This window comes from Pantoea sp. QMID4, assembly GCF_030270445.1.
GTDB lineage: Bacteria > Pseudomonadota > Gammaproteobacteria > Enterobacterales > Enterobacteriaceae > Pantoea > Pantoea vagans.
This window is the reverse complement of record NZ_BSXL01000005.1, coordinates 173,015-286,195: the sequence shown is the minus strand read 5'-3', so window position 1 is coordinate 286,195 and position 113,181 is coordinate 173,015. Positions and strand designations below refer to the sequence as shown.

Below are 113,181 nucleotides of genomic sequence, written 5' to 3'. Positions count from 1 at the left end.
GATGCACAAGCCAATTACCGAAGAGAGCGCCAGGCCAGTCAGCAGACGGGTTAAGCTAATCCACGTATCCGCCCACAGCAGATACTCCCCACTGCGCTTGTCCGGCGTGAATGCCATCCGGTCGATGGCCGCGATCATCTGTGACAGGCCGGGCAGCAGTTTGTCGTGCGGATTAGCCTCCAGACGCACTGCCGAACTGATAAACCACGCGGCGATCAGCAACACAAACGGTAACAGCATCAGCGTCAGGCGCATTCCCTGCCGGGGATAGCGGTTGATGTGGCGCATGGCAAAAACTCCTGAGTCAGGTGATTACAGCTTGCCCGCAGCGGCCAGCTTCAGATAGCTGTCGTCAAAGCGCAGTTTGATGTTTGCGGTGTCGCCGACGGTGACGTTGCCCGGGAAGCGCATGCCGATGAAGTCAGCGCTTTGCGCACCCTCGCCCAGCAATCCTTTATCAAAGGAGAACGCAGCGACGCGCTGCATGGTTTTCGCCAAATCGGGGGAAGAGACAAAGGTCTGGGTTTCGGCAGGGGTCCGGAACAGATGGGTCGTTTTCAGCTGTGCTTTGTAACCGGCGAGGTCCGTACCGGAATCGGCCGCCATGGCACTCAGTGCCAGGGTGTCTCCGGCCTGCATCTTCGCCATCATCTCAAACCAGGCACCGGTCAGCGCCTTGCCAAGTGCGGGGTTATCTTTCAGGGTGTCGGTATTGACCACCATCATGTCAATCAACTCACCCGGCACGGCCGATGAGCTGAACACTTCTGACGTATGCGGCGTTTTTTTGATGACCGAAAGCTGCGGATTCCAGGCCACAGCCGCTTTTACGTTGCTGGTGCCGAACGCTGAGACGATATCGGCATCGGAGGTGTTCACGACTTTAACGTCTTTTTCCTGCAGTCCGGCCTTTTCCAGCCCGCGTACCAGCAGATAATGTGATACCGACAGCGCAGGCAGATAGACCGACATCCCTTTTAGATCGCTGAGCTTTTTATTTTCGCCTTTCAGCACCACGCCGTCGTTGCCATCGGAATAACTGCCGGTGATCAACGCCGTGCTATCAATGCCGCCGGCTGCAGGAATGGTCAGGGCATCCATGTTGGTCATGGTGCAGCCGTCAAACTGGCCGGCGGTGTACTGGTTGATCGATTCGATGTAGTCATTGAGCTGAGTGATATGAATTTTGATGCCATATTTGCTGGCCCATTTATCAATAATCTTCTCATTGCTGATGGTGCCCCAGGGCATCCAGCCCGCGTAAATGGTCCAGCAGATGTTGAACTCTTTTTTGACGGCGGCGATAGACGGCGCGCTGACCAGCAGCGTCAGCGAGAGAATCAGCGTCAGGAGGGGGGATTTCTTCATGGTTGACCTCTGGTTGGCACAAAAAAACGGGAGCAGCGCAGGACACCAGATGGTGCCGCTGTCTCCCGGGCTTTTGTCCCGCCGTGTAACCTCGCAGAGGTCGCCAGCTCTCGGACCAGACATTCACCTGCGTGAACCGGAACCCTAGCCAGCTATTTGCTATCAATGTGTCATACGCTGCTTACCGCTAAGACTTCAGCAAATGGCGTGCCAGGAATTAAAGCTTGAAATATCAGCAAAGTAGACGAGTTCCGGCACAGAAGGCACCGGGATGGTGAACCAGTGACGGGCATTGCACATAATCAGTGCTGTGTGAGGGATAAGGGCGATATGCGAAGTCAGTTTCTTTTTCTGCCTGCTGCTTTCCCAAAATAATGCCCCAGCCGTGACGCGCATCAGTCATCGCTATATAATACAATGCATAACGATTTTCGAGGAAAGTTAATGAAGCGCTTCTGGCAGATATGCACATTCGGTTTACTGATACTCCTTCCGCTCTCTTCCCAGGCATCGCGCCAGATCACCGACCAGATTGGCCGTCAGGTTACGATTCCTGACCACGTTGAACGCGTTGTTGTGCTCCAGCACCAGACGCTGAACCTGCTGGTGCAGATGAACGCCACCGATAAAATCGTCGGGGTGATGGCGAACTGGAAGCAGCAATTGGGCGACGGCTATGCCCGACTGGCACCTGAGCTGAACCATATGGCTATGCTTGGGGATCTGACGCATGTTGATCCGGAGAAACTGGTGGCGCTGCATCCGCAGGTGGTGTTTGTCACCAACTATGCGCCGCACGAGATGATCGACAGCATTACCGCGCTGGGAATCCCTGTCGTGGCTATCTCGCTGCGTCATGACCTGCCGGGTGAACAGGACAAAATGAACCCGACTCTCAGTGATGAGGAAATGGCCTATGACACAGGTCTGCGAGAAGGCATTACGCTGATTGGCGAGATCGTCAATAAACCCGCCGAAGCGAAAGCGCTGATTGACGCCACCGATCAGGGTCGCAAAATCGTCAGCGACCGCCTGAAAGATATACCGGCGGAGAAACGTATTCGCGCCTATATGGCAAATCCGCAACTGGCTACTTATGGTTCCGGGAAATATACCGGTCTGATGATGCAGCATGCGGGTGCGGTTAACGTCGCCGCGGCGACCGTGAAAGGATTTAAAACCGTGTCGATGGAGCAGGTGATCGCCTGGGATCCGCAGGTGATTTTTGTTCAGGACCGTTACCCCTCAGTCGTGAATGAAATCAACAGCTCTCCGCAATGGCAGGCGATTGATGCGGTCAAAAACCATCGCGTTTATCTGATGCCGGATTACGCCAAAGCCTGGGGCTATCCGATGCCGGAAGCGATGGGGATTGGCGAGCTGTGGATGGCAAAAAAACTCTATCCGCAGACGTTTCAGGATGTCGACATGAACAAACTGGCTAACCGCTGGTATCAACGTTTTTATCGCACTACTTATCAGGGGCCAGAGTGATGCAGGTACTGGCGGCGGGCAGCCTGAAAGGCGTCTGGCCGACACTCATGGCGTTCTTTCCGGAGCCGGTTGAAACCCGTTTTGGTCCGGCCGGCCTGCTCCGCGAACGCATTGAGGCCGGTGAGCGGTGCGACCTTTTTGCTTCAGCAAGTGATGATCATCCGCGCGCACTTCTGGCTGCCGGACGCGCGCTGGCCGTCATGCCGTTTGCCACCAATCGGCTCTGCATTACGGTGCGCAGCGATTGTCTTCAGACGGGAGATGACTGGTATACGTTGCTCACCCGTGACTCGCTGCGAGTCGCCACATCCACATCGGGTGCCGACCCGTCGGGTGACTATGCGCAGATTCTTTTCTCCCGGATGGGTAATGCCGGTGAAACGGTGCGTCAGCGCGCCCTCCCGCTGGTTGGCGGACGTGACTCAGCAGCGATTCCCACAGGCAGGCTGGCAGCGGAGTGGATTATTCAGGCGGATATGGCAGATCTGTTTATCGGCTATGCCAGCTATCGGACAGCCCTGTGCCGGATTGCCGGGCTGACGGTTGTGGATATTCCGGCGGCTGTTAATCCTGTTGCGCGCTATGCCTGTGCGGTCATCATGCCAGAGGCGCAAAGGCTGGCGATGTTCTTAGGTTCAGAGCAGGCAAAAGCGATATTGCGCGATGCGGGATTTGGCGGTGAATAAAAAGCGCTTTTTCTGTTACTCAGCGCCCCGTCAGCCTGCCGCTTAGCAGATTGCCATCTTTCACAACCGATGCATTTACGTAAACGCCATCGGTCACCCCCTCTGAAGAGGTGCCGGAACTGACACAACGCCGTCCCTTTAAAAGTGAGTGAGGTTCCAGTGCTCTGGCTGCTGCGGAACAGATTGAGCAGACAAGACAACCCGCATCATTATGTCGGCGAATAAAATCAATCACCGCAGCATTCGCTGACAGATTTTTACTGCCTTCCGGGCCGCCTGGCACAATCACCGCATCAAACAGCGGCTCGCGATTCTCCTCCAGCAGCTCATCAGCCATGACCTTGACCTGATGGTAGCGGGTCACTTCCCTGTAGAGCTGACAGGCCACAGTGGTCACGCGAACGCCCAGACGTTAAAGAATATCGAGCGTGATAATGGCTTCAGCTTCTTCAAAACCGGACGCGAGCAGCAGGGCAACATTCTTATCCATAAAAAATTCTTTTACATTGTGGGTGTGTATGGAGCAAAGAACGTTAATCCTGGTCTGTGCAGGCATACCGTTTACTGATCCGACTCAAATCCGGATAAGGTTTAATTCTGAGGTTAGCAGCGGCAGCGAAAACACTGCCGTCATGAGTCATGACAAAAGCAGCCACTTAAAACTCTTCGGGTTCTCCCGGCAGCGGCTCGGTTAATTCCTGCCCTTTTACACCGGCATACGTGATCACCAGTTCAGCGGCTTCATCCAGAGTGTAACCACGATGCGCGCTGTTAACCGTTTCATTCAGAGCTTCACCTGCTGTGAACGTACGCTGTTCGCCACTCTCTTTATCCTCAACAATCAGGGTGCCGGAAAGAATAAACGCCGCATTCGGCATTGGGTGGGTGTGCCAGGGCAATGCCGTATGGGCAGGCAGTGACAGTCGCATCACTGTCAGTTCGGGTTCGCCAGTGGGATAAGCATGAATCACCTCACCGTTCCAGGCCTGGCTGCTGCGCATTACTTCGACCGCGTTAATCTCTTTATCCTGCTTTGACATGGTTAATTCCTGTTGTTACTCAATAGAATGCCAGTAGTGACGGAGCAGTAAGCGTAGAAGAAAATGGCGCTGAGGGTTTCCTGCGTGATGAATCCATAAATGATCTCTCAGCCAGTGCAGAAAAAATAGCGGGAATGATCGGGCCAGCAGAGTGGATGGCTAATTAATGTTCGAAATGTGCTTTGCGGTTATAAGATATATTCCACCGTCAGTACGCAACCTGTGCATTCTGTATTATCTTTGAAGCCATCTACTATCTGAGGGATTTCTGATAATGAAAGGTTTGTTTACAGCATTACTCGCCAGTTCTGTTTTATTATTATCCGCCTGTTCTAAAGACGACGATAATAAAGTTAAAGTCGCGATTAATACCGGGCCGGATGAAGCAATCTGGCAGGTGGTACAGCAGGTTGCCAAAGATAAATACAAGCTCGATGTTGAAGTTCTTAACTTCAATGATTATGTGCTGCCAAACGAAGCACTGAATAACAAAGAGGTTGATGCCAACGCCTTCCAGAGCCTGCCTTATCTTGAAGATCAGTCGAAAGAGCGCGGCTATAAATTTGCAGTGGTGGGCAAAACTTTCGTGTTCCCGATTGCAGCCTATTCGCACAAAATCAAAAACATCAGTGAACTGCAGAATGGTGCCACTGTTACTCTCTCTAATGAGGCGACCACGCTGGGACGCAGCCTGCTGTTACTTCAGGCACAGGGTCTGATTAAACTGAAAGACGGTGTGGGTTATTTACCGACCTCGCTTGATATCATCGAAAATCCAAAAAATCTGAAGCTGGTTGAAGTGGATACGCCACAGCTGACCCGCACCCTGGACGATCCGAACGTTGCTTTATCCATCATCAATACTAACTTCTCGGCTCAGGCTGGATTATCAGCACATCGCGATGGTTTATTTATGGAAAGTGCCTCGTCGCCTTACGTCAATGCACTGGTATCACGTGAAGATAATAAAGACAGCGACAAAATTCAGAAGCTGAAGTCTGCGCTGCAGTCACCGGAAGTTGCGGCCAAAGCCGAAGAAGTCTACAAAGGTGATGCCATTAAAGGCTGGTAAACCGCCCAGTAATCGATCCTGAACGTTCAAAATAGGCCGCACTCTGATGCGGCCTTTTTTATATCCGTATTTTTCATTTGCATGTCCGTCGGCACGGGTTGCGTGCAGGCGACCGTCAGGAAAGCCAGAGGCGAAGTTACGCGGCTGCACCTTTAGGCTGAGCAGAGAGATGCCCCGCCCACAGACTCGCTACCCATTTCACCCCTTTCGAGGTGAAGCGCGCCTGAGAAAAAGCGTGCTGGTTTTCACCGGTGCCGGTATGCAGCGTAAAGTAGCCCGCCTGCAGATGATAGTGTTGCGGCGTCAGCGTTCCTTTGGCGCGATACATGATGTTGCGATCCAGCAGGAACTGGCGGAACTCCGGCTCTTTCACTTTCAGCATCTTGCAGAGCTGACGAAAACCCAGCGAGTCTTCAACTTCTGTGAAGCTATCAAAGAACGCCGCCTTTGGAGCCGAGAGGGCCAGCTGCTGCTCTGCCGCCTGACGCTGTTCAAACTGCTCAGCCCATGCGCGAGCCGCTTCAGCCGGGTTGGTGAAGTCAGGCAGATGCGTGGTCTTTTCACGATCCTGCCAGCGGTCCAGCACTTCAGCCGTGAAGCCCGGAGAAAGACGCGCCACAGCCAGCAGAGAGTCACGCTTGCTGAGACGATACTCCTGTCGCACTTCTCCATCCCGCTCATAGTCATTTACTTTGAGTGGCTGAGAAAGACGCTGAGCCGTTTCCAGACTTTTGATTAACCGCTTCACTTCTCCGTGTGTAATGCCGGTCATCTGAGCCAATTCACGGCTGCTCATTGTGACCGATTGTTCCAGAGATTTGAGGCTTTCAGTCGAAATCATCATGGGTTCACCCCTCGCTAACGCTACCAATACCCGGCGGGCAGTCCATTTATTATACAAATAACTGTTCATATATCCAGTATTTTATTTAAGCAATAACGTAAATGGAACCGGTTACGCAAACAAGGGAGCAGAAGGCATTTTCCGGTCTGGAAGGTGTGTTCAGGGCGAGTTAATCAATGTTAGTAGCACATTTCCTGCAGCCAGTAAGGCTAATGACGCTATCTGTTATTTACATATAATCACAATGATGGACAAAGATTCTTTACATTGCAGTATAGTGATGGCTCTCAGCAGGTTACTGACCTGCGATGCTCACTATTTTGATTCGGTGTGCTGAGGCTCGATCTGGCCCGTTACCACTGAATGTTATCTATTACTGGAGTAAGTCATGCAGCCGTTGAAAGTCGCCTTTATCAAAGCTAACTGGCACAGCGAAATCGTTTCTCAGGTTCTGACCGGGTTTGAACAGGAACTGGAAAGTCGCGGTGCCTTATACGAGATCAAAACATGGGATGTTCCTGGCGCTTTTGAAATGCCGCTGCTGGCGCAACGTCTGGCACAGACCGGCAATTACGATGCGATTGTCTGTGCAGCACTGGTGGTGGATGGCGGCATCTATCGCCATGATTTCGTCGCTCAGGCGGTCGTGAGTGGTCTGATGCAGGCGCAGCTGACGACTAACGTGCCCGTCTTCTCCGTGTCACTGACGCCACACAATTTCCAGCCATCGGCAGAGTTCATCGACTTCTATACTCAGCACTTTATTAAAAAGGGTCAGGAAGCGGCACGCGCTGTCTGTCAGATCCACGCGCTCGACCTCTGATTAACCTGTCATAGATGCGGATAACGCATCTGCCCCCGCTGTTGAGGAGAGAAAGTTGGAAAATTTACGCCCGCCCTTACCGCCATTTACACGGCCTGAACAGGCAGTAGAAAAAGTACGGCTCGCTGAAGATGGCTGGAACAGTCGGGATGCTGAACGTGTGGCGCTGGCCTATTCGGCAGATAGCCGGTGGCGTAATCGCGATACCTTTCTGACCGGCCGGGCGGATATTGTCGCGTTCCTGCAGCAAAAATGGCAGCGGGAGCAGCAGTATCGGCTGATTAAAGAGCTATGGAGTTTTGACCAGAACCGGATTGCGGTGCGGTTTGCCTATGAATGGCACGACGAGCAGCTACAGTGGTATCGCTCTTATGGTAACGAGAACTGGGCGTTTGATGAGCAGGGTTTGATGACGCAGCGTTTTGCCAGCATCAACGACCTGAAAATCGGCGAAGAACAGCGGCTGTTTCACTGGCCACAGGGGCGTCGCCCGGATGACCATCCTTCCCTGAGCGAGCTCGGTTTATAACAGGTGTTTCCAGCGGAGAGCGCTGCTCTCCGCCGTTATCAACTCAGCCCTGCTCGCCCTTGTTCTCGACAAAGGTCGCTTTGTTGCGGGTGATCGTATAGGCCACTTTTTTGACATCTTCAGGTGACGTGGTCACTTCAACTGGCGCAATGGTGACACGGCCCATGCCAAACAGCGTCGGCACATATCCCCCCACCTGATGCTTACCCGCCGGCACATGCAGCAGTTTGCTTTCACCATTCGGCAATCTGCCAGCGTCTTTACCATCAACTGTCAGGAATACACTGGAGCCATCATCCGCGCGGGTCTTGATATGTGAGACATCGATCTGTGTCGGACCAGCAGCAAAATCATCTGGTGCATCGTTGGCGGCATGTTTCGCACAGCCAGTCAGTACAGTAGCAACCGTCATAACGGCGAGAGTAAAACGATAACGCATTGGACACTCTTTCTCCTGATCATCAGAACCGACTATTTTAGCGGTTTGCAGGCCGGATGTAAGGGGGTGGGAAGTCAGCATGCTCTTAAAATGGACAAAACAGCGCTGCTTTTACGGACGCATTGCGTAAAGAATCTTTACTGAATAAATACACAGTCTTTTTATGATGAGTAATAGCGCATTTAACCTGCTGATCGCGCTGAATATAACCTGTTCAGCAAACCGAATAAGCGCAGCCTGACGCGTGCTTTTCTACGCTCTTAACGGGCGTTAACACTGTTAATTAACGATTATAAGGTTCATAGTGGTTGTTCATCCTCGGTTAATTCCGGCGGCCTTTTCCTCAGCAGAGGGCACGATATGCAATTTCATACTACCGATACTGTTTGTGCGATAACCGGCACGCATCCCGCGAATCTGAAGCGCTGGATGAAGCAGGGATTACTGACATCACAGCAGAATGCAGACGAGTGGAGCAATACTCATCTTAGCGAAATCCATACTCTGGTTGGTTTAACGTCAACCGGCGCAACACTTAATGAGATCAGGCAGGGCCAGCAGGACGCATCGGCAGTCAAGACCTACGGCTGGGCGGCGCGTAAGGGCGACATGCTCTGGCAGCTTGAATTTGGCACACCGCTGTCGCTTTCACGTCAGATGCACAACATGTCCAGTAATTACAGCGGTGAGGATTTCATCATTAATTTGCTGCGGCCGCTGAGCGTCTGGCTCTATGCCGACCACCGTCAGGGCGCGTCACGACGTCTCGACCGTTTTGAGCAAGCCGTTAAGCAGCAGGCGGACAAAGTGATGCGCGTCTCATCGCGTAATAAATCGTCCGTTTCTCTGTTTCTGGAAGCGGTGAGCGTACTCGATAAAACGGAAATCTGGCTTGAGGCGATTCGTCTGACGGCTATGGGCTTTAATGTCGCGGTTGACTCACGTGCCACCGGACAGCCTGCTATTAAAACTGCCATCCATCAACATCATGTGATGTGGTGTGGCGCGGGGATCAGTCAGGTGATGCAGGACTATTTTGAGCAGCAGAGTGAAGATGGTTTTCCGGTTATGCTCAGTGGACCTGATCGTAATCTGCATTTTTCACAAACTTCCTCTTCCAGCGCTGCCTGACAGCAGGCAGCTTTTCCATTCCCCGCTTTACCGCGCCAGTAAATAATTTTTTTCGTTAAGAATATCTTAAGGTGGCTACGTATACTTGTCCTTCGACCTGACTCATTGACGAGACAACGATGAAAAAGACTTTACTGACCCTTTGCCTGTTGCCACTGACTTTCACCGCTGCGCATGCGGCATCCAATCTGACCGGTTGTGCCGCCAAAAAGCATCAGATTGAGACCCAGATTTCCTTCGCCCGCCAGCACAATAATACCCATCAGGTTGCCGGCCTTGAAAAAGCGCTGCGCGAAGTGGATCAGAACTGCACTGAAGGAAGCCTGTTAAAACAGCGCCAGGAAAAAGTGGCAGAGAAAAAGCTTAAGGTGCGGGAGCGTGAACAGGAGCTGGCAAAAGCGAAAGCGGAAAGACGCAGTGCCAGCAAGATTCAGAAGCGCGAAGATAAGCTGGAAGAAGCGCATGAAGAGCTGAATGAAGCCGAACAGGCTATGCGGCAGTAAATCGTCCGGGCCAGCCTTTCAGCGCAGGCCCGTTATCTCTCTTTCCCACCCTTAGCAATCTTATTTATCCTAACCAGATGATTAGACTGCTTATTCCCTGCTCAATCCATTACTTCAGGTAATCCTTTGATTACTTATTCTCATGCACTTAATTGGTGCACCAAAGTCAATGAAGCTAAGATCAATTATTTAACTTTTTGAACACCTTCAAAGAATTGAAAGATAGCGAGAACACCCTTCATATGCAGTCCGTACGCACCTGAATCGCATTATTATTCGTCTTTAATGGGCATCTCTCAAAATCTATTCACTGAAAACGCCCCGAAATGGGGCGCGGCCGCACTTTTACAGCGTAGCCCTCCCATCTTATTTGTTTCAGAAGTGTTAGATTATGTCCGCGCCATACAATGCGCTCACCATCCACGGCTCCACACAATAAATAACTTAATTAAGAAAGGTTTTTTATGGATAAGTTATCTTATGCGTCTGAAAGCAGCACATCTGCCTGGTCCACCTACTTACAGCAAATCGACCGGGTTTCGCCCTATCTGGGCGACCTTTCACGTTGGATAGATACTTTGCGGCATCCAAAACGTGCGCTGATTGTCGACATTCCTCTCCAGATGGATGATGGCTCGATTCGCCATTTCGAGGGCTATCGCGTTCAGCACAACCTTTCACGCGGCCCGGGTAAAGGTGGCATTCGCTATCATCCGGATGTCGATCTTAATGAAGTCATGGCGCTCTCTGCGTGGATGACCATTAAATGTGCTGCAGTTAACCTGCCTTACGGTGGGGCTAAGGGCGGCATCCGGGTCGATCCCTTCAAACTTTCCGATGGTGAACTTGAGAGGCTAACCCGTCGTTATACCAGCGAGATCGGCATCATCATTGGACCGCAAAAAGATATTCCGGCACCGGACGTGGGCACTAACAGCAAAGTGATGGCGTGGATGATGGATACCTACTCCATGAACCACGGCACCACGATTACCGGCGTGGTGACCGGCAAACCGATTCATCTGGGCGGTTCACTGGGCCGCGAAAAAGCGACCGGCCGTGGGGTGTTTATCACTGGCCGTGAAGTGGCCCGTCGTTCAGGTATTGAAATTGAAGGCGCCCGTGTGGCGGTTCAGGGCTTCGGTAACGTCGGCAGCGAAGCGGCACGTCTGTTTGATGAGGCGGGCGGGCGCGTGGTGGTGATTCAGGATCATACTGCAACGATTTATAATTCCAATGGCATTGATATGGCCGCGCTGAGCGAATGGCAGACCGCCCATAAGCAGATTGCTGGTTTCCCTGGTGCGCAGAGCATTGATAAAGAGGCGTTCTGGACCACTGAGATGGATATCCTGATCCCGGCCGCGCTGGAAGGCCAGATTACCCGCGAGCGCGCAGAGATGCTGAGCTGCAAAATCGTTCTGGAAGGCGCAAACGGTCCGACTTATCCGGATGCCGATGATATGCTGGCAACACGCGGCATTATCGTTGTGCCGGATGTGGTCTGTAATGCCGGCGGTGTGACCGTCAGCTACTTCGAATGGGTTCAGGACATGGCCAGCTTCTTCTGGAGTGAAGATGAGATCAATCGTCGTTCCGATAAGATTATGACCGAAGCGATGGTTCATATCTGGGAAAAGTCGAAGGAGAAGGATTGCTCGCTGCGCACTGCGGCGTATATCGTGGCGTGTGAACGGATCCTGATGGCGCGTAAAGATCGCGGTATCTACCCGGGTTAATGCTTATGGCGCTGTTGTCTGCAACAGCGCCATTTTTCTACTTCATCAGCACCTGAAACTGCGGATTAAATTCATCAAAGATCGGTAACGCAGCGGCCCCCAGCGCAGCGGTATCGCTGCCGGTCATGCCCGTTTTCAGTCGCATGTTTAACAGGTAACGTCCACGCACCGACTGATAAAGCGGCGGCAGGCGCGCGACCATCTGCTCCAGCAACGGCGCAGGCATCATCCCGCCAATAATTACCGCCTCTGCATCAAATACAGACTCCAGAATATTGATTGCCTGGCGCAACGGCGTTGTCACGCTCTCAATCCAGGCGGTGAAACGCGCAGGTTCAATCTGCAGCAGATCTTCAGGCAGCGCCCGCATCGGATCAAGCCCGCAGAATTCATAGGCGGCCTGTAATGAGACATAACGTTCCAGACAGCCCTGATTACCGCAATAGCAGTCACGTCCGCCCGGCTCCACTACAATGTGGCCAATCTCTCCGGCATTATGAGCATGACCGGTATAGATGTGGCCATCGGTGAAAATGCCGGCACCCAGACCGGTGCCGATGTAGAGATAGATGAAGGAGTTGAGATGGCGCGCCGTACCGTGAAAGCGTTCGCCGATGGCGGCGACCGTGGCGTCATTTTCCAGCGTTACCGGCAGCCCGCTGATAGCGGCGAGCTCAGCTTCAATATCCACCTGCTCCCAGCCGTTCAGCGTGGTCGGCCCGACGGATGAAATGCCTTCCACGCCAAAAGGTCCCGGCATCACCACGCCGATCCCCAGTACCTTCTTCCACTGCGTGCCCAGAAAAGCGCGCATCTCCTCCAGTATTCCAGCAATGCACGCCAGGGTAGCAGCAGGCTGAGGCTTTTGCACCAGCACGAGGCGGCGGAAATGCACTTCACCGCTTAGATCGACCAGCACCAGCAAGAGCGTCTGGTGATCAAGATGAATGCCAATCGACCAGGCGCTGGTGGGATTAAGCGTGACCGGAATCGAAGGCTGACCGCGCCCGCTGCGGCGCGGCTGACGGCTGGTCAGCAATCCGGCCAGCTCCAGTTCAGCCACGATATTGGACACGGTCTGCGGCGTCAGTGCCGTCATACGCGCCAGTTCGGCACGGGTCAGCTCACCGTGCAGGCGGATGGCTTCAATTACAACACGCCGGTTATGCGCCCGCGCATGTTCAAGGTTTGTACCCGAGGTTTTCATGTTGTTTTCCATTACAGCGGGACCCGACAGTATTGGTCTCTGAAAGCATTCGGGCAAACAATATCTTTGATCCTGCACGCAAATTCCGCGTATCAGATTAGGCAATTTTGCCATAAAAGCGCAGTCTGAGTTTCAGCGTTGTTACGGCACTGTTGCGTAGTTTTTAATCTTGTGGCACGCCGTTTGCTTGATACTGCCAGGTCAGTTCTCCCACTGACCAGAATTATGCCCCCGATTAAATCAATCAAATTGATTTAATTAACCGACAGCCTGTTGCTACCCTGTTTCTACCTGGTGGAGAAGACCATGTCACAGCGTTATACCTCTAAACTGAAAGCCGGTTTTGCCGCCTTATTGATGCTAAGCGCAGGCAGCGCGGCGGCCAGCCAGATCAATGCTCTGTTTATGACCCAGGCGGCCTATAGCGAGAATGACATTCGCGCGATGACGCAGAATTTTCAGAAGCAGCATCCGGATGTCACCGTCAATCTGGAGTTTGTTCCCTATGAAGCGCTGCACGACAAAATCGTGGCGGCGCGTGGCGCAGGCGGCAATGGCTATGATGTGGTGCTGTTCGACGCCATCTGGCCAGCGGAGTTTATCCGCTTTGATCTGCTGCAGGATGTCAGCGCGCGTATCACGCCAGATGAGAAAGAGAAGGTATTCCCGGGCGCGATGAACACGGTAATTTATAAGGGTAAAACGCTGGGGATGCCGTGGATCCTCGATACCAAATACCTTTACTACAACAAAGCGATGCTGGCAAAAGCGGGCATCACCACCCCGCCGCAGACCTGGCAGCAGGTGCTGGATGACGCGAAAATCATCAAAGAGAAAAAGATTGTGACTTACCCGCTTGTCTGGAGCTGGTCCCAGGCGGAAGCGCTGGTGTGTGACTACACCACGCTGGTCTCAGGCTTGGGTGGACAGTTCTATCAGAATGGCAAGCTCGACTTCTCCAGCCCGGCTTCACTTAAAGCGCTGAACCTGATGAAAAGCTCGCTCGACGAAGGCCTGAGTAACCCGGCTTCCCGTGAATATCTGGAAGAGGATGTACGCAAATCGTTTTCGAATGGCGATGCGGCATTCGCGCTGAACTGGACCTACATGTACAACATGGCAAACGATCCCAAGCAGAGCAAAGTATCAGGCGATGTTGGCATCATGCCTGCGCCAGGCGATGCGCCAGGAAAAGTGGGTGCAGTGAATGGCTCAATGGGTCTGGGGATCACCAAAAGCAGCACCCATGCTAACGAGGCGTGGCAATACATTCAGTACATGACTTCACAGCCGGTGCAAAACCAGTATGTAAAGCTCAGCCTGCCGATCTGGAAATCCTCTTATCAGGACGAAGCGGTGAAAAAGGATCAGGAGAGCCTGATTACCGCAGCGGATAAATCGCTGAACGTGATGCTGTCACGTCCTGAAACCGCCGACTATTCACGCCTGTCGAACCAGCTGCAGCAGCAGTTACAGCAGGTGTTGCTGGGTAAAATCCCGGCGCAGGATGCGATGGCGACGGTGGATAAAAGCGCCGCCCGGCTGCGTTAAGGAGTCATGATGTTGAGTCTGCGTCAACGTGAACAGCGTCAGGCATGGGTGCTTCTGGCACCCATGCTGCTGGTGATGCTGCTGTTAACCGCCTGGCCCCTCCTGCGCACCATCTGGCTCAGTTTTACCGATGCTGCGCTGATTGGCAGCAGTGAAACGCCTGCCTGGATTGGGCTGGAAAACTACCTCTATGCGCTGAGCGATCCCGATTTTCGGGCTTCTGTCTGGCGCACACTCTACTTCACGCTGGTGTCTGTCACTTTCGAAGGCATCATTGGCGTGCTGGTGGCGCTGCTGCTGAATCAGAAATTCGTCGGACGCAACGTGCTGCGGGTGCTGGTGATTCTGCCGTGGGCGCTGCCGACCATCGTCAACGCCATGATGTGGCGGCTTAACTTTAATCCCGATTACGGCAGCATCAACGCCCTGCTCAGCCAGCTCGGCATTATTGATGGCTATCGCAGCTGGCTGGGTTCGCCGGACGCGGCGCTCAATGCGGTGATGTTTGCAGATATCTGGAAAAACTATCCGCTGGTCACGCTGTTGGTGCTGGCAGCGCTGCAGTCGATCCCTGAAGATCTGTTTGAAGCGGCACGGCTGGATGGTGCGTCTGCCTGGCGGCGTTTCCGTGCGATTACCTTTCCGGCGATTGTCGCGCCGCTGGGCGTCGCGCTGGTGTTACGTACCATCGATGCCTTTAAGATCTTTGACATTATCTACGTGATGACGCGCGGCGGACCGGTGGACAGTACCAAAACCCTGAGCTTTTTTGTCTATCAGGAGTCGTTCAGCTACCTGCGTGCCGGCAGCGGTGCCGCTTACGCGATCCTGATGACCCTGATGTGCGCTCTGCTAATCACACTTTACCTGCTGATGTTATGGCACCAGCGCCGCCGGAGTTCCGCTTATGAAAACTAAACTGCGCCGGGTGCTGCGTTACGGCGCGGCGCTGCTGGTCGCCATCAGCATTCTGGCCCCGATGGGCTGGCTTTTTCTGATGAGCGTCAGCTCCGCCAGCGATCTATCCCGCGTGCCACTGGAATGGTTGCCACGTCAGTGGGATTTCAGTCGCTATCAGGGGCTGGTTTCGCTGGCACCGAACCAGCCGGGCAACATTTTCCTGCATGCGCTAGGCAACAGTCTGCTGGTGGCCACGGTGGCGACGGCAATCTCGCTGCTGCTGGCAATACCTGCCGCCTTCAGCTTCTCGCGCTACAGCGGACGCGATACCTGGCTTTCTGGCGCACTGGCTATCTATATGGTGCCGCCAGTGGCGTTTGTGCTGCCGCTCTACTTTCTGCTGCAACAGCTGGGGCTGCTCAACACCCGTCCCGGTCTGGTGATGGTCTATTGCTCGCTGATCCTGCCGTTCCTGACCTGGATGCTGAAGAATCAGTTTGACTCGCTGCCGCGCGATATCGAACAGGCGGCACGACTGGATGGCCTGCGCTTCTGGCAGGTCATGCTGCGCATCACGCTGCCGCTGGCGAAGCCGGTACTGGGGGCAGCTGCCCTGTTTGGCTGGCTGCTCGCCTGGGATGAGTTTTTCTATGCGTTGCTGTTCACCAGCAATATCTCGGCACAGACCCTGCCGGTCGCGATTGCCGGCTTCACCGCCGGACGCGCCACCGATGACGGGCTGATCGCAGCGATTGGCATTCTGGCGTCAGTGCCGCCTCTGTTAATTGCCATCTGGTTGCAGAAGACGCTGGTCAGCGGTCTTACCAGCGGAGGGAGTAAGGGATGATAACGATAGATAACAGCACTGCGTCCACGCTGTATGTGGTGGGCAATATCAATGTCGATTTAATCATGAGTACGCTTAGCGAGTGGCCGAAACGCGGTACGGAAGTGATGCTGCAGCACAGCGAGTTACGTCCCGGCGGGTCTGCGGGTAACTGCGCGCTGGCGCTGGAGGCGATGCAGGTGCCGCATCGCGCCATCGCTAATCAGGGCGATGATGGCTTCAGCCACTGGCTCGCCAGTCATTTTCCCCACAGCGCCGCACACTGGCCGCGCTACGCCTGTGAGACCTCGCTGACGGTGGGCGTAACCCATCCCGATAATGAACGATCGTTTCTGAGCAATCATGGCCATATTACCGTGCTGACCGCGGATGACGTGCTGGATCAGCTGCCGCTGGAGGCGACGCCAGGCGACATCGTGCTGCTGTGCGGCACCTTTCTCTGTCTTGAACTCTATGAACACTATCCGGCGCTACTGGCCAAGCTACAAAAGCGTGGCTTCAGTGTGGCCGTGGACACTGGCTGGCCGCCTGCGGGCTGGAGCGATGAGCTTCGCCGTGAGATGGGCAGCTGGCTGGCGGACTGCGACTGGCTGCTGCTGAATGAGGCAGAAGCGTTGGGTCTGGCGGGCGCGGATCTGCTGGAACAGAGTGGTAAACGGCTGGCCGCCCGTCTCAGTGGTCGCGGCGGCTGCGTGTTTAAGTGTGGCGCAGAGGGCGCACGTCTCTGGTCCGCCGCCTCGGTACAGTTTGCTGCCGCCCAGCCAGTAACAGTAGTGGATACCATTGGTGCCGGAGACAGTTTTAATGCCGGTTTTCTCACTGCACTTCTCTATGGACAGTCATCACATACCGCACTGCGCTGGGGCATTGAAGTGGCCTCACAGGCGATAAGCAGTTCTCCGCGTCGCTATCCCAGCTGGCAACAACTCCAATTAACCAATGAGGTGCGCTGACCATGGCCCGTGTTGAACTTATACAGGTGGCGAAGCGCTACGGAAAACACAGCGTGCTGCATCCGCTCGATTTAACCATTCCCGATGGCAGTTTTACCGTGCTGGTCGGTCCCTCCGGCTGCGGCAAGTCTACCCTGCTGCGGCTGCTCGCCGGTCTGGATAGCGTCTCTGACGGGGCGATTAAGCTGGATAATAAACAGATCAACGACCTCGATCCCGCCGACCGGGATATTGCTATGGTTTTTCAGAGCTATGCGCTTTATCCGCATCTGACCGTCGCCGAAAATCTGGCATTTCACATGCAGGTGAAAAAGGTGAAGCGCGAGGAGCAGAAAAGCAAAATTGCCCGTATCGCAGCTATTCTGGGTATCGATCAGCTATTACAGCGTTATCCACGCGCATTGTCTGGCGGACAGCGGCAGCGTGTGGCGATGGGCCGGGCAATGGTGCGCAATCCGCAGGTATTTCTGTTCGATGAGCCGCTCTCTAACCTGGATGCGCAGTTACGCATGGAGCTGCGTGCCGAGATTAAGTCCCTTCATCAGCGTTTCAAAACCACGATGGTTTATGTGACGCACGATCAGGTCGAGGCAATGACGCTGGCGGATCAGATCGTCGTGATGAAAGATGGGGTGATTGTGCAACAGGGTGCGCCGCTGGCGATTTACGACCGCCCGGTTAACACCTTTGTGGCGCGGTTTATCGGTTCACCGCCGATGAATCTGCTGGATGCGCGTTTCCAGACTCGCGATGGTCTGCCCGGCGTCTGCTGTGGCGAGCAGTGGCTGCCGTTGCCCGGTCGCTGGCACCACGCCGCGCTGCAGCAGGCCGATCAGCCGGTGACGCTGGGTGTACGACCCCACGATCTGCTTTTTGATGCCAGCGGGCAACCGGCGACGGTGAATATTGTGGAGATTACCGGCGAGTCGACACTATTACATCTGAACTGGCAGGCTTTCCCGCTGCATATGCAACTGACTGGTCGGAGCGATGCCGTGCCGGGCGGTACGCTGCCGGTGACCGTGAATCCGGATAAGATGCACCTGTTCGATGCCAGCAGCGGTGTGCGGCTGACGGAACAATGATAAAAAAACCCGCCGCTGGCGGGTTTTTTAGTCTGTGAATCAGATAGTGGACCAGGGAACATACGCCGCTTTATGCCAGATGAAACTGCTCTACCGTCTGTGATAGCTGCTGGGCCTGGTCTTCAAGCGAACTGGCGGCCGCCGACATCTGCTGCACCAGCGCGGCGTTCTGCTGGGTGACGCCATCCATTTCATTGACCGCTATCGTTACCTGGCTGATGCCACGCGCCTGTTCGCTTGACGCTGTAACGATCTCACCGATAATCCCCTGCACCGAATTCACCGCCTGCATCATCTCCTGCATGGTTTTACCGGCATCGTTTACCAGCCGGACGCCGCTCTCCACCCGTACGCTCGACTCTTCAATCAGTGCGCCAATCTCTTTGACCGCATTAGCACTGCGCTGGGCCAGATTTCGCACTTCTGAGGCGACCACTGCAAAACCGCGCCCCTGCTCACCGGCACGAGCTGCTTCTACTGCCGCGTTGAGCGCCAGAATATTAGTCTGGAAGGCAATGCTATTGATCATCGTGGTAATGTCGCCAATCTTTTTCGAGCTATCATCGATCTGCGCCATGGTCTGCACTACCTCGCCCACCAGCGAGGCACCGCGACTGGCAATATGCGTCGCGTTTTCAGTCAGGCTGGTCGCCTGCTGCGCATTGTCGGCATTCAGGCGGATTGTGGCGCTGATCTGCTCCATGCTGGCTGCGGTCTGCTCCAGCGCGGCGGCCTGTTCTTCAGTGCGTGACGCCAGATTGAGGTTGCCACTGGCAATTTCGCCCGCGCCCTGTCGTACTGATTCACTGGAATCTTTAATCTGCCCGACAATCTGCCGGAGCTGGCTTTGCATAGTATGAAGCGCAAAGAAGAGACTGCTGCGATCGCCGTTTTTCACAGCAATCGCGTTATCCAGCTTGCCATCCGCGACGGCAAGCGCAATATTTGCCGCTTCAATCGGCTCGCCGCCAATCGGACGCAGCACCTTGCGGCTGAATAGCATGCCGAGTACAGTGCCGACCAGCAGAATACTGACTACCATCAGCAATAGCGCCCACATCAGTTGCCGGTTAGCAGCAGCCATCACCTGACTGACCGGTGCGACGACGCCGAGATACCAGGGTTTATCGCTGTTACCAATTAACACCGGCTGCCAGGTGACTAAGGCATTTTCACCAAGCACGGCATCAAAATGCTGTACGACTTTCGTCGTAAAGCCATCTTTTTCGCCTTTCCAGGGTTTACCGGCTTCCTCTTTCACGGGCGAGGAAACCACGTTTCCGCCATTCGAGAGCAACAGCGCATAGCCGCTTCCCTGCCAGGGTTTGATCTGGTTCACCTTCTGTTGCAGTGACGCCAGTGAAATGTCAGAGGTGACAATTGCTTTCAATGTTCCCTGATCGATAATCGCGGCAGCCACAGAGGTGAGCAATGTCGGCACCCCGTTATAGGCATAGCTATAGGGTTCGATAAGGGTATCTTTTTTTGATTTTTGCGGGATCAGATAATAATCGCCCTGACCTGGCGTCAGATAGGAGAGCAGCGGATGCATCGCGTATTTACCTGACACGTCCCGATCCACAAAAAACGCATAGCGGCCCTGCGGTGCCTGACCCGGCTGTGTAGCGAACTCTGCATCGCGACCATCAAACGCATTCTGTTCAAATGTCACCGACATCGACAGATAATCAGGGTTAGCGCGCAGCGCATACTCCATGACTTTATCGGCGACGTTGCGATCGGTGATACCCGCCTGCGGCAGCGCAATGAGACTTTGGCCAAGATGACTGGCCACATCACGGGCGTGCCCCAGCTCCTGTTGCACCTGAAGCGCATGGCTCTGTGCTATCTGCTGCAGATAGTTTTCTGCGAGTACCTTCTGTTCTTTACCCGATTGCCAGCTGAGGACGCCGATAGTCACGGTAAATCCCAGCATTATTGTTAAGCCCCCCATGATCAGCATCTGCGCACGGGTACTCATTCTTTTCTTATGTGTTAACTGACTGGCCATAGCGATTCCCCTGGAATTTACCTGTTTCTTTCCCTCCTTGTGATTACGTTGCTCCTGAAATCGTCTATCGGCGGCGTTTTTTTGAACTTTAGTCACTGTAATTCTGGCGGGCTGCCTGTCTGGCTGTAAGTCATTCAGGGAAATTGATCGCAAAGAGGATATGGCGCTGCGTATGAACGGGCTTTTTTTGATCTGCAACAATACTGCTGCCCGCCTTTACTGTCAGTTTATGTCAACAGTTGCTGTCGCCCCTTATCACTGTGGAGAGAGATCAATGATCGGTAAATCAGGATTAGCCATTGGGATGGTTGTCTGGCTGGCGTATGTTGCCTGGATCGTTCACTACTATTCAGACACCTTTATGCAGTTTTCCCGTTAAGCAAACAGGACCTTCGGGTCCTTTTTTGTCCTTGATTCCTTTCGGTTGGCCTGTGAGCCGGATATCCGCTATTATCGACTCATTCTGTGAGCCGAATAGCAAGTCCTGTTCGGCTCATCCCTTCTTATTGTGAGCCAACTATGAGCGTTAACTGGATCTGGCAGCAGCCGGACTGGCCCGATTTTCAATGGCAGGATGCCGTACTGCTACCACGCCTGCGCCATTTGCAGCAGCAGCGCGGTTTGCTGCTGGGACGCGCCAGTCTGCAGTCAGACAGTGATTCGCAGACGCTGGATACCCTGCTGAGTAATATCCTTTCTTCATCCGCGATTGAAGAGGAGCGGGTAAACGTGCAGTCAGTACGCTCATCGCTGGCGCGCCGGTTAGGCGTCACAGAAGAACAGCCTTATCCGGTCTCCGATCGCTCAGAAGGGCTGGCCGCCATGATGCTGGATGCCATCAACAATCGCAGTCAGCCACTGACGCCTGACCGATTATTTCAGTGGCATCACTGGCTCTTTCCGGCAGATGAATGGACGGTGCAGCGTCTGAGCGTCGGCACGCTGCGTGGCAGTGAGCCCATGCAGGTGATCTCGGGTCGTATCGATCGCCCCACAGTGCATTTTGAAGCGCCACCGCGACAGGGGCTGGAGCCGCAGCTGGCACAGTTTATTGAGTGGTTTAACCACAGTCAGCAGGATGTCATGCTGGACCCGCTGCTGCGCGCTGCCATCTGTCATCTCTGGTTTGTTACGCTGCATCCGTTTGATGACGGTAATGGGCGTATTACCCGTGCCCTGACCGATCTGGCACTGGCGCAGGCTGACAGCCAGAGCATCCGTCTTTATGCCATGTCACCCGCTATCCTCGCGCAGCGTGCCGGTTATTACCGCATCCTTGAGCAGACGCAGAAAGGCGACCTTGATATTACAGACTGGCTGGTGTGGTTTCTTGATATCCTGGATGAGAGCCTGAAGCAGGCGATGGACGTCATCGATCGCACCCAGATGAAAGCGCGTTTCTGGCTGAGTCATCAAGGGATGGGATTAAGCGCGGAACAGGTAAAAGTGCTGAACCGGCTGCTTGACGGCGGTGAGCAGGGTTTTGAACGGGGGATCAGCGCCAGCCAGTATCAGAAGGTGGCAAAAGTGAGTAAAGCAACCGCGACCCGTCATCTGGCGGATCTGGTAGATAAAGGCTGTCTCTACCGGCTAGAGGGTGGCGGACGAAGCACGCGCTATCAGGTTGATACCCGCGAGAATCATTAAGTCCAGACAGGATGTGAGCGCAGATACGCCGCCGCTAAAAACAGCAACGCCGGAAGGTGCGCTTCCGGCGTTATGGCAATCAGGCAGCTTTAACGGCGCGAACTTTCTTCACCGCTGGCTCTTCCGCCTTATCATCCGCACCCTCTTCTGCCACGGCTTCAGGCTTCGTCGCGCCTGCGGCCATGTCCGGCAGTTTGCTGGTGCGCAGAATATGCTGCACCGCATCTTTCTGCTCGGCAATCAGCAGGCCCAGCGTTTCTGCCTGAGATTCGTCCAGTGCAGGTTGATGCTGTAACAGCCAGTCAGTGAAGGCTTCGGCCATATCGAGCATTTTGTCGTAGGCATCGGCCTCTTTCTTATTGGCAAACGTCATCTTCTCTTCACCCTTTCTGACTACAACAAATTTTGTTTCAACAGCCATCTTTTCGTCCTCGGGTACTGTGTATATATACAGTGTATCATGCCGGTTATGCTTTGCCAGCAGAGAATAGAGTTTATCGGTTATGCACGCGCTAACCTTAAACGGACGCAGGTTTTTTTCTTTTTCCTCTGCTTCTGTGCCGGAAGCCAGGCTGACTACACCAGCAGCTCTTCAAGGAACATCGCCAGCGCTTTACGCGGATCATCCTCTTCGGAAACGATCACCTCGATCCCCCACTGCCCCAGCACCTCTTTAGCTACCGGATTATTACGGTTAGTGAACAGATACGATTTTGGCCGGGCCGTCGCCAGCCCGGTGCGGCCCCACATCTTGGTCAGACGGTAAAACAGCAGGCGTATGTTGAAATCACTGATGCTGTAGCCGACAAACAGCACAGAGTTGCCCATAACGTCATGGGTCAGTTTGATGTCGAGCGGTGAGTCAAAATAGAGACGTTCAAAATAGCTGCTCTCATCAAGCACGATAGAGGTGTCGTCATCGAAGTCACCGTGCAGCTTGATGATATGACGTTTATCTTCGGTCAGCGAGACCAGGTCAGCGGCATTCGCCACTTTGTAATAGGGAACGCCGTGCGCCTCGTGCGCCGCTTCCAGCCAGCGATCGTAATTGGTGGTGTAGATGCGCGAGAAGTTACCCTGGGTAATCATGGTATGAATTTCAGAAGACCGGACATCGATATCCGGCCGGTGCCACTCGCGATCCATCCAGCTGCGCAGCGGGCCTAGCGAGCCTTTCTTTTGCTTGTAATACTCCGCCAGCGACAGGTGCGTACCGTAGGTATTGAAGATTTTGGGATCGTAACCCAGCTCGTTAGCAAGGTGAGCAATCAGTTCATGCCACTCGGGGAGGCCAAAATTACGCGAAATACCGGCACCGGCAAACAGAATCAGTTTGCCGGAATCATAGGCGCGTTTGAGTTCAGGTTTCATGCCACTCCCCGCGAGGTTTTTAAAAAGGTGGCAAAGCGATCCAGCGCGATGCGCCGCATCGAGATCTCATTCTTGAGTTCGCCCATTTCTGCAAAGGTCTGCTCATACCCTTCGGGGATAAACACGCAATCCCACTGGAAGCCGCGCGTCCCGCCGGGTTTCGCGGCGATGGTACCGCGCAGTTCGCCCGAGAACTGATACATTTTGCGGCCGTCACAGTAGCCGAGTACTGTTTTAGCCGTCACGGCCTGGCTGTCCAGTCCCTGAACCAGCGCGGTAAAGCGATCAGCGTCCAGGCGGTTCCAGAAGATGCGGGTCAGACCGGCGGGCAGACCATTGAGGCCATCCAGATAAAGGCCGGTATGCTCAACAAACAACGGCCGCCCAATCAGCGAAAAGGCTTTGGTGAGTTTATCGCGCACCAGGTCCAGCTCGTTTTCAGTCTGAATTTCTTCAATGCGACGGGCGATGGGCAATACTTCGACCCCGACAGGCTCAAGTATCTTACGCACCTCCGCCAGCTTTTGCTCATTGGCAGAAAGGAATCTGATTTTCATGGGGCTTCCAGGTCAATTACTCCGCCACGCAGTGAGGATTTTTTACGAAAACAGGCGGGCAGGATAAATCACTCACGCTGGAGAGTGTAGTTCAATTCTGTGGTCATCAGATTGCAGAACCAGCTTCAGCAGGAGAGCCGGTTCTGCAGCCTCAGTAAACAATGCCTGGCGGATTCACTGTGGAGTGCGTCACAGCTTCATCCTGTTCACCCCAGCGGGCCAGCACCTGCTGATACTGCCCACCCGTGATGGTGCCATCCAGCGCAGCCTGCAGTGCGGGTGCCAGACCATTCCCCTTTTTAGTGGTCACGGCAACCCAGGCGCGAAACGGTCCGCTGCCAACCAGCTTTGTCTGGCCGCGTGACGCCACTTTCCAGGCGGCCATCGAGTGCGGGCCAAAGATCGCATCGGCCCGCCCCGACAGTAGTGTCAGCGTCGCTGAGGCATCATCGGTAAGATAGACTGGCGTGACCGCAGGCAGACCTTTGGCCCGGTTCTGCCGATCCCAGCTCAGTAATATGCGCTCCTGATTCGTGCCCGATGAGACGATAATCCGTTTACCGGCAATATCAGGCGGACTGCTGATCTGGCTGATTTTACTGTCGCTCTTTACCGCAAAGGCGTGGTTATCAGCGCGATAGGTCGCAAAATCGAACTTCTTCTTGCGCTCTTCAGTAACGGCAATGTTAAACATGGCGACATCATAGCGTCCGGCGCTGATGCCCAGCGGCCAGTCCTCCCACGAGGCCGGAACCAGCTTCAGCTTTAACCCCAGACTGTCAGCCAGCAGTCTGGCGATGTCCGGATCGCTGCCGATCCGCGTGACGTTGTCAGACGCCAGCAGCGACAGCGGCGGTGAGTTAGTCGTGGCGGTCGCAACCGTCAGCGTGGCGGGCTCGATAAAGTGAAAGTCAGCCGGAATTTTCGCGATAGCCTGCGGATTCGCCGGGGCATGGATTGGCGTCTCATTTTTCAGCACATCAAGCTTCTCCGCCGCCGGACAGCTCAGCACCGGGAGCAGCGTCAGCGCTGTTAACGTCAGCGCCCTCATAACACGCGCGCCAGGAAACGGCGGGTGCGTTCATGGCGCGGATTGTTCAGGACCTGCGTGGTGCTGCCCTGCTCAACAATCCGGCCATCTACCATAAAGACCACGTTGTCAGCCACTTCACGGGCAAAGCCGATCTCATGGGTCACAATCACCAGCGTGGTGCCGGAGCACGCCAGCTTTTTGATGACGTCGAGCACTTCACCGACCAGCTCCGGGTCCAGCGCCGAGGTCGGTTCATCGAACAGCATCACGCGGGGATTGAGCATCAGGGCGCGCGCAATAGCGATGCGCTGCTGCTGCCCGCCCGACAGATGACGCGGCCAGGCATCGGCTTTATGGCGCAGGCCGACGATATCCAGCAGTTCGCCCGCCCGTGTTATCGCTTCAGATTTCGTGAGCTGACGATGGGCAACCGGCGCTTCAATCAGGTTATCCAGCACGCTGAGGTGCGGAAATAGATTGAAGTTCTGGAACACGTAGCCGACGTTGATACGCTGCAGCAGAATGGCCTTCTCTTTAAGTTCATATAACTTGTCGCCGCGCTGCTGATAGCCGATGAAGTCGCCATCAATCTGAATGAATCCCTCATCGACCCGCTCCAGATGATTGATGGTGCGCAGCAGCGTGGATTTACCGGAGCCGGATGGCCCCAGAATCACCGTGACCGATCCAGGCTCCAGCGACAGCGAAACATCATCCAGCGCTATGTGTTTACCAAAACGCTTGGTCACGCCGGTAATACTGATGGCACCTGTTGTGTGTGATGTGCGGTAATCAATGGCTTCGGACATGGCTGATCTCCTCGGTCGAATGAAGTGGCGTGACGCGGTTGCGCCATCGTTGCCAGCGCGAAGGCTGCGGCTCACGGTTCACGCTGCGGGCCAGCCAGCGCTCAACGTAATACTGAATCACGGACAGGACGGTAGTGATAATCAGATACCAGGCGGCACCGACCATCAGCAGCGGGATCACTTCCTGGTTACGGTTGTAAATCATCTGGATGGTGTAAAACAGCTCCGGCATCGCCAGCACGTAAACCATTGAGGTGCCTTTCGCCAGGCTGATGATCTCGTTGAATGCAGTCGGAATAATGGCGCGCAGCGCCTGCGGCAGAATGATGCGGAAGGTCCGGCGTGAGGCGGAAAGCCCCAGTGCAGAGGCCGCTTCCACCTGACCGTGATCGACACCGAGGATCCCGCCACGGATAATCTCCGCACTGTAAGCGGCCTGTACCAGCGTCAGACCAATGACCGCCGCAGGAAACTGGCCCAGCACGTTAATCGTCTGAAACGCGCCCCACGACAGGCCGGTAAACGGAATGCCAATCGACAGCGTGTCGTAAAGGTAGGAGAAGTTATAGAGAATGATCAGCACCACGATCAGCGGCAGCGAACGGAACAGCCAGATGTATCCCCACGCCAGGGTGCTCAACAGCCACGACGAGGAGAGACGTGCCAGCGCCAGCAGACCACCAAAGAAGAGGCTGAAGAGAGTGCCCAGCAGGGTCAGGAGCAGCGTCTGACCCAGGCCGTGCAGGATCACCGGATCAAAAAACCAGCGGGCAAACACGCCCCACTCCCAGCGCGGGTTAAAGGCCACTGACTGCACCACGCCCGCCAGTATAAACAGCGCCAGGATAGCGCCTGCGGTGCGCGCCGGATAACGTGCCGGGACCACCTGCAGATGTTGATGTTTACTCATCATTACTCCTTAACTCGCCTCAGCGACGTTATACACGCCGATCACTTTAATAAAGCGCAGTCGCCCGTCATGTGGCGGCTGGCCGTAACGCTCCAGATCGCCGCTCAGATCGAACTGTGGCTGATAGCCGTGACCGGTATATAGCCGCACCGCTTCCGGCTGGCGAAAGCCGGTAGTAAGAAACAGCCGCTGATAGCCCGCCTGCAGGGCGCGCCGTTCCAGCTCCTGCAACACCACCAGCGCCAGCCCCTGACGGCGCAGATCGCTGCGGGTCCAGATGCGTTTCAGCTCAGCGGTCTGCGGGTCATAAGGTTTATAAGCGCCCATCGCGATGATTTCGCCGTCGCGCTCCAGCACAATAAACAGTCCCTGCGGCGGCAGATACCATTCGGTCAGCTCCTGTTCCTGCTCGTTACGGCGGGAGAAAAAGTCGCCATAACGTGCTGAATATTCACCAAACAGACCACCCAGAATCGGTTGCAGCTCAGGGGCCTCCGGCGAAACTTCGCGAAAAGTCGATTCACTCATGGTCAGCTCCTTAGTCGCCCAGCCCGGCAGGGTTGATTTCAGAACGATCGATATGCTCTACGCCTTCACCCCAGCGGTTCAGCACCTTCTGATAATCGCCATTGGTGATGACGCCATTCAGCGCAGTGCTGATCGGTTCCGCGAGGCCGCTGCCTTTCTTCACCGTAACGGCAATGTGCGCCGCTTTTGGCCAGCCGCCGTCCACGCTGCCGACCAGCCGCGTTTTACCGGTCAGCGCCGCTTTCCAGGCACCAATCACGTTCGGACCGAAGTAGGCATCGGCTCGCCCCGCCTGCAGTGCCAGTGTCTGGGCGGCGTCATCTTTGGCGTAGACCGGCGTAAAGGCTTTCAGGCCCTTAGCCTGATTCTCTTTATCCCACGCCAGCAGAATCGCCTCCTGATTGGTGCCGGATCCCACGATGATCCGCAGTCCGGCAATGTCTTCCGCTTTGGTCAGTGACTTAATCGGGCTGCTGGTCTTGACATAAAAGCCGAGTGAGTCTTTGCGATAGGTGGCGAAGTCGAACTTCTCTTTGCGCTCTTTAGTGACGGTAATGTTGGAGATCGCCGCATCATACTTGCCTGAGGCCACACCCAGCGGCCAGCCTTCCCATGACGTGGGAACGACATTGAGTTTTAATCCCAGGCTATCAGCAACCAGTCGGGCAATATCCACCTCACTGCCGAGCAGGGTTTTGTTGTCATCCGAAAACACCGTCAGCGGTGGAGAGTTCAGCGCCGCCACGGCCACGGTAAAGGAGCCCGGCACCACAAAGTGATGCCCCGCGGGCAGTTGCGCGATGGCGGCAGGATTTTTCACCGTATTAATCGGCGCTTTATTGGCTTGCAGGCTGACGCGCTGTCCGTTATAGGAAACGCTGGTGCCTTCAGCCAGCGCATGGCTGCCGGCTGTAAGAATAAGCAGGGCAAGAAGACGCGATGTTTTTTTCATGACGTAGGCTCTTATTGTGAGGTGAACTGATTAACGGGTTGTTTCAGGGCGAAGCTGTCACGCAGGGTGCTGCCAGGGTAGTCGCGGCGCGTCAGGCCGCGAGCCTGCAGAATCGGCACCACGCGGTCGACAAAACGCTCAAAGGTATCGGGTGTGCCGCCGTTAATGATGAATCCGTCTGTGGCGTGGGTCTCAAACCAGAGCTGCAGGCCATCCGCGACCTCTTCCGGCGTGCCGTGAAACAGTGGACGCGGCGTTGCGGCTTCCAGTGCCGCCTGGCGCAGCGTATGGCCATGCTGCTGTGCTTTGCGTTTGATCTCGTCGGTGGTGCTGCGGAAGCTGTTCTGCCCGATGTCGCCAATGTCCGGGAACGGCTCATCCAGCGGATATTGTGAAAAGTCATGGTGGTCGAAGAAACGACCGAGGTAGTTAAGTGCATCGGTAATCGACACGAGCGCCGCCGTGGTCTGATACTGGCGCTCTACGTCTTCCTCATCATCACCCACGATCACACTGACACCCTGAAAGATGTGCAGATCCTCTGGCTGTCGACCGTTCGCTACCAGCTGCTGTTTCACATCCTGATAAAATGCCTGGGCTTCTTCACGGGTTGGCTGATGGGTAAAAATGGCGTCTGCATGGCGCGCCGCCAGCTTTTTACCGTCATCGGACGCACCCGCCTGGAAGATAATCGGCCGGCCCTGCGGCGTGCGGGCGATGTTGAGCGGTCCCTGCACCTGGAAGAAATCGCCATGATGATCGAGCGTGTGCAGCTTCGCCGGGTCGAAGAACTGGCCGCTCTCCTTGTCCCGTACAAAGGCATCCTGCTCCCACGAATCCCATAAGCCTTTCACTACCTGCAGATACTCGTCGGCAATGCGATAACGTAACGCGTGTTCCGGGTGTTTCTCGCGGGAGAAGTTTCTGGCGGAACCCTCCAGCGGCGAGGTAACAACGTTCCAGCCCGCACGCCCGCCGCTGAGGTGATCGAGGCTGGCAAACTGACGTGCCACGGTGAACGGCTCGCTGTAAGAAGTGGAAACTGTGCCGACCAGCCCCAGATGTTCCGTGACGCCCGCCAGTGCTGAGAGCAGCGTCAGCGGTTCAAAACGATTCAGAAAGTGCGGAATCGATTTCTCATTAATAAACAACCCGTCGGCGACAAACAGAAAATCGAGCTTGCCCTGCTCCGCCTTGCGGGCGATTTTTTTGGCGTACTCCAGATTAATACTGGCATCGGCCTGCGCCGCCGGATGGCGCCAGGCAGACATGTTTCCCGATGCGCCATGCAGAATAGTGCCAAGCCGAAGTTGTCTTGTGGTCATGATGCTCTCTCTTTTTTAGTCGTAGCGATGCCCAACGAGGGTGGTCAGCACCCCCGTGTTTTAACGGGCTGCAGATGAATTCAGTTCAGAATGGCTTCCCGACATCGCGCATTGAGATGTTGCAGCGCCTGGCTGGCCAGTCGGGCGAAGTAGTCAGCGGCGGGGGCAATCAGCGCCTCATCCGGGGTAAAGCTGGCATGGTGCAGACCGAAATCACTGGCGCTGCCGATGCTGACAAACGCACCCGGCACCTGTTGCAGATAGAACGCAAAATCCTCACCCAGCAGATGCAGTTCGGCGGACTGCACCCGATAACCTGCCTGCTGCGCGACGTCACTGCTGAAGGCTGCCCAGTGCGCGTCGTTGATTAGCACCGGCGGGCCGGGATGCCAGCTCAGGGTCGCCTGCGCGCCATTGGCTTCAGCAAAGTGCTCAACCAGTGTGCGCACCCGCTGTTCCAGTTCGGCACGCAGCTGTAAATCGTGAGTTCTCGCCGTGCCGCCAAACTCAACGCCGCCCGGCAATACGTTCCAGCTTTTGCCGCCGTCAATGCGGGTAATGCTCAGCACCAGACTGTCCAGCGCACTGAAGCTGCGGCTGGTGAGTCCCTGTAAGGCCTGGATAATCTGACTGGCGGTAACAATACTGTCGACACCCTGCTCCGGATACGCGGCATGTGCGCCTTTGCCGGTGACGCGAATAATAAATTTGTCCGTATTGGCATAGAACGCCCCACTGCGGGTGGCGAAGGTGCCGACAGGCAATGAAGGCTCGTTGTGCATGCCGAAAATAGCCTGCACCTCATCCAGTACGCCCGCGTCAATAAACTGGCGTGCTCCGCGAGCAATCTCTTCAGCGGGCTGAAACAGGATGCGCACCCGACCAGGCAACTGGTCGGCCTGAGCGTTAAGCTGTAACGCTGCGCCCAGCATCACCGCGCTATGGAGGTCGTGACCGCAGGCGTGCATCACACCGGGATGACGGGAGTGAAAACGCACGCCGCTTGCTTCATGGATCGGCAATGCATCAATGTCGGCGCGCAGCGCGATGACGGTCTCCCCGCTGCCAATTTCCGCCACAAGACCCGTCTCAAGGGGATAGTCGAGCAGCCGGATGCCCGCCGCCTGCAACCAGCCCCGTAGCCGGGCAGTGGTGGCGAACTCCTGACCCGACAGCTCCGGCCAGGTATGCAGTTCACGCCGCCATTCAATCAGTTGTGATGCATTGCTCATGATGACTCTCCACTCAGACTCAGGCTGCAATCAGATGATGCGTAGCCAGCAACTCCAGTGACTGAAGGCGGGCAACCGGCTCGGTAATCGGCGTGTCGATAACGAACTCATCAATGTCGAAATTATGGTGTAGCGCATCCAGCTGGGCATGAACCTGTGCTGCGGTGCCTTTCAGCAGTGACGGTGTGCGTGGCTCAATCTGATAATCGCGATATCCACCCTGACGCACATAGCGCTCAGCCTGTTCCAGACTGCCGACGTTGACGCCTGGGCCGTCTTTCACCGACACATGATAATGACGCAGCGTGGAAACCAGCAGGTCAGCCTGGGCGGGCGAGTCAGCCACCACTACCTGAACAGCCACCAGTGCGCGCTGGCCGTTACTGAGTCGGGAAAAGGTACTCAGTGCATGTTCCAGCAACTGGCGGTCGCCATTAAGATGAGCTGCAAAGACAAACTGCCAGCCCAGACTTGCCGCCAGCCGGGCGCTCTCTTCGCTGGCACCCAGCAGAAAACGGTTAGCAGGACGTGATGGCAGCGGCGTCGCGGCTAAACTTTCGTCATCAGGTTGCGACTGTGTGGGTTTAAGCCAGCTATCCAGCAGCTGAAGCTGTTCGGCAAAGCTGCCTTTTTTACCCGCATCGACACCCTGTTGCAGTGCATGGGTGGAAAGTGGCAGTCCGCCCGGCGCTTTGCCCACGCCGAGATCGATGCGGCCCGGTGCCAGTGAGGCGAGCAGGTTAAAGTTTTCAGCCACTTTATACGGGCTGTAATGCTGCAACATCACCCCACCCGAGCCGACACGAATATGGCGGGTCTGCGCAATGATCCAGGCAATCAATACTTCCGGTGAAGGGCTGGCGAGCTGCGCAGTATTGTGATGTTCCGCCAGCCAGAAGCGATGATACCCCCACTCCTCAGCTAATTGCGCCAGCTGCAGCGTGCGCTGCAGTGCTGCTGCAGGCGACTCGCCCTGCAGCACGGGCGCTTTGTCTAACAGACTTAATCGATATACCATTCACCTGGTCCTTGTTCATTCCGGTTGCGGACCAGTGTGCTGCGCAGTCGATTATTGGTAAAACATCATATTGTTTTATGCTTTATTGAATTCGTGATAATGAGGAGAAGTGAGCAGTGGCAGAGAAATAAATGACGCTGGTACAGGATGTCAGCCCGCCAGGCAACGTTAAACGCTGTTCGCCGCCTGATTTTAATATGATTCAAACCGACTAAATGGCAAAGGTTTGCAGAAAATCGTCTTATGTATGGAGCGGTGAAAAGTGTCTTTGTTAGTGTTAGCGGAACATCCGGCTGCAAAGAGTCTGTACTCAAATTTTTCAGCACAAGGTAGAAGATTATAAACGGCATAAAGATCAGGGAGTGTAAATAGATTGAGATAGCCCAGGGATTAGTCAAAAGAAGCTTCTGTATATAGTCTTCCTCTCCGGGAAGATTAACCATAAATAATAGTTACTACGGCCGCTGTGAATTTTGTTTCAATGGGAAATATCGGGTGTTAATAATCGCCATATTCACTTCACAGGGAACACCATCATCAAGGAAAACAGTCTCATTGAGCTGAATGACCGCATCCCCTGCCGCCAAGTTAAGCAGAGTCAGAGTTTGTGAATCCGTGACATTCACGGCCGTCAGATGCTGATCCCTGAGCTGCACTTTCTTACCGGTAACCTCTTCAATATAGGCATATTTTGAGACTTCCAGCTTGCTGAATTCCAGGCTATTAAATATATTCACCGGCAGATGAATATGTTCGAGAGCCACAGGAATATCATCGAAACACATCAGGCGTAAAATTTTATAAATCTGATCGCTATTTTTAATTCGGAGCGCCTGCGCAATATCGGCTGACGGGACCTTAATTATGCTAACCGAAATAATTTTCCTGACGCCTTTATGACCTTTTCGTTGCGCCTGAAAATCAAACGGTGAAAGCACATGGTATCGGTGCGCCTGACTGCTTATTTCCGTGGAACCCACAAAGATACCTGAACCCTTAACGCGGTAAATTCTCTGCTGCTCAACCAGAATACGAGTCGCTTCACGAACCGTCGCACGGGTAATACCGATATTTTTTGCGATGGATATTTCGGTATCCAGCTTTTCTCCGGGGCGAAGGCCATCATCCTTAATTTTATTGAGGATGTAATCAACAACCTCTTTTTGCTTTTCTGTGATGCCATCAACCATCGAATGTCTTCCTGTATGCGTGAAGGTGAAACGCCATCAATCCGTGTCAGTACAGTTCTGCCTGACATTGCCGGATAAGTACTACTGCGGCTACCTGAATATGTGACCAACTTATCAAATTGGCACGGATGTTAAGGCTGTTAAGCGATATTTTAACTTTACAGGTTGTGTCCGTACACGTCGAAGGACATCATCAGGATGACTAGACATCTTCAACATGTACAGATGTGATGACGAAGATGAAATATAACCTTATGCCCGCAGTCAGCAACAAAGTATTTCGTAACGCTATGAATAGTGGCTATTTTAATAATCTTATGGCCTTCATTATCCTGAGCTTCTGTGGCCTGCAGGCTCAGGTAAGAAGTGGTTAAAAGAGCGTTTTAATAAAACTGACTATACATACTCACGCATTTTGAGGGAATTAAAGCGATGTCACACCTGGCGAAGTGGTTAAACAACGAGAAAGTCCAGTACGTTGAACGCGTTGCGGACTGGCAGGAAGCGATAGCGATAGCCGGGCGTCCTATGCTCACTGAGGGCGCAATATCGCAGGATTATATTGATGCCATTATTCGACAGAAAGAGGAGATCGGTCCCTTCTTTGTTATCGCGCCGCAGATTGCCATGCCTCACGCGCGCCCTGAGGAAGGCGCACACAAACTGGGCTTGTCGATTGTGCTGCTGGGCACACCTGTGAATTTTGACTCTGAAGAGAACGATCCGGTAAAGGCGATTTTTATGTTTGCGGCACCGGACAGTAACAGCCATATCGAAATGATTTCCCAGCTGGCGGAAGTTCTGTCCGATGAAAACATCATGGCACGGCTCTTTAATGCGAGTAGCCAGGATGCGCTCATGACGATTTTATCAGGCGTCTGATACGCCGGTTAAAACGCAATTTTTAATCAACAGTTAAAGAGGTTTGATATGAAGATTATGGCAGTGTGTGGTTCAGGTCTGGGCAGCAGCTTTATGATGGAAATGAACATCAAAAAAGTGCTTAAAACAATCGGCGTTGAAGCGGAAGTTGAACATTCGGATCTTGGTTCTGTTACTCCTGACGTGGCGGATGTGTTTGTGATGGCAAAAGATATTGCCTACAGCGCAAACCTGCCGGAAAACAAAGTCATCATTATCAACAATATTATCGACCTGAAAGAAGTGGAGCAAAAAATACGCGAGTATTTTGAGAAAAACTGACGCTGATAATCAGATAAACGCCTTACCCTCGAGGTTAATATGTTTACTCAAAATCTTTTGCAGTTCGTCGTCGATGTACTGAAAGTGCCCTCAATCCTGGTCGGGCTGGTGGCATTTTTCGGACTGATAGCGCAGAAGAAGCCGTTTCCTGATGTGATTAAGGGCACGGTAAAAACCATTCTGGGCTTTCTGGTGCTGGCAGGTGGCGCGACCGTTCTGGTCGGTTCCCTGACGCCACTGGGCGACATTTTCAAGCATGCGTTTGATGTTCAGGGCATCATTCCAAATAACGAAGCGATGGTTTCTATCGCGCTGGCCAAATATGGTGCACCGACTACCATGATCATGGCCTTCGGCATGGTTGCTAACATCGTGGTCGCCCGATTCACCCGACTCAAATATATCTACCTTTCAGGACATGTGACGTTTTATATGGCCTGTATGATCGCGATTATTTTATCTGTCGCCGGTTTTGAAGGTCTTCAGCTTATTTATACCGGGTCACTGCTGTTGGGTATTCTGATGGCTACCTTCCCGGCTATCGCGCAGCCCTATATGCGTAAGATCATCGGGGGCGACCATGTCGCACTGGCGCATACCGGGACCATTGGTTATGTCTTATCAGGCTGGATCGGTTCTGTGGTTGGTAAGGGATCGAAATCCACCGAAGAGATGAACATGCCAAAAAACCTGAGTTTTTTGCGCGACAGTACAATCTCTATCTCGCTGACGATGATGATTATTTATTTAATCCTGTCGGTCTCCGCCGGTAAAGCGTATGTAGAGGCTAATTTCAGCAATGGTCAGAACTACCTGGTGTACTCCTTTATTCAGGCCATTACCTTTGCCGCTGGCGTCTTTATCATTCTGCAGGGCGTGCGTTTAATTCTGGCTGAAATTGTCCCGGCCTTTACCGGCTTTTCAGAAAAACTGGTGCCGGAAGCCAGACCCGCGCTCGATTGCCCGATTGTCTTCCCCTATGCGCCGAATGCGGTGCTGGTTGGCTTTATCTCCAGCTTTGTCGGTGGCCTGGTCGGACTGTTTATTCTGGGTCAGCTGCATTGGGTATTGATTCTGCCCGGTGTGGTTCCTCACTTCTTCTGCGGTGCGACAGCCGGCGTGTTTGGTAATGCGACTGGCGGCAAACGCGGAGCAATCGGTGGTGCCTTTGCGCATGGCCTGTTAATTACCTTCCTCCCTGTCGCCCTGTTGCCAGTACTCGGACAGATTGGACTGACCAATACCACTTTCTCGGATACAGACTTTGGCGTAACAGGCATCCTGCTCGGTAATATGGCGCACTTTATGGATAAGGGAACCATCACCCTGATTATCACCGGCATTTTTGGCCTGCTTGTGATTTATAACTTTATGGCCAAAAAGAAAGTCCCTGCTGAAACAAATGAAATGTAATCAGACGCTGTAATGCTAACCGGAAAAGGCCCTCCGCCTTTTCCGCTTTTTCATACCTGACCGGTTTGCCCGAATCACCGGTATTCCCACAGTGAATTACCGCAGCGCGCCCATCCTGATATCGGTTAATGTCAGTTCTCGCCCTTTGTTTTGCCAGTACGCTAGCGCACAACTCTACTGCCTCCCTCATTTCTGATTCGACCCGGTCGTAGTTTTCCTTAAAAAAAAGGACTATTCCGAACACAAAAAGTGATCTAAATCACACTTTCATCATTAGATATGCTAATAAATAAAATTTAACAATAAAACATTTGAATGATAATGATTAACATTTACACTCTCATCCGCATATAAAAAGCGTTAAACGCTGTCAAATCCACAAATAGTATGCGGTATTTTCAATTTTTAAGGTGAAAACACTAACCCACGTAATGGTGAGGGTTTTTATCTGGTTAGTTAGTTTTATGTTTACTGGAGTTGTTGGGCGGATTTCTAACGCTGCTGACGTTGTGTCGGCAGGGTCACTGGTATTCACGCACAGGAACTAAAAATGCTTTTACGCTCATCCACTCAGACGGCACTGGACCTCGCGCCAGCTTCCAATGCCAGCGGAGCCGAAACGGCTATTTTTAACGATCAGCAACTGACGGCCTGGTCGCAGCAGACTCAGGCGGTGCTGGCGCTGATGACGCGCACCGTTACTGACGTAGAAAAGCCTTTCAGCGGGATTCTGCCCCACGAACTGGCGGCGGAGTTCAGCGATGTCGATCTCGATCGTCCGCTGGGCAATAACGATGAAGCGCTGGCAGAGCTGAGTCAGCTCTATCTGCGTGACGCTGTCTGGTTCCACCATCCTAAATACCTTGCGCACCTGAACTGCCCGGTCGTACTGCCCTCTCTGATGGCCGAGCAGATTATGGCGGCGGTGAACAGCTCGGTTGATACCTGGGATCAGAGTGCCGGCGGCACGTTGATTGAACAGAAGGTGATCGACTGGACGCTGGGCCGTATTGGCCTGCCTGCCGGATCGGATGGGATCTTTACCAGCGGCGGCACCCAGTCCAACCTGATGGCGATGCTGCTGGCGCGTGACAGCTGGTGCGCGGAACATCATCCGGGGCATCTGATTAAGCACCGCGGCCTGCCGGAGACGGCATCTAAGTGGCGGGTCTTTACCTCGAAACTCAGCCACTTTAGTATTCAGAAATCGATGGCGATTCTGGGTCTGGGTTATGACGCGGTTATCGCCGTTGATCACGATGACCACTACCGTATGGATGCAAAATGCCTGGAAGAGGAGATCGTACGCTGCCGCAGTGAAGGACTGATCCCGATTGCCGTGGTCGCCACCAGCGGCACCACCGACTTTGGCAGCATCGATCCGCTGCCCGACATCGCCCGTCTCTGTAACGATTACGGTCTCTGGATGCACGTTGACGCCGCTTACGGCTGCGGCCTGCTGGTTTCTGAGAATCATCGCGCACGGCTGAACGGCATTGAGCGTGCTGACTCCGTCACTGTTGATTATCACAAATCGTTCTTCCAGACCGTCAGCTGCGGTGCCTTCTTTGTGCGCGACAGCCAAAACCTGAAGCATGTCACGCACCATGCAGATTACCTGAATCCACTCAGCGCTCAGCAGGAAGGCACGCCGAATCTTGTTAATAAAAGTATTCAGACCACACGCCGTTTTGACGCCCTGAAGATGTGGCTGACACTGCGCATAACGGGCCCCGCGGCGCTGGGTGACGCCTTCGATACGCTGATAGATCTGACCCAGGCCGCGCACCAGCTGCTAACTGCACACCCTGCCATTGAAGTGCTGCATGCGCCTGAGCTGACGACCCAGATTTTCCGCTACGTTCCTGGCAAACATGCCAGCGACGCGCAGATCGACGAGATCAACGCTGCCATCCGTAAAGCGCTGTTCCGTTCCGGTAATGCGGTGATTGCTGGCACCAAAGTCAACGGGCGTCAGTATCTGAAATTTACCCTGTTAAATCCCACCACGACCACGGCCGACATTGAAGATGTACTGAGCCTGATTGCGCACTATGGCCGCGAACAGGTTCGTGCTTCTGCACTGAGTGCGGCGAATCATGGAGAGATCTGAAATGAATAATCCCATTTATGACTTTATTGGCATCGGCATCGGCCCGTTCAACCTCAGCCTGGCCTGTCTGAGCGAGCCGGTTGAGGGACTGAATGGTCTGTTCCTGGATGAGAATCCGGGCTTTGACTGGCACACCGGCATGATGCTTGAAAATGCGCACCTGCAGACGCCGTTTATGGCCGACCTGGTGACGCTTGCCGATCCCACCAGCCCGTACAGTCTGCTCAACTATATGAAGGAAAAAGGAAAGTTATATTCTTTTTATATCCGTGAAGACTTCTTCCTGATGCGCAAAGAGTATAACCAGTACTGCCAGTGGGCCAGCTCAACACTCTCTAATTTGCGCTGGAACAGCCATGTCGAGTATGTCAGCTATGATGAGGCCGCCGGGATCTATCACCTTCAGGTGACCGACACCCGAAGTGGTGAAAAACAGCGCTATCAGGCGCGTCATCTGGTCCTCGGCACCGGGCCTAAAGCCTGGATGCCAGCGTGCAGCCAGCCGCATCGTCAACGCCTGACGCACTCCAGCCACTATCTGGCTAACAAAGCAGAACTGCAGCAGAAGCGGTCAATTACCGTACTGGGCAGCGGCCAGAGCGCCGCGGAAATTTACTACGACCTGCTGACTGATATTGACCGCTTTGGTTATCAGCTCAACTGGATCACCCGCGCGCCGCGTTTCTATCCGCTGGAATACACCAAGCTCACGCTGGAGATGACCTCACCAGAATGGGTCGACTATTTCCACGCCCTGCCCGCCACCACCCGTGACGAGCTGAATGCGCGCCATAAAAATCTCTATAAAGGCATCAACAGCAGCTTAATCAATGACATTTATGACCTGATGTATGTGAAACAGCTCGATGGCGATCTCAACGTCAACCTCTTCACCCACTCGGCGCTGACCGCGATGCGCTGGCTGCCTCAGGGCGAATTTGAGCTGACGCTGCATCAGGAGGAGCAGGATTGCACCTTCACCCGTCGTACTGAAGGACTGGTGATGGCGACCGGCTATCATTATCAGCCGCCGATGTTTTTAGAGGGCATTACCGCACGCCTGCGCTGGGACGACAAAGGCCGCTACGATGTGCAGCGCAACTACAGCATCGACCATCACAATCAGATCTTCGTGCAGAACGCCGAGCTGCATACCCATGGCTTTGTCACGCCGGATCTGGGTATGGCCTGCTACCGCAACTCTGTGCTGCTGCGTGAACTGACCGGACGCGAGGTCTACCCTATTGAGCGCCAGATCGCCTTCCAGACTTTCCCGGCTAAATCGGAGCACTGAGATGAAATCACAACCGCTGTTCAGTGCCGATCGCCCCGCAGGCACGTTCACCCTGAGACCCATGCTGGAGAACGATGCCCCCCTAATCTACAGCTGGGTCACCCGCGATTACGCCCGCTTCTGGGGCATGCAGCAGCAGAGCCTGGAGCAGGTCGCGGCGTTCTACCAGACGCTGACGGCAACGGATCCCCATGCAGCGCTGATTGGCTGCTGCAACGACCAGCCCGTCTGCCTGATTGAGTGCTATCGCGCAAGCGACGATGAGGTTGGCAAATGTTATCCGGCTGCGCCTGATGATTACGGGATGCACATTCTGATTGCCCCGGCCAGCAAGCCGATTAAAGCCTTCAGCTGGCAGGTCTTCACGCTGGTGATGGACTACATGTTCAGCCGACCCGAGGTGCGTCGCGTAGTGGTCGAGCCAGACGTACGCAATGAAAAAATTCACGTGCTGAATAAACGCGCCGGGTTCCGCTATCAGCACACCATCGACATGGGTCATAAAACCGCCTGGCTGGCCTTCTGCCAGCGGGAAGATTATCAACACGCGTTACAGCAGGAGTCGCAGACCATGAATACCCTCTCATCACTCACAGACGGCACGCATCTGACGGGCGACCACTGGGCGCAGGCAAATCGCATGCTGATCCGCAAAGCAATTGCTGAGTTCGCGCATGAAAAAATCATTGCGCCGCAGGAAACGGGCGGTGAAAGTTATCAGCTGGCGGTGCCGGGCGGTGAAGCAACTTACCATTTCCGGGCATCGCGGCTGGCACTGGATCACTGGGAGATCGACGCAAATTCCCTGCGCAAGCAGGAGAACGGTCACGAGCTGCCGCTGGACGCGCTGAAATTTATCGTGGAGTTCAACAGCGAAATCGGGATTTCGCAGGCGCTGCTGGCGACTTACATGGAAGAGATCAGCAGCACGCTTTGCAGCAGCGTTTATAAGCTGCAGAAGAACAATCCTGACAGCCAGGCGCTGGTCTCCGCCGATTTTCAGACGGTAGAGGCGGCGATGACCGAAGGCCATCCCTGCTTTGTTGCCAACAACGGACGTATTGGCTTCGATGCACAGGACTATCTGGCCTATGCGCCGGAAGCAGCCGCACCCGTACATCTTATCTGGGTCGCGGTCCACCGCCGCAACGCCCATTTCTCCAGCCTCAGCGAGCTGAGCTATGAGCAGCTGATGCGTGATGAGCTGGGCGACACGACCGTGGAACAGTTCAATGCGCAGCTGATAAAGAAAGGGCTGGCGGTAGAGGACTATATCCTGATGCCGGTGCATCCGTGGCAATGGCAGAACAAACTGCTGACCGTGTTTGCCGCAGACATCGCTAATCACGACATTGTCTGGCTCGGCACCGGCGACGACGCATATCAGGCGCAGCAGTCTATTCGTACGTTCTTTAACCGCAGCCAGCCCGCGAAGCGCTATGTAAAAACCGCCCTGTCGGTGCTGAATATGGGCTTTATGCGCGGGCTGTCGCCCTACTATATGGCAACGACACCTGCCATCAATGGCTGGCTGGAACAGCTGGTCGCGGGCGATGCCTGGCTTAAACGCTGTGATTTCCGTATCCTGCGTGAAGTTGCAGCGGTCGGCTATCATAACCGCTACTACGAGCAGGCGATCAAAGGCGACTCAGCCTATAAAAAGATGTTCGCGGCGCTGTGGCGCGATAATCCAGCCGCCAGCCTGCAACCGGGCCAGCGTCTGATGACCATGGCCTCTTTCCTGCACGTGGATCACCACCAGCAGCCACTGCTGCCCACGCTGATCGCAGACTCCGGCTTACCCGCAAAGCAGTGGATTGAACGCTATCTGACCTGCTATCTCAGCCCGCTGCTGCACTGCTTCTATCAGCATGATCTGGTGTTTATGCCGCACGGTGAAAACCTGATCATGCTGCTGGAGAACAATGTTCCGGTCAGCGCCTACATGAAGGATATCGGCGAAGAGATTGCCGTGATGAACCCTGACGCGGTGCTGCCGGAAGGTGTGCAGCGTCTGGCCGTCGAGGTGCCGGAAGAACTTAAGTTGCTCTCGATCTTCACCGATGTGTTTGACTGCATCTTCCGCTTTATCAGCGCGATTCTGGATCAGTCAAAGACACTGCCGGAAGACGATTTCTGGCAGGCAGTGGCTCAATGCGTCAAGGATTACCAGCAGGCGCATCCGGAGCATGCGACTAAGTTCGCGCGCTATGACATGTTCGCGCCCGAGTTTACCCGCTCCTGCCTGAACCGCCTGCAACTGGCGAATAACCAGCAGATGATCAACCTCTCCGATCCCGCCGAAAACCTTAAGTTTGCCGGTACACTGGTCAACCCGATTGCCCGCTGGCGCTAAGCGTTACACTGTCACTCAATAATTTTGCGGTCACCCTGGTGGCCGCTTTTTTTAATGGTTTTATTGCAGGAATCTTTAATGGCTTCTTTTCAACCGCTGGCAAAGCTGACCCGGCGACATCTGATCTTTCCGCTTTCTCTGGTGATGTTTGAGTTCGCCACCTATATCGCTCATGACATGATCCAGCCCGGCATGCTGCTGGTGACACAGGAATTTAAAGTCGGGCCAGAGTGGGTCTCCACCTCGCTCACTGCCTATCTGGCCGGTGGAATACTGCTACAGTGGCTGCTGGGTCCACTCTCGGATCGCATCGGGCGGCGTCCGGTGCTGCTCAGCGGCGTGGCCTTTTTTATGCTCTCCTGCATCGCGACTCACTGGGTACAGAGCATTGAGCAGTTTGTCCTGCTGCGGTTTCTGCAGGGGATCAGCCTCTGCTTTATCGGTGCGGTGGGTTACGCAGCGGTGCAGGAGGCGTTCACGGAGTCGCTCAGCATTAAAATCATGGCACTGATGGCCAACGTCGCCTTGCTGGCCCCGCTGGCCGGGCCGCTGGCGGGCGCGGCTTTTCTGACCGTGGGAGAATGGCGCACCCTGTTCTGGCTGATTGGTGCGGTAGCGGCGCTGGCGCTGGCGGGGCTATGGTATGCCATGCCTGAAACGGCGGCCGTTCGTCAGAAACCGCTGTCGATGCGGTCGATTATCAGCGGTTACGCAACGTTGCTGAAGGATCGTCAGGTAATGCGTGGTTCACTGGCTATCGGACTGGTCACCGTACCCTGCATCGCCTGGGTGGCGCTATCACCTGTGATTTTGATCCACGGTGCGCAACTCAGCCGCATCGACTATGCCCTGCTTCAGCTGCCGGTCTTTGCCGCGATGATTGCAGGCAACCTGACGCAGGGCCGCTTATCCAGCCGTCTGCCGATTGAACAGCCGGTAAGGCTTGGAGCCTGGCCAGTGGTCTGCGGACTGGCTATTGCGTCGGTCGCTACCCTGCTGGATCCGCAAAGCTATCTGTGGCTCACCGCTGGAATGAGTCTTTACGGCTTCGGCACCGGGCTGATTAATGCCGGACTGTATCGCATGACGCTGTTTTCCAGCAATGCCGGAAAAGGCAGCGTGGCGGCAATGCTGGGTATGGTAAGCATCCTGATTATTGCGCTGGGCATTGAAGCCGCCAAAACCGCGTATTTCAGCTTCGGCACCGGGGGCTTCAGCATGGTGAATCTGATCTGCGGTCTGCTGTGGCTGGGTCTGGTGAGTGCATTCCTGCGTGCCGGCCAGCGTAAATTATGTGCCGAATTGTAATGACACCCCTGCAGGTCGTTAAAAAAATATAAACCCGCGGAATGGCAGATGTTTATTTGCCATTCCGTACATTCAAAACATTGATACATTCCCACCCACTCCCGCATTTATTATTTTCAGATAAGCTTTGACCAAATCGTTACTTTATCTGTGTGTTACGTCATTCGATGATGATTCCGCCTGCTGAGGCAATTGATAACAAAGGAATTCACCATGACGACGTTAGTTTCCCTTAAACCGCGCGCTCAAAAGCTGGTTTTTACATTACTTGCCGGGACGCTCACTTTTAATACAATGGCCGCGCCGGTCAAAGGCGGCACGCTAATTTATCTGGAGCAGCAGGCACATACCAATCTCTATCCGCCAGCCGGAGGCTTTTACCCTAATGGCGGCATTCTCAATCAGATCACCGATAAATTAACCTGGCAGAATCCTGAAACATTACAGGTTGAACCCTGGATTGCGGAAAGCTGGACCACTAATGCCGATAAAACCGAATACACGTTTAAGTTACGTCCTGGCGTGACTTTTTCCGACGGCACGCCATTAGATGCCAACGCGGTGGCGAAAAACTTTGATACCTACGGGTTAGGAAATAAAGCGCTGCGCCTGCCGGTATCCGAAGTGATTAATAACTACGATCACAGCGACGTGATCGACCCGCTGACGGTGAAGTTTTATTTCAAAAAACCTTCTCCCGGATTTTTGCAGGGCACCGCTACCATTGGCTCCGGCCTGGTGTCGCTGAGTACCCTGGCGCGCAGTTTTGATCAGCTGGGCGATGCCCGGCATATCATTGGTTCCGGGCCATTTGTGGTCAGTGATGAGAAGCTCGGTCGTGAAGTGGATCTGGTGGCACGCAAAGATTACCAGTGGGGCCCGAAAAACATAAAGCAGCAGGGTCCGGCTAACCTCGATGGGATTAAAGTGATTGTCACGCCGGAAGACAGCGTGCGTATCGGTGCGTTGCTGGCGGGACAGGCGGGCCTGATCCGTCAGGTTCAGGCATACGATGAGAAACAGGCTAAGGATCAGAACTTCCCGGTTTATGCCGCGCCGACCCGGGGCGTCAACGACAGCCTGAGCTTCCGTCCCGACAATCCGCTGGTGAGTGATATCCGGGTACGTCAGGCGCTGCTGCACGCCACGAATGCGAAGCAGGTGGTTGAAACGCTCTTCTCTCCCAACTATCCGCAGGCAACCTCGGTCGTAGCGACCACCGCTGCGGGCTACGTCAATCTGGCGGACAAACTGACATTTGATCTGGTGAAAGCAAAGACATTGCTCGACCAGGCAGGCTGGAAACCCGGCGCAGATGGTATCCGTGAAAAAGCGGGCCAGCGACTGACTCTGACCGTTTATGAATCCCTGCCGCAGCCGCAGAACAAAGAGGTGCTGCAACTGGTCGCGCAGCAGTGGCGACAGGCGGGGGTTGCCCTCACCGTCAAAGCCGGTGATGCAGGCAGCAAAACGCTGGATAACCTGGATCCTCTGAAAACGCCGCTTAACGTCACGGAAGTTGGCCGCGCCGATCCCGACGTGATCAAAAGTAGTTTCTACCCGGCTAACCGCGACAATCTGCTGCAGAAAAGCGGCTCCAGCGACAAAGTAAAAAACTTCCGTGATGACAAACTCAATCAGCTGCTGGTGGACGTCTCCTCCGAAGTTGATCCGGCAAAACGCCTGCAGCTGACCGGTGATGTTCAGCGCTATCTGCTGGACCAGGCCTATGTGATTCCGATTTTTGAAGAGCCGCAGGTTTATGCGGGCGCGCCCTGGCTGAAAGGGGTCAGTTTTGAAGCGGTAGGCCGTCCGGCGCTGTATGGTGCCTGGCTGGAAAAACAGTAACCGGAGGTGAGGATGCGCCACTATCTGCTGCAACGCGCCGGTCTGGGACTGCTGGTATTGTGGGCTGCGTTTACCCTGTCATTTGTGCTGTTGCAGGTTCTGCCGGGTGATGCGGTGCTGATTAAGTTTCAGAATCCGGATCTCGGCCTGAGTCCCCAGCAGATTGCTGAGATGCGCCAGGCCTATGGTGCAGACAGCCCGCTGTGGCAACAGTATCTGCATACGCTGGCGGCGATGCTGCAGGGCGACTTCGGCTATTCGGTGCAGGCTGGCGTGCCGGTCAGTGAACTGCTGACCAGCAACCTGCCCGGCACGCTGCGACTGGCGCTGTGCGGATTCCTGCTGGCAACATTGCTGGCTTTCGTTTTGGCGACGCTCTCAAGGCTGCCCGCCCTGCGCTTCCTGCGTAATCTGCTGCAGTCCCTGCCCGCGCTGTTTATCTCCGTGCCGACCTTCTGGCTCGGCATCGCCCTGATTCAGCTCTTCTCATTCCAGCTGCGCTGGATCCCGGTCATCAATCCCTCGCCCTGGCAGGGACTGATTCTGCCCATTATCACCGTCGCGGTTCCGATCTCAGCGCCGCTGGCACAGATTCTGCTGCGCAGTATTGATGAGGTTTCCACACGGCCTTTCGTGGCGGTGGTGCGGGCCAAAGGTGCCAGCGAGCACTATGCCCTGTGGCGGCACATCCTGCGTAACGCCATGCTGCCGGTGCTTACCGTGGCGGGTTTGCTGCTCGGCGAACTGATTGCCGGCGCGCTGATTACCGAAACGGTGTTTGGTCTGGGGGGGCTGGGTCAGCTGACGCAGCTGGCGGTGAACAATCAGGATGTCGCAGTATTGCAGGCGGTGGTCATGATCTCCGCGTTGGGTTTTGTGGTGATCAACCTGCTTGTCGATCTGCTGATGCCGCTGTTTGATCCGCGCTTACAGCTCTTAAGAGGTGCAACATGAGTCTGGTTGATTACGCGGCCGCCCGGCAATCCGTCCCGTCCAGGCGTTACCGCTTCGCGCCGGGCCTGTGGCTGGCCACATTCGTGATGCTGCTGGCAGTGCTGGCGGCCCTCTTCCCGGCCATCTTTACCCAGTCCAACCCGCTTGAAGGGATCGCGGGCGCTCAGCGACTGGCGCCTCAGACCGGGCACTGGCTTGGCACCGACCAGCTTGGCCGCGATCTCTTTGCCCGCATTGTTTATGGCGCGTCCCAATCGCTTTCCGCTGCGGTCATGGCGGTAGCGATCGGATTGCTGGCCGGCACCGCACTGGGCGTGCTGGCGGGGGCCTCGGGCGGCAAAACTGAATCGACAGTGATGCGCGCCGTGGATGTATTACTGGCGATCCCCTCGCTGCTGCTTTCCCTGAGCGTGCTGATACTACTCGGCTTCGGCACCCTGAACGCCGCTCTGGCGGTGGGCATCGCCTCCATCGCCAGTTTTGCAAGACTGGCGCGCGCCGAAGTGGTGCGCATCCGTCACAGTGAATATATCGAGGCGGCATATGGCAGCGGCGGCCGCTTTTTCAGCGTGCTGTTACGCCACATTCTGCCCAATGCGCTGACGCCGGTGATCGCCTTTGCCGCCCTGCAGTTTGGTCAGGCGATTCTGGCGCTGTCGACCCTGAGCTTTCTCGGCTACGGCACGCCGCCGCCTGTCCCGGAATGGGGTCTGCTAATCGCTGAAGGGCGTAATTATCTGGCTACCGCCTGGTGGCTGACCACGTTTCCTGGTGTGGTGGTCGTGGCTGTCGTGCTCGCCGCAAACCGCATCAGTCAGCAACTTTCAGGAGGACGCCGATGAGCGCTCAGCCGTTACTCGCAGTCAACAACCTGACACTAAGTTATCGCCGCGGCAACCAATGGCTGCCGGTGGTGCATAACGTAAGCTTTAAACTGCACGCTGGTGAGATGGTGGCACTGGTCGGGGAATCCGGTTCCGGTAAAACCACCACGGCACAGGCCATTATGGGCCTGATGGCGGAAAACGGCCGCCGCGAAGCGGGTGAAATCCGGCTCAACGGCGTCGATATCAGCCAGTGGTCACAGAAGCGTTTCGACTCGCTGCGCGGTGCGCGCATCAGCCTGGTGCCGCAGGATCCTGGCAACTCACTGAATCCGGTTAAAACCATCGGCGAACAGGTGGAGGAGATCCTGCGCCTGCATCTGCGATTATCGGCAGCACAGCGCAAGCAGCGGGTCATTGATCTGCTGACCCGTGTCGGTCTCAGCCATCCGGAACAGCGGATTACGCAGTTTCCGCATCAGCTGTCAGGCGGCATGAAGCAGCGTGTTTTGATCGCTATCGCCCTCGCCCTGCAGCCGGAGATCATTATTGCGGATGAGCCGACCAGCGCGCTGGATGTCACGGTGCAGAAGCGTATTCTCGATCTGCTGGATGACCTGCGGCAGGAATCCAGTACCGCCGTGCTGTTTGTCACTCACGACCTCGCGCTGGCGGCGCAGCGTGCAGACCGCATCATTGTTTTTCGCCACGGTGAGATTCAGGAATCGGGTCGCACCGCCCAGGTCATCAGCGCGCCATCACATCCCTACACCCGCCAGTTACTGAACGATGCTGCGCCGGAGCGACCGGCCCGCGTTAAACCTGCGGCCGCCCGATTTTCTGCCCCGGCAATCCGGGCAACCGGCGTGATGAAGAGCTTTTCGCTCGGTAAACAGCAGCGATTACAGGCGCTGAACAACGTCAGTTTTCAGGTGGCACGCGGCACCACGCATGCGCTGGTCGGCGAATCCGGCAGCGGCAAAACGACGCTGGCACGTATCGTTCTGGGATTTGAAACCGTCGATAGTGGCGCAGTGACGCTGGACGGCATTATGGTGAATGGATTGCGCGGCGAAGCATTACGACAGCTGCGCCGTAAGATCCAGTTTGTCTATCAGAACCCGTTCTCCTCGCTCGATCCCCGCCAGACGCTCTATTCGATTATCGAAGAACCCCTGCGTAACTTTGACAAGCTGAACCGCAGCCAGCGCCGCGAACGCGTGGAAGCGATCACCTCGCGGGTGGCACTGCCACTTTCCCTGTTATCACGTCAGCCGCATGAACTTTCGGGCGGTCAGCGGCAGCGTGTAGCACTGGCGCGGGCGCTAATCTGCGAGCCTGAAATCCTGGTGCTGGACGAGGCGACATCGGCGCTGGATGTCACGGTGCAGGCACAAATTCTCGATCTGTTGCAGCAGCTTCAGGCCGAACTGGGGCTGACCTATCTGTTTATCACGCATGATCTGGCGACGGTGCGACAGATTGCCGACAGTGTCTCTGTATTAAAAGCAGGCGAAGCGGTGGAACAAGGTGACGTTGTCACGATATTCAGTACACCTCAGCATCCCTACACGCGCGAACTGATTGGTGCGATCCCTCCGCTCGTTCCGATAACGCACAAGGAGTCTGCATGAGCCGACGTCTCGGATTTTTTACCCGACTGCTGGATAACGTCCCGGCTAAACAGCGCTATCAGCTGGCCACTGAACAGATTCAGCATGCCGAGCGCTGTGGCTTTGATACGGCATGGATTGCTCAGCATCACTTTCATGAGGATGAGGGCGGACTGCCTTCGCCGCTGGTTTTTCTGGCGCACGCCGCCGCCCATACCCGCACCATACGGCTCGGCACTGCCATCATCACGCTGCCGATGGAAAATGCGCTACGGGTCGCAGAAGATGCCGCAGTACTGGATTTGCTGTCGGACGGACGGCTGGAAATCGGGCTGGGTTCGGGCGGCACACCGGACTCGTTTTTACCCTTTGGCCTGACGTTTGCCGAACGCGGCGCAGCATTTGCAGACAATCTGCATACGCTGCTCAGTGCCTGGCGCGGTGATTCGCTGGGTCATCCGGACAATCATCTCTGGCCCGCCGCGCCGCAGCTCGCCGGACGGGTGTGGATCGCCACCTTTTCGGTTGAGGGCGCAATCCGTGCCGGCCAGGGCGGACACGGTCTGATGCTATCACGGACCCAGCCACGGCCAGAAGGCCGGGCAGAACTTCCGCTCGATACGCTGCAGAATCCGCTGATTGATGCCTATCTCGCGGCACTTCCGGCGGGAATTGAGCCGCGTATTCTTGCCTCCCGCACTGCATTTGTCGCGGATTCAGACCACTTCGCACGTCAGATCGCTGAACCGGGCATTCGCAAGCAGGCTGCTCAGTACCGTGGCGAAATACGCGGGGAAAGCTTTGATGACCTGCTGGCACAGTTTGATGCCCATGTTGGCGGCATCGATCAGGTCGCGCGCTCGCTGGCGCAGGACAGCGTGCTGCCTCGCGTTACCGACATCTCATTCCAGGTGCATTCAGCAGAGCCTTCGCATGCCGATACGCTGCGCTCGATTGAGCTGATTGCCGGACATATTGCGCCCGCACTTAGTGTTGCTGGCGAACCAGACAGGAGAATTTCATGAGTCAACCTGACGATTTGATTGCCGCACTGGCGGATATCGATCCCGCTTCTGCACTGGCCCACGCGTGCCAGACACGTCACGCCGCGACGCTCCATGCCCAGGGCAGCTATAACGTGTTATTTGACCAGGGCGATGACGATTTTCCGTTAGCTGAGCGACGCCTTCTGGCCGCAAAGGTCGCAGGCTGGCATGCCCGGTCGGAGTTGCAGACGCACTATCAGCCGCAGCAGCCTGTGCCCGATAGTGATCGGATTAGCACCGCGCTGGATTTCGCGCATTGCCTCACCTTCGAGCCGGTTGCCGCTACACCTGCCCATCTGGAGACGCTGAAGCAGGCGGGCTGGAGTCCGCGTGGCATTGTTACCCTGGCGCAGCTGGTGGCGTTCGTCAGTTTTCAGAGCCGGTTAATCACAGGTCTGCGCAGCCTGCAGGGCCATGAAGCAGCGGTTGACGCTGCACCGGTCGTCGCCGGTCACTGGCATGCGGCACTGAAGACCGCCAGCGGCAAAACGGCGCTGACCGCGTTTACGCAGCAGGAACTCGGCTGGGAGCCGTGGCTGCCCGCCAGACCGCTGGCTGAATTCAGTGAGGAGGAGCAGGCGACACTGGCAAAATTTGGTCACACCGATTCCGACTATTTCCGTCTGCTGGGGCGTAACCTGCCGCTGCTGGAGCAGCGTACCCTGACCGACAAAGGCATTTTCTACACCGCTGGCGGGCTGCCGCGCGCCGAGCGTGAGCTGGCCGCCACGGTGGTCAGTAAGGTCAACGTCTGTATTTATTGCGCCTCGGTTCATGCGCGTAAAGCCAGCCAGCTTTCAAAGCAGGATGACGCAGTACAGAAGCTGCTGAATGTCGCGCCCGGCGCAGTATTATCCCACGGACACACTGTCCGCTGGCAGGCGATCATCGCCTTTTCGGCGGCGCTGTCGCTGACCCCTGCGCAACCTGCGCAGTCGCAGATCGCTGCACTGCGCGAGCAGGGGCTGGATACGCTTGACCTGCTCGACCTGATTCAGTCCACCGCCTTCTTTGCCTGGGCCAATCGCCTGATGCTGACGCTGGGCGAGCCTTTTCTGCCGGAATAACAGGGATAAACATGACATTGCCTTTAACTGAACAACTGGTGCAGTGGCGTCGCGAACTGCATCAGCATCCGGAACTTTCAAACCATGAGTTTGCCACAACTGGGCGTATTACCGGCTGGCTTGAACAGGCGGGTATCCGGCTGTTGCCGCTGGGACTGAAAACCGGCGTGGTGGCAGAAATCGGTCACGGCGAATCGCTGATTGCCCTGCGTGCGGATATTGATGCGTTGCCAATTGATGAAATCACCGATCGCCCGTGGCGATCGCAGGCGCCGGGCGTAATGCACGCCTGCGGTCACGACGTTCACAGCGCGGTTATGCTGGGCGTCGCTCTGCAGCTTAAACAGCAGGAAGCCACGCTGCCAGGCCGGGTGCGGATTCTGTTTCAGCCCGCCGAGGAGACGTTTAATGGCGCACGTCAGCTGATTGATGCCGGTGCGCTGGAAGGCGTACAGGTAATATTCGGCCTGCACAATGCGCCCGACCTGCCGCTCGGTACACTGCGTAGTCGGGCGGGCGCGTTTTATGCCAATGTCGATCGTTTTGTGATCCGTGTTGAAGGTAAAGGCGCGCATGCAGCACGACCGCAGGAGGGCATCGATTCGATCGTGATTGCCAGCCATATTGTGACCGCTTTACAGACGCTGCCGAGCCGGGTGTTCAGTTCGCTGGAGACGGTGGTGCTGAGCGTGACGCGCTTTACCGCCGGGAATACCTGGAACGTGTTACCGCAAAGCGTTGAGTTGGAAGGCACGGTGCGCACCCACAATGGTGAAATTCGGACGCAGATCCCACACCGTATCCGCTCGCTGATTCAGGGCATCGCCGCCGGATTTGGCGCGACCGCGGAGCTGGAATGGACCGAGGGGCCGCCTGCCCTGATTAACACACCAGGCTGGGTGGATGTGGCACTGGAAGTCGCACAACAGAGCGGCTATCTCGCGGAGCATGCTGAGTCACCGCAAATGGGCGGAGAAGATTTTGCCTTCTATCTGCAACAGGTGCCGGGCGCATTTGTCAGCATTGGCAGCGCCAGCGAATTTGGCCTGCATCACGCCGCGTTCGATCCGGATGAAGCACTGATCGGCCCGGCAGTAGAATACTTCACGCAGCTGGTACCGCGCGCGTTACAGATTGTGGCGGCGCAATGACCAGAAAAAGGAGTGCAGCGATGTCTGTTCCGGTTCCGCAACCGATTCTGGATCACGCGGTGATTAACGTGGCCGACCAGCTCGACAGCGCCAGCGCGCGTTTCCGGCGGCTTGGCTTTCAGCTCACAGAACGCGGTCATCATTCGCTGGGTTCAAGTAATCATCTGGCCATCTTCGGCGAAAATTATCTTGAGCTGCTCGGCTATGAACCCGGCAAAGGCAGCCAGCGCGCCGATCTCTGGCAATCGCCGCTGGGGTTGAGTGGCCTGGTGTGGAAAAGCAGTGACGCCGACAGTGCGTTTCAGCATCTGGAATGTCAGGATCTGGATGGCGATCCACCCGCCTCTTTTCATCGTCCTGTCGATCTGCCCGACGGTACGGTAAATGAAGCGCGCTTTCGAACTGTGCGGCTGCGTCCTTCGCTGATACCCAATGGACGCAGCTTTTTTTGCCAGCACCTGACACCTGAAGCGGTATGGCAGCCTGCTTGGCAACGCCATCCCAATGGCGTGCGGAACATCAGTGAATTTGTCATTGTGGCGCAGGACCCGGCGCACTCGGCTCAGGTTTATAGTCGTCTTTTTGGTGCCGCAAAAGTGCTTGCCTGCCCTGAAGGCGCCTTTGTTCTGCGTGCCGGTGCCGCCACGGTTCGATTTGCGTCAGCAGCGTATGCGCAACGTCGCTTCGGTCCGCTGCCAGAAGACTATGATGGCAGCGCCCGAATGGTTGCGCTGGGATTTGAAACCGGCGATCTCGCGCGGGTCAGAAACGCACTGCAGGCAGGGGATATTGCGTTTCAGGAGCACACTGAGGCGATTGTCGTGGAGTCTGGTGAAGGGTTTAATCTGGCCCTGCGTTTTACCTGAGTGCTGATCTGAAATGTAATGAAAACCGCCTCGGTTGAGGCGTTTTTTTTATCAATCGGAGTGATAAAGCATAATGACTTTTGGCGTTCGATTGGCCTTTGAAGTCGTCTTAAATCAAAAAAACAACGATGGTGACAGGCCAAACCGCGCGCACAATGCCCGTATGTGTGACACGGTCAACTGACGATCGCCGCTGAGAATTCGGCTGACCAGCGACTTTTTGCCAATTTCATTTTCGAAGTCACTCAGGCTGAGGTTGTGCTGCTCGATCAGTACCCTCAGAACGCCAGGTCCGGTGCTGATTTCACGCTGGCGGCTATTAAAGTCGGCCATCGCAGGATCATTATCTTCATAATGAGCAATGCGGGCACAAAGCAAGTCTACCAGCGGATTATCCGGCTCATATTCAATAAGGTATTCGACCAGTTCCAGTGCTTCTCCATAATCATGCCGCTGGTTGCTGCCAGCCAGCAGCGGTACCGCTTCTGCCAGCTGATTTGACAGCCTGATAGCTTCAATATTCATTCGGTTACCTCCCAATATTTCTTAACAAGCTTGTCGTACTCAGCGTGAGTGCAGATATGCTTGATGAAGATTTTGCTGCGCTCAAAATCCGCGAAGAATATCACGCGCAACTGGTTGCCACTGACGTCAATGATCCACCATTTAGCGCGATACTTCATACGATCAAGGCTTGCATAAAGCGCTCTGAGATCGTCAGGACCACTGAAATCGCCCTGTCTGAGGTGGCGGTAAAGTAGATCCAGTGCTGCCGCTGCATTGGGATGTTTTCTGGCCGCCACGTCAAACGGCACGCGTGAAATAACATGCATTCCATTGGCTCCTGACTGTTTCCATTATGGAAACCATCTTCTCAAAACGGCTGAGCGTTGACAGGCTGGAAACGCAGAAACCTGCTTGTTCCAGAGTACTTAATACGCCTTAAACTGATGTAAAAATGCTGGCAGAGGCTTCACCAATATGAGAATTGATAAAGGGTTGCTGATATGAATCATCGAAATGCACAGGCAACATTGCACTTTGCTGTCAGACGATAATCCTGCCTGTGCTCTGAAATCTTATTCCGGAAAAATTGTGCCAACAGAGGCGAGAGATAGCGGGCTGGATAATAAAAAAACGCCTCAACCGAGGCGTTTTTTACAGGCTTACCCGCAGATAAATCAGAAGGTGTAGCTGGCGGTGACAGCGAAGTTGCGAGGTTCGCCGTAGACAACGGAGCCGGCCACGTTAGTGTCATACTCTTTGTCGAACAGGTTATTAAGGTTGCCCTGCAGCGACAGATTTTTGTTCACCTGATAGCGGGCAAACAGATCAACCAGTGCATAGCTGCCCTGACGGGCGCGCCAGGTGCCGTTGCCTTCCGGTCCACCGACGTCGTTCCAGACATGTGTCTGCCAGTTTACGCCGCCACCCAGCGTAAGCTGCTGCAGCGTCGGCAGGCGATAGGTGCTGAACAGATTAAAGCTGGTCTGGGGTAACTGTGGATTAAAGGTACTGCCATCGCGGTTTTCCGCTATGTAGCGTGTGCCGCCAAAGGTCATCTGCCAGTTGTCGGTCAATGCGCCATTGACTTCAAACTCGACGCCACGACTCACTACGCCTTTACGGCCAATGTAGGCAACATCGCCTGAACCCTGAATGGTCTGAGTGGTGGCTTCTCCGACGTTATCCAGTTCGGTGCGGAATACAGAAACAGAGGCAGTCAGGCGACTGTCCATCCAGTCAGATTTCAGCCCGGCTTCGTAGTTTTTCCCAATAACCGGCGACAGATAAGCGCCACTGGCATCGCGATAATCCTGAGGCTGGAACACCGAGGTATAGCTGGCATAAGCAGACCAGTTTTCCGCAAAGTCATAAATCAGCCCGCCATAGGGGGTGATGTTATTTTCTTCCGCTTCCCCGCTTAAGGTTTCGCGGTTCCAGTTAGTGTAACGCGCGCCAAGGATCAGGTGCAGCGGGTCGGCAAGCGACAGGCGGGTCGCCATATAAGTCGACTTCTGGCGAACCAGCTGGGTATCGCTGGCGGGCAGTCGTGGCGTCCAGTCTGACTCCGGATACTGGCCATTGAAATCGTTGTAATTGCCCAGCGATTCTGGGGAAATATTCTCAAAGGTACTAAAGTACTTGTTATCCTGGCGGGTATAATTGACGCCCATCATCAGCTCGTGCTGACGGCCCAGCAGTTCATACGGGCCGCTGGCAAAGGCATCGACGGCATCTACTTTGCGCTTTCCGGTGTTATAACCGGTTCCGCCCACCACAGGATAGTTGGCATAGGAAGAGACGCCCGCGCCCGTGTTTCGGTCGAAATAGCCATCAAGATAGAGCTGCTTACTGTCCAGACGCATATCGGTGTGCGTGCCGTTTAACGTCAGGTTCCAGCCGTTGTCGAAATCCTGCTTCAGGTTAACAAAGACTTTACGGTTCTCTTTATCGTTATAGGCCCAGTCTGGCGCAGTGTTGTAGCCGCGTCGGGTATGTATCTGCGTGCCGTCAGTGTACCAGCGCGGTGCGCCGCCCCACATCGTGGAGTCTGTATTGACCTGGCTGAACTCATAACCCACCGACAGCGTGGCAGAGTCGGTGAGATCAGCGTCAACCACGCCATAGATAAACTGTTTTTTGGCACCGTAACGCTCTATAAAGCTGTTATTGTCCTGCCAGCCGGCGACCATACGGCCACGAACATTGCCGGACTCACTGAGTGGCGCGGAAAGATCGGCCACGTAGCGCTGCTTGTTCCAGCTGCCGTAGCTGGCGGAAACGGTGCCACCGAACTCTTTGCTGTCCGCGTGCTTACGCACCATGTTGATAGCGGCAGACGGATTGCCTGGCCCGGTCAACAGCCCGGTTGCCCCGCGTACCACTTCAACGCGCTCATACAGTGCCATATCGGTCTGTGCATCGCCCAGATTCCAGCGAGCCGCAAAGGCGGTAGGAATGCCATCGATCATGTAGTTGTCGATCAGAAAGCCGCGCGCATAGTAGTTAGTGCGGTCCATATCGCCACTGATTCCATGAATGCCTGTGGTGTTGGACAGCACATCATTCAGTGACTGGAGCTGCTGATCGGCCATACGCTGAGTACTGACGATACTGACGGACTGCGGCACATCACGTACGGTGCCCAGCATTTTGGTGCCGGCACGGGTAACCGGAACGCTGTAATCCGTTTTCGGTGACGTTGTCACGGCATCATCGGCTGACGCGCTGACCGTTAGTGTCTGGCCATCGCTTGCAGCAGGTGTTGAAGTTTCTGCAGCGCTAGCGACGTTATTCGCCAGCGATGCGGCGACAATGACGGCCAGTAAGGAGAATCGGAATGGGCGTTGCAGAGCAGATGTACCTGTAACCCTGGGGGTCTGAAGATCGAAAGCGTTCATTAATTCCTCAATTATCTTTATGTTTTTATGCTGCCACTGTCACGACCTTGCATCCTGCGGACATCGCTGCCCTGCTGAGGGTTTGAGGAACCCTAAACCCTTTCCGTGAGCGCCTGTGCGCGGGTGTGATGAACTTTCAAAGCAAATGAGAAATATACGCATTGCGATTATCATTGCAAGATTTTGTTAACAAATAATACGATTTTTTTCAGGATATTGTCTGCACGTTCAGATTTTAAAGCTTGCTAATAGGGAGAGGTTCTTAAAATAGCCAGTGGATTGACGGACGATTAGAGAAGCAGACATGCCGTCTCGCTTTTATTAATTATAAAATCCTGCTTCAGCCGCTCATTGACCTGAAGTTGCCACTCTTTGTGCGACAATACCCGCCTTGATGCTTTAATTTCCTTATTTAACACCAGACTTTGCAGGTATTCGCACATGCGCAAAACTTCGACTCTTAAAGCGCTGATGATCACAACCACCGTTATCACTGCTTTTACAGCTCACTCCGCCACGCTAGTCCAGAATGTCAGCGCAGGCTGGAATAGCTTCAGTGATAAGGTTGCCACAACATGGCAGCAGCCAGAGGGAATCGACTTCTATCTGCCCGCGATTACATGGCACAACCGCGCCACGTACGATCGGGAACACATTGATAAATATAATGAAAGGCCCTGGGGTGCAGGCGGGGGTATCTCTCGCTACGATGAGAAAGGCAACTGGAACGGCATCTATTTAATGGCCTTTAAGGACTCTTTCAATAAATGGGAGCCCTTTGGGGGTTATGGCTGGGTAGCGACATGGCGTCCGCTGGATGACCAGAATTTTCACTGGGGTGCAGGTTACACGGCAGGCGTCACTGCCCGGCATAACTGGGACTATATACCAGTGCCTGCGCTGCTGCCGCTGGCCTCAGTCGGGTATGGCGATCTCGATTTCCAGATGACCTACATACCGGGTACGCATAATAACGGTAACGTCTATTTTGCCTGGCTGCGTTACCACTTCTGAGCATTAAAACAACAACGTCAGCGTGACATCGCCATGATGGAGAGATTGCCCAGAGCAAGGGTCTCGCCATCATAGCGATGTCGCAGCAGATGATAACTGTCGCATTCAATAATCTGCTCAATCGCCTCTGAAAAGGTATTCATGGCGCTGCGCATCTGGGTCAGATAGTCATGGGTATCATAGACCCGATCGATCCCCTCCAGCGCATGGTTCATGATTTTACGGGCGACATCATTAGGCGTGTCGAGGGCAGAAAGTTTTGATCGGGCGGTGCGGCGCAGATCGCGTGGGGTAAACGGCTCCAGTCCCAGCCCACGCGGTGCGCGGATCATCCGGCGCAGCGCCTGATTCAGCGCGCCTTTTGACAGCGGCTGTTGGGGATCGCGTGGTGCGGGCACCAGCCAGGGCGAGTCCGGTTCGGCGGCATTGAGTAATGCTTCGATACACTGCCGCATCAGCGGTGAAATCGGCAGTACATGCTCACGCTGTGATTTATTACGGGTGCCCTGCATCCATAATCCTAACTGCAGATCGAATTCCCCTTTCTGCGCCTGTACAATCTCATCCGGCCGTCGGGCACTGACCAGACATAAACGCAGCGCCCAGCGCGCCTGCTCCGATAATGCCCAGTTATCCAGACCGTGCCAGAAGACCCAGATTTCCGCATCAGTCAGTTGCCGGCTGCGCGGTGGCGTAGCACGACCTGCAACATCCCGTTTTTTCATTGAGGCAATCGGCGAATGATCGAGATAGCCTTGCATCTCGGCCCAGGCGAGGAATTGTTTGGTCAGCGCGAATACCCGACGCGCCTCCTCCTTTTTACCGTCGGCAATCAGGATGTTGTAAAGCCGGTTGAGGCGCAGACGGTTCAGCGTTTTGAGCGGCTCCGTGCCGATGTTGGGCAGAACATGTTTCAACAGAGACGAGATGGCGATCTCAGGACGCCGCCGACTGATCAACAGTGACAGTTTTACCCAGACCTTCATCACCTGCTCCACCGTGCCTTCATCGCCAAAATTATCCAGCTCCCTCAGCGAAGCCGCCTTCACCTGCTCAAGCCAGATTAGAACATGGCGGCCAACATGTGCTGAACGCGCTGAGGTTATAGTTGAATCTGTTATCACATCATGACCTGTTGCCCATTTCGTAACCGCCATTCTACCCACCATTAAGCTGTGACTCCAGACCTAATAAGTCTGGAGTCACAATGACGTATTCTGAGCCATTCTGAGAGACTTTACTGGTTATGACAACGAAGCGTTTTTGCGACCTGTTTTGCTCATCTGAGTGGTCAGGCTAATGGATAAGCAGCCCACTATCACGAGATGTAAAGATGCCTAACCGAGATATACAATGATAACTATTATCATTATCATACGCATTTGCTTACATACCTTAACGATTCAGGGAGATTTTCTAAGTGAATGTAACCATGCGTGTCCGTAAGCAACCTGCCGCACTACTACTGGCCAGTGTACTGAGTACTTCTGCTAACAGCGCTACTCAGGAAGAGACAGAAAAGCTGGCTGATGATGAAACGATGCTGGTCACGGCTGAACAGGAGTTAAAACAGCAGCCCGGCGTTTCAATCATTACCTCACAGGACATTGAAAAGAATCCGCCAGTCAACGACCTCTCAGACATCATCCGTAAAATGCCGGGCGTCAATCTCACCGGTAACAGCGCCAATGGTGTACGCGGTAATAATCGTCAAATCGATATTCGCGGCATGGGGCCGGAAAACACGTTGATTCTGATCGACGGTGTGCCGACGACCTCGCGCAATTCAGTGCGTTACAGCTGGCGTGGCGAGCGTGATTCCCGTGGCGACTCCAACTGGGTACCACCGGAAATGGTTGAACGGATTGAGATTATTCGTGGACCGGCGGCAGCCCGTTACGGTTCAGGCGCTTCTGGCGGTGTGGTTAACATCATTACCAAACGTCCGACAAATGACTGGAGCGGATCGCTGTCGCTCTACACCAACCAGCCGGAAGATGATAAAGAAGGGGCAACCCGACGCGCAAACGTTAGCCTGAGTGGCCCGCTGGCGGGCGATGCTCTGACTATGCGGCTTTATGGCAACATCAATAAAACCGACAGCGATGCTTTCGATATCAATCAGTCGCATAACGGCTCCGGCGCGGCCGGTCGTGAAGGCGTTCGCAATAAAGACATCAACAGCGTGTTGTCCTGGAAGATTACGCCATTGCAGGTGCTGGATTTCAGCTATGGCTACAGTCGTCAGGGCAATATTTACGCCGGGGATACCCAGTACAGCAACGGGTCCGGTAATGCGCTGATCGAATCTCTCGACGGGTCAGAAACTAATCGTCTTTATCGTCAGACCTGGGGCTTGGCCCACAACGGTATCTGGGACTGGGGACAGTCAAAACTGACCTTTAACTATGAGAAGACAAACAATACCCGTCTGAACGAAGGCACCGCGGGCTCGGGTGAAGGCCGAATCAACAGCAATACGTTTTCGACCAGTCGCTTTGAAAGTTACCGGGCGGGAGGCGAAGTCAGCATCCCGCTGGAATTGCTGCGTGAACAGACCGTTACGCTGGGCGCCGAGTGGAACCGTGATGAGCTGAACGATCCTAACTCCATGAATGGCACCAGCGCACCGGGCGTTTCGATTGATGGCATCAGTGGTGATGCGGGCAGCCGCAACAGCAAAAACAGCGCGACGCTGAGTTCACTCTATTTCGAAGATAACATCGCCGCGACCAACAGCACAGAAGTGATCCCAGGTCTGCGTTTTGATTATCACAATACTTTCGGGGCGAACTGGAGTCCGTCACTGAATATTTCTCAGGCGCTGGGAGAAAGTTTTACCCTGAAAGCAGGTATCGCCCGTGCATTCAAAGCCCCCAACCTCTATCAGTCCAGCGAGGGCTATTTGCTGGCTACACGAGGCAACGGCTGCCCGGTCAACGTGACGAGCGGCAGCTGTTATCTGCTGGGTAATCAAAATCTTGATCCTGAAGTCAGCGTCAATAAAGAGCTGGGTATTGAGTTCAGTCAGAAAGGATATGTGGCAGGTCTTACCTGGTTCCGCAATGACTACAAGAACAAGATCGTCGCCGGGACCGATGTGCTGGGTTACGCCTCTAATGGCAACAATATTCTGCAGTGGAGCAACGGTGGCAAAGCAGTAGTTGAAGGTCTGGAGGGTAACGTTACGATACCGCTGGTCAGTGACGAACTTGAGTGGCGTACCAATGCCACTTACATGATTCAGTCTAAAGATAAAAAAACCGGCAATCCGCTGTCGATTATCCCGGAATACACCATCAACTCCATGCTGGACTGGCAAGTGACACAGGATTTATCAACTAACCTGAACTGGACAATGTATGGCCGCCAGAAACCGCGCCAGTATGCGGAATCCCGCACAGAAAATGGATCAATGTCGAATCGTGAAGTCGGAGCTTACTCGGTATTCGGGGTTAATTTCAATTACGACATTACCAAAAATCTGCGTGCCAATGCCGGTATTAATAACCTGCTGGATAAGCAGCTCTATCGGGAAGCGGATGGGGCATCGACCTATAACGAGCCAGGACGTGCTTATTATGCGGGTCTGACTATGACGTTTTAATCAACCGAAGCGCTTCCTACTGGAAGCGCTTTTTTCTCAACCACACTCTTCCACTTCGTTTACAACTACTTAAAGTCGACCTGCATCAATTCGGCAATCGTTGAATCACGTGTTGTCATCACACAGCGGTCCAAATAATCGGTAAATCTGGACGGTTTATTCATGCCGAGCTGTAGCAGTCTGGAGTTATCATACACCACATTCAGGTTTGAGAAGTGGCCATACAGGTTCATCGCGCGCAGCATGATGCGTTCATTGCAGGGTCCAAACAGATCCTTAAACGTGCTTCTGCTATCTGACAGCTGTTTATAAGACACTTTCTGGTAATCTACGCCCAGCGCCTTGTTTCCTGACGCTCTGGCCATCGCCTCGTCTATCTCTGCAAACGTAACACTGCTATGTGTTACGGCAGAAATGTGAATGACTTCATTAATGACGTTTTCTGCGTCAAGCAGCAGAACCAGTGCATCTGCGCAGTAATCAACCGGAACCACATCAATACGATCGTCAAGGTCGCAGGTAAATTTACCCAACGCCAGTGCCATCCTGAATACCCAGAAAACGCTGGCTGAGAGCAGGCATCCCTGATCGGAATGCCCCACCACAATCGATGGACGGGCAATCACCAGTGGCAGGCCCGGCAACTTCTCTGTCATCAGCTTTTCAATCGAAGCCTTACTCCAGGTGTATTCAACAATATGCTGATCCCGGCTGGAGTTTAGCCCGCCCTCAGTGACAAGTGAGCCGGGTTCCGGCGCACAGGACATAGCGGTTCCAACGTGGATAAATTTCTTCAATCCTTTAACACGACTCATTCGTTCAGCAAATCGGAACGTGCCCTCAACGTTCACCTTCCAGATGGTGGGATTATTACCAAATGAAGCGACGGCGGCGCAGTTAATGACATGGGTAACGTTATTAAGTCATACATCATGAATAAAATCGTCCGTAAATGCCAGGTCACCCAAAATAATATTTTCAGGTACTATCGTATTGATTACTGACGCATTTAAGCCAAAGTTCTTCAGGTTGGCTTTAAGCCTCTTTAATCCTTCGTCAACGGTTTTTCATCTGACCAGCATCAGCAGTCGATCCTGAACCCTGCTCTGCAAAAGATTTGCTACGACAGCCCCGCCTAAAAAACCTGTTGAACCGGTAATAAGGATATTTTTCATGATAGTACCATTCACGCTGGTTGAAGAAAGGAAAGCATTAACAAACGTTTTCCCGAAAAAATATCAATAAAACAAATAAACAATTGTTGTGGTTAACCTATTTATGGCGAGCAGACTGGAAAGTCAGGTTTAGTTCTGAATCAGACACTCACTCTCTGATCGCATATCAGTGAGCCAGCGATGCCAGTATAATGCTGAAAGTTAACGCCAGTCTCGACATAACTAAAGAAATTTCATCAAAGTAATTCATTCAGGCTTTGCTTATATAGCGACGTAAAGAGCATGGAATAAATAGATGACTTTAGCTGATTACCCTGGCAGCCATATATGAATAACCAATCCCACATAGAATCAAGTTTTATTTTTAATGAACTCAGTCAGCCATTTATAACTCAGCCATATTAAGAATTTATTAAGGGGGGATCATCTGCAAGAATAGATTTGCAGATTAAACGAAGTTTATTTAAATAATAATTCCGCACTGTTGTTTACTCGCCGTTTAGTCATCATCATGTAATCACAGGCCGCCAGTGGATAGCGCTCACCCAGATGTCAGGCATTTGAGATATTTTTTACAGGATCACTACTTGACGTTTCTGGCAGATAAAGCTGGTTTCTCTGCAGAGCACACCGCGCTACTCTTCTCGGGTAACAAACGGGTTGTCAGGCTCTTGATTAAAAATACGGCATCTATTCCATTCATTTTGTGAAAAGCGTAACGACAGGTAACTAACTTCGCGATTCCTGTATCCTGACGAGCGAAGCATCCTAAAGCCTGGCTATGCTCAGCAGAGTTCAAACTGCAATTATGACTATCAGGATATAAAAAAATGAAAAAATTATCAGTAATCGTTATGGCTACCGGTCTGTTTTTGTCTGTGAATTTACAGGCTAACGCCGAAGGATGTCTGAAAGGCGCCGCAGTCGGCGGCGTCGCAGGTCATGTTGCTCATCATCATGGTGTTGCCGGAGCCGCAGCGGGTTGCGCAGTCGGTCATCATATGGCGAAGAAAAAGCATAAAGAAGCGGAAAAAAATCAGCAGGCCCAGCCGGCGCAGAATTAAGCTGATCTCAGGTGCTGATATAAAATAGCTGATTGCCGGACAGGGTGTTGTCCGGCAATCGGGTAAGGCTATTTTTTGTCTGCCAGTTATTTAGAAAACAGCAGATAAAAGGATTTCGCTGTTCCCGAAAAACTATTCGTCAGAAATTGTCAGGTGTAAAAGGATCAACGCTGATCGGCAATATTTTTTTATAGTGGCTCGTTAAAAGAATAGCAGCAGCAGACTTAAACCATAACCGGTTATTCCGTCATGTTCTCAGCTGACCATGACGCCACTTTCTTCCCTGAGATGTTTTGGCTCTGTGGCTCAAGCGTCGTGACTATTGCGCCATTCATCAACCATCTCCTTTGAGACTTCTTTCTTATAACAAACTGGTGCATACCCGCCCTGCTTACTCCATGCGCTGCGCCTGCCACAGCTACTGCCGTTACGTGCAGAGCTAAAGGGGCATGCGCAAACACCCGGGTATGAGGCAATTGAGTCCTCGATGATGAGCTGACGAACCTGATCATCGGTTTGCTTCGATGTTTTAGCTTCAGCTGTGCCAACCCAAAAAAGCATCAGGGCCATAAACAGAGAAATGACGGTTTTGCTGTTATTCATAATTCCCTCCAGAAGTAAGGAGGTTACGTTAACGCAGAATAACATCGGGCAATCTTCTGAATAAAAGGCTAATTATTGTCAATTCTGAGGGAAACTATTCGCCCGGGGTGAAGGTGACTAATTTTGCTAACCAGGCCAATAACTCTTCTGAGGCAAAGTTGTGAATCAGAAGCAAGCCGCCGCCGGGCGGTAGTCGTAACAGCTGTTCTGGCGTAGATGTTTACGATCCAGACCTGCAAAGACGCATAAAAGTGTGTGAACCTGTGAGCAATTATTTTGGTGGTGGCATGCTTTGCGTTACCAAACGTAGCAATGCGACAGGCATAACCATTATTAACGCTATCCTGAAAGACTGAGCCGCACTCCGGCCCTGTTTAGCGCCTTAAAATAGCGAGGACTGAGAAGGCCATATCATTTCGCTGCAATACTAACTCCCCAGCTGCTTAATCCTGCTTCAGGAAATCCGACTTACTGTCGTGCGAAATAACTGCATAGTATGATCTCTGGAACAATCCAAATCATCAACGCTAAGTATGATGTAACGAATTCCATCAGCTGATTCTGCGCTTTCAGTCCGGCATGCAGGGACAATCCATATCCTTTATGAAAGCAATCTTATTGCGGTAACCGAAGTCACCCAATATTTCCATCAGGCATGATCACATCTGCAAGCCTGCGTATGTAATGCTGATTTAAAAAAATTTTTATTGGCCTTATTTTTCACCACAGTCCTCAGCACTATCCGTCCCGCTTTGTTCCCGATATCTTCAGCTGCGCCCTGACATTATAAAATTGTCGATAAGATAACCAGACTGCGATGATAGTTGACAGACTGGCGGTGCCTATCAGCATAAAGGTCACCATAATCTGATATTTAATTGCCTTTAGCGGATCGATTCCAGCGAAAATTAGTCCGGACATCATACCAGGCAGACTGACCAGCCCGACGGTTTTAGCTGCATCCACTGTCGGGATCATCGCTGTGCGAATGCTGTCAGCAATAATACGGCCTGAGGCAAGTTTCACCGATGCACCCAGGCTCAGCATCTCCATAATTTTCTGGTGATTGTCGCTGAAGCGCTGATTCAGGTTGCTGAAACAGAGCCCTACTGCAACCATGGCATTCCCGGCGATCATGCCTGAAATGGGAATGACCTGCATTGGCACAAACGCTATCGCGCCGCTCAGTACCAGAATCGTCAGCGTGATGACGGTGCCGCTGAAGATTGAGGTAAACGCTATCGCAAAGGCGTTATCAATATTCCGACCGCGTTTGCGGGCAGTGATTGCGGCATTCACGCAGATAAAAAGCACCATCATGACAGTCAGCCAGCTGTTATTGACATCGAAAACCGACTTCAGCACAAAGCCGACGATAACCAGCTGAACAATCGCCCGACAAGTGCTCCAGACAATATCTTTGCCCATGCCCAGTTTTTCTTTCTGGCTGATAAGCAGCGCTATGACGACCAGCGTCAGCGACAGCAATAGCGAGGTGTCACTGATATTATGCTGATTCACGCGCATTCTCCTTTTCTGGCGGCTCGAGGCGCAGCACATGCCCGGCCTGCTGAATATCGCTGACATCATGACTGATCCGCACCACCGCCACCTTTTCTTCAGTTGCAATCCGGTTAATCAGTAAAAGTACGGCCAGCCTGTTCTCTTCATCAAGGGCGCTGGTCACTTCATCCAGTAACAGTACGTCAGGCATAAACTGCAGATTGCGGAGCAGCCCCACACGCTGCTTTTCTCCGCCCGAAAGTTGTTCAACCGGTTTATCCAGCATGTCAGGAGAAAGATTAACGCTTTCCAGCGCAGCAACAAGCTTGTCCCGCTGCGGCTTCTGCCGGCGAATCTGCCAGGGCAGTGCAAGATTGTCATAAACCGTCTGACCAAACAGTTGTGGCGTCTGAAAACAGTACGAGACCTGCTGACGATAGGTCTCCGCTTTAAGCGTGGTGATATCACTGTTCCTGAAAAATAGTTGGCCTGAAGTTGGGGTAATCAGTGAAGCAAGAATTTTCAGAAGCGTGCTTTTTCCGCTGCCGGATGGACCGGTCAGTAACACATCATCGCCCCGATTTAACTGCAATGACACCGGTCGCAGTAACTGCCGATCACCAACTGAAAAAGTAACATCCTGCGCTTCCAGCAGGGGTAAAGCTCTGTCCATATTTACGCCTCGTGCTCTGACCAAATTCAGAAAGAATGGAGTTTAGTATCGGTAAAAGCTGGCGATATGATTCACAGACTGATTACCGGTAGTGTACTTCCCTGCCCTTAAACACAACCGGAATGGCGCATCAGGGGCATCTGGCTGAGAGGAAAAGGATAAGGCATTACACTATGGCTGTTCATCTTTTGAGAACAACAGTGACCGGCCCGGCTGCAGCTGGTCAACGCTGAAAGCTTGTCAGACCTGCTGAGCAAAACTTATTTGTTTTCCCAGCGTGCAGAAACCGGATTGGTTACGCTGTTTTTTTCCTGTGTATAGGTGCCATTCTGCTGCGCGATGGCCTCACCGGTATCCCTGATCGCGTTCTGAATAAAAACGTTCTGCTTATCATTTCTGATAAAGTTTAACTTTGAAAGGCCGTTTTATTGCCCTGGTCGGATGAAGGCAGTGAGAGAAAGCGTACGGTGAAAGTTTCATCATCAAACCTGCCCTTCATGACAAACGCCCTGATGGTTTTCACCCTGAGAATTGATCTTTTAGGTGCCGTTATCGTAGTAATAAATCTACGCATCCGGAAACGGTTTCTTGTCATACATTTTGCAGCAGTGCAGCACCTGTTTGATGGTGGGCCGACCAACGCTGACGGTAAACTTGTTATCCGCTGCTGATGTCGTCAGACCTTAGCGCGAACACTGCTCATCAGCATTAACAGGCTGGTAGCGTTGCCCGGTTTTCGATTGATCAAAACAGCCTAATTAAGCAAACCGGCACCGACATTTACCGACAAGCCCAGAATAGCCAGGTTAAAAATAAATGAGATTACAGACTGCAATAACGCCAGCTTACGCATTTCTGTTGTTCCGGTCGCGACGTCTGCCGTCTGCGAGGCAACCGCGATGGTGAATGAAAAGTAGAGGAAATCCCAGTAGCCAGGATTTTTCGCTTTATCCGGAAAGATCAGCGGACTTACGCTGCTATCCCGGTAAAGATAGTGCTGGTGAGCATAGTGCATTGCAAATGCGCTGGGTAGCATGGCCCAGGATGCAATCAGCGTCATTGCCGTCAGCAACAGATGCAGCAGTCGCGGGGTGCCGTTGAGGCCTTTGAGCGTGGGCAGTTCACTCAGAATGGCCACAATGCTGACCATACAGGCCACGATCACAATGCCCAGCACCAGTGCGGCACTCTGATCCTGCTGTTGCGCAATGCGCTTGATGCCCGTCGCGTCAGTACGCAGCATGCGAAACCAGAGTGTACAAAGATAGAGCCAGGCCCAGACATTCCAGCTTATCAGTAATCGCTGCATCTGCCCGGGCTGGTCAGAGAGCAGAAAATAGCATATCAGTCCGGCAGTGATGGAGAGCAGTAGCCGCAGGCGTGCATAAAGCGTGGAGGTTAAAGATGTCAGCATTATAAACCATTGTGATGTAATCAGAGTGATATCAACTGTAGTTAAAATCAGGTGAAAATCATGCACTAAGTATTAATTCTTACACTTTTAAAGTAGAGCTGTGGGTTCGATACCGAATTATGCAAAGTGTAAAACAGGTCAGCGCAAGGTGTTATGGAGACAAACGCCACCTGACGCTGAAATTAATTAATCATAACGTTGTCTCTGACACGATTTTAAAGCCACCATTTGAGCAGTATTTGCATAGTTACATAAAATTTAGTAATCCGGAATCAATCAGTAACATGCAAATAAATGGCTGAGTGCTTTAACAGTCATCTCTTAAACGCTGATTCAGTCAAGCCAGTAAGCTCAGAAACTATTAATTCCTGCTCCAAAGGGGGCAGGTAAGTAATGGTGGGCGCAGGCACACTGTTTCCTGATAATTCCGAAAGTCAGGCCAGGATCAGGGGAAATATAGCGCTGGGATTAAGTATTAGCCTGATTTGCTGTATAATTATCCATTCGTTTACGCAAACGTTTTATCTGTATATAACGGTTTGTGTTTAATCTTTGAAATTTGATGAGGCTCTGGAAATTTATGGATGATGTTGATTTGGCTCAGGAGCGCGAAGAAGCGCATCTTGCCGCCTCGCTGGCAGCCCGTAAAACCAAACTTACCAGTCCCAACGGCTTATGCGTCTGGTGCAAAGATGAAGCTGTCGTGGCCGAAACGGCTTTTTGCTCAGCTGAGTGCGATGAGGATTATCATAAGTATCGCCGTGAGCAGAGTCAGCGCATTAGCTGACATTCCTGATTAAGAGATCCTCAAACCAGCGCTGATCACTTCTCTTTACTCAACCCGATGGGATGCCTTGCCAGTGGCCCTTAAGATCCTCGCTGTTACGTCAGGCTGCCGATTTTTGCTGTTACTGCCGGCAGGACCTGTTCAGAGGGCAGAACAGGAACCGGCATTGTTGCCGGTTCCTAAAGGGGAAAGCATGCAGACAATGCATGCCTCACTGATTACTTATTCAGGTATTGATTGAAAAAGTCGATCATCTTCTCAAACGGAATTTTATCCATGCGATCGTATAAATCGACATGCGTCGCATCCTTCACGATCAGCAGTTCATTTAGCTGAGCCGCTGTTTCATACGCCGTTTTAGAGAAACAGAGAGTGCGCTTTATCAACATGGATAAAGAGCGCAGGGCGTGGTGAACTTTTCTTAATAGAGGTCATCAGCGGGAAGTTCATGAATGACATTGGCGTGGTCACCGACCAGGAATTGCCGGAGTTGGCCGCATCGGGATGTGGCAACCGCAGCGTTTACCGTCGGCTATGAAAGTCCCTCCCGGTTCAGCCGTGAATATACAACAATATTTGGTGTTTTTCCGAAAAGGGACATTACCACGCTGCGTAATGCCGCCAGTAACACGCTCAATGCATCGTAATGTCTTTCCGGCCGGGGATCCGGACAGGAAAAAAGGTCCGGAACACGGAAGTACTTAACCGGCGAGGACTGAATCGAGAGCTGTCTGCAGCCGGTCAGCGCTGGCCCGTTCGTCATTCTCTATGAAGAAATCCACCAGCTCCCTGCGTCACGCCCACATTCATGCTCATATTCAGGTACGCTTTCAGCTGCGGCCCGGTGCCGGGCATGGCGGCCAGCATCCCTGCGGTGGCCAGCTCGCGGCTTTTCCAGTCCAGGATGTCGCGACTGAAATATCGCCGAAAAGATGCGTCTTCAGAAACTCGTCTGCAGCCGGGGCAAAGCCGAACAGGCGCCCGCTGACCAGCTTGACGACCAGCGCAGTCTGGTTTTTGGTGCCCGCTGCCAGCATCTCATTTGGCTGTAGCAACGGAGCAGAGGCCCCGTTTCATCAGATTACGTTCATGACCTGTCGGCTGAGGCATACTGCTCATCCGTGACCTGCTCCATCCAGTCAACGACCCTGCCGTCCTGAGCTTCGGCGATGGCAATATGGGTCATGGCCGTCTCCGGTGCTGCCCCATGCCAGTGCTTCACACCGGTCGGTATCCACACCACGTCGCCGGGCCGGATTTCACGCACCGGCCCCCCCCACTCCTGCACCAGGCCAGCGCCAGCCGTCACGATCAGCGTCTGACCCAGCGGATGCGTATGCCAGGCCGTGCGGGCAGAAGGCTCGAACGTCACGGTAGCCCCGCCGATACGCGCAGGCTCAGTGCCCTGAAAGGGTGAATCGATACGAACCGTTCCGGTGAAATAGTCTGACGAACCTTTGACGGAGGGTTTTGCTCCGCTTTGCATAATCGTAATCATCGGGGTGATCTCCTGTGTGTAGGTGACTGAAACAGACAGTGCCATGGATACTGCAGCAACGGCATGTCTCTTCATACAGGCTCCGTTTTTCAGAACGGGAAAAGCCGGACGCGGACATCATGCCCGGCATTTTTTAAGTGTAGGCCTGGCAGGATTGGTTGATAAGATAGGTAAATCTGAATGCTTATGAGCAGGTTATGCAACAATGATAGCTGAAAATCTGAGCGACCTTCTCGCTTTCACGATCGTGGCGCGGTAAAAAAACTTTACCCGTGAGGCCGCTCAGCCTGGCATGTCACGTTCCGGGCTGAGTCATGCCATAACGGCGCTGGAAGCACGGCTGGGAGTCAGACTGCTGACGCACACCACGCGCAGCGTGTCGCTTACACAGGCTGGAGTACGTCTGTTTAGCACCCTGCAGCCAATGCTGAGCACACTCGACAGCGAGCAGGTGGCTCTGCGCGCCCTGAATGAGAAGCCGGCAGGAACCGTGCGCATCACCGCGCACGATCACGCTATCGATTCCATCCTCTGGCCCCGGCTACAGCCTTTACATAAGCATCGCATAAAAACCGTGTTGACAACCATACCGGGAGGCTGTGCTTAATTATCTGATGGATTTGATACTGGACTGAGAAGGCTTTGATACATGAACTCCATAGCCGAATTTTTTACATGTATCATATAGTCATTGGCTTCTTTTACATGTCCAGCATTGCTTCAGTTGAAACCTCTATGCTACGAGTTAAAGGGCGACAATCTCGCATAAAACGTATCCGTTAATCGACTAACCGCAAATGCCGTTCCCCTAACTCCGCCAGCGACGCCGCACCTAACATGCCTAAATCGCGGCTCACCTCGCTGGTAATTAAATCGAGGGCTAAATTGACGCCTGCTACACCGCCCACCGCACAAGCATAATTAAACGGCCGCCCGACAAAGCAGGCTTTTGCGCCCAGCGCGATGGCTTTGATGGCGTCGGTGCCACGGCGAATCCCGCTGTCAAACATCACCGTCATTTCACCCGCCGCTTCGACGATTTCCGGCAGCACATATAGCGGTGGGATCACTGTGTCCAGTTGTCGGCCGCCATGATTGGACACCACAATGCCGTCAGTGCCGATGGCTTTACAACGCAGCGCATCGTTGCGGCTGAGAATGCCTTTAATCACCATCGCGCCGGGCCAGTGCGAGCGGATATACCCGATATGTTGCCAGGTTAAGTGGCTGCGGCCGCTGAAATCCCGCACCGCGTTTTTCGAAAACAGCGGTGCGCCACGTTGCGCATTATTGTTCTCAAAATAGGGCATGCCGCTTTTCAGTAGCGTCTTTAATAAGGTGCCGGTTAACCAGCGCGGATGGGTAATGCCTTGCCACGCCAGACGCAGGCTGGGACGGAACGGTGTGGCGAATCCTGCGCGCACGTTGTTTTCCCGATTGGCTTTGACCGGCGTATCAACGGTGATCACCAGCACCGGGATCGCGGCACGCTTAACGCGATCGATCAGCGCATCAATCTCCTCCAGCGTTTTCGGCAGATAGGCCTGGAACCACATGTCAGGATTCACTTGCGCCACATCTTCCAGCCGCGTCAGCGAGGAGCCGCTCATAATAAACGGCACATTCTTCTTCTTCGCCGCGCGTGCCAGCGTGCAATCTCCGTCAAAACCGGTCAACGCTGAGATGCCCATAGGCGCAATACCCACCGGTGCCGCGTAACGCTGTCCAAAGAGCTCAATCCCAATGCTTCGCTGTGAAACATCCACCATGTTTTCTGGTATCAGGCTATAGCGCTCATAAGATGCCAGCGTGTTGCGCAGTGCGATATTATCCTCGACGCCGCCAGACACATAGGCGAACAGCGGATGCGGCAGATAACTTTGGGCATATTTCTCGAAGTCGTTAAGAGATAGGCAACGCGACTGCATATTGCGCATGAAAGTAATGATCCTGTTGGGAGAAACTGCAGGGTAAAACCAAAGAAATCAATGCTATTGCAGGTGGGTTATTTCGCAAAATCTATAATCTGGCAATATTAATGTCAGATTTGCATAAGAACGGTTATCGTAAATGTAACCGCCACTTACAGACCGTATTGAAGCTCCATATTTGTTTGGTATTTACCAGCCAGTAAGGATGACCCTGACCCAAAATCCTGCTCCATTCAGAAACAGAATTCCGGCATGATTAATACTCCCCCCGAACAATTTTTTATAACTATTCCCTGAGCCTTCGAAACAGGCCTGGTTTCACAGGGAAGCGATGCCGGCAAAGGTATTCGGGCAGAAGACTGGCGCAGCGGCTGCGGCAGTGCCGGGTCAGGCTGCTTACCCAGAACCTTCGCCATCTCTTCCTGCAGCTCGCTTATGCACTCCTCAGCCTCGCTCACCTGACGCTGCGTTTTCTCCCTGAGCCGGGCGTTTTCTGCAGTAAGTGAGCGTTCCATACATTCACATTACGTCGATTCAGATGCGCAGGCCAGGCTGATTTATCCGCTGTGGGTGTTTCCAGTTGATACCTTCCAGCACCATCGCCAGTTGGGCCTGCGTCAGGTGCACCCTGCCGTCCCGGTTCACCGGCCAGAAAAGTGGCCCCGCTTCAGCCGTTTGCTGAACAGGCACAGGCCGCCCGCATCGGGCCAGAGGATTTTCACCCTATCGCCGCACCGGCCTGTGAAGATAAAAAGGTGGCCGCTGGCGGGTCGGCGCAAAGCGTGTTCTGCACTTTCGCCGGAAGCGCGTGAACATCTTGTGTGTGGCGTACGAATTGATGTTCAGGTGCTCTGCAATCTCACGATAGGTCAGTCCGTCGTTGAACCGTAGGCTAGGTGCCTGAGTGATCCGGCGCATTTTGATATAGGACGTGTTTATGTCCACGGTAGTGTCCATGTTCGCGAAAGTGTCCATGGCAGGCAACACGGGCAGAAATGGAAGATGGTAAACGTGAGGCTTACGCCTTTGCTGAAACGCTATCCGGACATTCAGATAGAACTGAGTGTCGATTATTCTCTGACGAATATTGCGGCGCAGCAGTTTGATGCCGGCGTACAGCTGGGTGATATCGTCGATAAAGACATGATCGCTGTGAGGATTGGCCCGGACTTTTACTTGGCTGTAGTGGCTTCACCGGAATACCTGCAGGGAAAAAACCTGCCTGCGGTACCCGCTGATTTAACGGCACATCAGTGCATCAACCTGAGGCTTCCGAAACACGGAGGGCTCTACGCCTGGGATTTTGAACAGAAAGGGAAACCGATAACGGTGCGGGTGACGGGACAGACCGTTTTTAACAACACCTGTCTTATGATGCAGGCGGCTCTGGACGGTCTGGGATTTGCTTTTATCCCGCTGGATCTGGCACAGCCGCATAAGACATCGGGTAAGCTTATTCCTGTGCCTGAACCCTGGTGGCCGCAGTTTCCGGGATATCATCTTTATTATGCCAGCCGACATCAGCAGGCACCGGCACTGGCGGAAGTCATTGCAGCGCTGCGTTATCGCTGACGTCAGCAACACAGTGCTGCATCTGGTAAACCTGGCTTACAGGTGTGAACTGACTCGCTTTCCTGTAACACCTCATCCAGAGAACGCATTTTTATCATCAATAAGAGAGGCTGAACATGGAACATCACTATACATCGCGTATATCCTGGACCGGGAATAAGGGTACGGGCACATCGGGCTATAAGGCCTATGCGAGGACATGGGACATCGCTATAAAAGGCAAAGACATCATCCATTGCTCCAATGATCCGTTACTGGGTGGCGATGCCACTAAAATGAATCCAGAAGACCTCCTGATCTCCTCTCTTTCTGCCTGCCACATGCTCTGGTATCTGCACCTTGCGTCAGATGCCGGGATCACGGTTCTTAAATATGAAGATTCACCGATAGCAACAGGTGAAATTTTACCAGGCGGCGCAGGTCGCTTTGTTTCGGCAATTCTGAGACCTGAGATCACCCTGACAGAAGGTAGTGATCCCGACTTAGCTATGGCTATTCATCATGAAATCCACAAAGTCTGTTTTATTGCCAGATCGGTGAATTTCCCTGTCTTTTATGAGCCTGAATTTGTCATCGGTCATTTGTAAGAAAGTCAATCGTCAGTAACAACGCGCAGGCTACTAATCCTGAGTCCCTCATCAGCCTGATTGAGCGGCAAAAAAAAATCCGGCAACAGGACGTTTCCGGATTCTTATATAGCTACTGGATCGTTCAGCTGATCCTGAATCGACAGGCAAAAGTCACATGGAACGGCCAATTCATGACAACACGCTATTTATTCAGGTGCGAACGCGCAGCGCAGCCTCGATCCTGTCGGCGATTTTGGTCACCACATAAGCAATCACCATGTAGAACACCACCGCAATCAGGAACGCTTCGAGATAGTAGAAATTCAGTGCCGCCGTCAGTTGCGCCTGGGCAAAAATATCCACCACTTCGATGGCAAAGGCCAGCGACAGCGCTTTCATGATCACCATAAAGGCATTCGCCAGATCGGGGATCGCTGCCACGATAATCTGCGGGAACATTACCCGACGAAACAGCTGCCCACCGCTGTAGCCGAGTGACAGGGCGGCATCTGATTGTCCGCTGTCGAACGAGTTCAGCGCCCCTTTCCACACTTCAGCCTGGAATGCTGCGACACAGGCGCTCAGCGCCACAATAATGATCACCCAGTTGGGCAGTGAATGGGCATTAACCTCAACGCCAATCAGCGTGGCAACAAAGTGCAGCGCCGGAGGCAGGCCGTAATAGGCGAGGAAAATCACCACCACCATCGGCACGCCTTTAAAGGCGATTTTGTAGGTGATCACCAGCTGGCGCAGCACCGGAATGCGGCGATGCTCAATAAACGCAAACAACCCGCCCAACAGCGTCGAGCAGATAAACACCGTCACCGCCATCAACAGCGTAACCGGCACGGCATCCAGAATGCTCCAGAAGTCCGGCAGCAAAACCTCAGCATCAAACATGGTTTTTCTCTCCTGATCAGACGCTGGTGGTGAACTTCACGCGTGGCGAAGACTTAGAGCTGTACTTCGCATGACGATGTTCAAAGAAGCGGATAATCAGCCACGCCACACCGCACAGCAGTGAATAGAGCACGGCCAGCAACAGATAGGTGCCGAACTGATACTGGTTGTAATCGCGTTCCATGATCAGGTGCGCGGTCGCCATCACATCGGCCGCCCCGATATACATCACCAGCGCCACGTTATGAATCAGATAGATAATGGCATTGCCGTAACCCGGCAGCGCAAAGTGCACCGCCTGTGGGCCGATAACCCGCAGCATTTTCTGGCGGAAGCTGTAGCCCAGGCTGTCGGTGGCGTCGTGCTGACCCCGCTCAACCGCCAGGTACGCCGGGCGCATCACTTCTGACAGATAACCGCCGTGATACAGGCTCAGACCAATCATCGCCGCCACGTTGGCCGTGAAGAAGTCGCTAAAGCCAAAGTTATCGATAATCAGTGGCATACCGTAAAAGGCGACAAACAGCTGCAGCACCACGGGCACGCTGCGCGCATAGGAAACGTAGAGATCGGCCAGCTGGCTGATCACGGGAATACGGCGCACGCGGAACAATGTCGCGATGAGCGCCAGAAAGAACCCGACAATCATCGCCACAAACATGATGCCGAGCGTCAAAGGCAGCGCCGACAGCAGTTCTGGAATCATGGAGGATAGATTCACGGTGAAACACTCCTGCTAAAAAGGACAGCATGCGCCCGGTTCAGCGCCGGGCGCAGTGAATCTGTTACTTCATGTACTTCGTAACGTCTTCGCCAAACCACTTCTGCGCCAGCTTATCCAGCGTGCCGTCCGCCTTCAGCGCTTTAAGGGTTTTGGCGATGTCATCATTAAGTGCCTGGTTTTCAGCAGAGCGGTGGATCAGCACATAGGTGTTGTTGATTACCACCGGCTCACTGGCTTTGATCGCCAGCTTCTGGTTGTCTATGACCGTCTGCTCGCCAAGATTTGAAGGCAGGATCAACGCGTCATATTTACCGTTCTGCACTTCTTTCAGACGATCCGGGTAAGGTACACCAGCGCTGGAGGCTTTAATGGTGATTTTGTCATTCGGGTTCTCCTGCTGCCACTGGGTGACAAACTTATACACGCCACCGCCTGCGGTTACCGGTACGATGTTTTTACCGACCAGGTCTTTCATACCGTTAATATTGCTGTCGCTGCGGCTGTAAATCTTCATCAGGCTGGCACCCATCGGTGCATCCGGGATCAGGAACTGTTTGCTGCGCGCAGGCGCTTTATAGTATCCGCCCGTCGCCATGTCGTACTTGCCGGTCACCAGGCCGGTTTCCTGAGCGATGTCCGCCGCGCCTTCCATCACAAATTTATACTGTGGCAGCTTCGCGTTGATGGCTTTCAGCACATCCGGCTCATAGCCCTCCGGCTCATGACCGATCGCGCCCCACGACAGCGGTTTCGACTCTGCTGCGGTGGCGATCTTGATGGTGCGTACGGCGTCCGCAAAGCTGTTACCGCTGATCAGGGCCAGCGCGATGATGCCAGGCGCGGCCAGGCGACGTAATGTAGTTTTGATTGCAGGCATGTCTCTGATTCCTTTATTTATTAGAATACTTTTTCTGAGTTGAGGAACTGGGCAAGGCGTGGCAGCGCCGGGTTATCAAACATCTCTGCAGGCGTTCCCTGCGCCGCAACCACACCCTGATCCATAAACACGATGCGATTAGAAATGCTTTTCGCGAATTGCATTTCGTGCGTCACCAGCAGCGAGGTAATGCCGGATGACGCCACATCTTTAATCACTTTAAGCACTTCACCCACCAGCTCGGGATCGAGCGATGAGGTAGGTTCATCAAACAGCATTACATCCGGCCGCACCGCCAGAGCACGCGCGATACCGGTACGCTGTAACTGTCCGCCAGAGAGCTGCGACGGATAGTGATCGCGTTTTGCCCCCAGACCTACGCGCTCCAGCTCCTGCACGGCGATGTCGCGTGCCTGCTGCTTAGTTTTACGCTGGATAACGATTAGCGGATCCATCACGTTTTCCAGCACCGTCATGTTCTTAAACACGTTGAACTGCTGAAATACCATCGCGGTGCGCAGACGGATTGCCTGAATTGCCGCTTTTTCGGGGGACTGATAGTCCATGCGAATCTGATCCAGCTGAATCGTCCCCGCGGATGGCTTCGCCAGATAGTTAATGCAGCGCAGTAACGTGGTTTTGCCAGTGCCACTTGGCCCGATAATCGATACCACATCGCCGCGTTTTACCGACAGATCGACGCCTTTCAGAATCGGGTTGCTGCCGTAAGCGAGCGTAATATTGTTGAGTTCTAACATCCGGTGCAGCCCTTATTTATTCAGGTCAGCATGGCCGAGCACATGCATCAGACGGTTGGCCCAGCCAAAAATGGCGATAGCGTGAATCAGGTCGATAATTTCCTGATCGTTCATCCCAACGACGCGCAGCGTGGCGACATCGTCCGGCGTGGCTTCCGACGGTGTGACGGACAAACGACGCGCAAAGCGATAGATGGCCGCGTCGCGTTCTCCTAATACATCCGCCCGATCGAAATAGATGGCACTGACCACGGCGTCGCTGTCTGCCAGTTGAACATGACGGCGCGCATGCACCACCGCACAGTAGCGGCAGCCATTAACGATTGAAGCACCGAGCGCGCCCAGCTCACGAGCCGCGCGATCCAGGCCACCTTCGACGTACATAATGGCGTTGAATAATCCGGTACGTGCGGTATAGCTCTCCGGATCGTGGACCAGCGTGCGGACGTACTCTGAGATTTTCTTGTTGGACGGCGTCACTTTCATCGCATCAAGCTGCGCGGGTGTCGCCTGTTCGACATCCACTGGCGTGATATAGGGATGCCAGTGTAGTGGCTTGAGATTAACCGACGGAATCATGCGGACCTCATCAAGCGTAAGCCAGCCGCAACGCGCGTCTGGAAGTTAACAAAGGCGATCAGTTCAGAGAGCGCAACAATCTGCGGATTGCTGAAACCAGCCTGCTCCAGCAGGCGAATATGCTGTTCGGTCGCCTGAATCGGTTGCTGTGTCACCAGGTCGGTGTGGCGTGCAAGCGTAGCCAGCGGTTCTTCATTCACAACGTCACCCGCAGCGAGTGCGAGCAGTGCCTCTGACGGATTTAACGCCGTCAGCTGTGCCTGATAATCGCGCTGCAGCGGCACGTCTTCATTCAGCACCGCCATACGCCGGGCAAGCGCCAGGCGCAGATCCGCAGGTAAACCCTGTTCATCTGCCGGTGTCAGCACGGACAGACGGCACGCTTCTGCGCCTTCCACAAATTCGGGACGCAGGCGCCGTGTCTGATACAACGCCTCTTCTGGTGTTAATCCGGCGGCCTGATCTATAGCGTCGCTCACAGCGTGTTCTCCTGTTTTAATAGCGGGGTTGAATCCACCCATTCATCGCCCTGCAATTCGGGGGTATCAAAGGCTTTTAAGCTGGCGAAGTGCTGATCGACATCTTCGGCAAACAGCGAGGCAGCAATGCCGCGCACCAGACGATCGGCACCCGCGCTCACTGCCGGAATATCGCCGGAGACTTTGCCGTGCGTCAGCATCGCGGCATCGTTAAAGCAGTGGATGTGTGCCAGCATCGGGCAGGCACCCGGTGTTAATTCACGGAATTCAAATGAAGGGCCGAGATCCGGCGCTTCCAGCAGGCTTTGACGCGCAGGACCCATCTCCGGCTGATAGCGACCGTCGGCCCAGCTACGGATATGCGGTGCGATGGCAGCAAACTCCGGGCGGCCATAGAAATCGTTGGTAAAGCCAGTGGCAGCGATCAGGAAGTCGTAGCGCAGTGCGCCCTGGGTGGTTTCGAGCAGCAGGCCATCAGCTTCCTGCTTAACGGCATTAATGCCGCAGTCGAGGAAGAAACGCGCATTATCATGACGGGAAACGCGCAGGGTTGAGGCGCGCGGCGGCGGGGTTTGTGTCGCGGCGGTGTAATCAACAAACTTCCACTTCCACGCATCCGGCAACTGATGCATGCCATGCACCACACCCTGGCTGCCGATGCCGGTCATCTTGTTAATTCGCGGCATCTCTTTACGACGAATCAGCAGATCGACTGCGCTCGCGCCCTGCTCCAGTGCGGTCGCTGCGTTATCCATCGACGAGGCCCCTGCACCAATCACCGCAACGCGTTTGCCCTGCAATGCCGCAAAATCGATGTCATCGGCGGAGTGAGCCCAGAACTGGCGGTCAATGCCTTGCAGGAAATCTGGTATGGCAAAACCGCCAAGCCCTGAACGTCCGGTGGCCAGCACCAGACGACGTGTGTAAATACGTCCGGTTTCGGCACCGTCCAGATCCAGCGCAATGAAATCTCCGGCCTGCGCGATATTGCTGACGCGTACATTGTTCTGCACCGGCAGATTCAGCACCCGGCGATACCAGATCAGGTAATCCATCCACTGCGCTTTCGGGATCTTATCCAGCGCCTGCCATGCTTCATTGCCCCACTGCGCCGTGAACCACGCACGGAAGGTCAGTTGTGCGAGACCCAGTGCGGGGCCGTGCAGCGATTTCGGCGAGCGCAGTGTTTCCATGCGCGCAAAGGTAATCCACGGCCCTTCCAGCCCAGCGGGTGCAGCGTCATAGGCCACGACATTGCTGATGCCAGTGAGCTGTAATTTCGCCAGCGCTGCCAGACCGCACATGCCCGCACCGATCACCACTACGTCGCGCACCGGTGCAGTCTGGAAGGAGTGTTCCGTTACCCACGATTTAGCGGGCAGTTCCAGAAATTCCAGATCCTGCTGAAGCTGAGCTTCAAGCGCGGCAAGACCATTGGCGGCATACGTCATTGAGCTATTTCCCTGGTGTAAGCGATCGCCTGAGAGCGAGCGAAAACGGTTAAAACGCGCCGTGACCGTGCCTTTTTAATTATCCTTTAAATGCATAATAGGCGGCTATCAATCATCATAACGCATAGTAAGAGCGAAGTTTTCGCATAATCCTCCTGCCCCGGATCGGAGTCAAGAATTGTGCTCAGGGTTTAACCAATGGATTTCTTATATCTTATGCAGAATGTGTTATAAGCGTTGAAAATGAAGGTTTTATCGCGGCGTGCCCGGTTAGGCCTCAATGCCTGGCTCCCATAATCTTGCTACGGGCAGGGGATCGCCCTTAAGAGTGACGGTCACCTGTATGCCGGTATCATTCCTGATTAATGATGCGCATAATTCGCGGATGTTCACTGGCTGTCAGACGTTCAAACCCGGGCAACAGTTGCGCGGCGGCCTCCGCCAGCGCATCCACCAACGCCTGCGTCGCGCTGGAGATCTGTCGGCCCTGGGGGGTGATAACGCCAAAGAAGTAAGGTATGTCTTCCTGAATCGGGCGAATCGCCACACCGGCCAGCGGCATCCCCCAGCCCGTAACCGGTTCCAGGATCGCCACGCCTAATCCGGCCCGCACGCAGCCCAGAATATTCGCCGATGAGTTGGTCTCGATGGTTTCCAGCAGCGGCGCTTTGACCTTTTTCAGCGCTTTTTCATAGCGTCCACGTAAGCGCTGCGGACTCCAGGGCGCAATTAAACGGCAGCCAGCCAGCTGGCTCAGCGATAGCTCACTGTTCGCCGCCAGTTCATCGTCCTCCGGCAGCGCAACCACGCACTGCGACTGCCCAATCCAGTGCAGCTCGACCGCGTGATGTTCCAGCGGCAAGCTGCATAACCCGATGTCAGCCTCAGCAGTGATCACCGCATGTGCTGTCTGTTCGGCGGATTCACTGATGATTTGCACTTTATTTTGCAGATTCAGCACGGCCAGCGCCTGCGGCAACAGACCGGCAGCCAGCGCGGGTGTCGCAGCAATGCTGAGTGGGCGATGCTGCTGATGCGCGATCTCCTGCGCGCGTAAGCGAATCTGTTGCAATGACAGCAGCGCTTTTTGCACATACTGATGTAGCTGCAACGCCTCTTCAGACGGATGAATACGCGGGCCATTACGAATAAACAACGGGTAACCCAGCGACTGCTCTAATTCCTGAATCAGGCGGGAAACAGCAGGCTGCGAGCGATTCAGCGCTTTGGCCGCCGCAGTGACGCTGCCCGCAGAAATTACGGCCGAGAAAGCTTCCAGCTGACGCAAATCGAGGTCATTTAACAAGGTCATCGCGAGGGTACTTCCCTAAGTCATTGATCGTTCCCGATAATCACCCGGGAAAAAATCCATCATAGAGAGAGTCTGGCAAATTAGCCACAGCGAAAAAGCGCGAAGCCCTCGGCATTAATGACGGAATAACGTGACCGTCCGATGGCCGCGCGTCTCCAGGCATCCACCGGTTATGACATCCCGGATCGGAACCCGCTAGTCCACTGAGCTGAGTGGCATTTTCAGACCAGGCTAGAATTCAATAGGTAAGCGTCAGCATAAAACCAGCTTAACGGCGCGACTCATCACAGAGAGGACGGAAATATGAAATTCGGTGTGATATTTGAAGATACGGGCGTCGAAGAGGAACATGATTTTGATTCCAAACCCGTTGCCGGCGATTTAGTGACGTTAACGCGCGATGGGGTTGGCAAAGATTACATTGTTATCATTGAGCCTGACCCGGACCATACACATGATGACGGGCGTGAAGGCCATCCGACAAAGGCCAGAGTCCGGCCCGCATAGTGCCAGTTAAGACGATTTTAACCGTCTGGCGTGAACTGACCCCATAAAGTTGGACGGTTTTTATTGCCAACTCCCATGAGCTCGGCTTGCTTACCTTTGCGGCATAGCGTTACATGAGCACGATACCGAAGCGTTTCAGAAACAGAGCCCAGAGTGCGAAAAGCAGGATAGTAATAGCGCAGGAGATGAGCAGCGTCAGCCAGAAACCGGTGCGCTGATAGAGAAAGGGGAACAGAATAAACATGGGCAATGTCGGCACCACATACCAGAAGGTGTACCAGGCATGAGCACTGATTTTTTCCTGCGTCTGCCCTTCTATTTTCATCCAGATAAGCACCAGCACAGTGACCAGCGGTAAGGCGGCAAGTAAGCCGCCCAGTCGATCGCTACGCTTAGCCGCTTCTGAAATCAGCACGACCATAAAAGCCGTGATGGCATATTTCGATATCAGCCAGAGCATGATTGTCCTCAATATTCGTGTCATCCGACACCTAAGTACCGGACCGTTTACGATCGTCCCGCTCCGGGATTTCAGCAGACGCAGTTACGGCATCATCCTGCGCAGCGTGTCATCTTTCAGAAAATAGTGATGGAACAGGGCCGCCAGCGCATGCAGACCAATTAACCAGTATCCGAGCGGGGCGAGAATTTCGTGCCAGTCAATCAGCATACTGGCTGTGGCGGGATCGGGCGATGTCGCCACAGGCATATTGATCCCAAACAGGGCCCACTCTTTTCCTCGCAGGTAACGCGAGCTCAGCCCGAGAACCGGTAATGCCACAAACAAAGCATAAATCAGCGTGTGCACCAGATGTGAAAGACCCGTCTGCCAGCGCGCCACGGGCGGCGTAATCGGCGGCGTGGCAGAACGGGTACGCAGCCAGAGGCGGGCTATCATCAGGATCATGACACAGAAGCCTGCGGAAAAGTGGGTGATCATCACCGCATTTCGCTGCCAGGTTCCCTTCTCTGCCATCCAGCGCAGCTCGATGGTAGCGTAGGCGACGATAATCAGTAAGACCGTCAGCCAGTGGAAAAGAATTTGCGAACCCCGGTATTTCCTGAGCATAGATAACCTTCCATCACTGTTTTTTGGCGTCACTATACCAGTTAATTATTAGATGTTTATTAGGCGTTTACTGGATCAGTATGACAGGCCATACCGCCCAATCATTTAGGCTGATGCAGGCTAATCTGCCTGAACTTAACGCAACGCAACGCAACGCAGAGTCAGCATGCCAGCACAGCGAAGCCTGCGGTTTGAGGCTGAAAAGCGCCGGCACATTTAAACTAAAACCTGCGGGGCACGATTCAGTCAATAGCATTCAATAATACTGTAAGGTCGTGATAGATTTATTGCCTGGATGATAAATCACGGGTGATCAATGTTTTACATTTCGGAAGTAAACAAAAGTGATTCTGAAATGATTTGTCTGGTGAATGAACTCGATATTTTTTTAGCTGAACTTTACCCCACCGGGAGCAATCATTCGCTGGACTTATCAACCGTCAGTGATGAAAACCTCCGTTGTCTGATGGTCAGAGATAAAGAAGGTATTCCAGCGGGATGTGGTGCTGTGCTCTTTCAGGAAACGGGCTTTGGTGAGATTAAGCGCGTTTATATTCGTCCTGAGTTCAGAGGCCGTAAACCGGGAGAAATTATCGTCGGGTCTCTGGAGCAGCTTGCGCGGGAGAATCGGTGTCATCAGTTACGGCTGGAAACGGGCATTCATCAACAACCTGCTATAGCACTCTATCGCAGATGTGGATATGAGGTTTGTGGCCCTTTCCCCCTTATCTGGAAGACCGACTGAGCATTTTCATGCGTAAGATTATTCAGTGAATCGCGGAAGCAAATCAGACTTTTAGTTTATTGCTTCTTTAGTATTCAGCGCTGCGGATATGAGAAGTTTATGATTTAGCACAGCGATAAATCTTAAACTTAACCTGATGTTCATCCTGTGAAATGGCGAAAGCACGCAGCTGACGCGCTGCGTGCCACTATAAATACACTTCGCACTGGAACGATCAGCCAGCTCTGTTCGAACGTTTCTTTAAGTCAAATCCGCGCCCTGCCGCCATGACCCGCTTGCGCCTCGCTTAATGTTAGTGCCAGCCTAAATAAGAGTAAAAATAACGCGCGTTATCGTAACCTTAGAACTCTACATTTCTCATGCAAAAACAGTAACTTCTCCTCTCATTAGAGTTCGCCTATGCTGGCTGCTCACTACATTTTGCGTCAGAGGGATTTGCTATGTTTAATGTGCCCGCAACTTACAGTGCAGAGGCTGTTGAGTGCCTTTACGAAGTTATCGACATACTCAACCTGAACGGCGCACGATGCCACGTTATCTTTGACAGTCAGGCGTCACGCGCCGCGGTGATTGAGGCAGATACAACAGAGCAACTCGGCGAAATGCGCCACCCTGTGCTGGCTGTGCTGGAGATGGAGCGCGTCACCAGCATTAATACCCTACTGCGTATTAAATCGTTCTGGACAGATTCAGACGGTGCTCACCCTGAAATAGCGTCAAACAACCTGGCGAACGCGTTATATAAGGCGCTGACGACGAAGAAACATATCACGCTGGTGGGATTGTAAAGCAGGCTAACGCCCGTGCGTTGTGGGCTTTTTATAGTATGCAGTGAAAGGCCTGACAGCACGCATCCGCGCATAACACCTGAATGTTGCTCTTCAGAGACAGGAGTATTTCCGCTCCACATCGGTGACGCTCACTTTTTGACGTCCGAAAACCGGCTTACTGAAGTGCCGGTTTTTTGTGAAATCTGAAAAATCAGTACCTCGCCCGGCTACTGCTTAGTCGTGGAAAAGCCGCGGGCGGCGACAACGCTTCCGGGTCAGCTGGCACATTGTTCAGCTGGCGCAAAAATGACGCAGCCCAGTGATGGCTATTGTGCATATGCAGGCCTTTCATCAGTCGGGCGTGCAGACAGCGACGTTCGTGTAACGGCATCTGCAGGGCGCGATGGACTGCACTGGCCATTTCATCAGGATCATAAGGATTGACGATGATGGCACCTTCCATCTGCCCGGCGGCACCAGCAAACTGCGACAGGATTAGCACACCTGGATTTTTCGGGTCCTGTAGCGCGACGTATAATTTGGCCATCAGGCTCATGCCCGCCATGAGCGGCGTGACCAGCGCAACGCGTGAGGCACGATAGATACCGGCCTGCTCTTCCCGGCTGTAGGCGTGAGTCAGGTAGTTCACCGGATACCAGTTCATGGTGCCATGCACACCATTAAGTTCGCCACATAGCGCTTCCAGAGCGTGACCGAGTTGTGGTGCATCATGTGCGTGTCCGGCTGCCGGCGGCGCAAGCTGCAACAGCGTGATATTTTTCTGGTAGCAATCATGCCTCCGCAGCAGCACCTCCAGCGTGCTGATTCGGTAAGGCAGTCCTGAACTTTCATCAAGATGGCCGCCGCTTAGTACGCTATTTTCGGGCAGACTTTCGCGGCACTGCATTTCCATAAAGGCGCAGCTGTTACTCTCGCGCAAAGACTCAACATCATCGAGGTCGATCCCGACCGGGAACACACCAACGTTGATAATCCGGCCATGAATACGAAAGCTGTGCGCTTCCAGCCGCTCCAGCCGGAATCCGCTCTCCAGCCAGACGAGGAAGTTATTCATATCCTGCACGGTCTGAAAGCCAATCAGGTCACAACACAGCAGCGAGTCTGTAAACCAGCGCCACTCGGGTAGGGTTTCAAACATTCTGCCAGCCGGGAAAGGCTGATGCAGAAAGATGCCGACTGAATTGGGCAAACCCTCTTCACGGATATAGCTGGCACAGCCCAGCAGGTGATAATCCTGAATCCAGATAATATCGTCTGGTGTGGCATTGTCGCAGATGGCCCGCGCATAGGCTTTATTAATGTTTTTATATTCCTGAAATCCATTGGTGGAAAAGCGGGCCATATCCGGACGCTGGTGGAAAACAGGCCATAGCCCTTTATGAATGTAATTATGGTATCCCTCATTAAGCTCGCCTGGCGTATAGGGGAAGGTCACGGTTTCATACTGATCGTGCTGCTTCGCAACATAGGCTCTTGACGCATCCTGAGAGATACCTGTGCTTTCACCATTCCAGCTAATCCAGAGGCCGCCCAGCCGTGAGAGTATCCCGTCATAAACTACAGTAAGCGTCGAGCGTTGCGATTCATTATGAGAAACAAGGATAAGGCCTGACATGGTGTGTTCCTTGAGTGAAGGCTGTGGACAGGCGATCAGGCCTGGCAGCCTGCGGCTGTTAACCTGAGGTCGGAGGATAAACTGGAGAAAACCGCTCATGAGTGCGTGCCCTGTCCGCTTAATGCCTGCTGGCGCTTCTACCGCATATTGGGTCATTAATCCCATCGTGCGGCGTCGTCACCCAGACGCCGGGCAGTGAGGGAAATGCCATGAATCCGTTGCGTTCAAAAAAATCCGGTATGGATTCACCCATTGCAATAATACGGCGGCAGCCTCTGGCCCCGGGATGAGACAGACAACAGTGCAGCAGCCATGATCCAAGCCCGACAAAGCGATACTCCGGCGAGATAAACAGATTTCGGATTACCCAGGTTTCAGCCATGTCAGTTACAACACGGGCAAAACCGATTTGTCGGCCATTACGATAAAGTCCGAAGCACAGGCTGTTGTTGAGGGCTAAAATCAGCGCGCGGCTGTCGGGTATCGTTGTACCCAGCCATTGCGCAATCAGACGATAGTTCAGCAGTGACGGATCGGTACTGGCCTCAATGGCATCCCGGAACCACTTGCGGGGCGAAATAAGGCGAAGGCGCTGCTGCTCAGCAAGATCGGCTAATGCCGCCTCGCGGCAGGCCGGTGTGGACCAGGGCTTATTAATGCTTTTCATTCACGGCTTTCCGATAAGAGGCGCATAAACGCCCGGTGCCGTTAATTAAACCGGGCGGCCCGTAAAAATGGCGTAAAAAGAGGCTGATGAAGTGTAAAAACGCTGCAAAACATCTGCCGCCATGGCATTAGCGGGCGAGTACGGCGTGAAAGTCAGCGCTGGATGGTGGCGAGCTAATCAGGCACTGGCCTGCATCTGCCTCTCTCAGCAAAAGTATTGTTCAGAGAAGCCTGTTTAAACGGGCATTAACTAAAGACGCTAAAGGCTTTAAGGTAATAGCTGCTGGCGGAAATGCATCGGGGCCCAACTCTATTTAACACTGATCCTTAGTTCTCTGAGCGGCCCTGAATGTCCTCACGGAGAAAAGCCCTCCGTTAGAGGGCTTTAATGAGTATATACTCAAACCATGACGCTTACAGACGAAAGGCATTCACTGCTTCACGTAACGAATGTGCCTGGGCTGAAAGTGACTGCGATGCCGAAGAAGATTCCTCAACCAGTGCAGCATTATTCTGCGTGACGCCATCCATCTCATTGACCGCAATACTGACCTGAGAAATGCCCTGCATCTGCTCTGCTGAGGCAAGTGAGATGTTGTCCATCGCGTCGGCCAGTTTTCCGACCATAGCATTGATATCAAGGATGCTCTTGCCCGTTCCGGTTGAGACAACAACACCACTTTCGACCTGTGCTACCGCTTCCTCAATCAGATGTTTGATATCTCTGGCAGCGGTAGCGCTGCGCTGAGCAAGCGTCCTGACTTCACCCGCAACGACGGCAAAACCCCTCCCCTGTTCGCCCGCACGAGCGGCTTCAACCGCAGCGTTGAGCGCCAGAATATTGGTCTGGAAGGCAATCCCTTCGATAACGGCAGTAATATCGCGGACTTTCACTGCGCTTTTGGAAATATCATTCATCGTCTCTGACATCCGCTGCATATCGTGCTCGCCCGACCGCGCCAGGGCAGCGGTTTCGCGGGCAGAGTCCGCAGTCTGCTGCGCCCCCGCTGCATTACTTTTTACCGTGACGGTGAGCTGTTCAATACTGGCGGCAGTTTCCTGTAACGCAGCAGCCTGCTGCTCTGTACGGGAGGAAAGTTCGGTATTGCCCTGGGAAATTTCATCAGCAGCCATGGCTACCGAAGCGGAGGAGTCTTTAATATGGGAGACCAGATTGCGCAGATTATTTTGCATGCTATCCAGGGACGCCATCATGCTGACGGTATCCCCCTGACGTAGTGTCACCGTCGTTGTCAGATCCCCTGCCGCAATCGCAGCGGCCAGGCCCTGCGCATGAGAAGGTTCGCCACCCAGCTGAACCTTAAGCCAGCGGGTAATCAGGCCACTCATCACAAACCCTAAAATGACAAACAGGGTCGTCAGAACAGCCAGCGTTACATAAACACCCGAGAGCGCCTGCGTCGACGTTTCCGCCGTTTTACCTGTCACCCGCGCCTGATAATTCACCATGCCGTCCACTGCAATACGATATTCAGTAAGCGCAGGAATCAGTTTGCTCCGGAGTTTATCCTGGAACGCAATAGCATCTGGCGTAAACAGATTCTGCTCTGCCTGACGAAGCGGACCTGATGCTACTTCAATTTTATTGAGTTGCGTGGAAGCCTCTTCAACTTCAGCAAGATTAATTCCAGGAATGCTTTTAGCGCCGTTGATCAGCTCCCGGAAATGCGCAGTAGTATTGTCATTCGTGGTCTGTAATGCAAAAAACTGTGTTTTAAGTTTTTCTTCTGTCTGGGGCTGAGTGCCTGCAGCCACAGAGACTAAAAGAAGCGCCTGCTGAGTCAGGTTATCTTTTAACGTCTGAAGTGCCTGAAGATCGCCAAGGCGCGCGCGGGTCAACGCCTGCTGTTCGCTGGCGGTATTAAGTTTAAACCCGGCAAAACCTGTTACAAAAACGCCCGCTAAGATGACAGTAAGGAAGGCTGCGGTAAGTATGACGCTTAATTTTATTTTTTTATTCCGATACATTGAAGACCCCGATGTCTGAATTATTAGGTTGTCACCGACGTTCCGCATCTATGGCTCGCTGGTCCCATCTCTATTTATCGGCAGCGGGCAAGGAAATTGCAGTAAAGAAGCATGTCAGGCGCGATAATTTTTGGGGAAAAACTGTTAAAAGATGAGGGATGCCATAAGGAAGTGAGTTTTTGTAAGACTGAATGCCAGAAACGTGGAAAATCTCTCACCTCCTTTTAAAAGGTCACGTATGCAGTTCTTATCCAAAAAGTGTGTGAAACGCGTGAGAACGGCGCTATGGCGCCTTTTGCATTTTATTCTGCTACTTGCTTGTTTATCTGGCCCTGAACTGACAGTTTCTAAAAATCACACCCTGTAGTTTCGCAAATGAGTCAGAAATTAATCACATGCGATCTGTCACCGCTAAAATAACGCACAACATTATCAAATGCCGTTCTGAAATAGAGCGCATAGCTGGCATTTTCAACATATCCCAGGTGCGGCGTACAAAGTACATTTGGCATCTGCAGGTAAGGATGGCGGGTGTTGTAAAGCGGTTCATCTTCGTATACATCCAGTGCCGCAAATCCAGGATGCCCCTGCGTCAGGGCATTCTGCAATGCGCCGTCATAAACCAGTTCAGCCCGGCTGGTATTGACGAATAACGCATCAGTTTTCATCAGCGCGAGATCGGCTGACGTGATGTTGCCTTGCGTCGCCCCCACCAGCCGCTGGTGCACGGTTAACACATCGCTTGTGGCAAAAAATCGCTCACGACTTTCGGGAACCGTCCATCCGTCTGCACGTGCTTCTTCCTGCGCACGGAGACTTCCCCATACCTGCACCTGCATCCCAAAAACGGCGGCATAGGACGCAAGACGTTTACCAATTTTTCCATAGCCCAGAATGCCAATGACCTGGTTGTGAACAGCAGAGCCAATTTCTGTTTGCCAGTGCCCTTCAGCCATTGCATTGACCGACGAGACAAATTTTCGGCGGGAGGCCATGATCAACAACCAGGTTAATTCCGCAGGGGCAACCGGAGAGCCACACCCTTCCACAAGGGCAACACCTGCCCGTGTACATGCATCAATATCGAGATTTCCCGCCAGCTTACCCGTCTGACTGATCAATTTAAGATGTGGCGTGCGTTTCAGAAACGCCTCGTCAATGACAGTCCTTTCGCGGATAAGTATTAATGCTTCAGCCGATGACAGCTTTTCATCTGCCATCGGGTCCCTGCTGAGATCGCCCAGTGCAGCGCAGTGGAACTTGTTATTACTATGAAGAAAATCCAGTTTTTGAGTGGCAAACTGATAATCATCCGGGATGACAACGTGAATGGTCATAAAGACACCTCGATATTTGATCGTTATGCACACATGTAAACTTCAATGATTAAAACCTATATCAGTTTTACGACTTTAGGAATCATTACCTTTGCTAATATTCATTGTCAGCCTGTATCGTTATTAATCCTTTTATAACCGAGACGATTACAGGTAACTTTTCCCACCAAAACCTTATTCGTCTGCTATAAGCTAAGCGACCATGTTGAATGTGGGTCAATACCCGCGTCGGTGTCATGCTATTACGATGTAATGAAAAGTAATTCGAAGCCGATAACGATTGTGAGTAAGTAGTCCTACTCACCAGCATAAGATATGAACACACAGCGAATGTAATAAAATATTGCCGATTTAAACAGTAAACCAGCATTGAGATAAGCCGTTATCTGTAACTTGTTATCATAATGATTATGCTAAAAAAAGATTAAACCAACAGGCGACTGACGACAGAGTTCGCTGAGTTTATAAAGCCTGAGTTGCAGAGACATTTTCGTTAACAGGCTGAAAATTGTGCAATTACGGGAATGAAATGAAATCTGGTGTCAAAAATGATGAAACGCGCGAACGTTTACAGCAGCGTATTAAGCTGGGCGAGTTTCACCCGTTTTTTCAGCCTATCGTTTCTCTGGAAGATTTGCGCGTGATGGGGTTTGAGATGCTCGCGCGGCACATATCCCCGGAGGGGATCGTTACGCCTCCTGCAGACTTCATTCCGGCTATGGAGCGAAATGGTCTGCTCGACGAGCTGATGCTCAGCCTTATGGCACAGGGTTTCAAAGTTGCTGCCACATGGCCAGAACAGCAGTTTTTATCAATGAACGTTTCTCCTGCACAGCTTGATGGCGGGTATCTTACTGAAATTATAAGGAATACAGCCAGTGAATTTCAGTTAAATCTCACAAGGCTGAAGATTGAGATTACTGAAACAGCTCTGTTAAATGATATCAATACCGCCCGGACAGAGATTGAAGCGTTGTCGGATATGGGCTGTACGATTGCAATGGATGATTTTGGAACAGGCTATTCCAGCCTTGCCTGGCTGATTCAGTTACCGGTTAATACGCTTAAAATTGACAGCAGTTTTATTCGCTCCATGCTGCACAAAAAGGACAGCCGCAAAATTATCTCCAGCGTCGCCGGTCTGGGCCGGAGCCTTGATATGGATGTGATCGCGGAGGGCGTAGAAACCGAAGAACAGGCTGAAATGCTACGGGGGATAGGTTGCCTCTATGCGCAGGGCTATTTATTCGGGAAGCCGGTCTCAGGAGCGGAAAGCTGCCGGATGTTCAATGCAATACCGGATAAAGGATCTCTGCGGCGGGTTGCACGTCTTTCCCTCGATCAACGAGCACATCAGATTTCATCCATGTATGCAATTCCCGGCACGTCCATTTGCTTTCTGAATCCGGAATTAGTGATTGTTGATGCCAGCGACACGTTTGCCGAACGGGTCGGCTGGGCTCCGCAGGATCTTATTCATAAATATATTTATGAAGTTATTCCGTCACAGGCGGAAAAACTACTCTGGCTGCAGGAATTCCGATTGAAAGGACTCCCTTATCCGCCTTATGAGGTTGTGCTGCCCGACGGGTCGTCCGATCTGGTCATGGTAACCCGGGTGGAAGATGAGGCCAAAGATTTACTGGGCTTTTGCGTATTTGGTGTGAAGATAAGCGAGCGCAAGCGTCATTAAGCTGAACGTTTTACAGGGTACTGCCAATCATCAACGCTCAATATCGCAGAATGCGTTGTGTATATCTCACCCGCGCTCCAGGTGCCTTCAGGACTTATCTCTTTAATAAGCGTCTCGCCCTGATTATGGGTGTTCCCGACTGTAATGCGCAAACCGTCCACACTTAGGCACCACCAGGCATAAGGATAGCCCGGTGTTGATTAAAGCAAGATCAAAATATTCACTTTCTGGCTGAAGATATCGCGCCAGCTGTCGAGAATGTAGTAAAGGAAACGAAGAGCACGGAATAACCAGGGCTGCGACGTGTTCAGCTTTGCTGATGGCCAGCCAGGTTACCCAAATGCCTCTCTGCTCCGGAAGCAATTATTGATTGCTGATCCTGTCGACAGAAGAACGATGTTGAATCGATGTAACCGAGAAACTGCAATGTACAACCCATCATTAAGGCGCTGTGTGATTTCGGTTCTCAGTAACAGCGTAATAGTTAACCATCAGGAAAATAACTCATGAGCCTCGTTTATATACCTGCCCTCCTTCCACTCTTGTTGAACAAAGAGAATGAGAAAGGAAGCCCGCTTACAGAGGAGGAAGTCAGCCGCATCAGAGATAGCGCCACCTGTATTGAAGTGGCGCGTGATGTTGCTTTTACAATGGCGGAATGCCGCGGATACGTTGATATCAACCCTGAAAAATGCTGGGATGAATGGAGAGCGTATCGGAGTGAGCGACTGCATCAGAGTGGTCACAGCTAAATCACATTCATCCCCGGCATTCGCTTTTCCAGGATTAATGCCTGAAACACTCCTGACTAATGCCGTGTTGATCGCATCGTCGCAATGGCCGATTTCCACTGATTATCAGGCTCTGAACGTAACGTGGACATACGGATAGCGGCAGGCCATGCGAGAGTCGGGAACGTCGATGTATAGCCATGCTAAGTGAAAGGAGGTAGAGTAATATTTTTATAATGTGGATGTTATTATGAATCGTAGCGAGGAAATTCTTGAGGCAGCAGAATACTGCATGCGACAGAAAGGCTTTTATCAGACATCGGTTCAGAATATAGCCCGACAGGCAAATGTCAGCGTCGGTCTGATTTATAAATATTATAAAAATAAAGAAGCGATTATCGAAGCACTGATTAAAAACGTGGTGCAACGGATGATTGATTCACTCAAAGATGCTCTCGACAATCTTGCTCATGCAGGCAAAGTCGCCCATTCTGCGCATGGCGTGGTGTCAGTCGACGTTGAAAAAAGCATTGTACTGCTTATTGATATATCTGCAGAAGCCACACGTAATGAGCGGATCCGTAAGATTATTAACGATGCCTGGCAGATGTTGAAAGAGAACTTTATTACTCAGGAGCAGGCGCTTAATCCGTCGCTGGATGCTGATATTATCCAGACACGCCTGTATATTATGTCACTGATCATAGACGGTATGACTATTCGCCGCTATATGAAACAGCGTGAAATCGACGGCAGCGTGATGTCTTTTCTGGATGTTATCAGTCATGACATTAATCAGAACAGTGTCGCCTGATTCAGGAGAAAAGATGGCCGGCGATAAGGGTGTTAATTCGTGCCAGCTCCTGCTGATTAAGGTGTTTATCGCCAAACGTACGACAGGCCACACCATCTACCAGCATCAACAAAAACTGAATACGGTCACTACGCTGTTCAGGGGTCGCTGCTGGCATCTGCCGCTTTAAAACCTCTTCCAGCGCCGTAAAAAGCAATTGTTCTTCATGTGCAAGCAACACGCGGACTGATTTGTTACGAGACGCCTCTGAATACATTTCCAGCAGTAAACAACGATCCCTGAAAGACCAGTCCCGCCAGAAGTCAGATTCGGTATCGATGATATTTGAGATGCTGGTTTGTAGCTGAAGGTTTTTCAATAAAAACATTCGCCAGTTTTCTGCGATACTTTTTATCGTCTCACTGACAATTAATTCTTTGCTACTATAATAGCGATAAATCTGCCCGGCACCCAGACCTGACTCATGACTAATGTCTGCCATGCTGGCACCATGAAAGCCAGAGCGACTGAAACAGTTCTTCGCTGCCGAAATTATCTGCTGCTGCCGCTGCTGCAGGAAATCCTCACTGTCTGACCTGCTCAAATAACCTCCTGTTAACTGACGTTACACTAGCCCTGATATTAAATCTTCGATGATAACCGAGGCCGGGTGCGAGAACATATCAGCCGGAAATTCAGACATCAAAGATTATGATTTCACCTTCTCATCTCCTCGAATTTACGCTGAGACTACGCTTTAACCGGGTGCGCATTCCCGCCTGAATGCGCACCCGGTTTTTACATTTTCAGTTGTGACTCCTGCAACGCCGTGCCGCCGCCCATCACCTTGTAAAACGTATTCAGGTTCTGATAGTACGCCTGCTCAGTGCTGACCAGACTGGTTCTGGCGGTATAGAGCGTACGCTGAGCGGTTAACGCATTCAGATACGTGTCCACCCCGTTTTGATAACGCAGATCGGCCAGATGATAATACGTTTGTGAAGCAGCAACATTGCTGCGCTGGCTGTTCAGCTGATCTGTGATGGTGCCCTTACGAGCCAGAGCATCTGCGACTTCCTGAAAAGCGGTTTGCACTGCCTTTTCATACACTGCCACATAATATTCTTTTTGCGCTTTGGTGTAGTTCAGGTAAGACACGTTATAGCCACCTTTAAAGATCGGCAGCGAGATGCTGGGCGCAAAAGACCAGATGCCTGCCCCGTTTTTAAACAATGAAGAGAGATCGGAACTGCCAACGCCACCGCTGGTCGTCAGTGAGATGTCCGGGAAGAAATTTGCACGCGCCGCACCGATATTGGCATTTGCTGCCTTCAGGTTATGCTCAGCCTGCAAGACATCAGGACGATTAATCAGGGCTTCGGATGAAACACCCGCCGGCACGTCACGCAATGCCTGACCAACAGTTTCGATGTTTTGCGGCAGCAGATTATCCGGCACGCTTTTACCCACAACCAGGTCCAGGGCATTCTTATCCTGCGCCACGCTGGTGGTATAGCTCGCCACATCCGACTGTGCAGACTGATATGTGGTTTCTGCTGAAGCGACATCCACCATTGAAGCCACGCCATTTTGCAGACGTTTGCGTGTTACTTCCAGTGACTGTCGCGTACTCTCTGCTGTCTCTTTCGCAATCTCAAGATTGCTGCGATCGGCCGCCAGCTGCAACCAGTAATCCACCGTGTTATAGAGTAAGGTCAGACGCGTGCTTCGCGCTCCTTCCAGCGTGCCAAGATAGGTTTCATATTGCTGGCGAGACAGGCTTTGATTTTTGCCAAACAGATCCAGCTCAAATGAACTGACACTCCCTTCTGCAGAGTAACTGTTGCCCAATGCAGTCTGATTACCCTCTCCTGTCAGCGCGCGAGAGCGGGTTCCACTCACATCGGCGCTGAGCGTGGGAAAGAGATTAGCTCGCTGCTCACCATATTGTGCATGCGCAGACTTCACACTTGCCACGGCTTCCCGCAAGTCGCGGCTATTGTCCAGAGCCATTGCGACAACCTGACGAAGCCGGGGATCCAGCACATAATCCTGCCAGCCCACATCACGATAATTAATTGCGTTCTGTTGCAGGTTGCGGTAAGCCTCCCCGCTCGGGGTTGCAGCCACTACGGCATTATCTGGACGTGCATAATGCGGATCGAGCGAAACACATCCCGCAAGGAAGCAGGGCAAAAACACCGCTAAACATTTTGCAGACATTGTCATTATTCCTTTACCCTTACTGCGGATTCTGAAGACTGAGTTTCCTCATGCGGTTTGGCCGGAAACAGACGGCGAACCAGCACAAAGAACAGCGGAACAAAGAAGATAGCCAGCAGCGTCGCGGTTAAGGTCCCGCCAATAATGCCGGTACCAATGGCGATACGACTGTTCGCGCCCGCGCCTGTCGAGATAGCCAGCGGCAGCACCCCTGCGGTAAAGGCCAGTGAGGTCATAATGATGGGACGTAAACGCATCGTTGCTGCATGCGTCGCGGCCCTGAACAGACTCTCTCCTTTGCGATATTGCTCTTCAGCAAATTCCACGATCAGAATGGCATTCTTCGCCGAGAGTCCGATGATAGTGAGCAACGCGACCTGGAAATAAACGTCGTTTTCCAGTCCGCGCAGCGTCGTCGCCAGAAGGGAACCAATAACGCCTAATGGCACCACCATCATGACCGAAAAGGGCACAGACCAGCTCTCATACAGAGCAGCAAGGCACAGGAACACCACAATCAGTGAGATGCCATAGAGCGACATTGCCTGATTGCCAGAGAGTTTTTCCTGATACGAGAGGCCACTCCATGCAAAGGTGTTTCCAGCGGGTAACTTCGCCACCAGCTTTTCCATCGCGGTGATCGCATCCCCTGAACTTTTGCCGGAGGCTGGCGAACCCTGAATTTCATAAGATGCCAGGCCGTTATAACGTGACAGGACATCGGGGCCATACGCCCACTTCATCGAGGCAAAAGATGAGAACGGCACCATCGTGGTGTTACTGCTGCTGTCTGTGCCGCGCACATACCACTGATCAATATCTTCCGGCTTGCTGCGGAACTGCTGTTCCCCCTGTATGTAGACTTTTTTCACACGACCACGGTCGGTGAAGTCATTAACGTAGCTCCCCCCAATCGCCGCACTTAAGGTGCTGTTAATATCACTGATCGTCAGACCCAGCGACTGGGCTTTGGCGTCATCAATGTCGACGTCCAGCTGCGGCAGGCTCGGCAGTGAGTTGGCGCGGACGGCACTGAGGTCGGAATCCTTATTGGCCTCGGCAATCAGCTGATCGCGCATTTTAAGCAGTTCGTCGCGACTGGTCGCCCCACGCGCCTGCAGTTCGAAGGTAAAGCCATTCGACTGACCCAGCCCGGAAACCGGCGGGGGCGTGAGTACAAAAATTTGCGCATCGCGGATGCCCGACAGCGCCTTCATCGCGCGGCCTGCAATAGCATCAGCACTGTTTTCGCTGCCTTCCCGTTCACTCCAGTTCTTCAGCGCGATAAAGCCAATACCGGCGTTCTGACCGTTGCCCGCGAAACTGAAGCCGTTGACCAGCATGCTGACGTTGACGTTATCCTTCTCCTGGGTAGCAAAGTAGTGCTGAACCTTACGACGCACGTTACTTGTCCGGTTTTCCGTGGCGCCAGGAGCAAGCTGATACTGCACCATGATGTAACCCTGGTCTTCAGTCGGCAGGAAGCCCGTGGGCAGGCGCATATAAAGCACCGCACAGCCGATCAACAGCACGCCATACAGAAGCAGATAACGAACCGAACTGTGCACAACATGACCAACACCATTCTGATAGCGTGCCTGGACTTTTTCATAGCTGCGATTAAACCAGCCGAAGAAGCCTGTGCTGCCGCTTTCATGATTATGCGGCTTGAGCAGGGTGGCACAGAGTGCGGGCGTCAGCGTCAGCGCCACAATTACCGACAGCACCATCGATGAAACAATGGTGATTGAAAACTGACGATAGATCACACCCGTCGAACCGCTGAAAAAGGTCATCGGCAGAAACACGGCTGAGAGCACCATCGCGATACCAATTAACGCACCGGTAATCTCCTTCATCGATTTTTCCGTCGCCTGACGCGGGGGTAAGCCCTCCTCACGCATCACACGTTCGACGTTTTCAACCACGACGATTGCGTCATCAACCAGTAAGCCGATAGCAAGCACCATCCCGAACATGGTGAGGGTATTAATCGAGTAGCCAAAGAGGGACAACACGCCAAACGTGCCCAGCAGCACGACCGGAACAGCAATCGCCGGGATGAGCGTAGTACGGATGTTTTGCAGGAAAACAAACATCACGATGACCACTAAAATCACCGCTTCGATGAGCGTTTTCACCACTTCTTCAATGGAGATTTTAACGAAATCGGTGCTGTCGAGCGGATAAGCAATTTCATAGCCCGCAGGCATAGTGCTGCGAAACTCATTAATTTTCGCTTTCACCTGCTCGGCGGTTGAGAGTGCATTGGCACCTGACGCCAGTTGCACGGCTATACCGGAGGCAGGATGCCCGTTCGCCAGAACGTCAGAGCTGTAATCTTCATTACCCATTTCTACGCGTGCGACATCACTCAGTCGTACCACTGATCCGTCCGCCTGGCTTTTCAGTACGATATTGCGAAACTGCTCAGGGGTTTGCAGTCGCGAACGTGAGCGGACCGTCGCCACCAGCTGTTGCTCTTTACTGGCGGGTTGTGCCCCTAACTGTCCCGAGGAGACCTGAGTGTTCTGACTCTCAAGTGCCGTTGTGACGTCGGAAGGCATCAGAGAAAAGGAAGTCAGCCTGACGGGATCGAGCCAGATACGCATCGCATATTCAGCACCGAATACCTGAACGCTGCCTACTCCCGGCACACGCGCCAGACTGTCTTCCATGTTACTCACCATATAGTCGGCGACATCTGATGAGCTGCTTTTATTAGTTTTATCGTACAGCGCCAGGATGAGCAGAAAGTCACTCTGCGCTTTCTGCACGGTCACACCCTGTGACGTGACTGCAGTCGGCAGGCGGCTCTCGGCCTGCTGAACCTTGTTCTGCACCTGAACCTGCGCAATATCCGGGTCGGTTCCCTGCTGGAAAGTGACGTTGATTTTGACCTGGCCGGTGGAAGCAGTGCTGGTGGCATCGAAATAGAGCAACCCATCCAGCCCGGTAAGCTGCTGCTCAATGACCTGAGTCACGCTGCTCTCCAGCGTTTCAGCAGAAGCACCGGTATAGGTTGCCTGAATACTGATTTGTGGCGGTGCCACATCCGGATATTGCGCCACCGGCAGGCTGTTAATGCTCAGGATGCCGAACATCATGATGCACAGGGCGATTACCCAGGCGAAAACCGGACGACGAATAAAGAACTGAGCCAGCATATCATTTGCCCTCGCCGGTTGCGGCTTTAGCGTCTGGCGTCACTTCGACAGCCTTGACGCGCATGCCCGGCTGAACTTTAGCGGTGCCTTCCACAATCAGCTTGTCACCGCGGTTCAGTCCCGAGGTAATCAGCCATTTATTGCCAATCACGCGGTCGGCTACGACGTCCCGGTTTTCTACTTTGCTCTCGTTATCTACCACCAGCGCAGTGGCGTTGCCTTTTACATCCCGGGTAATTCCTTGCTGCGGCGCCAGAATCGCATTGCTCTGTACACCATTGGTGACGCTGGCACGAACATACATGCCAGGCAGAAGTTCATGTTGCGGATTCGGGAAGATCGCGCGCAGCGTTACTGTGCCCGTGGCTTCATCTACTGAGACTTCGGTCAGCTCCAGCTTTCCGGGATGCTCATAGGCCGTACCATCTTCCAGATTCACCGTCACGGGGACGGCATTGGCGCTCTGCTTCAGCGACGCTTGCTGGCGCTTCAGTTTCAGCAGTTGCACACTGGATTGTGTGAGATCGACGTAGATGGGATCGAGCGCGCGTATCGTTGCCAGTGCAGAAGTCTGGCTAGCGGTGACCAGTGCACCAGGCGTTACCGATGAGATCCCAATACGACCACTGATCGGCGCTTTGATTTGGGTGTAATTCAGATTAATACGGGCACTTTCCACGGCAGCACGGTACTGGTCAACAGAGGCGACGTTCTGCTGATACGTTGCCTGGGCATCATCAGCATCCTGCCGTGACACGCCATTCTCTTTAACCAGCGCAGCATAGCGTTCGGCTTTTAATTTACTGCTTTTCACTAGCGCCTGAGCATTTTTCAGCTGTGCCAGAGCCTGATCGTAACTGGCCTGATAGCTGGCGGGATCGATCTGGTAAAGGATCTGCCCGGCTTTAACTTCATCACCTTCTGCAAACAGACGTTTCTGGATGATGCCCTCTACCTGGGGCCTGACATCTGACGTCATACTGCCCGTTACGCGTCCGGCCAGCTGACTATCCAGCGTCACAGATTCGGTTTGCAAGGTTTTCACACCGACCTCTGTTGTCATATTTCCATCTGGTTGCTGACTGTTTTGATCGCAGGCCGCCACAATCATCACAAGTCCGGCGATGATACTGCGCTGAAATTTTCTCATAAAAATCCTGTAATGAACGTTCATTCTCAGCGTGCAGTTTAATTAATCAGCAATAAAATGTATGTCAGCAAAACGAAAAGAAGGATGTCCGAAAATATATGAAGGTGGCTTGTATTTATTGTCAGGCGTCAGGCCAGCGCACGGATGACCACACGTTGAGCAGTGTCCTCTACGGATTTGGATTGTAACGCTGACTTCAAATGAGCAGGTAAACCCAGCAATGTTATAAAAGGCGGATGCTGGATCTGATGAGGCCACTTATGAGCATTTTTTTACAGCACTTATACCCGCTAAATAATCTCTTCGGTAATGAATGACTTTCCCTGTTTTCAGTTAAGGCATCCCTGCTGGCGGAGACATTGAGTGAATCCTGAGCCGATTCAGGCAGGCAAAACATTTCGTCGCTTTGCAAATCGGCCCGCAGACGTTACTCTATACGAAATATATACGTTTCATATAAGGCTCATATGGGTATCGTAAAAATCTCCGACCTGATGCATGAAAATCTGCGCATCGCCAGTCAGGCGATGAGCCGCTCGATTAATGCACAGGCTGAACACTGGCTAAAACTCGGCATGCTGGCTGAACTCTATCCGCAGCAGACCCAACACCAACTGGCGCAGATGCTGATCCGGCTTGAACTGGACGGCAGCGCTGATATCCGCAATATGCTCCATAAAGAGAGCCTCACCACACAAGGAAACGTGTCATGAACACCGTTAAAATTCATACCGCCGCGGAGATTGAGATGGCGCGCGCAGCCGGACAGGCTGCGGCGCAGGTACTGGCGATGATTACACCGCACGTTCGCCCCGGCATTACCACCGAAGAGCTGGATGATATCTGTCACGACTTCATTGTGAATGAACTCAAAGTAACGCCCGCGAACATCGGCTATCACGGCTATACCCGCACAACCTGCACGTCGGTCAATCACGTGGTGTGCCACGGTATACCAGCCAGCAAAAAGCTTAAGGATGGCGATATCGTTAATATCGATGTGGCGGTCATCAAAGATGGCTGGTATGGCGATACCAGCCGGATGTACTTTGTCGGCACGCCGTCAGTCCGTGCAAAGCGTCTGGTTGAGATCACCTATCAATCGATGGTTGCGGGGATCAAAACCGTCCGTCCTGGCGCGACGCTGGGCGATGTGGGCGCGGCAATCCAGCGTGTTGCAGAAGCTGCCGGTTTTTCTGTAGTACGGGAGTATTGCGGGCACGGTGTGGGGGAGATTTATCACACCGATCCGCAGGTGCTGCATTACGGCACCCCGGGTGAAGGAATGCCCCTGAAGGCCGGTATGATCTTCACTATCGAACCAATGATTAATGCCGGTAAAGCCGGGACCAGCGTGCTGTCAGATGGCTGGACAGTCGTGACCAAAGATCGCTCACTCTCGGCGCAGTGGGAACATACTGTCGCCGTTACTGAAGAGGGTTTCGATCTGCTGACGCCGTGGCCTGAAGGCACTGGCGACTACCCGGCGATTTAATTACTCAGCCTGAGACGCGATCTCAGGCTGCCTTCTTCATTTGCTCCTGATTGCACTGAGTGTGTTCAGCGAGTCTGAATGCCATATCTGCACATTGTTGCGGCCTGCACGTTTCACCTGATAAAGCGCCTCATCAGCACCTCTCAGCCACTCATGAATCGATGCTGCATCACGTGCTGCCGCAATCCCAATACTCACCGAACACTGATAGGTGGATGACGCTGGCAGCCGCAACAGGGCAATTCCCTGCCTGGTTTTCTCTGCCAGCAGCAGGATGCTGGTTTCATCCGCATCCCGTACGATCACACACAACTCATCGCCGCCAAATCGGGCAGGCACATCTTTCAGGCCGACGCTGTTACGCAGCAGTGCCGAAATCTCTGCCAGCAAAAAGTCACCCGCTTCATGTCCATAGGTATCGTTAACCTGTTTGAAGTGGTCGACATCCAGCAGCATTAACCAGGCTTTGCCCTCGCCTCGCTGCGTGCGCAAAAACTCACTTTCCAGCCGGCGCTCAAACAGCCGGCGATTAGGGATTTTAAGACTGGGGTCCATCAGCGCAATGCGTTCCAGCTCGCGGTTCTTCTGGCGCAGACTCAGCGTCAGATTGTGTGACACCACACTGAGTGCCAGCAGATACAGGCTGGCCAGCGGCAGTGTCAGCCAGACGGTCCGGGTACTGAACGTCAGCACCAGGGGTGCCTTTTCCGCTGACCAGACCAGCACAAAGGCAAACAGAAAGGCCAGCAGCGCGGACTTCAGCTGAATCCAGCCGCCTGCCGAGTAGCGATCGGAGATCAGCACTGCCATGATAATAATTGAAGGCAGCGGACTCAGTGCCATCGCAGCAACCCAGACGCCGCCAAGAGCGGCATCCAGTGTCAGATTCTTACGCTCAGAACCGGTCGGATCGCGCGACAGCAATGCCATTCGATAGGCGGCATAAGGCCAGATAAATGCATTGGTAAAGAGAAGAGCACAAAGTGCTGCGCTTTTTCCCATCTCCATCAGAACCGACAGAATGGGCAGAAAACAGAGAAAGGTGCCGAGCTGGCGCATCATGAACATTCGTCGCACAAATCGCGTAGATCGGCGCTTCAGTTGAACATCGTCAGGAGTGTAATAATTCATAGGCGGACTGAAGCAGCGACAGGTTACGGCAGTTTATCGGCAAATGATGAAACAGGGTTAATTATTTGCAGAATATTCTTATAGCATAACTAGTGTTTTTACTCCGCGACATATGCAACTTAGGCAACCGATGCTGGTCGGAAAAGAGTATGTGCGCGCCATGACAGCGCGCACACGGAGACTATCGGCGGCCTTTGACAATTGAGGCCGACCAGTTGAAATCACTGACTTCAGTGGCGGTAAGTGACTCAGGTTTCTTTTTACGCAGCGGTTTTTTCTTCTCCTTTTCTGCCTTCGCCCTCTCTTTCTCCAGCTTACTGGCCATCACCATCTGCCGTGCTTCACTGTTAAATTCTTTCTCTTTTTTACTATCCGGCTCTTTACCGGTTCGCTGACGGTACTTTTCAGCCAGCCCTTTATAAGTTTGCTCGACGGCCAGACGTTCATCAGCATTGAACTGATCAATGGAAATCATCTTCTTATCGCTCATAGCGGCGTGTCCTGTGGCAGGTTGTCCGGTCAAGTGTACCGCATTCAGGGCCTATTAACGCAGCGAATGGCAGCCTTTCTGCAGGCTTATGTTTCCCCACGTTCCTGCTATCAGGTAATTTCTCTGAAAGGCGCGCTTTGGCCCTGTTAAAAATAAGGTTATCTCTTAATATAAAACTAATGTTCATCAGGTTTACTGGTAGTGACCACGCACTGCCGAGGAGCTGAAGGAATGATTAATGAGACCGATCGCCTGTCACAGGCGCTATTAAGGCGGCATGGGATTGGCGTTAAGCAGAAACGTATACACTTTCGTGGGCGGGATTTATTATTTCAGCTGCATAATGCCCGCTATGAAGTTTTTAACGGCGATCGCTGTATCGCGACCGTTGAAACGAATAATATCAATGAAGCGATCAAGCAGTTTAAAGCACTGGACAACCCTGCGGAGAAATAAACATGCCAGATTATCGTGTGTTTCAAAAGGACCAGACAGTCAGGGCCGTGAATCATGTAAGCCAGGATCAGCAGGATCTATTAGCAGCTGAAGGCTATAAAGTGGTGTGGGACGTTATCAATGCCGATAACACTGATGCGGCGCTTTTACGCTATCAGCAGTTGCGTCACGATGAGGGTAACGCTGCGCAGAATTTTGCAACGGATTCGCTTTTCAGCTCTCTTTCGGGTCTGCTATCCCGCTAAGTCAGCATGGGGCTGCGGGTTTACTGGCGAAGTTACTGTTAATTCATCCCGTGCTGATTAGAATAGAGAAAATTTTCCGCACACAGGTTTCTGATGAAAATCACTATTCACAAAGAAGATGAGCTGTTTATGCACAACTTCTTTGCTGCACCCTGCGACACCTTCGATACTGACTCACTCCAGGCACAACACATTCAGCAATCGCTTCAACTGGCCATTCAGCAGAAAAGTGCAGAGGCAGACAGCGACTGGAAGCGCAGCCTGACTTTTCTGCTGCTGTTTCTCTTTTTATATGCTGCGCTGGGAGCCTCGCTGACGCTGGATCTTAGCGCCACGGGCGCGGCGCATAAGAGTATCAAGTATGCGCTGGAAGCGATTCCGGTGCTCATCGCCTTCTCGGGTTTCTTCACCTCCATTCTTTATCTCTTCCTGACCCGTGCCAGCGCGCGTAAGCAGCATAACTGGGAAAAGAGTATTCTGGTGCTGGAGAAGTACGCCATCGGTAACCTGTTTAAAGCCACCCATACTCAGGGCGGTGGCACCAGCAATTACTCTGTGCCCAATCTTTCAATTTCGCTCGCACTGTTTATCTGTGTGACCTGGCTGGTGATTTATAACTATCTGACGTTTACCACCAGCGGCGTGTTTGGCAGTGTCATCTCGCTTTTCATCAGCACCATGGTTTATGTCATTCTGGATATACAGCTGCTTAAACCTTTTATTCATGCTGTTGAAAAAGATGAACCCGAAAAGAGTAACGCGGATAAAGAGCAAAATTAACGACCTTCACTGACGTTAAAGCAGATACCCGGCCAGTGAGTCGGGTATATTTTGGCTGCTAAAAGACGCTTTTGCTTAATAGCTTTTGCTGCACAGAGATAAATGGAACAGCAAATTCACAGCAATTAGTATGTTGTAACTATAAACAGTCTCTGCCTTTTGCACTGCAACTTACTGAACGCTACCTGAAGGCCCGCTTTCACCGCGGGCCAGGCGTATTACCAGCGGGTTTTCTGCATATCGATGACGAAACGATATTTCACATCACTGATCAGCATGCGTTCAAAGGCAGTTTCCACCTCTTCACCGGTAATCATCTCTACGTCAGCCGTGATATTGTGCTCACCACAGAAGTCGAGCATCTGCTGCGTCTCCTGAATGCTGCCAATTGAGGTGCCCGAGATACTCAGGCGGCGGAACACCATTGGCGTGACATTCGGTGACGGATGCGGTTGATCGGGGATCCCCACCAGCACCAGCTGACCGTTGGTTTTCAGCGTGCTGAGATAAGGATCGAGGTCGTGAGGTGCCGCAACACAGTCCAGGATAATATCCAGCGACGCCTGACACCCGGCCATCTGGGCTGCGTCTCGCGAGACCACCACATGTTCAGCACCCAGCCGACGCGCATCAGCCCCTTTCGCCGGAGAGGTCGTAAATAGAGTTACCTCCGCACCCAGCGCACTGGCCAGCTTAACCGCCATATGACCCAGGCCGCCCAGACCGACCACACCCACACGATCGCCTGCTTTGATGTTGAAGTGCTGCAAGGGTGACCAGACGGTCACGCCAGCGCACAGCAGTGGAGCCACCGCGTTCAGCGCCAGATTAACCGGCACCGTGACCACAAAATGCTGGTCGGCGATAACATGCTGCGCATAGCCGCCAAACGTCGTATTACCTGAATATTTATCGGTGCCGTTATAGGTCGGCGTGAAACCCGCCTCACAGTACTGCTCTTCATGCTGCTGACAGAAGTGACACTCACGGCAGGAATCGACCATCACGCCAACGCCAACCGTCTCTCCAACAGAGAATCTAGTGACGTTGTCACCTGTTGCAAGCACGCGACCAACAATCTCGTGACCGGGCACCAGCGGATAACGGCTGACACTCCATTCATTGCGCGCCATATGCAGGTCAGAGTGGCAGACGCCGCAGTAGAGAATCTCAATTTTTACATCATCAGCCTGCAGATCGCGTAACTCAATCTCACCCGCCTTGAGCGGTTGATCTGCCTGAGTTGCTACCAGCGCGTTAATTTTCATCTGTTGCCTCTTCTTACCTGATGGTCGTAAAGAAAGCGGCACACTATAGACACACGGAACCACTTTTGGTAGTAGTTACCTTTTGGTTACTATTAAACAGGAAGGTCATTATGCCGGTCTGGGTTGACGGTAAACTGTGCTTTTATGCGGACTCACCACCGCGCCGTCTGCTGGAACTGTTTTCGGTGAAGTGGAGCACAATGGTGCTACATGCGCTCTATCACTGGCCGGAAAATCGGGCACGCACGGGCGAACTGGAGCGCAGCCTGCAGGGCATTTCGAAGAAGATGCTGATCCAGACGCTGCGTGAACTGGAACAACGCGGACTCGTGTCACGTCATGTGTGGCAGGTTGTGCCGCCAAAGGTGGAATACAGCCTCACGGCGCTGGGCCATACCTTCGCACAGCCGATCGAGCAGATGTATCAATGGGGGCTGGAGAATCAGGCTGCGCTGGATGAAATGGAAAATCATGCACGCAGCCATCAGGACAGTGGCGAATAAAGCGCCGCCCGTTAACGAGGTTACAGTGTCTTAATCGAACGGGAATTCGCGCGCCAGCACGCGCGCAATCACATTCAGCGCGCCCTCGTCATTGTTGCTCTGCGTCTGGTAGCGCGCCACCGCGGCGACAACGTCGGCCGCATTGGCCATTGAGAAACTAAAGCAGGCCTGGCGCAGCATCTCGATATCATTCGCGCTGTCGCCAATCGCCAGCACTTCACAATCACTGATGCCCCATTTTTTCTGCAACAGCGCGATGCCGTGGGCTTTATGGCAGCCGGGAATGATAAGGTCAATAAAGCCAAAGCCGCTGGAAACCGGATGCATGATGTTTTCCAGCTCGCCCAGACGGGCGTGCAGGCGTTGCAGTAGTGCTTCCACCCCTTCATGTGCCAGCTTAAGCGAGAACTTGAAGATAGTGTCATTAATGGCATACAGATCATCGCGCTTTTCCAGACGGTGATAGTGGTTTGCCAGCTGGTCCATCACCTCATCAGAGGCAGAAGAATGCATATAGGCACCCTTCCGTCCGCACACCACCACCGCGATATCCGGTTCATGCGCCAGAATATCGAGGATCTTATGCACCTTCTCCTGCGCTAATTCACCGCAGAAAATCTCTTCATTGCAGTCAGATACCCAGGCGCCATTTTCTGCCACAAAAGCGATCTCATCTTTGAGGTCGGGAAAATAGCGCTGCAGCTGGTAATACTGATTACCACTGGCCACCACAAAATGAATGCCCTTCTGCTTCAGCAGTGCATACTGACGTGAAAACCGCTGAACGTTGTACTGCTTATTATCGTCCAGAAAGGTGCCGTCCATATCCACCGCAATCATCTTAACCGCCATCTCGCCTGCCCCTATACGTTCGCCGTTCTGTCCTGCCGGCTGATTGATTTCATTTATAAAGCTTACTCGCTGTGTGGATTAATGAGAATGCAAATAGTGACTTTGCTAACGGCTTTCAGAGCGTTCCGGTTAAGAAGTTGTGTTACAACGCACGTTTTTTATCGTTAAAAGAATGTTAGCCTCAGTCGAATTTACGAGTGAAGGTTATTTAAATTGCATTCGTAATTCAACCCGAACGTTGAGGAGTGTGCTATGCCTGATGAATCCCGAGCGACACCTTTGCCTGGTGACGTTAAAAGCGCTATCCGCGAAATGAAACAGCAACTACGCCAGCAAATTGGCGACGTGAATGCCCTTTTTCGTCAGGTGTGCGACAACATTGCTGCCACGATTGCGGAGGCAAAAGCGGACGAAGCGCGAACCGGCAGTGCCTGGCCGGTCGTGCCGATGCAGAACATAATACAAGGCAAAGTTTCAAATGAAACCCGATCGCTTATTAAACGTCGTGGCTGTGTAGTGATTAAGCAGCACTTCGCACGTGATAAGGCGCTGGCGTGGGATAAGTCGATGCTCGATTACCTGGATCACAACCGTTTTGATGAGCAATACCGCGGTCCCGGTGATGATTTCTTTGGCACGCTCGCGGCCTCACGCCCCGAAATCTACCCTATTTACTGGTCGCAAGCGCAGATGGAAGCGCGGCAGAGTGCGGCGATGGCTGATGCACAGTCTTTTCTGAACCGGTTATGGGCGTTCAACTCTCAGGGCAGACAATGGTTTGATCCCGATGTCAGCACGATCTATCCCGATCGCATTCGTCGCCGTTTGCCCGGCACCACGTCGAAAGGATTAGGTGCCCATACTGATTCCGGCGCGCTTGAACGCTGGTTATTGCCCGCTTATCAGCAGGTTTTCAGCAAGCTGTTTCACGGCGACTTTGCCGCTTACGATCCCTGGGATGCAGCACATCGTACCGAAGTCAACGAGTATGATCTGCCTGGCACGACTAAGTGTTCAGTGTTCCGCACATTTCAGGGCTGGACCGCACTCTCCGATATGATCCCTGGCCAGGGGTTGCTGCATGTGGTGCCGGTGCCGCAGGCGATGGCATATATTCTGCTGCGCCCGCTGCTTTCCGATGTGCCTGAAGATGAACTCTGTGGTGTCGCGCCGGGTCGGGTGTTGCCTGTCAATGAGCAGTGGCATCCGCACCTGATCGCCGGACTCTGTTCAATCCCCGCTCTGGAGGCGGGCGATTCAGTGTGGTGGCACTGTGATGTGATCCATTCCGTTGCATCGGTGGACGATCAGCAGGGCTGGGGCAACGTCATGTATATCCCCGCTGCGCCGATGTGTGATAAAAACCGCGTCTACGCCCGCCAGGTTGCGCAGGCGCTGGAGCAGGGACGTTCACCAGGCGATTTTCCGCCGGAAGATTATGAAGCCGGGTGGGATCAGCGTTTTAAGCCGGAAGATCTTAATCTTAACGGACGTCGTTCACTGGATTTAGCCTGACTCTGACCCCGCGTTGTGCATCGGTGCGGGGGATTCCCCGATACACTGCACGTTTTATTCCTGGCGAAACCCAATTATGAATCCGCGACATCATCATATTATTCAAATAGTTAATAACCGGGGCAGCGTAACGGTCAGTGAACTGGCGCAGCTGACCGGTGTTTCTGAAGTGACGGTGCGTCAGGATCTCACGCTGCTGGAACGCGACCGGCTGCTGCGCCGGGTGCATGGCTCCGCGCTGGCGCTGGACAGTGACAATGTCGGCACCCGTATGAACACCCGCTATTCCACCAAGCAGGCGCTGGCGCAACACGCCGCCAGCCTGGTGCAAACGGGTGAATCGGTGTTCATCGAAGGGGGCAGTACCAATGCACTACTGGCGCGTGCGCTGTCTGACCGTGCCGATCTGACGCTGATCACCGTCAATCACTATATTGCCCAGCTTCTGCGGGACGCCACCTGTGAAGTGATTGTGCTGGGTGGATTGCTGCAGAAAAGCAGTGAGTCGGTGGTCGGCCCGTTGACGCGTTACTCCATTCAGCAGGTTCATTTTCACAGAGCGTTTGTGGGTGTGGATGGCTGGCACCCGGAGACCGGCTTCACCGGCCGCAATATGCTGCGCTGTGATGTGGTGGATGCGGTGCTGGCGAAAGGTGCTGAAAGCTATGCCCTGACCGATGCCTCTAAATTCGGGCAGATTCACCCTTATCCGCTCTCATCCGGTTACCAGATCGGTCATGTGATTACCGATGAAACGCTGGATGCGGGAACCGTCACGCAGCTCAGGGAACAGGCCATTGAGGTGATTCAGATTGCGGCAAATTAAGCAGACCAGGGGCCTTTTGTAACGGAATCGCGCAGCATCAGGCTGGCCGTGAAAGGCGCCTGACTGTACCAGTCACCGCCATCCAGCATGGTCAGCAAGCGGTTAATCGTCTCATCGATCATCTCCGTCACCGGCAGCTTCATACTGGATAACGACGGCGTGATATAGGGTGCCAGCGGGATATCATCGAAGCCTATAACCGATACCTGATCGGGCACCGCGATGCCGTATTCGGTCAGCCGCTTGATGGCACCAATCGCCATTTCATCATTACTCGCCACCAGCGCCGTGAATGAGGCGTTGCGTTCCAGCAACGTGCTCACGGCGGCCATACCGCTCTGTGCCGTCCATTTACCCGCCACAACGCGGCGGTCGTCCGCTTCCAGCCCCTTAGCGGCAAGCGCAGCATGATAGCCTGACAGACGTTCAACGCCGGTCGGGGAATCCAGAGAACCGGTAATAAAGGCGATGTCGCGATGCCCCTGATTCAGCAGATGGGTTACCGCTGTAGTGCTGCTGGCGTGCTGATCGCTGTAAATGCAGTAGCTCTGGTTGACGCGCAGCCGTCGGTTGATGACCAGTATCGGCTGTTTATGTCGGGAGATAATCGCATCCAGCGCGTCGATACTCAGAAAGCGCGGGTAGATAATGATGCCGTCACAGCGCAGGTCGAGCAAAAACTGAATCGCCGCTTCTTCCTGCTCAGCGGTGTGTTTGCCGTCCGCAAGAATCAGCTGGCGGCCCTGCTGCTCCATGATACGCGCGGAGTGCGCCATCAACTCAGTGAAGTAGCTGCCGCTGTAGAGCGTATTAGTGATCACCAGTCCGATAGTCTGAGACGTTTTAGTCGCCAGGTTGCGCGCCAGCAGATTGGGTCGGTAGCCGGTTTCAGCAATCGCCTTCAGCACCCTCTCGCGCTTCTCCTGACCGACATAGCCATTGCCGGACAATACACGTGACACCGTCGCTTTTGAGACGCCCGCCCTCTTTGCCACTTCCTGAATCGTTGCCATGGTGAAGCTCCTTTGCTGCGTCGCTCTGCAGTCTACCTGAGCCTCTTAGTGTTGGAAATATTTACCCTGCCCGCTGGCACAGATACCCGGCCCGCCGGAAGTGATGAAGTTCACAAAAAAGAAATCTGGTTGATTTTCCCACTTGTCGGCCCACTGAAAGCACTTCATGATTTTGTGAAACCGGTTTCCTATTTGCCTGACAACAGCCGATAAAAACATAAAAACGTTAACCGATTTACCCTACAGAGAAGAGCGATTATGCCCATGAACTATGTCGAGATGTCTCGCGCCATTGTCGATGCGCTAGGCGGCCTCACCAATATCGAAGCCGTAACTCACTGCATGACCCGCCTGCGGTTTGTGGTGAAAAACGATATCCGGGCCGACTGTGCCCGCCTTAAAGCGATTAAGGGCGTTATGGGCGTGGTTCACAACGACACACAGTGCCAGGTGATCATCGGAAATAACGTTTCGCAGGCGTACCAGGCGGTACTGGCACTGGGATCGACCGGCGCGGTAACGACTAAACCGTTAAAACGAAAAATCACCCTGCGAGGCATCGGCGCAGGCATTCTGGATGCGCTTGTGGGCACAATGTCTCCGCTGATCCCGGCGATTATTGGCGGGTCAATGGTTAAGCTGCTGGCGATGATTCTGGATATGGCGGGCGTGTTTGAAAAAGGCTCGTCAACGCTGGTGATACTCAACGTGATTGGAGACGGCGCATTCTTCTTCCTGCCGGTCATGGTGGCCGCCTCTGCGGCGCTAAAATTCAAATCCAATATGTCGCTGGCAATCGCCATTGCCGGTGTGCTGGTTCACCCCAATTTTGTCGAGCTGATGGCAAAAGCCGCGCAGGGTCAGCCGGTCGAGTTTGCTTTCATTACGGTTACCGCGGTGAAATACACCTACACGGTGATCCCCGCACTGGTGATGACCTGGATCCTGTCCCATATTGAGCGCGGCGTGGATCGCATTACACCCGCCGTCACCAAAAACTTCCTGAAACCGATGCTGATTGTGCTGATTGCTGCCCCCATCGCGATTGTGCTGATTGGTCCGATTGGCATCTGGATCGGCAGCGGTATTTCGGCCCTGGTCTACACCATCCATGGCTATCTTGGCTGGCTTTCCGTCGCAATTATGGGTGCCATCTGGCCACTGCTGGTGATGACCGGGATGCATCGCGTGTTCACGCCGACCATCATCCAGACCATTGCCGAAACCGGCAAAGAAGGCATGGTGATGCCGTCTGAAATTGGTGCCAACCTTTCGCTGGGCGGGTCGTCGCTGGCAGTGGCGTTCCGCACTAAAAACCGTGAACTGCGGCAGACAGCACTGGCAGCAGCAGCGTCTGCCATCATTGCCGGCATTTCTGAACCGGCGCTGTATGGGGTGGCGGTTCGTCTGAAACGGCCGCTGATCGCCTGTCTGATCAGCGGTTTTATCTGCGGCGCGGTCGCGGGCATTGGCGGGCTGGCCAGCCACTCGATGGCCTCACCAGGCCTTTTCACCAGCGTACAGTTCTTCGACCCGGCTAATCCCATGAGTATCGTCTGGGTCGGTGCGGTCATGGTGTTGTCGGTGGTGCTGTCGTTTGTGCTGACGCTGCTGTTAGGATTTGAAGATATTCCCGAAGCGGAAACTGAAACGAAATCCGAATCCAGTCCCGCTGCGCGACCTGCGCCGGTTACTGAACGCACCAACGCGATTAATAGCCACTAAAGGAAAGGGTCACGCTGACCCGGAAAAGAGGATTGCATGTCTGATTCAAGGTTCCCGCAAGGGTTTTTATGGGGCGGTGCGTTAGCCGCCAACCAGAGTGAAGGCGGTTTTCGTGAGGGCGGAAAGGGCTTAACCACCGTCGATATGATCCCGCATGGCCCGCACCGCCTGGCGGTCAAACTGGGTCTGGAAAAGCGCTTTACCCTGCGGGATGATGAATTTTATCCCAGCCATGATGCCATCGATTTCTATCACCGCTATCCGGAAGATATAGCGCTGATGGCGGAACTGGGGTTCAGCGTGTTTCGCACGTCAATTGCCTGGAGCCGCCTCTATCCAAAGGGTGATGAACTGACGCCCAATCCGGAGGGCATCGCTTTTTACCGCGCGGTGTTTGAGGAGTGCCGGAAATATAATATCGAACCACTGGTTACGCTCTGTCATTTCGATGTGCCGATGCATCTGGTGACCGAATATGGCTCATGGCGCAATCGCAAAATGGTCGACTTCTTTGCCCGCTATGCTCGCAGCTGTTTCGAGGCGTTTGATGGTCTGGTGAAATACTGGCTGACCTTCAACGAGATCAATATTCTGCTGCACAGCCCATTTTCCGGTGCGGGTCTGGTGTTCGAACCGGGTGAAAACAGGGAGCAGGTAAAATATCAGGCGGCGCATCATGAACTGGTTGCTAGCGCGCTGGTCACGCGAATCGCGCATGAAGTTAATCCGGCGAATCAGGTCGGCTGCATGCTGGCAGGGGGCAACTTCTTTCCGTGGTCCAGCAAACCGGAGGATGTCTGGGCAGCGCTGGAAAAAGATCGTGAGAACCTGTTCTTTATTGATGTACAGGCACGCGGTGCCTATCCGGCTTACGCCGCGCGCGTGTTCCGTGAAAAAGGCGTTACGCTTGAGATCGCTGACGGCGATGCCGATATTCTGAAAAACAGCGTCGATTTTGTCTCGTTCAGCTATTACGCCTCTCGCTGCGCCTCGGCGGAGATGAACGAACAAAACAGCAGCACTGCCAATGTGGTGAAATCCCTGACCAATCCCCATGTGCCACGTAGCGAGTGGGGCTGGGGCATCGATCCGCTCGGCTTACGCATTACCATGAATATGATGTACGACCGCTATCAGAAGCCGCTTTTCCTGGTGGAAAATGGCCTGGGCGCGCGCGATGAAATCGATGCGAATGGCGAGATCAATGACGACTACCGCATCAGCTATCTGCGCGAGCATATCCGCGCCCTGGGCGATGCCATAGAGGATGGTGTCCCGGTGATCGGCTACACCAGCTGGGGCTGTATCGATCTGGTTGCCGCCTCGACCGGTGAAATGAGCAAGCGCTACGGTTTTGTCTACGTCGATCGCGACGATCTGGGGAACGGCACACTGGCGCGCACGCGGAAGAAATCGTTCTGGTGGTATAAGAAAGTGATTGCCAGTAACGGGGCAGACCTTGAGTGACATTGTCACTTAAAGCTGATATCTGAGCGCTTTGCTCTGCGTCAGCAGTGTAAGAGCAGAACGCTCACGCATGCGTTGTGCTCCGGCAATAATTATCGTATAACGAGTGTCTCCGAGGGGTGTCCATTAACGGGCTGAGATGGCGCAAGCCGAACCCTTTGAACCTGATCTGGGTCATGCCAGCGAAGGGACGGGTCGGCAGATTATCTGCCCAATCTCCTGCATTATCCCCTGTTCCAGACCGTATGCCCGGATCTCCCTGCTACTGGAGATCCTATGTCACATCCGCTTTTCGAAACCGGCTTTTATGGTCGTCTGCGCCAGCAGGCGGGCACCCAATGGCACGATTATGTCAGGCACAATTTTGTGCAGCAACTCGGTCAGGGCACACTGCCACCCGCTGCTTTTCGTCACTATCTCACCCAGGATTATCTGTTTCTGCTGCACTTCGCCCGTGCCTGGGGGCTGTTAATCAGCAAACTCTCAGATCCTAGTGCGTTACGCAGCGCGATGGCATCACTGAACGCCATTATCAGCGAATTGCCGCTTCATCTGGCTTACTGCCAGCAATGGGGCATCAGCGAAGAGGCGGTGGTGAGCGAACCTGAAGCAGCAGAAACGATCAACTATACCCGCTACGTGCTGGACGTGGGTCACACCGGAGATGCGCTGGAGCTGATGACGGCACTGATGCCGTGCGTCGCCGGTTATGCGGAAATCGGCCTGACGCTGCTGGAGGACCCCGCGACCCGTATTGAGAGGAATCCTTACGCCGCATGGATTGAGAATTACGGCGATGAAAACTATCTGGCAGGCGTCGGTTCTTCACTCCTGCTGTTTGAAACGCTGGCTCAGCAGCGCGCCGGTGAACAGCGTATTAACTCACTGTCGGAAATTTTCACTACCGCAACCCGGCTGGAAGCGGCCTTCTGGCAGATGGGGCTTAATTATGCTGGCTGTCTGCGGGTCAGCTCATGAAGCCTCTGAACGATGCCGTGCCGCCGGGTATTTCCGTTCGCCAGCTCTGCCTGACGCTGGATCAGCAGCGACTGTTCAGCGAGCTTAATCTGGAAATCGCGGGCGGTGCATTTACCGCTTTGCTGGGTGCCAGCGGCGTGGGTAAAAGCAGTCTGATGCGGGTGATTGCCGGTCTGACGCCACCCACTTCCGGACAGATTAACGGCAGCGATGG

107 protein-coding genes, 7 pseudogenes and 2 riboswitches (2 of these 116 only partly in view) are annotated in these 113,181 nt (G+C 53.5%); of the genes and pseudogenes, 54 read left to right on the top strand and 60 right to left on the bottom strand.

From position 1 onward, the window contains the following. Together QSK07_RS13365 and QSK07_RS13360 are read right to left on the bottom strand one after the other, a co-directional pair. Positions 1 to 288 carry the beginning of an ABC transporter permease gene (locus QSK07_RS13365; protein ID WP_098050117.1) on the bottom strand. The gene continues 528 nt to the left of window position 1, outside the view, so the window shows 288 of its 816 coding nt (coding positions 1-288); it begins with the start codon at positions 286 to 288; its stop codon lies off the left edge, out of view. Positions 289 to 312: 24 nt separating this feature from the next. Further along, positions 313 to 1,368 (bottom strand): putative urea ABC transporter substrate-binding protein, encoded by a 1,056-nt coding sequence (locus QSK07_RS13360; RefSeq protein ID WP_098050116.1) that lies wholly within the window; start codon positions 1,366 to 1,368, stop codon positions 313 to 315. A 60-nt stretch (positions 1,369 to 1,428) separates the two neighbouring features. After that, positions 1,429 to 1,527: riboswitch (guanidine-I (ykkC/yxkD leader) on the bottom strand. A 285-nt stretch (positions 1,528 to 1,812) separates the two neighbouring features. On the opposite strand from QSK07_RS13360, the gene QSK07_RS13355 reads away from it, so the two are divergent. Next, on the top strand, positions 1,813 to 2,862 hold the full coding sequence (locus tag QSK07_RS13355) for an ABC transporter substrate-binding protein (RefSeq protein WP_285721570.1): 1,050 nt from the start codon (positions 1,813 to 1,815) through the stop codon (positions 2,860 to 2,862). Beyond that, positions 2,862 to 3,548, top strand: a complete 687-nt coding sequence (locus QSK07_RS13350; protein WP_098050113.1) for a molybdate ABC transporter substrate-binding protein — start codon at positions 2,862 to 2,864, stop codon at positions 3,546 to 3,548. Before QSK07_RS13355 ends, QSK07_RS13350 begins: the two co-directional genes overlap by 1 nt. 19 nt (positions 3,549 to 3,567) lie before the next feature. Here QSK07_RS13350 and QSK07_RS13345 read toward each other — a convergent pair whose 3' ends face one another. Both QSK07_RS13345 and QSK07_RS13340 read right to left on the bottom strand, forming a co-directional pair. Further along, complete coding sequence (locus QSK07_RS13345) at positions 3,568 to 3,945, bottom strand: DJ-1/PfpI family protein (RefSeq protein WP_285721571.1); 378 nt, start codon at positions 3,943 to 3,945, stop codon at positions 3,568 to 3,570. A 259-nt stretch (positions 3,946 to 4,204) separates the two neighbouring features. Next, entirely contained in the window at positions 4,205 to 4,588 is a 384-nt protein-coding gene (locus QSK07_RS13340) for a cupin domain-containing protein (protein WP_285721572.1), read from the bottom strand. A 274-nt stretch (positions 4,589 to 4,862) separates the two neighbouring features. Between QSK07_RS13340 and QSK07_RS13335 the strand changes: the two genes are divergently transcribed. Then, the gene (locus QSK07_RS13335; protein WP_285721573.1) at positions 4,863 to 5,660 is read left to right on the top strand and encodes a MetQ/NlpA family ABC transporter substrate-binding protein; all 798 of its coding nucleotides are present in this window, start codon (positions 4,863 to 4,865) and stop codon (positions 5,658 to 5,660) included. 136 nt (positions 5,661 to 5,796) lie between these two features. On the opposite strand, the gene QSK07_RS13330 is transcribed toward QSK07_RS13335, so the two are convergent. Beyond that, entirely contained in the window at positions 5,797 to 6,504 is a 708-nt protein-coding gene (locus QSK07_RS13330; protein ID WP_285721574.1) for a phage antirepressor KilAC domain-containing protein, read from the bottom strand. 388 nt (positions 6,505 to 6,892) lie between these two features. Between QSK07_RS13330 and QSK07_RS13325 the strand changes: the two genes are divergently transcribed. Continuing rightward, positions 6,893 to 7,327: a 6,7-dimethyl-8-ribityllumazine synthase gene (locus QSK07_RS13325; protein ID WP_285721575.1), complete on the top strand. Its 435-nt coding sequence runs from the start codon at positions 6,893 to 6,895 to the stop codon at positions 7,325 to 7,327. Between the two features lie 55 nt (positions 7,328 to 7,382). Further along, complete coding sequence (locus QSK07_RS13320) at positions 7,383 to 7,856, top strand: nuclear transport factor 2 family protein (protein WP_285721576.1); 474 nt, start codon at positions 7,383 to 7,385, stop codon at positions 7,854 to 7,856. Between the two features lie 43 nt (positions 7,857 to 7,899). On the opposite strand, the gene QSK07_RS13315 is transcribed toward QSK07_RS13320, so the two are convergent. Then, positions 7,900 to 8,295: a hypothetical protein gene (locus tag QSK07_RS13315; RefSeq protein WP_098050107.1), complete on the bottom strand. Its 396-nt coding sequence runs from the start codon at positions 8,293 to 8,295 to the stop codon at positions 7,900 to 7,902. A gap of 360 nt (positions 8,296 to 8,655) precedes the next feature. Here QSK07_RS13315 and QSK07_RS13310 point away from each other — a divergent pair, with 360 nt between their 5' ends. The 3 genes from QSK07_RS13310 (at position 8,656) to QSK07_RS13300 (ending at position 11,668) form a co-directional block, all read left to right on the top strand. After that, the gene (locus QSK07_RS13310; protein WP_285721577.1) at positions 8,656 to 9,426 is read left to right on the top strand and encodes a MerR family transcriptional regulator; all 771 of its coding nucleotides are present in this window, start codon (positions 8,656 to 8,658) and stop codon (positions 9,424 to 9,426) included. A 119-nt stretch (positions 9,427 to 9,545) separates the two neighbouring features. Then, the gene (locus tag QSK07_RS13305) at positions 9,546 to 9,929 is read left to right on the top strand and encodes a DUF1090 domain-containing protein (RefSeq protein ID WP_285721578.1); all 384 of its coding nucleotides are present in this window, start codon (positions 9,546 to 9,548) and stop codon (positions 9,927 to 9,929) included. Positions 9,930 to 10,393: 464 nt separating this feature from the next. After that, on the top strand, positions 10,394 to 11,668 hold the full coding sequence (locus QSK07_RS13300) for a Glu/Leu/Phe/Val family dehydrogenase (protein WP_285721579.1): 1,275 nt from the start codon (positions 10,394 to 10,396) through the stop codon (positions 11,666 to 11,668). A 37-nt stretch (positions 11,669 to 11,705) separates the two neighbouring features. On the opposite strand, the gene QSK07_RS13295 is transcribed toward QSK07_RS13300, so the two are convergent. Beyond that, positions 11,706 to 12,875 (bottom strand): ROK family transcriptional regulator, encoded by a 1,170-nt coding sequence (locus tag QSK07_RS13295; RefSeq protein WP_098050103.1) that lies wholly within the window; start codon positions 12,873 to 12,875, stop codon positions 11,706 to 11,708. 306 nt (positions 12,876 to 13,181) lie between these two features. On the opposite strand from QSK07_RS13295, the gene QSK07_RS13290 reads away from it, so the two are divergent. The 5 genes from QSK07_RS13290 to QSK07_RS13270 are packed head-to-tail and all read left to right on the top strand — an operon-like array spanning position 13,182 to position 18,211. Continuing rightward, on the top strand, positions 13,182 to 14,426 hold the full coding sequence (locus tag QSK07_RS13290) for an extracellular solute-binding protein (protein ID WP_285721580.1): 1,245 nt from the start codon (positions 13,182 to 13,184) through the stop codon (positions 14,424 to 14,426). 9 nt (positions 14,427 to 14,435) lie between these two features. Next, positions 14,436 to 15,344 (top strand): carbohydrate ABC transporter permease, encoded by a 909-nt coding sequence (locus QSK07_RS13285; RefSeq protein WP_285721755.1) that lies wholly within the window; start codon positions 14,436 to 14,438, stop codon positions 15,342 to 15,344. Beyond that, entirely contained in the window at positions 15,334 to 16,173 is an 840-nt protein-coding gene (locus tag QSK07_RS13280; protein ID WP_285721581.1) for a carbohydrate ABC transporter permease, read from the top strand. Before QSK07_RS13285 ends, QSK07_RS13280 begins: the two co-directional genes overlap by 11 nt. A gap of 5 nt (positions 16,174 to 16,178) precedes the next feature. Then, positions 16,179 to 17,126, top strand: a complete 948-nt coding sequence (locus QSK07_RS13275; protein WP_098050244.1) for a carbohydrate kinase family protein — start codon at positions 16,179 to 16,181, stop codon at positions 17,124 to 17,126. A 2-nt stretch (positions 17,127 to 17,128) separates the two neighbouring features. Then, positions 17,129 to 18,211, top strand: coding sequence for an ABC transporter ATP-binding protein (locus tag QSK07_RS13270; protein ID WP_285721582.1), 1,083 nt, complete (start codon positions 17,129 to 17,131; stop codon positions 18,209 to 18,211). A gap of 70 nt (positions 18,212 to 18,281) precedes the next feature. Here QSK07_RS13270 and QSK07_RS13265 read toward each other — a convergent pair whose 3' ends face one another. Continuing rightward, complete coding sequence (locus QSK07_RS13265; RefSeq protein WP_285721583.1) at positions 18,282 to 20,222, bottom strand: methyl-accepting chemotaxis protein; 1,941 nt, start codon at positions 20,220 to 20,222, stop codon at positions 18,282 to 18,284. Positions 20,223 to 20,741: 519 nt separating this feature from the next. On the opposite strand from QSK07_RS13265, the gene QSK07_RS13260 reads away from it, so the two are divergent. After that, positions 20,742 to 21,869, top strand: a complete 1,128-nt coding sequence (locus tag QSK07_RS13260) for a Fic family protein (RefSeq protein ID WP_285721584.1) — start codon at positions 20,742 to 20,744, stop codon at positions 21,867 to 21,869. 79 nt (positions 21,870 to 21,948) lie between these two features. On the opposite strand, the gene QSK07_RS13255 is transcribed toward QSK07_RS13260, so the two are convergent. The 12 genes from QSK07_RS13255 to QSK07_RS13200 all read right to left on the bottom strand — a co-directional run bounded on the left by QSK07_RS13255 (position 21,949) and on the right by QSK07_RS13200 (position 32,794). Continuing rightward, the gene (locus tag QSK07_RS13255; protein ID WP_285721585.1) at positions 21,949 to 22,290 is read right to left on the bottom strand and encodes a YebG family protein; all 342 of its coding nucleotides are present in this window, start codon (positions 22,288 to 22,290) and stop codon (positions 21,949 to 21,951) included. Between the two features lie 155 nt (positions 22,291 to 22,445). Beyond that, positions 22,446 to 23,240, bottom strand: coding sequence for an SIR2 family protein (locus QSK07_RS13250; RefSeq protein WP_010247078.1), 795 nt, complete (start codon positions 23,238 to 23,240; stop codon positions 22,446 to 22,448). Further along, complete coding sequence (locus tag QSK07_RS13245; RefSeq protein ID WP_098050095.1) at positions 23,237 to 23,797, bottom strand: non-canonical purine NTP pyrophosphatase; 561 nt, start codon at positions 23,795 to 23,797, stop codon at positions 23,237 to 23,239. Before QSK07_RS13245 ends, QSK07_RS13250 begins: the two co-directional genes overlap by 4 nt. Before the next feature lie 151 nt (positions 23,798 to 23,948). Continuing rightward, the gene (locus QSK07_RS13240; RefSeq protein WP_285721586.1) at positions 23,949 to 24,848 is read right to left on the bottom strand and encodes an ABC transporter substrate-binding protein; all 900 of its coding nucleotides are present in this window, start codon (positions 24,846 to 24,848) and stop codon (positions 23,949 to 23,951) included. Then, complete coding sequence (locus QSK07_RS13235; protein ID WP_285721587.1) at positions 24,845 to 25,639, bottom strand: amino acid ABC transporter ATP-binding protein; 795 nt, start codon at positions 25,637 to 25,639, stop codon at positions 24,845 to 24,847. Before QSK07_RS13235 ends, QSK07_RS13240 begins: the two co-directional genes overlap by 4 nt. Further along, positions 25,623 to 26,549 (bottom strand): amino acid ABC transporter permease, encoded by a 927-nt coding sequence (locus QSK07_RS13230; protein WP_285721588.1) that lies wholly within the window; start codon positions 26,547 to 26,549, stop codon positions 25,623 to 25,625. The genes QSK07_RS13235 and QSK07_RS13230 overlap by 17 nt, the downstream gene beginning before the upstream one ends. Before the next feature lie 9 nt (positions 26,550 to 26,558). Continuing rightward, positions 26,559 to 27,077, bottom strand: coding sequence for a GNAT family N-acetyltransferase (locus QSK07_RS13225; RefSeq protein ID WP_098050091.1), 519 nt, complete (start codon positions 27,075 to 27,077; stop codon positions 26,559 to 26,561). 10 nt (positions 27,078 to 27,087) lie between these two features. Continuing rightward, entirely contained in the window at positions 27,088 to 28,029 is a 942-nt protein-coding gene (locus tag QSK07_RS13220; RefSeq protein ID WP_285721589.1) for an ABC transporter substrate-binding protein, read from the bottom strand. Positions 28,030 to 28,040: 11 nt separating this feature from the next. Continuing rightward, entirely contained in the window at positions 28,041 to 29,354 is a 1,314-nt protein-coding gene (locus QSK07_RS13215) for an LLM class flavin-dependent oxidoreductase (protein ID WP_285721590.1), read from the bottom strand. An 80-nt stretch (positions 29,355 to 29,434) separates the two neighbouring features. Then, on the bottom strand, positions 29,435 to 30,586 hold the full coding sequence (locus QSK07_RS13210) for an amidohydrolase (protein WP_275221868.1): 1,152 nt from the start codon (positions 30,584 to 30,586) through the stop codon (positions 29,435 to 29,437). Positions 30,587 to 30,605: 19 nt separating this feature from the next. After that, a complete protein-coding gene (locus QSK07_RS13205) occupies positions 30,606 to 31,604 on the bottom strand; it encodes an MsnO8 family LLM class oxidoreductase (protein ID WP_275221870.1) in 999 nt (332 codons plus the stop codon). Positions 31,605 to 32,059: 455 nt separating this feature from the next. Further along, positions 32,060 to 32,794 (bottom strand): GntR family transcriptional regulator, encoded by a 735-nt coding sequence (locus QSK07_RS13200; protein ID WP_285721591.1) that lies wholly within the window; start codon positions 32,792 to 32,794, stop codon positions 32,060 to 32,062. Positions 32,795 to 33,226: 432 nt separating this feature from the next. Between QSK07_RS13200 and QSK07_RS13195 the strand changes: the two genes are divergently transcribed. From QSK07_RS13195 to QSK07_RS13125, 15 genes are all read left to right on the top strand, one after another. After that, positions 33,227 to 33,676, top strand: coding sequence for a PTS sugar transporter subunit IIA (locus tag QSK07_RS13195; RefSeq protein ID WP_098050085.1), 450 nt, complete (start codon positions 33,227 to 33,229; stop codon positions 33,674 to 33,676). A 48-nt stretch (positions 33,677 to 33,724) separates the two neighbouring features. Further along, positions 33,725 to 33,997 (top strand): PTS sugar transporter subunit IIB, encoded by a 273-nt coding sequence (locus QSK07_RS13190; protein WP_098050084.1) that lies wholly within the window; start codon positions 33,725 to 33,727, stop codon positions 33,995 to 33,997. Between the two features lie 39 nt (positions 33,998 to 34,036). Continuing rightward, positions 34,037 to 35,410, top strand: coding sequence for a PTS ascorbate transporter subunit IIC (gene ulaA / locus QSK07_RS13185; protein WP_285721592.1), 1,374 nt, complete (start codon positions 34,037 to 34,039; stop codon positions 35,408 to 35,410). Positions 35,411 to 35,960: 550 nt separating this feature from the next. Next, a complete protein-coding gene (locus tag QSK07_RS13180) occupies positions 35,961 to 37,523 on the top strand; it encodes a pyridoxal phosphate-dependent decarboxylase family protein (protein WP_285721593.1) in 1,563 nt (520 codons plus the stop codon). Position 37,524: 1 nt separating this feature from the next. Continuing rightward, positions 37,525 to 38,817, top strand: a complete 1,293-nt coding sequence (locus QSK07_RS13175) for a lysine N(6)-hydroxylase/L-ornithine N(5)-oxygenase family protein (RefSeq protein ID WP_285721594.1) — start codon at positions 37,525 to 37,527, stop codon at positions 38,815 to 38,817. Position 38,818: 1 nt separating this feature from the next. Beyond that, a complete protein-coding gene (locus QSK07_RS13170) occupies positions 38,819 to 41,173 on the top strand; it encodes a GNAT family N-acetyltransferase (RefSeq protein WP_285721595.1) in 2,355 nt (784 codons plus the stop codon). 78 nt (positions 41,174 to 41,251) lie between these two features. Continuing rightward, a complete protein-coding gene (locus QSK07_RS13165) occupies positions 41,252 to 42,481 on the top strand; it encodes an MFS transporter (protein WP_285721596.1) in 1,230 nt (409 codons plus the stop codon). 213 nt (positions 42,482 to 42,694) lie between these two features. After that, positions 42,695 to 44,329, top strand: a complete 1,635-nt coding sequence (locus tag QSK07_RS13160; RefSeq protein WP_285721597.1) for a TIGR04028 family ABC transporter substrate-binding protein — start codon at positions 42,695 to 42,697, stop codon at positions 44,327 to 44,329. 12 nt (positions 44,330 to 44,341) lie between these two features. Then, entirely contained in the window at positions 44,342 to 45,283 is a 942-nt protein-coding gene (locus QSK07_RS13155; RefSeq protein ID WP_285721598.1) for an ABC transporter permease, read from the top strand. Next, positions 45,280 to 46,125 carry an ABC transporter permease gene (locus QSK07_RS13150; protein ID WP_098050076.1) on the top strand — a complete coding sequence of 282 codons (846 nt, stop codon included), beginning with the start codon at positions 45,280 to 45,282 and terminating at the stop codon, positions 46,123 to 46,125. The genes QSK07_RS13155 and QSK07_RS13150 overlap by 4 nt, the downstream gene beginning before the upstream one ends. Beyond that, positions 46,122 to 47,741 carry a dipeptide ABC transporter ATP-binding protein gene (locus QSK07_RS13145; RefSeq protein WP_285721599.1) on the top strand — a complete coding sequence of 540 codons (1,620 nt, stop codon included), beginning with the start codon at positions 46,122 to 46,124 and terminating at the stop codon, positions 47,739 to 47,741. Before QSK07_RS13150 ends, QSK07_RS13145 begins: the two co-directional genes overlap by 4 nt. Continuing rightward, entirely contained in the window at positions 47,738 to 48,745 is a 1,008-nt protein-coding gene (locus QSK07_RS13140) for a putative FMN-dependent luciferase-like monooxygenase (RefSeq protein ID WP_285721600.1), read from the top strand. Before QSK07_RS13145 ends, QSK07_RS13140 begins: the two co-directional genes overlap by 4 nt. Continuing rightward, positions 48,742 to 49,833, top strand: coding sequence for an alkylhydroperoxidase domain protein (locus tag QSK07_RS13135; RefSeq protein WP_285721601.1), 1,092 nt, complete (start codon positions 48,742 to 48,744; stop codon positions 49,831 to 49,833). Before QSK07_RS13140 ends, QSK07_RS13135 begins: the two co-directional genes overlap by 4 nt. Before the next feature lie 11 nt (positions 49,834 to 49,844). Beyond that, positions 49,845 to 50,984 (top strand): amidohydrolase, encoded by a 1,140-nt coding sequence (locus QSK07_RS13130; protein ID WP_285721602.1) that lies wholly within the window; start codon positions 49,845 to 49,847, stop codon positions 50,982 to 50,984. 20 nt (positions 50,985 to 51,004) lie between these two features. Continuing rightward, complete coding sequence (locus tag QSK07_RS13125) at positions 51,005 to 51,850, top strand: VOC family protein (protein ID WP_285721603.1); 846 nt, start codon at positions 51,005 to 51,007, stop codon at positions 51,848 to 51,850. Between the two features lie 114 nt (positions 51,851 to 51,964). On the opposite strand, the gene QSK07_RS13120 is transcribed toward QSK07_RS13125, so the two are convergent. The 3 genes from QSK07_RS13120 to fhuE form a co-directional block, all read right to left on the bottom strand. After that, complete coding sequence (locus QSK07_RS13120) at positions 51,965 to 52,375, bottom strand: helix-turn-helix domain-containing protein (RefSeq protein WP_285721604.1); 411 nt, start codon at positions 52,373 to 52,375, stop codon at positions 51,965 to 51,967. Next, the gene (locus QSK07_RS13115) at positions 52,372 to 52,683 is read right to left on the bottom strand and encodes a type II toxin-antitoxin system HigB family toxin (protein ID WP_285721605.1); all 312 of its coding nucleotides are present in this window, start codon (positions 52,681 to 52,683) and stop codon (positions 52,372 to 52,374) included. The genes QSK07_RS13120 and QSK07_RS13115 overlap by 4 nt, the downstream gene beginning before the upstream one ends. A gap of 348 nt (positions 52,684 to 53,031) precedes the next feature. Then, positions 53,032 to 55,254, bottom strand: a complete 2,223-nt coding sequence (gene fhuE, locus QSK07_RS13110) for a ferric-rhodotorulic acid/ferric-coprogen receptor FhuE (RefSeq protein ID WP_285721606.1) — start codon at positions 55,252 to 55,254, stop codon at positions 53,032 to 53,034. 441 nt (positions 55,255 to 55,695) lie between these two features. Here fhuE and pagP point away from each other — a divergent pair, with 441 nt between their 5' ends. Next, the gene (gene pagP / locus QSK07_RS13105) at positions 55,696 to 56,268 is read left to right on the top strand and encodes a lipid IV(A) palmitoyltransferase PagP (protein WP_285721607.1); all 573 of its coding nucleotides are present in this window, start codon (positions 55,696 to 55,698) and stop codon (positions 56,266 to 56,268) included. 17 nt (positions 56,269 to 56,285) lie between these two features. Here the strand turns inward: pagP and QSK07_RS13100 are convergent, their stop codons facing one another. Continuing rightward, the gene (locus QSK07_RS13100; protein WP_285721608.1) at positions 56,286 to 57,425 is read right to left on the bottom strand and encodes a tyrosine-type recombinase/integrase; all 1,140 of its coding nucleotides are present in this window, start codon (positions 57,423 to 57,425) and stop codon (positions 56,286 to 56,288) included. Between the two features lie 275 nt (positions 57,426 to 57,700). Between QSK07_RS13100 and QSK07_RS13095 the strand changes: the two genes are divergently transcribed. Further along, complete coding sequence (locus tag QSK07_RS13095) at positions 57,701 to 59,875, top strand: TonB-dependent siderophore receptor (RefSeq protein ID WP_285721756.1); 2,175 nt, start codon at positions 57,701 to 57,703, stop codon at positions 59,873 to 59,875. Positions 59,876 to 59,940: 65 nt separating this feature from the next. Here the strand turns inward: QSK07_RS13095 and QSK07_RS13090 are convergent. Next, positions 59,941 to 61,050, bottom strand: a pseudogene (locus tag QSK07_RS13090) (SDR family oxidoreductase). Positions 61,051 to 61,880: 830 nt separating this feature from the next. Here QSK07_RS13090 and QSK07_RS13085 point away from each other — a divergent pair. Then, the gene (locus QSK07_RS13085; RefSeq protein ID WP_098050063.1) at positions 61,881 to 62,114 is read left to right on the top strand and encodes a hypothetical protein; all 234 of its coding nucleotides are present in this window, start codon (positions 61,881 to 61,883) and stop codon (positions 62,112 to 62,114) included. Positions 62,115 to 62,420: 306 nt separating this feature from the next. Here the strand turns inward: QSK07_RS13085 and QSK07_RS13080 are convergent, their stop codons facing one another. The 5 genes and pseudogenes from QSK07_RS13080 to QSK07_RS13060 form a co-directional block, all read right to left on the bottom strand. Beyond that, entirely contained in the window at positions 62,421 to 62,684 is a 264-nt protein-coding gene (locus tag QSK07_RS13080) for a hypothetical protein (RefSeq protein WP_275222126.1), read from the bottom strand. Positions 62,685 to 63,455: 771 nt separating this feature from the next. Further along, positions 63,456 to 64,238 (bottom strand): iron efflux ABC transporter permease subunit FetB, encoded by a 783-nt coding sequence (fetB, locus tag QSK07_RS13075; RefSeq protein ID WP_285721609.1) that lies wholly within the window; start codon positions 64,236 to 64,238, stop codon positions 63,456 to 63,458. Next, positions 64,225 to 64,893 carry an iron efflux ABC transporter ATP-binding subunit FetA gene (gene fetA, locus QSK07_RS13070; protein WP_285721610.1) on the bottom strand — a complete coding sequence of 223 codons (669 nt, stop codon included), beginning with the start codon at positions 64,891 to 64,893 and terminating at the stop codon, positions 64,225 to 64,227. Before fetA ends, fetB begins: the two co-directional genes overlap by 14 nt. 260 nt (positions 64,894 to 65,153) lie before the next feature. After that, a pseudogene (locus tag QSK07_RS13065) lies at positions 65,154 to 65,602 on the bottom strand (hypothetical protein). A gap of 45 nt (positions 65,603 to 65,647) precedes the next feature. Beyond that, a complete protein-coding gene (locus QSK07_RS13060; protein ID WP_275221898.1) occupies positions 65,648 to 66,307 on the bottom strand; it encodes a DUF1345 domain-containing protein in 660 nt (219 codons plus the stop codon). Between the two features lie 580 nt (positions 66,308 to 66,887). Here QSK07_RS13060 and QSK07_RS13055 point away from each other — a divergent pair. After that, on the top strand, positions 66,888 to 67,094 hold the full coding sequence (locus QSK07_RS13055) for a TraR/DksA C4-type zinc finger protein (protein ID WP_266306403.1): 207 nt from the start codon (positions 66,888 to 66,890) through the stop codon (positions 67,092 to 67,094). A 218-nt stretch (positions 67,095 to 67,312) separates the two neighbouring features. Here QSK07_RS13055 and QSK07_RS13050 read toward each other — a convergent pair. Then, positions 67,313 to 67,616: pseudogene (locus QSK07_RS13050) on the bottom strand (alpha/beta hydrolase); the annotation flags it as partial. On the opposite strand from QSK07_RS13050, the pseudogene QSK07_RS13045 reads away from it, so the two are divergent. Further along, positions 67,592 to 67,741, top strand: a pseudogene (locus QSK07_RS13045) (AraC family transcriptional regulator); the annotation flags it as partial. The pseudogenes QSK07_RS13050 and QSK07_RS13045 overlap by 25 nt on opposite strands. Before the next feature lie 183 nt (positions 67,742 to 67,924). Here the strand turns inward: QSK07_RS13045 and QSK07_RS13040 are convergent. Together QSK07_RS13040 and QSK07_RS13035 are read right to left on the bottom strand one after the other, a co-directional pair. Further along, positions 67,925 to 68,149, bottom strand: a complete 225-nt coding sequence (locus tag QSK07_RS13040) for a hypothetical protein (RefSeq protein ID WP_285721611.1) — start codon at positions 68,147 to 68,149, stop codon at positions 67,925 to 67,927. A 32-nt stretch (positions 68,150 to 68,181) separates the two neighbouring features. Then, positions 68,182 to 68,592, bottom strand: coding sequence for a (R)-mandelonitrile lyase (locus tag QSK07_RS13035; protein WP_502921714.1), 411 nt, complete (start codon positions 68,590 to 68,592; stop codon positions 68,182 to 68,184). Between the two features lie 274 nt (positions 68,593 to 68,866). On the opposite strand from QSK07_RS13035, the pseudogene QSK07_RS13030 reads away from it, so the two are divergent. Beyond that, positions 68,867 to 69,199: pseudogene (locus tag QSK07_RS13030) on the top strand (LysR family transcriptional regulator); the annotation flags it as partial. Positions 69,200 to 69,371: 172 nt separating this feature from the next. On the opposite strand, the gene QSK07_RS13025 reads toward QSK07_RS13030, so the two are convergent. The 3 genes and pseudogenes from QSK07_RS13025 to tnpB all read right to left on the bottom strand — a co-directional run. Then, the gene (locus QSK07_RS13025) at positions 69,372 to 70,529 is read right to left on the bottom strand and encodes an alpha-hydroxy acid oxidase (RefSeq protein ID WP_285721612.1); all 1,158 of its coding nucleotides are present in this window, start codon (positions 70,527 to 70,529) and stop codon (positions 69,372 to 69,374) included. A 299-nt stretch (positions 70,530 to 70,828) separates the two neighbouring features. Next, positions 70,829 to 71,008: pseudogene (locus QSK07_RS13020) on the bottom strand (IS66 family transposase); the annotation flags it as partial. A 49-nt stretch (positions 71,009 to 71,057) separates the two neighbouring features. Next, a pseudogene (gene tnpB / locus QSK07_RS13015) lies at positions 71,058 to 71,334 on the bottom strand (IS66 family insertion sequence element accessory protein TnpB); the annotation flags it as partial. Positions 71,335 to 71,525: 191 nt separating this feature from the next. On the opposite strand from tnpB, the gene QSK07_RS13010 reads away from it, so the two are divergent. Continuing rightward, positions 71,526 to 72,095 carry a LysR substrate-binding domain-containing protein gene (locus QSK07_RS13010; protein WP_502921713.1) on the top strand — a complete coding sequence of 190 codons (570 nt, stop codon included), beginning with the start codon at positions 71,526 to 71,528 and terminating at the stop codon, positions 72,093 to 72,095. A gap of 116 nt (positions 72,096 to 72,211) precedes the next feature. Further along, positions 72,212 to 72,682, top strand: a complete 471-nt coding sequence (locus QSK07_RS13005; RefSeq protein ID WP_285721613.1) for an OsmC family protein — start codon at positions 72,212 to 72,214, stop codon at positions 72,680 to 72,682. Positions 72,683 to 72,874: 192 nt separating this feature from the next. Here QSK07_RS13005 and QSK07_RS13000 read toward each other — a convergent pair whose 3' ends face one another. The 8 genes from QSK07_RS13000 to QSK07_RS12965 form a co-directional block, all read right to left on the bottom strand. Continuing rightward, the gene (locus tag QSK07_RS13000) at positions 72,875 to 73,567 is read right to left on the bottom strand and encodes an amino acid ABC transporter permease (protein ID WP_013196347.1); all 693 of its coding nucleotides are present in this window, start codon (positions 73,565 to 73,567) and stop codon (positions 72,875 to 72,877) included. A gap of 16 nt (positions 73,568 to 73,583) precedes the next feature. Continuing rightward, positions 73,584 to 74,273, bottom strand: a complete 690-nt coding sequence (locus tag QSK07_RS12995; protein ID WP_285721757.1) for an amino acid ABC transporter permease — start codon at positions 74,271 to 74,273, stop codon at positions 73,584 to 73,586. Between the two features lie 79 nt (positions 74,274 to 74,352). Next, entirely contained in the window at positions 74,353 to 75,168 is an 816-nt protein-coding gene (locus QSK07_RS12990) for a transporter substrate-binding domain-containing protein (protein ID WP_275221906.1), read from the bottom strand. 20 nt (positions 75,169 to 75,188) lie between these two features. Then, complete coding sequence (locus QSK07_RS12985) at positions 75,189 to 75,926, bottom strand: amino acid ABC transporter ATP-binding protein (protein ID WP_275221908.1); 738 nt, start codon at positions 75,924 to 75,926, stop codon at positions 75,189 to 75,191. 12 nt (positions 75,927 to 75,938) lie between these two features. After that, complete coding sequence (locus QSK07_RS12980; protein WP_285721614.1) at positions 75,939 to 76,505, bottom strand: peroxidase-related enzyme; 567 nt, start codon at positions 76,503 to 76,505, stop codon at positions 75,939 to 75,941. Then, positions 76,502 to 76,984 (bottom strand): CMD domain-containing protein, encoded by a 483-nt coding sequence (locus QSK07_RS12975; RefSeq protein WP_285721615.1) that lies wholly within the window; start codon positions 76,982 to 76,984, stop codon positions 76,502 to 76,504. The genes QSK07_RS12980 and QSK07_RS12975 overlap by 4 nt, the downstream gene beginning before the upstream one ends. Then, complete coding sequence (locus tag QSK07_RS12970) at positions 76,981 to 78,435, bottom strand: NAD(P)-binding domain-containing protein (RefSeq protein WP_285721616.1); 1,455 nt, start codon at positions 78,433 to 78,435, stop codon at positions 76,981 to 76,983. Before QSK07_RS12970 ends, QSK07_RS12975 begins: the two co-directional genes overlap by 4 nt. 352 nt (positions 78,436 to 78,787) lie before the next feature. Continuing rightward, positions 78,788 to 79,747, bottom strand: coding sequence for a LysR family transcriptional regulator (locus tag QSK07_RS12965; RefSeq protein ID WP_285721617.1), 960 nt, complete (start codon positions 79,745 to 79,747; stop codon positions 78,788 to 78,790). 303 nt (positions 79,748 to 80,050) lie between these two features. Between QSK07_RS12965 and QSK07_RS12960 the strand changes: the two genes are divergently transcribed. Further along, positions 80,051 to 80,254: a hypothetical protein gene (locus tag QSK07_RS12960; RefSeq protein ID WP_098050047.1), complete on the top strand. Its 204-nt coding sequence runs from the start codon at positions 80,051 to 80,053 to the stop codon at positions 80,252 to 80,254. 109 nt (positions 80,255 to 80,363) lie between these two features. Here the strand turns inward: QSK07_RS12960 and QSK07_RS12955 are convergent, their stop codons facing one another. Both QSK07_RS12955 and cybB read right to left on the bottom strand, forming a co-directional pair. Continuing rightward, entirely contained in the window at positions 80,364 to 80,714 is a 351-nt protein-coding gene (locus QSK07_RS12955; RefSeq protein ID WP_098050046.1) for a DUF3147 family protein, read from the bottom strand. A gap of 84 nt (positions 80,715 to 80,798) precedes the next feature. Further along, entirely contained in the window at positions 80,799 to 81,323 is a 525-nt protein-coding gene (gene cybB / locus QSK07_RS12950) for a cytochrome b561 (RefSeq protein ID WP_285721618.1), read from the bottom strand. 316 nt (positions 81,324 to 81,639) lie between these two features. Between cybB and QSK07_RS12945 the strand changes: the two genes are divergently transcribed. Then, positions 81,640 to 82,068: a GNAT family N-acetyltransferase gene (locus QSK07_RS12945; protein WP_352230963.1), complete on the top strand. Its 429-nt coding sequence runs from the start codon at positions 81,640 to 81,642 to the stop codon at positions 82,066 to 82,068. 440 nt (positions 82,069 to 82,508) lie between these two features. Continuing rightward, positions 82,509 to 82,856 (top strand): hypothetical protein, encoded by a 348-nt coding sequence (locus tag QSK07_RS12940; protein ID WP_275221952.1) that lies wholly within the window; start codon positions 82,509 to 82,511, stop codon positions 82,854 to 82,856. 193 nt (positions 82,857 to 83,049) lie between these two features. On the opposite strand, the gene QSK07_RS12935 is transcribed toward QSK07_RS12940, so the two are convergent. The 4 genes from QSK07_RS12935 to QSK07_RS12920 all read right to left on the bottom strand — a co-directional run bounded on the left by QSK07_RS12935 (position 83,050) and on the right by QSK07_RS12920 (position 88,466). Next, complete coding sequence (locus QSK07_RS12935; RefSeq protein WP_285721619.1) at positions 83,050 to 84,474, bottom strand: alpha,alpha-trehalose-phosphate synthase (UDP-forming); 1,425 nt, start codon at positions 84,472 to 84,474, stop codon at positions 83,050 to 83,052. Between the two features lie 118 nt (positions 84,475 to 84,592). Further along, the gene (locus tag QSK07_RS12930; RefSeq protein ID WP_285721620.1) at positions 84,593 to 85,141 is read right to left on the bottom strand and encodes a GNAT family N-acetyltransferase; all 549 of its coding nucleotides are present in this window, start codon (positions 85,139 to 85,141) and stop codon (positions 84,593 to 84,595) included. 413 nt (positions 85,142 to 85,554) lie between these two features. Beyond that, positions 85,555 to 87,129 carry a methyl-accepting chemotaxis protein gene (locus QSK07_RS12925; protein WP_285721621.1) on the bottom strand — a complete coding sequence of 525 codons (1,575 nt, stop codon included), beginning with the start codon at positions 87,127 to 87,129 and terminating at the stop codon, positions 85,555 to 85,557. Between the two features lie 380 nt (positions 87,130 to 87,509). After that, a complete protein-coding gene (locus tag QSK07_RS12920) occupies positions 87,510 to 88,466 on the bottom strand; it encodes a D-2-hydroxyacid dehydrogenase family protein (protein WP_285721622.1) in 957 nt (318 codons plus the stop codon). A 529-nt stretch (positions 88,467 to 88,995) separates the two neighbouring features. Between QSK07_RS12920 and QSK07_RS12915 the strand changes: the two genes are divergently transcribed. Further along, positions 88,996 to 90,159, top strand: coding sequence for an EAL domain-containing protein (locus QSK07_RS12915; RefSeq protein ID WP_285721623.1), 1,164 nt, complete (start codon positions 88,996 to 88,998; stop codon positions 90,157 to 90,159). Between the two features lie 491 nt (positions 90,160 to 90,650). Here the strand turns inward: QSK07_RS12915 and QSK07_RS12910 are convergent, their stop codons facing one another. Continuing rightward, positions 90,651 to 91,010: a hypothetical protein gene (locus tag QSK07_RS12910; RefSeq protein ID WP_275221965.1), complete on the bottom strand. Its 360-nt coding sequence runs from the start codon at positions 91,008 to 91,010 to the stop codon at positions 90,651 to 90,653. 130 nt (positions 91,011 to 91,140) lie between these two features. On the opposite strand from QSK07_RS12910, the gene QSK07_RS12905 reads away from it, so the two are divergent. Then, positions 91,141 to 91,704, top strand: a complete 564-nt coding sequence (locus QSK07_RS12905; RefSeq protein WP_098050028.1) for a TetR/AcrR family transcriptional regulator — start codon at positions 91,141 to 91,143, stop codon at positions 91,702 to 91,704. A 1-nt stretch (position 91,705) separates the two neighbouring features. Here the strand turns inward: QSK07_RS12905 and QSK07_RS12900 are convergent, their stop codons facing one another. The 4 genes from QSK07_RS12900 to QSK07_RS12885 form a co-directional block, all read right to left on the bottom strand. Then, positions 91,706 to 92,287 carry a TetR/AcrR family transcriptional regulator gene (locus tag QSK07_RS12900; protein ID WP_098050027.1) on the bottom strand — a complete coding sequence of 194 codons (582 nt, stop codon included), beginning with the start codon at positions 92,285 to 92,287 and terminating at the stop codon, positions 91,706 to 91,708. A gap of 194 nt (positions 92,288 to 92,481) precedes the next feature. Next, positions 92,482 to 93,912 (bottom strand): efflux transporter outer membrane subunit, encoded by a 1,431-nt coding sequence (locus QSK07_RS12895; RefSeq protein ID WP_098050026.1) that lies wholly within the window; start codon positions 93,910 to 93,912, stop codon positions 92,482 to 92,484. Beyond that, positions 93,912 to 97,073, bottom strand: a complete 3,162-nt coding sequence (locus QSK07_RS12890) for an efflux RND transporter permease subunit (RefSeq protein WP_285721624.1) — start codon at positions 97,071 to 97,073, stop codon at positions 93,912 to 93,914. Before QSK07_RS12890 ends, QSK07_RS12895 begins: the two co-directional genes overlap by 1 nt. Before the next feature lies 1 nt (position 97,074). Beyond that, a complete protein-coding gene (locus tag QSK07_RS12885) occupies positions 97,075 to 98,223 on the bottom strand; it encodes an efflux RND transporter periplasmic adaptor subunit (RefSeq protein ID WP_285721625.1) in 1,149 nt (382 codons plus the stop codon). A gap of 467 nt (positions 98,224 to 98,690) precedes the next feature. Here QSK07_RS12885 and QSK07_RS12880 point away from each other — a divergent pair, with 467 nt between their 5' ends. Continuing rightward, on the top strand, positions 98,691 to 98,936 hold the full coding sequence (locus QSK07_RS12880) for a ParD-like family protein (protein ID WP_098050023.1): 246 nt from the start codon (positions 98,691 to 98,693) through the stop codon (positions 98,934 to 98,936). Continuing rightward, the gene (gene map / locus QSK07_RS12875; RefSeq protein WP_285721626.1) at positions 98,933 to 99,718 is read left to right on the top strand and encodes a type I methionyl aminopeptidase; all 786 of its coding nucleotides are present in this window, start codon (positions 98,933 to 98,935) and stop codon (positions 99,716 to 99,718) included. The genes QSK07_RS12880 and map overlap by 4 nt, the downstream gene beginning before the upstream one ends. 36 nt (positions 99,719 to 99,754) lie before the next feature. On the opposite strand, the gene QSK07_RS12870 is transcribed toward map, so the two are convergent. Beyond that, positions 99,755 to 100,849, bottom strand: coding sequence for a sensor domain-containing diguanylate cyclase (locus QSK07_RS12870; RefSeq protein WP_285721627.1), 1,095 nt, complete (start codon positions 100,847 to 100,849; stop codon positions 99,755 to 99,757). Between the two features lie 181 nt (positions 100,850 to 101,030). After that, positions 101,031 to 101,339: a hypothetical protein gene (locus QSK07_RS12865; protein WP_275221976.1), complete on the bottom strand. Its 309-nt coding sequence runs from the start codon at positions 101,337 to 101,339 to the stop codon at positions 101,031 to 101,033. A 231-nt stretch (positions 101,340 to 101,570) separates the two neighbouring features. Here QSK07_RS12865 and QSK07_RS12860 point away from each other — a divergent pair, with 231 nt between their 5' ends. The 3 genes from QSK07_RS12860 to QSK07_RS12850 all read left to right on the top strand — a co-directional run bounded on the left by QSK07_RS12860 (position 101,571) and on the right by QSK07_RS12850 (position 102,820). Then, positions 101,571 to 101,795: a hypothetical protein gene (locus tag QSK07_RS12860; RefSeq protein WP_275221978.1), complete on the top strand. Its 225-nt coding sequence runs from the start codon at positions 101,571 to 101,573 to the stop codon at positions 101,793 to 101,795. 2 nt (positions 101,796 to 101,797) lie between these two features. Beyond that, a complete protein-coding gene (locus QSK07_RS12855) occupies positions 101,798 to 102,040 on the top strand; it encodes a hypothetical protein (RefSeq protein WP_098050018.1) in 243 nt (80 codons plus the stop codon). Between the two features lie 93 nt (positions 102,041 to 102,133). Continuing rightward, a complete protein-coding gene (locus QSK07_RS12850; RefSeq protein WP_098050017.1) occupies positions 102,134 to 102,820 on the top strand; it encodes a RipA family octameric membrane protein in 687 nt (228 codons plus the stop codon). Positions 102,821 to 103,038: 218 nt separating this feature from the next. Here QSK07_RS12850 and QSK07_RS12845 read toward each other — a convergent pair whose 3' ends face one another. Then, positions 103,039 to 104,088, bottom strand: a complete 1,050-nt coding sequence (locus QSK07_RS12845; protein ID WP_285721628.1) for an NAD(P)-dependent alcohol dehydrogenase — start codon at positions 104,086 to 104,088, stop codon at positions 103,039 to 103,041. Between the two features lie 110 nt (positions 104,089 to 104,198). On the opposite strand from QSK07_RS12845, the gene QSK07_RS12840 reads away from it, so the two are divergent. Beyond that, the gene (locus tag QSK07_RS12840; RefSeq protein WP_285721629.1) at positions 104,199 to 104,591 is read left to right on the top strand and encodes a winged helix-turn-helix transcriptional regulator; all 393 of its coding nucleotides are present in this window, start codon (positions 104,199 to 104,201) and stop codon (positions 104,589 to 104,591) included. A 30-nt stretch (positions 104,592 to 104,621) separates the two neighbouring features. Here the strand turns inward: QSK07_RS12840 and QSK07_RS12835 are convergent, their stop codons facing one another. Further along, the gene (locus tag QSK07_RS12835; protein WP_098050014.1) at positions 104,622 to 105,443 is read right to left on the bottom strand and encodes a Cof-type HAD-IIB family hydrolase; all 822 of its coding nucleotides are present in this window, start codon (positions 105,441 to 105,443) and stop codon (positions 104,622 to 104,624) included. Between the two features lie 252 nt (positions 105,444 to 105,695). Here QSK07_RS12835 and QSK07_RS12830 point away from each other — a divergent pair, with 252 nt between their 5' ends. Together QSK07_RS12830 and QSK07_RS12825 are read left to right on the top strand one after the other, a co-directional pair. Then, the gene (locus QSK07_RS12830) at positions 105,696 to 106,958 is read left to right on the top strand and encodes a DUF1479 domain-containing protein (RefSeq protein ID WP_285721630.1); all 1,263 of its coding nucleotides are present in this window, start codon (positions 105,696 to 105,698) and stop codon (positions 106,956 to 106,958) included. A gap of 76 nt (positions 106,959 to 107,034) precedes the next feature. Continuing rightward, complete coding sequence (locus QSK07_RS12825) at positions 107,035 to 107,784, top strand: DeoR/GlpR family DNA-binding transcription regulator (RefSeq protein ID WP_285721631.1); 750 nt, start codon at positions 107,035 to 107,037, stop codon at positions 107,782 to 107,784. On the opposite strand, the gene QSK07_RS12820 is transcribed toward QSK07_RS12825, so the two are convergent. After that, a complete protein-coding gene (locus QSK07_RS12820) occupies positions 107,781 to 108,797 on the bottom strand; it encodes a LacI family DNA-binding transcriptional regulator (RefSeq protein WP_285721632.1) in 1,017 nt (338 codons plus the stop codon). The genes QSK07_RS12825 and QSK07_RS12820 overlap by 4 nt on opposite strands. A 258-nt stretch (positions 108,798 to 109,055) precedes the next feature. Between QSK07_RS12820 and ascF the strand changes: the two genes are divergently transcribed. From ascF to QSK07_RS12800, 4 genes are all read left to right on the top strand, one after another. After that, a complete protein-coding gene (gene ascF / locus QSK07_RS12815) occupies positions 109,056 to 110,522 on the top strand; it encodes a PTS cellobiose/arbutin/salicin transporter subunit IIBC (RefSeq protein WP_285721633.1) in 1,467 nt (488 codons plus the stop codon). A gap of 36 nt (positions 110,523 to 110,558) precedes the next feature. After that, positions 110,559 to 111,989, top strand: a complete 1,431-nt coding sequence (locus QSK07_RS12810; protein ID WP_285721634.1) for a 6-phospho-beta-glucosidase — start codon at positions 110,559 to 110,561, stop codon at positions 111,987 to 111,989. Between the two features lie 105 nt (positions 111,990 to 112,094). Further along, positions 112,095 to 112,197: riboswitch (TPP riboswitch) on the top strand. 68 nt (positions 112,198 to 112,265) lie between these two features. Then, positions 112,266 to 112,967, top strand: a complete 702-nt coding sequence (gene tenA / locus QSK07_RS12805) for a thiaminase II (protein WP_285721635.1) — start codon at positions 112,266 to 112,268, stop codon at positions 112,965 to 112,967. Further along, on the top strand, positions 112,964 to 113,181 hold the start of the coding sequence (locus QSK07_RS12800; protein WP_285721636.1) for an ABC transporter ATP-binding protein. The gene runs 523 nt beyond the window's last position; only the first 218 of its 741 coding nucleotides appear in the window; it begins with the start codon at positions 112,964 to 112,966; the stop codon falls past the right edge of the window. Before tenA ends, QSK07_RS12800 begins: the two co-directional genes overlap by 4 nt.

Bases quoted from the DNA above. Each gene is read 5' to 3' on its own strand.
- QSK07_RS13130 (WP_285721602.1), top strand. From the start codon at position 49,845: ATGACATTGCCTTTAACTGAACAACTGGTGCAGTGGCGTCGCGAACTG.
- QSK07_RS12895 (WP_098050026.1), bottom strand. From the start codon at position 93,912: ATGACAATGTCTGCAAAATGTTTAGCGGTGTTTTTGCCCTGCTTCCTT.
- QSK07_RS12920 (WP_285721622.1), bottom strand. From the start codon at position 88,466: ATGACCATTCACGTTGTCATCCCGGATGATTATCAGTTTGCCACTCAA.
- QSK07_RS12860 (WP_275221978.1), top strand. From the start codon at position 101,571: ATGATTAATGAGACCGATCGCCTGTCACAGGCGCTATTAAGGCGGCAT.
- QSK07_RS12830 (WP_285721630.1), top strand. From the start codon at position 105,696: ATGCCTGATGAATCCCGAGCGACACCTTTGCCTGGTGACGTTAAAAGC.
- QSK07_RS13160 (WP_285721597.1), top strand. From the start codon at position 42,695: ATGACGACGTTAGTTTCCCTTAAACCGCGCGCTCAAAAGCTGGTTTTT.
- QSK07_RS12845 (WP_285721628.1), bottom strand. From the start codon at position 104,088: ATGAAAATTAACGCGCTGGTAGCAACTCAGGCAGATCAACCGCTCAAG.
- QSK07_RS13350 (WP_098050113.1), top strand. From the start codon at position 2,862: ATGCAGGTACTGGCGGCGGGCAGCCTGAAAGGCGTCTGGCCGACACTC.
- QSK07_RS12880 (WP_098050023.1), top strand. From the start codon at position 98,691: ATGGGTATCGTAAAAATCTCCGACCTGATGCATGAAAATCTGCGCATC.
- QSK07_RS13095 (WP_285721756.1), top strand. From the start codon at position 57,701: ATGCGTGTCCGTAAGCAACCTGCCGCACTACTACTGGCCAGTGTACTG.
- QSK07_RS13270 (WP_285721582.1), top strand. From the start codon at position 17,129: ATGGCCCGTGTTGAACTTATACAGGTGGCGAAGCGCTACGGAAAACAC.
- QSK07_RS13290 (WP_285721580.1), top strand. From the start codon at position 13,182: ATGTCACAGCGTTATACCTCTAAACTGAAAGCCGGTTTTGCCGCCTTA.
- QSK07_RS13180 (WP_285721593.1), top strand. From the start codon at position 35,961: ATGCTTTTACGCTCATCCACTCAGACGGCACTGGACCTCGCGCCAGCT.
- QSK07_RS13175 (WP_285721594.1), top strand. From the start codon at position 37,525: ATGAATAATCCCATTTATGACTTTATTGGCATCGGCATCGGCCCGTTC.
- QSK07_RS12990 (WP_275221906.1), bottom strand. From the start codon at position 75,168: ATGCCTGCAATCAAAACTACATTACGTCGCCTGGCCGCGCCTGGCATC.
- fetA (WP_285721610.1), bottom strand. From the start codon at position 64,893: ATGGACAGAGCTTTACCCCTGCTGGAAGCGCAGGATGTTACTTTTTCA.
- map (WP_285721626.1), top strand. From the start codon at position 98,933: ATGAACACCGTTAAAATTCATACCGCCGCGGAGATTGAGATGGCGCGC.
- QSK07_RS13220 (WP_285721589.1), bottom strand. From the start codon at position 28,029: ATGAAAAAAACATCGCGTCTTCTTGCCCTGCTTATTCTTACAGCCGGC.
- QSK07_RS13190 (WP_098050084.1), top strand. From the start codon at position 33,725: ATGAAGATTATGGCAGTGTGTGGTTCAGGTCTGGGCAGCAGCTTTATG.
- QSK07_RS12935 (WP_285721619.1), bottom strand. From the start codon at position 84,474: ATGTCAGGCCTTATCCTTGTTTCTCATAATGAATCGCAACGCTCGACG.
- QSK07_RS12955 (WP_098050046.1), bottom strand. From the start codon at position 80,714: ATGCTCTGGCTGATATCGAAATATGCCATCACGGCTTTTATGGTCGTG.
- QSK07_RS12925 (WP_285721621.1), bottom strand. From the start codon at position 87,129: ATGTATCGGAATAAAAAAATAAAATTAAGCGTCATACTTACCGCAGCC.
- QSK07_RS12995 (WP_285721757.1), bottom strand. From the start codon at position 74,273: ATGATTCCAGAACTGCTGTCGGCGCTGCCTTTGACGCTCGGCATCATG.
- QSK07_RS12960 (WP_098050047.1), top strand. From the start codon at position 80,051: ATGAAATTCGGTGTGATATTTGAAGATACGGGCGTCGAAGAGGAACAT.
- QSK07_RS13155 (WP_285721598.1), top strand. From the start codon at position 44,342: ATGCGCCACTATCTGCTGCAACGCGCCGGTCTGGGACTGCTGGTATTG.
- QSK07_RS13240 (WP_285721586.1), bottom strand. From the start codon at position 24,848: ATGAGGGCGCTGACGTTAACAGCGCTGACGCTGCTCCCGGTGCTGAGC.
- QSK07_RS12965 (WP_285721617.1), bottom strand. From the start codon at position 79,747: ATGACCTTGTTAAATGACCTCGATTTGCGTCAGCTGGAAGCTTTCTCG.
- QSK07_RS13355 (WP_285721570.1), top strand. From the start codon at position 1,813: ATGAAGCGCTTCTGGCAGATATGCACATTCGGTTTACTGATACTCCTT.
- QSK07_RS13245 (WP_098050095.1), bottom strand. From the start codon at position 23,797: ATGAAAATCAGATTCCTTTCTGCCAATGAGCAAAAGCTGGCGGAGGTG.
- QSK07_RS13170 (WP_285721595.1), top strand. From the start codon at position 38,819: ATGAAATCACAACCGCTGTTCAGTGCCGATCGCCCCGCAGGCACGTTC.
- QSK07_RS12885 (WP_285721625.1), bottom strand. From the start codon at position 98,223: ATGAGAAAATTTCAGCGCAGTATCATCGCCGGACTTGTGATGATTGTG.
- QSK07_RS13305 (WP_285721578.1), top strand. From the start codon at position 9,546: ATGAAAAAGACTTTACTGACCCTTTGCCTGTTGCCACTGACTTTCACC.
- QSK07_RS13140 (WP_285721600.1), top strand. From the start codon at position 47,738: ATGAGCCGACGTCTCGGATTTTTTACCCGACTGCTGGATAACGTCCCG.
- QSK07_RS13230 (WP_285721588.1), bottom strand. From the start codon at position 26,549: ATGAGTAAACATCAACATCTGCAGGTGGTCCCGGCACGTTATCCGGCG.
- QSK07_RS13285 (WP_285721755.1), top strand. From the start codon at position 14,436: ATGTTGAGTCTGCGTCAACGTGAACAGCGTCAGGCATGGGTGCTTCTG.
- QSK07_RS13080 (WP_275222126.1), bottom strand. From the start codon at position 62,684: ATGGCCCTGATGCTTTTTTGGGTTGGCACAGCTGAAGCTAAAACATCG.
- QSK07_RS13260 (WP_285721584.1), top strand. From the start codon at position 20,742: ATGAGCGTTAACTGGATCTGGCAGCAGCCGGACTGGCCCGATTTTCAA.
- QSK07_RS12930 (WP_285721620.1), bottom strand. From the start codon at position 85,141: ATGAAAAGCATTAATAAGCCCTGGTCCACACCGGCCTGCCGCGAGGCG.
- QSK07_RS13215 (WP_285721590.1), bottom strand. From the start codon at position 29,354: ATGACCACAAGACAACTTCGGCTTGGCACTATTCTGCATGGCGCATCG.
- QSK07_RS13255 (WP_285721585.1), bottom strand. From the start codon at position 22,290: ATGGCTGTTGAAACAAAATTTGTTGTAGTCAGAAAGGGTGAAGAGAAG.
- QSK07_RS12915 (WP_285721623.1), top strand. From the start codon at position 88,996: ATGAAATCTGGTGTCAAAAATGATGAAACGCGCGAACGTTTACAGCAG.
- QSK07_RS12890 (WP_285721624.1), bottom strand. From the start codon at position 97,073: ATGCTGGCTCAGTTCTTTATTCGTCGTCCGGTTTTCGCCTGGGTAATC.
- pagP (WP_285721607.1), top strand. From the start codon at position 55,696: ATGCGCAAAACTTCGACTCTTAAAGCGCTGATGATCACAACCACCGTT.
- QSK07_RS13335 (WP_285721573.1), top strand. From the start codon at position 4,863: ATGAAAGGTTTGTTTACAGCATTACTCGCCAGTTCTGTTTTATTATTA.
- QSK07_RS12970 (WP_285721616.1), bottom strand. From the start codon at position 78,435: ATGACGTATGCCGCCAATGGTCTTGCCGCGCTTGAAGCTCAGCTTCAG.
- QSK07_RS12945 (WP_352230963.1), top strand. From the start codon at position 81,640: ATGTTTTACATTTCGGAAGTAAACAAAAGTGATTCTGAAATGATTTGT.
- QSK07_RS13085 (WP_098050063.1), top strand. From the start codon at position 61,881: ATGAAAAAATTATCAGTAATCGTTATGGCTACCGGTCTGTTTTTGTCT.
- QSK07_RS13280 (WP_285721581.1), top strand. From the start codon at position 15,334: ATGAAAACTAAACTGCGCCGGGTGCTGCGTTACGGCGCGGCGCTGCTG.
- QSK07_RS13005 (WP_285721613.1), top strand. From the start codon at position 72,212: ATGGAACATCACTATACATCGCGTATATCCTGGACCGGGAATAAGGGT.
- QSK07_RS13195 (WP_098050085.1), top strand. From the start codon at position 33,227: ATGTCACACCTGGCGAAGTGGTTAAACAACGAGAAAGTCCAGTACGTT.
- QSK07_RS13265 (WP_285721583.1), bottom strand. From the start codon at position 20,222: ATGGCCAGTCAGTTAACACATAAGAAAAGAATGAGTACCCGTGCGCAG.
- QSK07_RS13060 (WP_275221898.1), bottom strand. From the start codon at position 66,307: ATGCTGACATCTTTAACCTCCACGCTTTATGCACGCCTGCGGCTACTG.
- QSK07_RS13360 (WP_098050116.1), bottom strand. From the start codon at position 1,368: ATGAAGAAATCCCCCCTCCTGACGCTGATTCTCTCGCTGACGCTGCTG.
- QSK07_RS13210 (WP_275221868.1), bottom strand. From the start codon at position 30,586: ATGAGCAATGCATCACAACTGATTGAATGGCGGCGTGAACTGCATACC.
- QSK07_RS12820 (WP_285721632.1), bottom strand. From the start codon at position 108,797: ATGGCAACGATTCAGGAAGTGGCAAAGAGGGCGGGCGTCTCAAAAGCG.
- QSK07_RS12940 (WP_275221952.1), top strand. From the start codon at position 82,509: ATGTTTAATGTGCCCGCAACTTACAGTGCAGAGGCTGTTGAGTGCCTT.
- QSK07_RS13225 (WP_098050091.1), bottom strand. From the start codon at position 27,077: ATGAGTGAATCGACTTTTCGCGAAGTTTCGCCGGAGGCCCCTGAGCTG.
- QSK07_RS12825 (WP_285721631.1), top strand. From the start codon at position 107,035: ATGAATCCGCGACATCATCATATTATTCAAATAGTTAATAACCGGGGC.
- QSK07_RS13150 (WP_098050076.1), top strand. From the start codon at position 45,280: ATGAGTCTGGTTGATTACGCGGCCGCCCGGCAATCCGTCCCGTCCAGG.
- QSK07_RS13120 (WP_285721604.1), bottom strand. From the start codon at position 52,375: ATGAATATTGAAGCTATCAGGCTGTCAAATCAGCTGGCAGAAGCGGTA.
- QSK07_RS12870 (WP_285721627.1), bottom strand. From the start codon at position 100,849: ATGAATTATTACACTCCTGACGATGTTCAACTGAAGCGCCGATCTACG.
- QSK07_RS13235 (WP_285721587.1), bottom strand. From the start codon at position 25,639: ATGTCCGAAGCCATTGATTACCGCACATCACACACAACAGGTGCCATC.
- QSK07_RS12810 (WP_285721634.1), top strand. From the start codon at position 110,559: ATGTCTGATTCAAGGTTCCCGCAAGGGTTTTTATGGGGCGGTGCGTTA.
- QSK07_RS13125 (WP_285721603.1), top strand. From the start codon at position 51,005: ATGTCTGTTCCGGTTCCGCAACCGATTCTGGATCACGCGGTGATTAAC.
- QSK07_RS13205 (WP_275221870.1), bottom strand. From the start codon at position 31,604: ATGGTATATCGATTAAGTCTGTTAGACAAAGCGCCCGTGCTGCAGGGC.
- QSK07_RS12980 (WP_285721614.1), bottom strand. From the start codon at position 76,505: ATGATTCCGTCGGTTAATCTCAAGCCACTACACTGGCATCCCTATATC.
- QSK07_RS12850 (WP_098050017.1), top strand. From the start codon at position 102,134: ATGAAAATCACTATTCACAAAGAAGATGAGCTGTTTATGCACAACTTC.
- QSK07_RS13250 (WP_010247078.1), bottom strand. From the start codon at position 23,240: ATGAAACCTGAACTCAAACGCGCCTATGATTCCGGCAAACTGATTCTG.
- fhuE (WP_285721606.1), bottom strand. From the start codon at position 55,254: ATGAACGCTTTCGATCTTCAGACCCCCAGGGTTACAGGTACATCTGCT.
- QSK07_RS12855 (WP_098050018.1), top strand. From the start codon at position 101,798: ATGCCAGATTATCGTGTGTTTCAAAAGGACCAGACAGTCAGGGCCGTG.
- QSK07_RS13325 (WP_285721575.1), top strand. From the start codon at position 6,893: ATGCAGCCGTTGAAAGTCGCCTTTATCAAAGCTAACTGGCACAGCGAA.
- QSK07_RS12985 (WP_275221908.1), bottom strand. From the start codon at position 75,926: ATGTTAGAACTCAACAATATTACGCTCGCTTACGGCAGCAACCCGATT.
- QSK07_RS13200 (WP_285721591.1), bottom strand. From the start codon at position 32,794: ATGGTTGATGGCATCACAGAAAAGCAAAAAGAGGTTGTTGATTACATC.
- QSK07_RS13340 (WP_285721572.1), bottom strand. From the start codon at position 4,588: ATGTCAAAGCAGGATAAAGAGATTAACGCGGTCGAAGTAATGCGCAGC.
- QSK07_RS13115 (WP_285721605.1), bottom strand. From the start codon at position 52,683: ATGCATGTTATTTCACGCGTGCCGTTTGACGTGGCGGCCAGAAAACAT.
- QSK07_RS12905 (WP_098050028.1), top strand. From the start codon at position 91,141: ATGAATCGTAGCGAGGAAATTCTTGAGGCAGCAGAATACTGCATGCGA.
- QSK07_RS13315 (WP_098050107.1), bottom strand. From the start codon at position 8,295: ATGCGTTATCGTTTTACTCTCGCCGTTATGACGGTTGCTACTGTACTG.
- QSK07_RS13035 (WP_502921714.1), bottom strand. From the start codon at position 68,592: ATGATTACGATTATGCAAAGCGGAGCAAAACCCTCCGTCAAAGGTTCG.
- QSK07_RS13330 (WP_285721574.1), bottom strand. From the start codon at position 6,504: ATGATGATTTCGACTGAAAGCCTCAAATCTCTGGAACAATCGGTCACA.
- QSK07_RS13310 (WP_285721577.1), top strand. From the start codon at position 8,656: ATGCAATTTCATACTACCGATACTGTTTGTGCGATAACCGGCACGCAT.
- cybB (WP_285721618.1), bottom strand. From the start codon at position 81,323: ATGCTCAGGAAATACCGGGGTTCGCAAATTCTTTTCCACTGGCTGACG.
- QSK07_RS13135 (WP_285721601.1), top strand. From the start codon at position 48,742: ATGAGTCAACCTGACGATTTGATTGCCGCACTGGCGGATATCGATCCC.
- QSK07_RS12865 (WP_275221976.1), bottom strand. From the start codon at position 101,339: ATGAGCGATAAGAAGATGATTTCCATTGATCAGTTCAATGCTGATGAA.
- QSK07_RS13010 (WP_502921713.1), top strand. From the start codon at position 71,526: ATGGTAAACGTGAGGCTTACGCCTTTGCTGAAACGCTATCCGGACATT.
- QSK07_RS12840 (WP_285721629.1), top strand. From the start codon at position 104,199: ATGCCGGTCTGGGTTGACGGTAAACTGTGCTTTTATGCGGACTCACCA.
- QSK07_RS13300 (WP_285721579.1), top strand. From the start codon at position 10,394: ATGGATAAGTTATCTTATGCGTCTGAAAGCAGCACATCTGCCTGGTCC.
- QSK07_RS13295 (WP_098050103.1), bottom strand. From the start codon at position 12,875: ATGAAAACCTCGGGTACAAACCTTGAACATGCGCGGGCGCATAACCGG.
- QSK07_RS13055 (WP_266306403.1), top strand. From the start codon at position 66,888: ATGGATGATGTTGATTTGGCTCAGGAGCGCGAAGAAGCGCATCTTGCC.
- tenA (WP_285721635.1), top strand. From the start codon at position 112,266: ATGTCACATCCGCTTTTCGAAACCGGCTTTTATGGTCGTCTGCGCCAG.
- QSK07_RS13145 (WP_285721599.1), top strand. From the start codon at position 46,122: ATGAGCGCTCAGCCGTTACTCGCAGTCAACAACCTGACACTAAGTTAT.
- QSK07_RS12835 (WP_098050014.1), bottom strand. From the start codon at position 105,443: ATGGCGGTTAAGATGATTGCGGTGGATATGGACGGCACCTTTCTGGAC.
- QSK07_RS13165 (WP_285721596.1), top strand. From the start codon at position 41,252: ATGGCTTCTTTTCAACCGCTGGCAAAGCTGACCCGGCGACATCTGATC.
- ulaA (WP_285721592.1), top strand. From the start codon at position 34,037: ATGTTTACTCAAAATCTTTTGCAGTTCGTCGTCGATGTACTGAAAGTG.
- QSK07_RS13100 (WP_285721608.1), bottom strand. From the start codon at position 57,425: ATGGCGGTTACGAAATGGGCAACAGGTCATGATGTGATAACAGATTCA.
- QSK07_RS13000 (WP_013196347.1), bottom strand. From the start codon at position 73,567: ATGTTTGATGCTGAGGTTTTGCTGCCGGACTTCTGGAGCATTCTGGAT.
- ascF (WP_285721633.1), top strand. From the start codon at position 109,056: ATGCCCATGAACTATGTCGAGATGTCTCGCGCCATTGTCGATGCGCTA.
- QSK07_RS13025 (WP_285721612.1), bottom strand. From the start codon at position 70,529: ATGCGCAATATGCAGTCGCGTTGCCTATCTCTTAACGACTTCGAGAAA.